102 protein-coding genes, 1 tRNA gene and 2 pseudogenes (1 of these 105 cut by a window edge) are annotated in these 114,307 nt (G+C 63.0%); 66 read left to right on the top strand and 39 right to left on the bottom strand.

Annotation, left to right across the window (positions count from 1 at the left end):
• A protein-coding gene (locus BLW56_RS16175; RefSeq protein WP_093511744.1) for an AMP-binding protein crosses the window boundary here: on the top strand, positions 1 to 1,449 show its 3' portion. 93 nt of this gene lie to the left of the window's left edge; only the last 1,449 of its 1,542 coding nucleotides appear in the window; its start codon lies beyond the left edge, outside the window; the stop codon is at positions 1,447 to 1,449.
• A gap of 170 nt (positions 1,450 to 1,619) precedes the next feature.
• Here BLW56_RS16175 and BLW56_RS16170 read toward each other — a convergent pair whose 3' ends face one another.
• The 4 genes from BLW56_RS16170 to BLW56_RS16155 form a co-directional block, all read right to left on the bottom strand.
• On the bottom strand, positions 1,620 to 2,423 hold the full coding sequence (locus BLW56_RS16170; protein ID WP_218140536.1) for an enoyl-CoA hydratase/isomerase family protein: 804 nt from the start codon (positions 2,421 to 2,423) through the stop codon (positions 1,620 to 1,622).
• A 69-nt stretch (positions 2,424 to 2,492) separates the two neighbouring features.
• Positions 2,493 to 3,173: a TetR/AcrR family transcriptional regulator gene (locus tag BLW56_RS16165; protein ID WP_093511743.1), complete on the bottom strand. Its 681-nt coding sequence runs from the start codon at positions 3,171 to 3,173 to the stop codon at positions 2,493 to 2,495.
• A gap of 123 nt (positions 3,174 to 3,296) precedes the next feature.
• Positions 3,297 to 4,076 (bottom strand): hypothetical protein, encoded by a 780-nt coding sequence (locus tag BLW56_RS16160; RefSeq protein WP_093511742.1) that lies wholly within the window; start codon positions 4,074 to 4,076, stop codon positions 3,297 to 3,299.
• Complete coding sequence (locus tag BLW56_RS16155; protein ID WP_093511741.1) at positions 4,069 to 5,175, bottom strand: LLM class flavin-dependent oxidoreductase; 1,107 nt, start codon at positions 5,173 to 5,175, stop codon at positions 4,069 to 4,071. Before BLW56_RS16155 ends, BLW56_RS16160 begins: the two co-directional genes overlap by 8 nt.
• 372 nt (positions 5,176 to 5,547) lie before the next feature.
• Between BLW56_RS16155 and BLW56_RS16150 the strand changes: the two genes are divergently transcribed.
• Positions 5,548 to 6,912, top strand: a complete 1,365-nt coding sequence (locus BLW56_RS16150; RefSeq protein WP_093511740.1) for an MFS transporter — start codon at positions 5,548 to 5,550, stop codon at positions 6,910 to 6,912.
• Between the two features lie 142 nt (positions 6,913 to 7,054).
• Here the strand turns inward: BLW56_RS16150 and BLW56_RS16145 are convergent, their stop codons facing one another.
• Both BLW56_RS16145 and BLW56_RS16140 read right to left on the bottom strand, forming a co-directional pair.
• Positions 7,055 to 8,224: an aminoglycoside phosphotransferase family protein gene (locus tag BLW56_RS16145; RefSeq protein ID WP_177175989.1), complete on the bottom strand. Its 1,170-nt coding sequence runs from the start codon at positions 8,222 to 8,224 to the stop codon at positions 7,055 to 7,057.
• The gene (locus BLW56_RS16140; protein WP_218140535.1) at positions 8,208 to 8,870 is read right to left on the bottom strand and encodes an SDR family NAD(P)-dependent oxidoreductase; all 663 of its coding nucleotides are present in this window, start codon (positions 8,868 to 8,870) and stop codon (positions 8,208 to 8,210) included. Before BLW56_RS16140 ends, BLW56_RS16145 begins: the two co-directional genes overlap by 17 nt.
• A 143-nt stretch (positions 8,871 to 9,013) precedes the next feature.
• Here BLW56_RS16140 and BLW56_RS16135 point away from each other — a divergent pair, with 143 nt between their 5' ends.
• The 7 genes from BLW56_RS16135 to BLW56_RS16105 all read left to right on the top strand — a co-directional run bounded on the left by BLW56_RS16135 (position 9,014) and on the right by BLW56_RS16105 (position 15,627).
• Entirely contained in the window at positions 9,014 to 11,281 is a 2,268-nt protein-coding gene (locus BLW56_RS16135) for a TonB-dependent receptor (RefSeq protein ID WP_093511737.1), read from the top strand.
• Positions 11,233 to 12,495 carry a 3,4-dihydroxy-2-butanone-4-phosphate synthase gene (gene ribB, locus BLW56_RS16130; RefSeq protein ID WP_371262251.1) on the top strand — a complete coding sequence of 421 codons (1,263 nt, stop codon included), beginning with the start codon at positions 11,233 to 11,235 and terminating at the stop codon, positions 12,493 to 12,495. Before BLW56_RS16135 ends, ribB begins: the two co-directional genes overlap by 49 nt.
• A 35-nt stretch (positions 12,496 to 12,530) precedes the next feature.
• Positions 12,531 to 12,827, top strand: coding sequence for a YciI family protein (locus BLW56_RS16125; RefSeq protein WP_177175987.1), 297 nt, complete (start codon positions 12,531 to 12,533; stop codon positions 12,825 to 12,827).
• Complete coding sequence (locus BLW56_RS16120; RefSeq protein ID WP_093511734.1) at positions 12,809 to 13,843, top strand: MDR family NADP-dependent oxidoreductase; 1,035 nt, start codon at positions 12,809 to 12,811, stop codon at positions 13,841 to 13,843. The genes BLW56_RS16125 and BLW56_RS16120 overlap by 19 nt, the downstream gene beginning before the upstream one ends.
• 201 nt (positions 13,844 to 14,044) lie before the next feature.
• The gene (locus BLW56_RS16115) at positions 14,045 to 14,236 is read left to right on the top strand and encodes a hypothetical protein (protein WP_093511733.1); all 192 of its coding nucleotides are present in this window, start codon (positions 14,045 to 14,047) and stop codon (positions 14,234 to 14,236) included.
• Between the two features lie 51 nt (positions 14,237 to 14,287).
• Entirely contained in the window at positions 14,288 to 15,067 is a 780-nt protein-coding gene (locus BLW56_RS16110; protein ID WP_093511732.1) for an SDR family oxidoreductase, read from the top strand.
• Positions 15,046 to 15,627: a nuclear transport factor 2 family protein gene (locus BLW56_RS16105; protein ID WP_093511731.1), complete on the top strand. Its 582-nt coding sequence runs from the start codon at positions 15,046 to 15,048 to the stop codon at positions 15,625 to 15,627. Before BLW56_RS16110 ends, BLW56_RS16105 begins: the two co-directional genes overlap by 22 nt.
• Before the next feature lie 149 nt (positions 15,628 to 15,776).
• On the opposite strand, the gene BLW56_RS16100 is transcribed toward BLW56_RS16105, so the two are convergent.
• Entirely contained in the window at positions 15,777 to 16,205 is a 429-nt protein-coding gene (locus BLW56_RS16100) for a nuclear transport factor 2 family protein (protein WP_218140534.1), read from the bottom strand.
• A gap of 701 nt (positions 16,206 to 16,906) precedes the next feature.
• Between BLW56_RS16100 and BLW56_RS16095 the strand changes: the two genes are divergently transcribed.
• Both BLW56_RS16095 and BLW56_RS16090 read left to right on the top strand, forming a co-directional pair.
• Positions 16,907 to 18,430, top strand: a complete 1,524-nt coding sequence (locus BLW56_RS16095) for a phosphotransferase family protein (protein WP_093511729.1) — start codon at positions 16,907 to 16,909, stop codon at positions 18,428 to 18,430.
• A gap of 80 nt (positions 18,431 to 18,510) precedes the next feature.
• On the top strand, positions 18,511 to 19,440 hold the full coding sequence (locus BLW56_RS16090) for a DUF7064 domain-containing protein (protein ID WP_093511728.1): 930 nt from the start codon (positions 18,511 to 18,513) through the stop codon (positions 19,438 to 19,440).
• A 132-nt stretch (positions 19,441 to 19,572) separates the two neighbouring features.
• Here the strand turns inward: BLW56_RS16090 and BLW56_RS16085 are convergent, their stop codons facing one another.
• Positions 19,573 to 20,583: a zinc-dependent alcohol dehydrogenase family protein gene (locus tag BLW56_RS16085; protein WP_093511727.1), complete on the bottom strand. Its 1,011-nt coding sequence runs from the start codon at positions 20,581 to 20,583 to the stop codon at positions 19,573 to 19,575.
• Between the two features lie 150 nt (positions 20,584 to 20,733).
• Positions 20,734 to 21,060, bottom strand: a complete 327-nt coding sequence (locus tag BLW56_RS16080) for a DUF4286 family protein (RefSeq protein ID WP_177175986.1) — start codon at positions 21,058 to 21,060, stop codon at positions 20,734 to 20,736.
• 281 nt (positions 21,061 to 21,341) lie between these two features.
• On the opposite strand from BLW56_RS16080, the gene BLW56_RS16075 reads away from it, so the two are divergent.
• From BLW56_RS16075 to BLW56_RS16065, 3 genes are all read left to right on the top strand, one after another.
• Positions 21,342 to 23,132: an FAD-binding protein gene (locus BLW56_RS16075; RefSeq protein WP_218140533.1), complete on the top strand. Its 1,791-nt coding sequence runs from the start codon at positions 21,342 to 21,344 to the stop codon at positions 23,130 to 23,132.
• A 70-nt stretch (positions 23,133 to 23,202) separates the two neighbouring features.
• Positions 23,203 to 24,438, top strand: coding sequence for a cytochrome P450 (locus tag BLW56_RS16070; protein ID WP_093511725.1), 1,236 nt, complete (start codon positions 23,203 to 23,205; stop codon positions 24,436 to 24,438).
• A 50-nt stretch (positions 24,439 to 24,488) separates the two neighbouring features.
• Positions 24,489 to 25,253, top strand: a complete 765-nt coding sequence (locus tag BLW56_RS16065) for an SDR family NAD(P)-dependent oxidoreductase (protein WP_093511724.1) — start codon at positions 24,489 to 24,491, stop codon at positions 25,251 to 25,253.
• Between the two features lie 329 nt (positions 25,254 to 25,582).
• Here the strand turns inward: BLW56_RS16065 and BLW56_RS16060 are convergent, their stop codons facing one another.
• Positions 25,583 to 26,329: a 2-oxo acid dehydrogenase subunit E2 gene (locus tag BLW56_RS16060; RefSeq protein ID WP_093511723.1), complete on the bottom strand. Its 747-nt coding sequence runs from the start codon at positions 26,327 to 26,329 to the stop codon at positions 25,583 to 25,585.
• Positions 26,330 to 26,436: 107 nt separating this feature from the next.
• On the bottom strand, positions 26,437 to 27,369 hold the full coding sequence (locus BLW56_RS16055) for a BKACE family enzyme (RefSeq protein WP_093511722.1): 933 nt from the start codon (positions 27,367 to 27,369) through the stop codon (positions 26,437 to 26,439).
• Between the two features lie 523 nt (positions 27,370 to 27,892).
• On the opposite strand from BLW56_RS16055, the gene BLW56_RS16050 reads away from it, so the two are divergent.
• The 13 genes from BLW56_RS16050 to BLW56_RS15990 all read left to right on the top strand — a co-directional run bounded on the left by BLW56_RS16050 (position 27,893) and on the right by BLW56_RS15990 (position 40,678).
• Positions 27,893 to 28,603: a hypothetical protein gene (locus tag BLW56_RS16050; RefSeq protein WP_218140532.1), complete on the top strand. Its 711-nt coding sequence runs from the start codon at positions 27,893 to 27,895 to the stop codon at positions 28,601 to 28,603.
• A gap of 477 nt (positions 28,604 to 29,080) precedes the next feature.
• Entirely contained in the window at positions 29,081 to 29,476 is a 396-nt protein-coding gene (locus BLW56_RS21070; protein WP_093511721.1) for a GMC oxidoreductase, read from the top strand.
• Positions 29,477 to 29,507: 31 nt separating this feature from the next.
• Positions 29,508 to 29,729 carry a zinc-binding dehydrogenase gene (locus BLW56_RS16040; RefSeq protein ID WP_093511720.1) on the top strand — a complete coding sequence of 74 codons (222 nt, stop codon included), beginning with the start codon at positions 29,508 to 29,510 and terminating at the stop codon, positions 29,727 to 29,729.
• 435 nt (positions 29,730 to 30,164) lie between these two features.
• Complete coding sequence (locus BLW56_RS16035; protein WP_177175985.1) at positions 30,165 to 31,487, top strand: NAD(P)/FAD-dependent oxidoreductase; 1,323 nt, start codon at positions 30,165 to 30,167, stop codon at positions 31,485 to 31,487.
• 70 nt (positions 31,488 to 31,557) lie between these two features.
• A complete protein-coding gene (locus tag BLW56_RS16030; RefSeq protein WP_093511718.1) occupies positions 31,558 to 32,019 on the top strand; it encodes a cupin domain-containing protein in 462 nt (153 codons plus the stop codon).
• A gap of 168 nt (positions 32,020 to 32,187) precedes the next feature.
• A complete protein-coding gene (locus tag BLW56_RS16025; protein WP_093511717.1) occupies positions 32,188 to 34,482 on the top strand; it encodes a TonB-dependent receptor in 2,295 nt (764 codons plus the stop codon).
• 110 nt (positions 34,483 to 34,592) lie between these two features.
• Positions 34,593 to 35,849, top strand: a complete 1,257-nt coding sequence (locus BLW56_RS16020) for an aromatic ring-hydroxylating dioxygenase subunit alpha (protein WP_093511716.1) — start codon at positions 34,593 to 34,595, stop codon at positions 35,847 to 35,849.
• Positions 35,846 to 36,322: an aromatic-ring-hydroxylating dioxygenase subunit beta gene (locus BLW56_RS16015; protein ID WP_093511715.1), complete on the top strand. Its 477-nt coding sequence runs from the start codon at positions 35,846 to 35,848 to the stop codon at positions 36,320 to 36,322. The genes BLW56_RS16020 and BLW56_RS16015 overlap by 4 nt, the downstream gene beginning before the upstream one ends.
• Positions 36,323 to 36,336: 14 nt before the next feature.
• Positions 36,337 to 36,654 (top strand): 2Fe-2S iron-sulfur cluster-binding protein, encoded by a 318-nt coding sequence (locus BLW56_RS16010; RefSeq protein ID WP_093511714.1) that lies wholly within the window; start codon positions 36,337 to 36,339, stop codon positions 36,652 to 36,654.
• A 46-nt stretch (positions 36,655 to 36,700) separates the two neighbouring features.
• Entirely contained in the window at positions 36,701 to 37,750 is a 1,050-nt protein-coding gene (gene gtdA / locus BLW56_RS16005) for a gentisate 1,2-dioxygenase (protein ID WP_256203555.1), read from the top strand.
• Positions 37,747 to 38,445 carry a fumarylacetoacetate hydrolase family protein gene (locus BLW56_RS16000; RefSeq protein ID WP_256203553.1) on the top strand — a complete coding sequence of 233 codons (699 nt, stop codon included), beginning with the start codon at positions 37,747 to 37,749 and terminating at the stop codon, positions 38,443 to 38,445. The genes gtdA and BLW56_RS16000 overlap by 4 nt, the downstream gene beginning before the upstream one ends.
• Positions 38,446 to 38,519: 74 nt before the next feature.
• Positions 38,520 to 39,146, top strand: a complete 627-nt coding sequence (gene maiA / locus BLW56_RS15995; protein WP_093511711.1) for a maleylacetoacetate isomerase — start codon at positions 38,520 to 38,522, stop codon at positions 39,144 to 39,146.
• 80 nt (positions 39,147 to 39,226) lie between these two features.
• On the top strand, positions 39,227 to 40,678 hold the full coding sequence (locus BLW56_RS15990; RefSeq protein ID WP_093511710.1) for an aldehyde dehydrogenase: 1,452 nt from the start codon (positions 39,227 to 39,229) through the stop codon (positions 40,676 to 40,678).
• A gap of 153 nt (positions 40,679 to 40,831) precedes the next feature.
• Here the strand turns inward: BLW56_RS15990 and BLW56_RS15985 are convergent, their stop codons facing one another.
• Positions 40,832 to 41,638 carry an IclR family transcriptional regulator gene (locus BLW56_RS15985; protein WP_093511709.1) on the bottom strand — a complete coding sequence of 269 codons (807 nt, stop codon included), beginning with the start codon at positions 41,636 to 41,638 and terminating at the stop codon, positions 40,832 to 40,834.
• 682 nt (positions 41,639 to 42,320) lie between these two features.
• Between BLW56_RS15985 and BLW56_RS15980 the strand changes: the two genes are divergently transcribed.
• Together BLW56_RS15980 and BLW56_RS15975 are read left to right on the top strand one after the other, a co-directional pair.
• Positions 42,321 to 42,905 (top strand): TetR/AcrR family transcriptional regulator, encoded by a 585-nt coding sequence (locus tag BLW56_RS15980; RefSeq protein WP_093511708.1) that lies wholly within the window; start codon positions 42,321 to 42,323, stop codon positions 42,903 to 42,905.
• Between the two features lie 350 nt (positions 42,906 to 43,255).
• Positions 43,256 to 44,029, top strand: coding sequence for a MipA/OmpV family protein (locus BLW56_RS15975; RefSeq protein WP_093511707.1), 774 nt, complete (start codon positions 43,256 to 43,258; stop codon positions 44,027 to 44,029).
• 88 nt (positions 44,030 to 44,117) lie between these two features.
• Here the strand turns inward: BLW56_RS15975 and BLW56_RS15970 are convergent, their stop codons facing one another.
• Positions 44,118 to 44,312 (bottom strand): hypothetical protein, encoded by a 195-nt coding sequence (locus BLW56_RS15970; protein WP_093511706.1) that lies wholly within the window; start codon positions 44,310 to 44,312, stop codon positions 44,118 to 44,120.
• Positions 44,313 to 44,435: 123 nt separating this feature from the next.
• Here BLW56_RS15970 and traG point away from each other — a divergent pair.
• The 12 genes and pseudogenes from traG to BLW56_RS15910 form a co-directional block, all read left to right on the top strand.
• A pseudogene (gene traG, locus BLW56_RS15965) lies at positions 44,436 to 45,785 on the top strand (IncP-type conjugal transfer protein TraG); the annotation flags it as partial.
• Between the two features lie 4 nt (positions 45,786 to 45,789).
• A complete protein-coding gene (locus BLW56_RS15960) occupies positions 45,790 to 46,194 on the top strand; it encodes a CopG family transcriptional regulator (protein ID WP_093511704.1) in 405 nt (134 codons plus the stop codon).
• Between the two features lie 32 nt (positions 46,195 to 46,226).
• Positions 46,227 to 47,168 (top strand): P-type conjugative transfer ATPase TrbB, encoded by a 942-nt coding sequence (trbB, locus tag BLW56_RS15955; protein WP_371262255.1) that lies wholly within the window; start codon positions 46,227 to 46,229, stop codon positions 47,166 to 47,168.
• Between the two features lie 3 nt (positions 47,169 to 47,171).
• Positions 47,172 to 47,540 (top strand): TrbC/VirB2 family protein, encoded by a 369-nt coding sequence (locus BLW56_RS15950; protein ID WP_256203544.1) that lies wholly within the window; start codon positions 47,172 to 47,174, stop codon positions 47,538 to 47,540.
• Positions 47,537 to 47,809: a VirB3 family type IV secretion system protein gene (locus BLW56_RS15945; RefSeq protein ID WP_093511702.1), complete on the top strand. Its 273-nt coding sequence runs from the start codon at positions 47,537 to 47,539 to the stop codon at positions 47,807 to 47,809. Before BLW56_RS15950 ends, BLW56_RS15945 begins: the two co-directional genes overlap by 4 nt.
• Positions 47,803 to 50,244 (top strand): conjugal transfer protein TrbE, encoded by a 2,442-nt coding sequence (trbE, locus tag BLW56_RS15940; RefSeq protein ID WP_093511701.1) that lies wholly within the window; start codon positions 47,803 to 47,805, stop codon positions 50,242 to 50,244. The genes BLW56_RS15945 and trbE overlap by 7 nt, the downstream gene beginning before the upstream one ends.
• A gap of 15 nt (positions 50,245 to 50,259) precedes the next feature.
• The gene (gene trbJ, locus BLW56_RS15935; protein WP_093512044.1) at positions 50,260 to 50,958 is read left to right on the top strand and encodes a P-type conjugative transfer protein TrbJ; all 699 of its coding nucleotides are present in this window, start codon (positions 50,260 to 50,262) and stop codon (positions 50,956 to 50,958) included.
• A 157-nt stretch (positions 50,959 to 51,115) separates the two neighbouring features.
• On the top strand, positions 51,116 to 52,420 hold the full coding sequence (gene trbL / locus BLW56_RS15930) for a P-type conjugative transfer protein TrbL (RefSeq protein WP_093511700.1): 1,305 nt from the start codon (positions 51,116 to 51,118) through the stop codon (positions 52,418 to 52,420).
• A gap of 3 nt (positions 52,421 to 52,423) precedes the next feature.
• Positions 52,424 to 53,257 (top strand): annotated as a pseudogene (gene trbF, locus BLW56_RS15925) (conjugal transfer protein TrbF).
• Positions 53,254 to 54,060: a P-type conjugative transfer protein TrbG gene (gene trbG / locus BLW56_RS15920; RefSeq protein ID WP_093511699.1), complete on the top strand. Its 807-nt coding sequence runs from the start codon at positions 53,254 to 53,256 to the stop codon at positions 54,058 to 54,060. Before trbF ends, trbG begins: the two are co-directional and overlap by 4 nt.
• The gene (locus BLW56_RS15915; RefSeq protein ID WP_093511698.1) at positions 54,057 to 55,322 is read left to right on the top strand and encodes a TrbI/VirB10 family protein; all 1,266 of its coding nucleotides are present in this window, start codon (positions 54,057 to 54,059) and stop codon (positions 55,320 to 55,322) included. Before trbG ends, BLW56_RS15915 begins: the two co-directional genes overlap by 4 nt.
• Entirely contained in the window at positions 55,322 to 55,543 is a 222-nt protein-coding gene (locus tag BLW56_RS15910) for a DUF2274 domain-containing protein (RefSeq protein ID WP_093511697.1), read from the top strand. Before BLW56_RS15915 ends, BLW56_RS15910 begins: the two co-directional genes overlap by 1 nt.
• Before the next feature lie 382 nt (positions 55,544 to 55,925).
• Here BLW56_RS15910 and BLW56_RS15900 read toward each other — a convergent pair whose 3' ends face one another.
• From BLW56_RS15900 to BLW56_RS15890, 3 genes are all read right to left on the bottom strand, one after another.
• Positions 55,926 to 56,897 (bottom strand): helix-turn-helix domain-containing protein, encoded by a 972-nt coding sequence (locus BLW56_RS15900; protein WP_093511695.1) that lies wholly within the window; start codon positions 56,895 to 56,897, stop codon positions 55,926 to 55,928.
• A complete protein-coding gene (locus BLW56_RS15895) occupies positions 56,894 to 58,045 on the bottom strand; it encodes a type II toxin-antitoxin system HipA family toxin (RefSeq protein ID WP_093511694.1) in 1,152 nt (383 codons plus the stop codon). Before BLW56_RS15895 ends, BLW56_RS15900 begins: the two co-directional genes overlap by 4 nt.
• A 581-nt stretch (positions 58,046 to 58,626) precedes the next feature.
• A tRNA-Leu gene (locus tag BLW56_RS15890) sits at positions 58,627 to 58,713 on the bottom strand.
• A 318-nt stretch (positions 58,714 to 59,031) separates the two neighbouring features.
• On the opposite strand from BLW56_RS15890, the gene BLW56_RS15885 reads away from it, so the two are divergent.
• The 15 genes from BLW56_RS15885 to BLW56_RS15815 all read left to right on the top strand — a co-directional run bounded on the left by BLW56_RS15885 (position 59,032) and on the right by BLW56_RS15815 (position 75,424).
• Positions 59,032 to 60,606, top strand: a complete 1,575-nt coding sequence (locus tag BLW56_RS15885; RefSeq protein ID WP_093511693.1) for a hypothetical protein — start codon at positions 59,032 to 59,034, stop codon at positions 60,604 to 60,606.
• An 80-nt stretch (positions 60,607 to 60,686) separates the two neighbouring features.
• Positions 60,687 to 63,389, top strand: coding sequence for a TonB-dependent receptor domain-containing protein (locus BLW56_RS15880; protein WP_093511692.1), 2,703 nt, complete (start codon positions 60,687 to 60,689; stop codon positions 63,387 to 63,389).
• Between the two features lie 169 nt (positions 63,390 to 63,558).
• Positions 63,559 to 64,440, top strand: a complete 882-nt coding sequence (locus tag BLW56_RS15875) for a type II secretion system protein N (RefSeq protein ID WP_093511691.1) — start codon at positions 63,559 to 63,561, stop codon at positions 64,438 to 64,440.
• A 5-nt stretch (positions 64,441 to 64,445) separates the two neighbouring features.
• Positions 64,446 to 66,662 (top strand): type II secretion system secretin GspD, encoded by a 2,217-nt coding sequence (gene gspD, locus BLW56_RS15870; protein ID WP_093511690.1) that lies wholly within the window; start codon positions 64,446 to 64,448, stop codon positions 66,660 to 66,662.
• Positions 66,659 to 68,152: a GspE/PulE family protein gene (locus BLW56_RS15865; protein ID WP_093511689.1), complete on the top strand. Its 1,494-nt coding sequence runs from the start codon at positions 66,659 to 66,661 to the stop codon at positions 68,150 to 68,152. The genes gspD and BLW56_RS15865 overlap by 4 nt, the downstream gene beginning before the upstream one ends.
• A complete protein-coding gene (gspF, locus tag BLW56_RS15860) occupies positions 68,145 to 69,359 on the top strand; it encodes a type II secretion system inner membrane protein GspF (RefSeq protein WP_093512042.1) in 1,215 nt (404 codons plus the stop codon). The genes BLW56_RS15865 and gspF overlap by 8 nt, the downstream gene beginning before the upstream one ends.
• A gap of 2 nt (positions 69,360 to 69,361) precedes the next feature.
• Positions 69,362 to 69,865 carry a type II secretion system major pseudopilin GspG gene (gspG, locus tag BLW56_RS15855; protein ID WP_093511688.1) on the top strand — a complete coding sequence of 168 codons (504 nt, stop codon included), beginning with the start codon at positions 69,362 to 69,364 and terminating at the stop codon, positions 69,863 to 69,865.
• Complete coding sequence (locus tag BLW56_RS15850) at positions 69,840 to 70,337, top strand: GspH/FimT family pseudopilin (protein WP_093511687.1); 498 nt, start codon at positions 69,840 to 69,842, stop codon at positions 70,335 to 70,337. The genes gspG and BLW56_RS15850 overlap by 26 nt, the downstream gene beginning before the upstream one ends.
• Positions 70,327 to 70,704, top strand: coding sequence for a type II secretion system minor pseudopilin GspI (gene gspI / locus BLW56_RS15845; RefSeq protein ID WP_256203527.1), 378 nt, complete (start codon positions 70,327 to 70,329; stop codon positions 70,702 to 70,704). Before BLW56_RS15850 ends, gspI begins: the two co-directional genes overlap by 11 nt.
• Positions 70,701 to 71,312 (top strand): type II secretion system minor pseudopilin GspJ, encoded by a 612-nt coding sequence (gspJ, locus tag BLW56_RS15840; RefSeq protein WP_093511685.1) that lies wholly within the window; start codon positions 70,701 to 70,703, stop codon positions 71,310 to 71,312. Before gspI ends, gspJ begins: the two co-directional genes overlap by 4 nt.
• Positions 71,309 to 72,316, top strand: coding sequence for a type II secretion system minor pseudopilin GspK (gspK, locus tag BLW56_RS15835; protein ID WP_093511684.1), 1,008 nt, complete (start codon positions 71,309 to 71,311; stop codon positions 72,314 to 72,316). Before gspJ ends, gspK begins: the two co-directional genes overlap by 4 nt.
• 1 nt (position 72,317) lies before the next feature.
• Positions 72,318 to 73,463 (top strand): type II secretion system protein GspL, encoded by a 1,146-nt coding sequence (gene gspL, locus BLW56_RS15830; protein ID WP_093511683.1) that lies wholly within the window; start codon positions 72,318 to 72,320, stop codon positions 73,461 to 73,463.
• Positions 73,460 to 73,942, top strand: a complete 483-nt coding sequence (gspM, locus tag BLW56_RS15825; protein ID WP_093511682.1) for a type II secretion system protein GspM — start codon at positions 73,460 to 73,462, stop codon at positions 73,940 to 73,942. The genes gspL and gspM overlap by 4 nt, the downstream gene beginning before the upstream one ends.
• Entirely contained in the window at positions 73,939 to 74,655 is a 717-nt protein-coding gene (locus tag BLW56_RS15820; RefSeq protein WP_093511681.1) for a type II secretion system protein N, read from the top strand. Before gspM ends, BLW56_RS15820 begins: the two co-directional genes overlap by 4 nt.
• A 31-nt stretch (positions 74,656 to 74,686) precedes the next feature.
• On the top strand, positions 74,687 to 75,424 hold the full coding sequence (locus tag BLW56_RS15815) for a prepilin peptidase (protein ID WP_371262254.1): 738 nt from the start codon (positions 74,687 to 74,689) through the stop codon (positions 75,422 to 75,424).
• Here BLW56_RS15815 and pal read toward each other — a convergent pair.
• The 15 genes from pal to BLW56_RS15740 all read right to left on the bottom strand — a co-directional run bounded on the left by pal (position 75,414) and on the right by BLW56_RS15740 (position 84,729).
• Positions 75,414 to 75,929 (bottom strand): peptidoglycan-associated lipoprotein Pal, encoded by a 516-nt coding sequence (gene pal, locus BLW56_RS15810; protein ID WP_093511679.1) that lies wholly within the window; start codon positions 75,927 to 75,929, stop codon positions 75,414 to 75,416. The two genes, BLW56_RS15815 and pal, sit on opposite strands and share 11 nt — an antisense overlap.
• Positions 75,930 to 76,030: 101 nt before the next feature.
• The gene (tolB, locus tag BLW56_RS15805; protein ID WP_093511678.1) at positions 76,031 to 77,395 is read right to left on the bottom strand and encodes a Tol-Pal system beta propeller repeat protein TolB; all 1,365 of its coding nucleotides are present in this window, start codon (positions 77,393 to 77,395) and stop codon (positions 76,031 to 76,033) included.
• A gap of 5 nt (positions 77,396 to 77,400) precedes the next feature.
• Positions 77,401 to 78,222 (bottom strand): hypothetical protein, encoded by an 822-nt coding sequence (locus tag BLW56_RS15800; protein ID WP_093511677.1) that lies wholly within the window; start codon positions 78,220 to 78,222, stop codon positions 77,401 to 77,403.
• A 9-nt stretch (positions 78,223 to 78,231) separates the two neighbouring features.
• Positions 78,232 to 78,741: a protein TolR gene (gene tolR / locus BLW56_RS15795; protein WP_093511676.1), complete on the bottom strand. Its 510-nt coding sequence runs from the start codon at positions 78,739 to 78,741 to the stop codon at positions 78,232 to 78,234.
• Complete coding sequence (gene tolQ / locus BLW56_RS15790) at positions 78,741 to 79,439, bottom strand: protein TolQ (protein ID WP_093511675.1); 699 nt, start codon at positions 79,437 to 79,439, stop codon at positions 78,741 to 78,743. Before tolQ ends, tolR begins: the two co-directional genes overlap by 1 nt.
• On the bottom strand, positions 79,433 to 79,912 hold the full coding sequence (locus tag BLW56_RS15785) for a YbgC/FadM family acyl-CoA thioesterase (RefSeq protein WP_093511674.1): 480 nt from the start codon (positions 79,910 to 79,912) through the stop codon (positions 79,433 to 79,435). The genes tolQ and BLW56_RS15785 overlap by 7 nt, the downstream gene beginning before the upstream one ends.
• 101 nt (positions 79,913 to 80,013) lie before the next feature.
• Positions 80,014 to 81,042, bottom strand: coding sequence for a Holliday junction branch migration DNA helicase RuvB (gene ruvB, locus BLW56_RS15780; RefSeq protein WP_093511673.1), 1,029 nt, complete (start codon positions 81,040 to 81,042; stop codon positions 80,014 to 80,016).
• The gene (locus tag BLW56_RS15775; protein WP_093511672.1) at positions 81,039 to 81,440 is read right to left on the bottom strand and encodes a GFA family protein; all 402 of its coding nucleotides are present in this window, start codon (positions 81,438 to 81,440) and stop codon (positions 81,039 to 81,041) included. Before BLW56_RS15775 ends, ruvB begins: the two co-directional genes overlap by 4 nt.
• On the bottom strand, positions 81,437 to 81,781 hold the full coding sequence (locus BLW56_RS15770) for a hypothetical protein (protein WP_143043481.1): 345 nt from the start codon (positions 81,779 to 81,781) through the stop codon (positions 81,437 to 81,439). Before BLW56_RS15770 ends, BLW56_RS15775 begins: the two co-directional genes overlap by 4 nt.
• A complete protein-coding gene (gene ruvA, locus BLW56_RS15765) occupies positions 81,778 to 82,377 on the bottom strand; it encodes a Holliday junction branch migration protein RuvA (RefSeq protein ID WP_093511670.1) in 600 nt (199 codons plus the stop codon). Before ruvA ends, BLW56_RS15770 begins: the two co-directional genes overlap by 4 nt.
• Before the next feature lie 112 nt (positions 82,378 to 82,489).
• On the bottom strand, positions 82,490 to 82,963 hold the full coding sequence (ruvC, locus tag BLW56_RS15760; RefSeq protein ID WP_093512040.1) for a crossover junction endodeoxyribonuclease RuvC: 474 nt from the start codon (positions 82,961 to 82,963) through the stop codon (positions 82,490 to 82,492).
• Positions 82,960 to 83,706, bottom strand: coding sequence for a YebC/PmpR family DNA-binding transcriptional regulator (locus BLW56_RS15755; protein WP_093511669.1), 747 nt, complete (start codon positions 83,704 to 83,706; stop codon positions 82,960 to 82,962). Before BLW56_RS15755 ends, ruvC begins: the two co-directional genes overlap by 4 nt.
• Positions 83,707 to 83,762: 56 nt before the next feature.
• Complete coding sequence (locus tag BLW56_RS15750) at positions 83,763 to 84,080, bottom strand: heavy metal-binding domain-containing protein (RefSeq protein ID WP_093511668.1); 318 nt, start codon at positions 84,078 to 84,080, stop codon at positions 83,763 to 83,765.
• Positions 84,081 to 84,101: 21 nt separating this feature from the next.
• Entirely contained in the window at positions 84,102 to 84,344 is a 243-nt protein-coding gene (locus BLW56_RS15745) for a DUF2312 domain-containing protein (RefSeq protein WP_037514655.1), read from the bottom strand.
• Between the two features lie 55 nt (positions 84,345 to 84,399).
• Positions 84,400 to 84,729, bottom strand: coding sequence for a DUF1244 domain-containing protein (locus tag BLW56_RS15740; protein WP_093511667.1), 330 nt, complete (start codon positions 84,727 to 84,729; stop codon positions 84,400 to 84,402).
• A 95-nt stretch (positions 84,730 to 84,824) separates the two neighbouring features.
• Between BLW56_RS15740 and pyk the strand changes: the two genes are divergently transcribed.
• The 7 genes from pyk to BLW56_RS15705 all read left to right on the top strand — a co-directional run bounded on the left by pyk (position 84,825) and on the right by BLW56_RS15705 (position 94,410).
• The gene (gene pyk, locus BLW56_RS15735) at positions 84,825 to 86,279 is read left to right on the top strand and encodes a pyruvate kinase (protein ID WP_093511666.1); all 1,455 of its coding nucleotides are present in this window, start codon (positions 84,825 to 84,827) and stop codon (positions 86,277 to 86,279) included.
• A gap of 186 nt (positions 86,280 to 86,465) precedes the next feature.
• Entirely contained in the window at positions 86,466 to 87,239 is a 774-nt protein-coding gene (locus tag BLW56_RS15730; protein ID WP_093511665.1) for an arginyltransferase, read from the top strand.
• A gap of 87 nt (positions 87,240 to 87,326) precedes the next feature.
• Positions 87,327 to 87,722 carry a DUF3060 domain-containing protein gene (locus BLW56_RS15725; RefSeq protein ID WP_093511664.1) on the top strand — a complete coding sequence of 132 codons (396 nt, stop codon included), beginning with the start codon at positions 87,327 to 87,329 and terminating at the stop codon, positions 87,720 to 87,722.
• Between the two features lie 266 nt (positions 87,723 to 87,988).
• Positions 87,989 to 90,424, top strand: coding sequence for an NAD(P)-binding domain-containing protein (locus BLW56_RS15720; protein WP_093511663.1), 2,436 nt, complete (start codon positions 87,989 to 87,991; stop codon positions 90,422 to 90,424).
• Positions 90,424 to 91,305: a hypothetical protein gene (locus BLW56_RS15715; protein ID WP_256203503.1), complete on the top strand. Its 882-nt coding sequence runs from the start codon at positions 90,424 to 90,426 to the stop codon at positions 91,303 to 91,305. Before BLW56_RS15720 ends, BLW56_RS15715 begins: the two co-directional genes overlap by 1 nt.
• A 10-nt stretch (positions 91,306 to 91,315) precedes the next feature.
• On the top strand, positions 91,316 to 93,250 hold the full coding sequence (locus tag BLW56_RS15710; protein ID WP_093511662.1) for a cytochrome c3 family protein: 1,935 nt from the start codon (positions 91,316 to 91,318) through the stop codon (positions 93,248 to 93,250).
• Positions 93,251 to 93,558: 308 nt separating this feature from the next.
• Positions 93,559 to 94,410: a metallophosphoesterase gene (locus tag BLW56_RS15705; protein ID WP_093511661.1), complete on the top strand. Its 852-nt coding sequence runs from the start codon at positions 93,559 to 93,561 to the stop codon at positions 94,408 to 94,410.
• Here BLW56_RS15705 and BLW56_RS15700 read toward each other — a convergent pair.
• The 8 genes from BLW56_RS15700 to BLW56_RS15665 form a co-directional block, all read right to left on the bottom strand.
• A complete protein-coding gene (locus BLW56_RS15700; protein WP_093511660.1) occupies positions 94,404 to 95,348 on the bottom strand; it encodes a D-2-hydroxyacid dehydrogenase in 945 nt (314 codons plus the stop codon). The genes BLW56_RS15705 and BLW56_RS15700 overlap by 7 nt on opposite strands.
• A 7-nt stretch (positions 95,349 to 95,355) precedes the next feature.
• Complete coding sequence (locus BLW56_RS15695; RefSeq protein ID WP_093511659.1) at positions 95,356 to 95,712, bottom strand: hypothetical protein; 357 nt, start codon at positions 95,710 to 95,712, stop codon at positions 95,356 to 95,358.
• Between the two features lie 38 nt (positions 95,713 to 95,750).
• Complete coding sequence (gene cysS / locus BLW56_RS15690; protein ID WP_093512036.1) at positions 95,751 to 97,211, bottom strand: cysteine--tRNA ligase; 1,461 nt, start codon at positions 97,209 to 97,211, stop codon at positions 95,751 to 95,753.
• A 46-nt stretch (positions 97,212 to 97,257) separates the two neighbouring features.
• Positions 97,258 to 105,024, bottom strand: coding sequence for a hypothetical protein (locus BLW56_RS15685; RefSeq protein WP_093511658.1), 7,767 nt, complete (start codon positions 105,022 to 105,024; stop codon positions 97,258 to 97,260).
• Between the two features lie 28 nt (positions 105,025 to 105,052).
• Positions 105,053 to 106,876, bottom strand: coding sequence for a ShlB/FhaC/HecB family hemolysin secretion/activation protein (locus BLW56_RS15680; protein WP_093512034.1), 1,824 nt, complete (start codon positions 106,874 to 106,876; stop codon positions 105,053 to 105,055).
• A gap of 183 nt (positions 106,877 to 107,059) precedes the next feature.
• The gene (locus BLW56_RS15675; RefSeq protein WP_093511657.1) at positions 107,060 to 107,818 is read right to left on the bottom strand and encodes a hypothetical protein; all 759 of its coding nucleotides are present in this window, start codon (positions 107,816 to 107,818) and stop codon (positions 107,060 to 107,062) included.
• On the bottom strand, positions 107,805 to 109,895 hold the full coding sequence (locus BLW56_RS15670; RefSeq protein ID WP_093511656.1) for an adenylate/guanylate cyclase domain-containing protein: 2,091 nt from the start codon (positions 109,893 to 109,895) through the stop codon (positions 107,805 to 107,807). The genes BLW56_RS15675 and BLW56_RS15670 overlap by 14 nt, the downstream gene beginning before the upstream one ends.
• 4 nt (positions 109,896 to 109,899) lie before the next feature.
• Positions 109,900 to 112,986, bottom strand: a complete 3,087-nt coding sequence (locus BLW56_RS15665; RefSeq protein ID WP_093511655.1) for a CHAT domain-containing protein — start codon at positions 112,984 to 112,986, stop codon at positions 109,900 to 109,902.
• Between the two features lie 210 nt (positions 112,987 to 113,196).
• Between BLW56_RS15665 and BLW56_RS15660 the strand changes: the two genes are divergently transcribed.
• Genes BLW56_RS15660 through grxD form a run of 3 tightly spaced genes read left to right on the top strand, consistent with a single transcriptional unit; the run spans position 113,197 to position 114,149 of the window.
• On the top strand, positions 113,197 to 113,523 hold the full coding sequence (locus BLW56_RS15660) for a DUF1476 domain-containing protein (protein ID WP_093511654.1): 327 nt from the start codon (positions 113,197 to 113,199) through the stop codon (positions 113,521 to 113,523).
• Positions 113,524 to 113,533: 10 nt separating this feature from the next.
• Positions 113,534 to 113,767: a BolA/IbaG family iron-sulfur metabolism protein gene (locus BLW56_RS15655; RefSeq protein WP_093511653.1), complete on the top strand. Its 234-nt coding sequence runs from the start codon at positions 113,534 to 113,536 to the stop codon at positions 113,765 to 113,767.
• A gap of 49 nt (positions 113,768 to 113,816) precedes the next feature.
• Entirely contained in the window at positions 113,817 to 114,149 is a 333-nt protein-coding gene (grxD, locus tag BLW56_RS15650) for a Grx4 family monothiol glutaredoxin (protein WP_093511652.1), read from the top strand.
• The last annotated feature ends 158 nt before the right edge of the window (positions 114,150 to 114,307 follow it).

Genomic DNA, 114,307 nt, shown 5'->3' with positions numbered 1-114,307 from the left:
CTCGACCGGCGTTCCACCGATGTTGCTCGCAGGTTGCGCGGCGCCGGACTCCGGGACGGGGACGTTATCGCGATGCTCATGCCCAACAACGCGCGCACAATCGAAATCTGGTGGGGAGCGCGCCGCGCAGGCGTATATTATGTTCCCCTCAGTACACGCCTCACGCCCGACGAATTGGCCTATCTGATCGATGACAGCGAGGCACGGCTGCTGGTTTCAAGCGCCGACCTGACGTCGTTGGCGACCGACGCTCTTGGCAAAACGGCAACCGGCAAATGCAGGCTCGTGACCGACGACCTTCTCGAACTGGACCTCGTCAACGCCGAAGCTGCGTCGACGCCGCTCGCGATCGGAAGAGAAATAATCTACTCGTCGGGGACCACGGGACGGCCCAAGGGGATCAAGCGGCCGCTCGCTACGATGGCACAATCACTCGAACTGCCTCCCTTCGAAACCATCTTGCGCGCGCATTTTAAGCTTCGCGAAGGTATTCGCTTTCTGCTGCCGTCGCCGCTTTATCACGCGATGGGTCGCTTCGCCAATCGAGCTATCGAAGTCGGCGGAACAGCCGTCATTCTTACCGGCTTCGATCCCGAAGCGAGCCTTGCTGCGATTGAGCGGCACCGGGTAACCCATAGTCTATGGGTTCCGACAATGTTCAACCGGCTGCTCGCGCTGGCGCCCGATGTGCGCGATGCTTACGATCTCTCGAGCCATCGCTTCGCACTTCATGCCGCTGCGCCCTGTCGCGTGCCGGTAAAGCGCGCGATGATCGACTGGTGGGGTCCGATCGTCCACGAATTTTACGGCGGTTCGGAGAATGCGGGTGTCACATTCATCCGTGCGGAAGACTGGCTCAATCGGCCGGGGTCGGTCGGAAGGGCGCTAATCGGCCGGCTGCATATCCTCGACGAGGACAGCGAAGACGAATTGCCGATCGGTGAGACGGGAATGATCTATTTCGAAGGTGGAGTCCCCTACCATTATATCGACGGAACGCCCGCCCGCATTTCGACCTCGGGCCATGGCAGTTACGGCGATCTCGGCTGGGTAGACGAAGACGGATTCCTTTTCATCAGCGACCGGCGCGATGATCTGATCATCGTTGGCGGCGTGAACGTCTCGCCGCTGGAGATAGAGGAGCTTTTCGCCACGCATCCCGCCGTTGCGGACATCGCGGTAGTCGGAGTGCCCCATGACGATTTTGGACAGCAGATCGTGGCTGTCGTCGTGGCGGCGACCAATGTCAGCGGCGATGCGGCGCTTGCCGCGGAGTTGCTCGACTTGCCCAAGGATCGCCTCGCGTCGAGCAAATGGCCACGCTCAGTGCTTTTCCTGCCCGAACTTCCCCGTAATGAGCATGGAAAATTGCTGAAGCGCGTTCTTCGAAGCGGAATACTCGCCGATCCGCTTTCCTGCTGGCCTCCCATAGCACTCCCGGCGGCCTGACCGCGATCAGGCTCTGCGCCCGAACTGAATTTTAGCATTGGCAGGCTGCGACGGTGCGCAAGGAGACCATGCAAAAAAAATGCGGCGTGCCGGCTGCAGCGGCTTGCAACGGATCGTCGATGGCCCAAGCAGCCATCACGCTTCGAGGTCAACGCGATCGAGCGCAGCGGTCACCCACGTTCGGGCTTGCTCGCCATGCGTTCCCGAGCGGCTTCGACCAAATTTCGATATTCTGGCCCGAATACAAGGCCGCTCGCGACCATCCGTTCGAGGTTGCGTCCGGCCTCGGGGCCCAGATCGGCGGCAAGTTCAATTGTCAGCTTGGCGGCAGCCGCGGCCTCGCGCGGCATCGAAAGTATATCGCGGCACAGCCTGCCCACTTCGGCCTCAAGCTGTTCATCAGGAAATACCGCATGAACGAGGCCGATCGCCTCGGCCTTGGTCGCCGTAATCGTCTGGCCTGCCATCAACAGCCACCGTGCCCAATGCGGCCCTACCAGCCGGGTCAAGCGTGCGCTGCCGCCCGCGCTCGGGAGTGCACCGATCCGTCCCTCAGGCAGAGAATATCGGGCACTTTCGGCGGCGATGCGGAAATCGCAGGCAAGCGAGATTTCAAGCGCTCCTCCGAAGCAGGGGCCCTGATGGACCACAAGGACGGGTTTGCCGACGCGTTCGAGGATTGCGGTCAGCGAACCGAGGCTCTTGTCGCTCCGTAAAAGCCAGTCGCGCATGCCGCGAGGGCCGAGCGCATCGATATCGGGGAAGAGGCCGCTGTTGAAATCGCCGCCAGCCGAAAAATAGCCCCCCTTCGCACGAATGACCAAGAGCGAAAGAGCGTCGTCGTCGGCATAGCGCGTCGCACCCGCTACCAGCGCGCTGAGAACCGCGTCGTTGATGGCGTTTCGCTTTTCGGGACGGTTGATCGTGAGGACAAGCATGGCCCCGTCAACTTCGATCATCACTTCCTTGGCCATCATCGTCTCCTTATTCTCATTTCATCTGGCACTCGCGTGCCTCGCAATCGGAAACGCTGACGATCAATCTTAAAGGGTGATGTCCAGGTCGCGGCGGAAGCTGGTCGCGAATTTGGCTCCCAGATATGGCTCGAGTAGGCCGAAATGGTGCTCCAGGCAGTCCTTCAAAGCGCTGGCGCTAGGCTCGTCAGCCGCACGATCTGCGCCAAGGTCCTGATTTTGAAGCCAGTACATCCAGATCGCGACGATATTGTCGGCCAATATGTCGCTGCTCTGATCGCGTGGTGGCCTTATACCCTTGGCCATGATCATTTCGCGCGTATGCTGGCGAATAAGGTCGCGCACCGACAGGCGCAATGCGATCACATGCGAGCCCAATTCTGGATCGACTACAGCGAGATATTGCGGCGTCGTGAAAAGGAATCGGAAGCGCCACATCAGGGCAAGCACTTCGCGCATCGAGTGAATGAAGCGGAGTGGTTCTACGGGACCGGCCAGAGTTGCTGCGACCTGCTTGAAGGCCATCTCGAAATTGCGCGCTAGTTCACCGGCGATTTCAGCCTTGGTCTTGAAATGATAGGCAAGGTTGCCCGCGCTGATGCCGACGTCAGCGGCAACACGATACGCCGCGCTTGCTTGAAGACCCTCGGCATTGAAACTGCGCCGGCTGGCATCAAGAATGCGATCACGCGTCGCCGTCGGCTTCGGTACCGGCGGACCTTTTTTCGCTCGCAGGGTGGTACTGGCCATGGTTTCAGTAAACGCTTTTCCGGACAGGACGCAAGGCTTGCACGTAGGCAGTACCGCTGCAGAAGAGACCGGCCGACGCCGCCTGCCCGGACCTTCCGGACAAGCGGAAATCGGACGACGGCATCAGGCCGCTGCTTTCTCTGAAGCCGTTAGCTTGATTGCGAGACCCACTTCTTCAGGGTCCAGCAGCAGTCGCGGTTGCTGCAGCGTGATATTGGCGCGCGCGAGGGTTCCTCCAATCAGGTCCGTCGGTGCAATCGCCGCCGAACTGAAGGCTTCGCCCTCGAAGCCGTTGAAGCGTAGCGGGCCGCGCCAAGCGTCTTCATATTCATAAGCCATGTCGAACTGGAGAAGCCCGGGCCGGCCCTCGACGGTGGCAGCACAAAGTGGCTGCGGGTAGCGGATCGCGCGCGTGGTGCCGAGCAGCACGTCCGCCATTTCTGTCGACATCTCGGCCAAGACCCGGCCGTCGCCATCGCGGATGGTGCTGACGACGGCGTCGTAGCCGAAGCGCGTGCCGATATTGGCACGTATCGCGGCAATCCCGTACAAGCGCAGGAGCTCAACGGCGCTGTCCGACGAAGCGAACGCCGATAAGGTCAGCATGCGCGGGCGAATGCCGCTTCGGCACGCCACGCCAAACATGGCGAAGTCGAACGCGCCGATCGGGCTGTCGGGCGCATTGACGACCATCAACGATCCATATGCAGGTGTCGCAGGGTGAAGTGCCGGCGTCAAAAGGCTCATCACCTGGCGGTAAGGGACTTCGAACAAGCCGTTGTGGATCCGGGCTTTCGGAAGTGAGACGGCAGAGATCGCCGCAAGATCAACGGCAACGGGCTCTCCCAGTGCAGCAAGATTTCCTTCGCCAACGGGATGATTGATGTAGACGAGATCAGACATTTTCCACCACCTTTGCTTCGATGCCGGCCTTCTGGAAATGAGGGAGGACTTTGCGCTTGAACAGATCGAGGCTGGCCATGACCTCGGCTTGCGGGATGGCCTCGCGCGAATTGAGCATGAAGATGATCTCGTCGACACCCACCGACTTCCATTCCTCGATGATCGCGATGATGTCGCTAGGGGTCCCACCGCATAGCCCGTCGGGAACAGCCTTGGCTGCCTCGTCGCTGGGATCGCCGCGAAGCTGTCCGAGGAGACCGATCGCGCCATAGGCATTGTTGGGATAGGCCTGCGAGAGTTCGACGGTCTGTCCCGCCATTGAGCTGAAGCTGCGTAGCATCAAGTCCATCGCTTTTGCCGCATAAGCGCCGTCTTCATGGCAGAAGAGCCAGTTCACTGCAGCGATCTTGTTGTTCACGAAGGCTCCAGCCGGGCGGCACGTCTTGATGCGTTCGCGGTAGGCTGCAAAGCGTGGCGCATTCTTCTGGATGTTGCCGGCTGACACCAGCAGGCAGCCAATTCCGCGATCGGCCGCGTCAAGCTCGGTACCGGGAGCTGTAACCGCAACCCACAAAGGTGGATGGGGGTCCTGGATCGGCTTGGGAAGAACTGAGCGCTCGGGAAAGTCTACGAACTGCCCCTTGAAGCTCAGGCGCTCCTCCATCCACATGCGCGGAAGAAGGTGAAGATACTCGTCCCACATCATCTTGGTTTGCGCAGGATCAGCCTTAAAGCCGCCCAACTCGTTCCAAGTCGACGAACGCCCCGTGCCGACTTCGGCGCGGCCGTTCGAGAGAACATCGAGAAAAGCGCCGCGCTCGGCCAGCCGGGCAGGGTGGTGCATCTCGGGAACGCAGGTCGCGATGCCAAATCCAAGGCGCAGATTCTTCGTCTGGGCGGCGCAGGCTGCAAGGAACATGTCGGGACACGAGGAATGACTGTATTCCTCGAGGAAATGATGCTCGACGCACCATACCGAATTGAACCCGGCCTCATCAACAAAGCGCGTCTGTTCCAGCGCATTATGAAATACGTCCCGTTCGGCAAACCGCGTGAAAGGCCGCGGCACCGACAGTTCATGGAAAATCCCGAACTTCATATCGACTCTCCTGTTCCCAAAACCGTTCTTAGTAATTAGGCACTATTTTCTAAACATGTCAAGGCGTGTTTGTGCGGCTGGCCCGTTTCTCGATGGGAGGCGCGAACCCATTTGCAATTATCGAATGCTAGCGTACCATATGCTGGATAATTTGGCCGCTGTGGCTCGGGTGTCGATTTTTGTCTGATTGCGCTGCCAAGGCTGGACGTAAAAGAAGATCGCCTATCGCGAGATTTGACCCATGAGACGGCGCGTCTTGATAGTGTCAGGTCGTTCACAACTGCCGCTGCATAACGGCCAATCGGTCGACGAAGCGATCATCATAAGTCGCGCTCATCAAGCGCCGGACAGATAATTGGGAGAAAGCACCACATGCAAGGACGTTTCATCGGCGCCGAGAATCCTGCACTCTCCGGGACGTTCGAACCGCCACCCTGGCCCTCCGCGAAGACCGCATGGGGCTGGGTCGCGGTCTGCGTACTTGCTTACATCTGCTCTTACATTGACCGCCAGATCCTGTCGCTCATGGTTGACGAGATCAAACAGGATCTCGGGATCAGCGACAGCCAGTTTGGGCTGTTGCACGGACTTTCCTTCGCTTTGCTGTATTGTACCGCAGGATTGCCCCTCGGGAGTCTTGTCGACCGCTACTCACGCCGGAAGATCATCTTCGCGGGCGTCGCCTTCTGGACGGCGATGACGATGGCGTGCGGGCTGGCAAAAAATTATCTCCTCTTGTTTCTGGCGCGCGTCGGCGTTGGAGTAGGCGAAGCGACCCTCTCGCCAGCGGCCTACTCGCTGCTCGCTGACTGTTTCGACAAGAAGCGTCTTGGGAGAGCAATCAGCGTCTACTACGCCGGCGGCGGCGTCGGCGCCGGCATAGCCTTTCTTGCCGGAGGTTCCCTGATCACTGCCATCTCGGCATGGCCCGTGTCGCTGCCGCTCGTAGGCGACCTACGCACCTGGCAAGCAGTCTTCTTCATTGTTGCGCTCCCTGGAATCCCCATTGCGCTCATGCTTTTGCTGCTCCGAGAGCCGCCGCGACGCGGCAATGGTTTGGATACGCAGCCGACGTGGGGCGATGTTCTGCGCTTCCTGGCGGCGCGGTGGCAGACCATGGTGCCATTCTTCATCGGGATCGCGTGCGTGGCGGCGGTGAGCCTCGGGGCCTTGAGCTGGGTGCCGGCGGTCATGATGCGCGTTTATGGTGTCACCGCAGGCGCGGCGGGCCTTGAACTTGGCATTGTCATGTTGCTGTCGATCCCGCTCGGGATGATCGGCGGGGCCATTCTCGCGGAGCGGATCGACGCGCGAGGCGGCCGTGACTCCGCCCTGTTGGTCTCGGCAACCGCGTCGCTTGTTATCGTCGCGGCCACTGCCTCCTTCGTGCTCGTCGAAACGCGCAGCGCCTATCTCGCGGCGGTATTTTGCACGATGACTTTTGTGAGCATGCCGTTTGGCATATGTGCGGCGGCTCTCCAGACGATGGTGCCAAACGAAATGCGTGGGCGCGCAAGCGCGCTTTTGCTCCTTTGTCAAAATGGCCTGGGCATGGTTCTGGGGCCCCTGCTGCCCGGCTTGCTCAATGATCAGCTGTTTGGCGGCGAGCCGCGGTCGATCGGGCTCGCTCTTTCAATGACTCTGAGCGTCTTCGCTATCTTCGCTGCGATTCTGCTGGCATTGGCCTATCGTGCCGCGGGGAAACACCATGGCAATCCATCTTCCTTGATGGAATAGATGAAACATAGTGTTGCTTGCGCGGAGTTGGCTCAAAAATGCTATCGCCGTTCCGCCTGACGCCACCTGAAACCGGGACATGGTGCCGTGCGGCGGCCAGCGAGATCGCGTGCCGAGCGGCTGGGATCGCGTGGGCCAGGCGTCAGTCGAAGCTCCCGAGCGAGTCGACGTCCTCAACTGCTTGGCTGATCCGCTCGATGAAGCATAAGGTGGCGTCTTCCGGCTGCATCTCCTGGACCATCGTCGCTGAGGGGGTGAGGGTGACGGTCCACCAGGCAAGCACCGAGAGCAGTTGCTGGCGATAATTGCGCCAGCTTTCCTCGAAGCCTTCTGCGCCGCCGCCATAGGCGACGAGGCGATCGAGATAAAAAGCCAAAAGCTCGCTTTCCCAGTTTCGGCGGTCGGCAACCGTCAGCGACGTGCTGATCGCATATGCGACGTCACGCGACCAGTGACCGAGGTTGGCATTCTGAAAGTCTGTCAATCCCATGCGGTCGTTTGACCGCAGGTACCAGTTGCCGAGATGATCGTCCCCATGGGTTAGCGTCTGGGGCAGATCGTCCATGCGCGATACCGATTGTAAGGTTCGGGGCCAGATTTCGTCGATGCGGGTCCGCAGCGATGCAGGCGCGGCTTCCCCGGCTGCAAGCAAGCCGCGGCGGCACGCCTCCGCCAGGCCGTGATACTGGTCAATTCGGGTAAAACGGTCCTGCCAGCTATCCAGTGATGCAAGGAGCGGATTGGCTTTGCTCTCACCATAGAACCGCGCATGCATGCGGGCCAAAACATCGAGTTGGCTTTCGATCCTCGGGCGGGTAATGTTGCTTCGAAACGAGCAGAACTCGACGTCGGCCCCCATGTCTTCAAGGACGATGATCGCCCGATACGAGGGTTCATCGACCGCCGCGAAATAACATTGAGGCGCGTCGATCTCGAGCTTCGGACGCAGCTCATTGTAAAAATGCACTTCGCCTTTCGCGGATCCTGCCGACATCGTAATCCTGTTGGCGAGATCCTGGGCCGCTTTGCAGAAAATCGATGCAGGAAATTCTCGCAGGTCGTCACCGCCTTTATATTCAAGGAAGATTCGCCTCCGGTTCGTTGTACCCGAGTCGCGTTCACCAAGCCTGAAGCTGCTCACTTCAGCGCTCGGATACCGCGTGCGGACAAGCGCGGTGAGCCACTCGGCGGTTATGCACTCATAAAAGGCCGGAACCTCGTCGAGCGTATAAACCGCCGGCATGTCGCGCGCGTCGCGTTCGAACTCCTGACGGATGATTTCGAGCTTTGCCTGTTCATCCACCATTGTCATCTCCACTAAACTTCTCTCCGACGAAAATCTCGCAAACATCGCATAGGGTAAAATTTGTGCTATAGTAAGCTTCAATACGGTATGATAGCATACAAATGAGTCGGATCAGCGGCGAATCTATCGCCGCATACGGAATGGCAGTCCCGGTCACGAAAGTCGATCGATCGGACGCAAGCCATAAGACGGCTTTGGCGACCTCGCCGGGTAGACCGAGACGGCCGAGCGAAATTCCTTCCAGCAACTTTCGGCTAAATGCACGTCCATCCAGATTGCCGCTGCCACACCGCATCACATCGAGCATCTGGGTTGTCGCGATGTGGCCAGGGCATATCGCTGCGGCCCGGATGCAGTCGGCAGCGACACGCTGCACCAGCGACTTGATCCACCCGATAACGCCGGACTTGCTCGCCGAATAAATCGAGCTGTCGATCGCTCCTACGAGTCCGACGCCGAGCTCGTGACGACGAGCGATCCGCCTCGACCGCTCATGCTGCGCAGCGCACAACGATCGCCATGATTCAAGCTTATGTCGATCGCGTCCCGACGCGACGACGTGCCCTGCTGCGAGAAAGAGGCGCACGCCTGCTTCGCCGATTCCTGAACCGGCACCAATTATCGGGACGCGCTTTCCTGCCAACCGTATCACGCTCCTCTCCAAGAGGCTGTCGACGTAACCCAGCCACCTCAAAAAATAGATTGCATACGAATGGTAATGATGCGATCTATATTCGCAAGAGGCTATCTTCCGATACGATAGCCCGGTAGCAGTGCCAGGGGACGAGGAACGATATGAGAAGAAATCTGCTGTTGGGCACGGCCCTTTTCGTCGGTGTCACGGCTGCACCTGCGGCGGCGCAAACTGCAAGCGCTGCGGAGGAGAGCGGCGCACCAGCTGCCGCGGAGGAAACTCCCGCCGACACCGCGTCGGACGCGAGCGGCGCAGACATCATTGTGACCGCTCAGCGCCGTGAACAGCGGCTCCAGGACGTGCCGGTGTCGGTTGCCGCATTCTCGGGCCAAGCGATCCGCGAAATGGCAGCGACAACCGTATCGGATATTATCACCCGTGTGCCGGGTGTCCGTTTTCAGGCCCCTGCAGGCAACTCAGGTTTCCCGGTTTTCAATATCCGCGGTGTGACCGTTCTTGACTTCACCTACACGAACGAGGCCTCGGTCGCGCTCTATGCCGACGATGTCTATCTCGGCAATCCGGCCTTTGCGACCTTGCAGTTGTTCGATCTCGAGCGCGTCGAGGTCCTGCGCGGGCCGCAGGGGACGCTCTACGGACGCAATGCGACCGGCGGTCTTGTCCAATATGTAAGTCGGCGCCCAACCGACGTGTTCGAAATGAACGTCATGGCGCAATATGCCAGCTTCAATGACATGACCGCCGAAGTGGCCGTTTCCGGCCCGCTTGCCGACGGTGTCCGTGCGCGAATTGCCGGCCGGATCAACTCGAGCGAGGGGTGGCAGACCAACCTGATTACACGGACGCATCTTGCCAGCGTCGATTACTCGGTCGCGGTTCGGGGAATGCTCGAGGTGGATCTCGCGCCCGAGGTCGAACTCACCGTGAGCGGACATTACAGCCACACCGAGGGAAGCGAGGATGGCAGGGCGCTCTTCGGCGCGCGCGTGCCCGGCAATCTGGGCGTGCGCTGTGCAGCTGCCGATATTCTTGCTTCGCGCTGCGCAAACCAGGCCGGCTTCATCGATCCCGACCCTGATCCGCGCCACGTCTACTCCGAGCTCCCCAAAATCCCATACGAACTCGAAGCGGCAGGCGGATGGGCAAAGCTCGAAGCCGACCTTGGTTTCGCCAGCCTCACTTCCGTGACCGCTTATGAGTGGGGGACAAAGTTCGATGCCATCGATACCGATGCCTCGCATAACGCGCTCATCAATTATGAAACCCGCTACTTCATCCGGCACGAGCAGCTGAGCCAGGAACTCCGTCTCGCCGGGGACACAGGCCCGATAAGCTGGCAACTGGGCGGCTATTATTACGGCGACAAGCGGTTCTTCACCGCTGCACTTCCGCGCTTGCGCACGGGTACCTGGTCAGATCAGAAAATCCGCAGCTACGCCGGCTTCGCCGACGTCACCTGGGCATTGACCGACAGCGTGAACATCAATGGCGGCATCCGTTATACAAGCGACCGCAAGAATCTCATTAACCTTGCCTCGGTCGCTGATCCGGTGATCGCGACGCGCGGCGGAACACCGCGTTTTACCTTCTCCGATATTCTGAAGACGAACAAGGTGACCTGGCGTCTAGGCGCCGACTGGCACGTCACCCCCGACCACATGCTCTACATATCGGCTGCAACCGGCTTCAAATCAGGCGGGTACAACACGGGTTTCGTATCAGCGTTGAGCGGTGTCGGTCCCGTTTCTCCCGAATCGATCACGACATATGAGGTTGGCTTCAAGACGAGCTGGCTCGACCGCGCATTGACGATAAACGGGTCGCTTTTCCACAGCGACTATAAGGGCATTCAGGCCGCGGCGTCGGTGCCGTGCACGGTGCTCCCCTGTACCGCGCCGTCGATCAGCGTTTACCTCAACATCGGTGACGCCAAGATCAGCGGCGGTGAGCTTGAGGTTCAGGCGCGCCCTGTCTCCGATCTTACCATCACGCTGGCAGGCGCGCTGAACTATAATAAGGTGTCTGCGCCGCCGACCGTCTTGATCGCGGGCGTGCCGCTAGACGGCAAGCGGCTTGCCAACACGCCCCGCTTCTCCGGTAGCGCGGGTCTCACATGGGAGCCTTCTTTGGGCGAGGGGAGCGGCAATGCGATCATTGCGGCCGATATCAACTATGCGACGTCGGTCTTCTTCCGCCCCGAGAATAACCCGCTGAACGTTCAAGAGGCCTATGCCTTGGTAAACGCACGCATTGGCTGGAAATCGGACGATGATTTCCGTGTTGAGCTGTTCGCCACCAATCTCACCGATGAGGAATATTTCGTATCCTCTACCGATCTGAGCGAAGAGATTGCAGCAACTTGGGGGCGTCCGCGGCAATTTGGTATCCGCGTTTCAAAAACATTCTAGGTCAAAAGGGGGCCGGGCTCGCCTCGTGCGGGTCCGGCAGTTTGCCGGCAGTCATGAACCGGCGCATCCTGGGGTTCGAGGAATTTGAAAGCGTAGTTATGAGCAATTCGGACGGATTTCACGCGATCGAAGACATCATCGAGGAAGCGCGAAACGGCAGGCCCTATGTGCTTGTCGATGCAGAAAACCGTGAGAATGAAGGTGACATCATCATTCCCGCACAATTCGCGACTCCCGAACGGATAAACTTCATGGCGCGCTACGCCCGCGGCCTCATTTGTTTGGCGATGACCGCGGAGCGGGCCGGCGAGCTCAACCTCGCCTCGATGGTGGAGCAAAATGGCGACAGCTTGCGCACCGCTTTTACCGTGTCGATCGAGGCAGCGGAAGGCGTCACCACCGGCATCTCGGCACATGACCGCTCGCATACCGTCGCGGTGGCGGTCGATCCGACCAAAGGGCCATCCGACATTGTTAGCCCGGGCCATGTCTTTCCGTTGGTCGCGCGCGATGGCGGCGTGCTCGTTCGCGCGGGCCATACCGAAGCAGCGGTCGATATTTCGATCCTTGCGGGGTTGCTCCCATCCGGGGTCATTTGCGAAATCATGAATGACGATGGCACGATGGCGCGTGTTCCGGACCTCGTCCCCTTTTGCCGCGAGCACGGTCTCAAAATGGGTACCATCGCTGATCTCATCGCCTATCGGCAAAAAACCGACAAGCTGATCGAACTCGTGATGGAGATGCCGTTCACGAGCATTTACGGCGATTTCCAACTGCGTCTCTACCGTAATATTCTCGAACGAACCGAGCACGCTGTGCTGGTGCGCGGCGTCATTGAGCCCGGCGTGTCGACGATGGTGCGTATGCATCAGGTTGATTTCGGCGTTGACCTGTTGGGACATATCGAGGCGCGCTCCAACTATATCGGCGATGCGCTGACCATGATCGGACAGCATGATGGCCCGGGCGTCGCCGTCTTCATTCGCGATGTCAGCCCCACGGCGCTTTCGGACCGCTATCGCTCGCGCGAGGTAGCGCAGAGTCACGCCCTTCGCGATTATGGCATTGGCGCCCAAATTCTGCGCCAGCTTGGAGTGACGGATATGATCCTGCTGACGTCGAGCGCAGCCAAGCTGGCCGCGCTCGACGGCTACGGACTGACTATCGTCGAACGCCGCCCGATCGGTCAGTCAAGGCCCACCGCGCAGTAGCCAATATTCCCTCCTACCATCCTAAGAGGTTCCCCTTGCCCCATTTCCTGATTCAAGCCCTCGATCGCGCCGGTGCCGCCGACCTGCGCCAGGCGCTCCGCGCCAAGCACATCGATTACTGGCTGGGACAGGGCGATGCGCTCAAAGCTGCCGGCGCCATTCTGAAGGCCGACGCCCCGGTGGGCAGCTTTTTTGTCCTCGAGGCGGCTAGCGAAGATGAGGCCCGGCACATGATCGAGGATGACCCTTTTACCGCAAGCGAAGTCTTTGCTGGCGATGTTCGTGTAAGGATGGTCCGGCCGGCGATCGGCGCATGGCTTCCGCCGGCATGATCCCTACCTACAGGCTGCCCGACGCTAACCGGACCGTAAAACTCGCGCGCCGACCCAACGGCGTGCCGATTCCGTCAGACTTCGAGATCATAAACGAGCCGCGCCCGCTTCTGGCGGACGCGAAAATCCTTGTACGGAACCTGTATCTGTCTGCCGATCCGGTCCAGCGTGGCTGGGCAGCCAATCCGGATATCATGCCCATCGGGAGCGTAATGAAATCCTTGGCAGTCGGCGTCATCGTCGAAAGCCGTCTGGAAGGTTTCCGCGAAGGCGAGCTTGTCTACGGTCATCTCGGCTGGAGCGATTATGTTGTCGTTAGCCCTGAGGCCCTGCTCAGCCATATTCCCAGTCCGAAAGTTGCCGCCGCCTGCTATGCGGGCGTCCTCGGAATGCCCGGCGCGACCGCATGGCTGGCGCTCAACCAGATTGCGCCCCCTCAACCCGGTCAGTCGATCCTCGTATCGACTGCTGCGGGAGCCGTTGGAAGCGTCGTGGGGCAGATCGCGCACGCGGCCGGAGCGCATGTCGTCGGCTTGACGGGCAGCGATGAAAAGGCGACGCGTTGTGTCGATCGTTTCGGCTACTCGGCAGCTTATAACTACAAGAGTGCCGATCTACCTCCTATTCTGGCTGCCGCGGCTCCGGACGGCTTCAACACCTATTTCGACAATACCGGCGGCGCGATCCTTGATCACGCGCTTCGTTCTATGGCGCGCCACGGGCGCATCATTCAATGCGGCACGGCGGCTACGGCGGTCTGGAACCCGCCTCCCACAGGCTGGCGCCCGGAACGCGAAATATTGACGCGGGTTCTGTCATGGACAGGCTTCAATATCTTCGATAACGCCGCCCGGTTCGGCGAGGCGATTGATGCGCTCTCGGTTTTGCTGGAGGCTGGCAAGCTGCAGTTCGATATGGATATCGAAACTGGCTTCGAGGCGATCTTGCCTTCGCTTGAGAAGCTTTTCGAAGGCCGCAACAACGGAAAATCGCTGGTTTTTATCGGCGAAGGTTAAGGTGTCGCACCTGTTTTCCCATATAGTACGTTAGCATAATATATGGTTGCGCCTTATAGCGGTCTTCGATAGGCTTCGGCCACTTAAACAGGCCATATTTACGCAGGCCAAGCGGTCACATCGGGCTGGACAGCCCAAGATCGAGGCTATGTCCGGGGCAAGGTTTTTCGACCTCGCGTGTCGCGGAGAGAGAGGATTTTCATGCCCGTGCATCTCGTAGCGGCGCTGGAGAAGACCGACGATAAACGCTATGCGGAATATTCCGTACGGCAAAAATATCGCTGGAGTCCTATTCCGAGGGAATGGCACCATTCGTCCGCGTATCAGGCCGCGATCCCGCACCGGTTGGGTGCATCGGACATGGCGTTCACGAAGCAACTCAAGGGACATTGACGGCGAAAGCCGAAGACCGCTCGTTTCGAGCTTTGAAGAAGGGTTTACCAGATGGATTTCGGGTTAAAGGGCAAGGTGGCCATCGTTGCGGGATCGAGTTCGGGGATCGGACTGGCGATCGCCAAGGAGCTTGCAGCGGAAGGAGCGAGTGTGGTGCTGACCGCGCGGCGCGAGGAACCGCTCCAAAAGGCTGTCTCCGAAATCGTCGAAGCGGGCGGGATTGCAGCCTATGTCTGCGCCGACATGACCGAGAAGGCGCAGGTGGACGCGGCCGTTGCGTTCGCGCGTGATACCTTTGGTGCGCCCGACATCGCAGTCGCAAATGTAATGCCTGAGGTGACCCTCCGCTTCTCGCTCACGAGCGACGAGCAATTTCGGCTTGTTTACGAGCAGCTGGTGATGGGTCTTGTTTTCCTGACCCGGGCGGTGACGCCGCATATGGTCGAGAAGGGGTGGGGGCGCATCGTCAACGTGGGGTCTGTATGCATGAAGGAACCGCACCGCTGGCACAATCTCGCGCTTTCTAATACCGCCCGTGCGGCTCAGCTCGGGCTCGGTCGCACGATCTCCAACGAGTTCTCGGAGTTCGGAATTACCTTCAATTCGATGGCAGTCGGATTGATCGATACCGGTGTGTTCGAAACAGCGCGAGACCAGAAACCGGCCGACGAATTGCCGATGAACGAGGACACGCCCCGGATCACCTCCGGCCGCCGCGGACGCCCCGACGAGGTTGCAGCGTTGTGCGCCTTCCTCGCGTCCGATCGAGCAAGCTACATCACGGGACAGGTCATTGCCGTCGATGGCGGATGGACGCGCGGGCTTTTCTGACGCTTGGGCGAGGCTTTCCGGGGATGGCGAAGGGTGCTTCGGCCGTCCAGCAGACTTTCGAAGAGGACAATATGATGGATATCGAAACCATGGTCGCGCGCGAGGCGATCAGGCTCGTCGTCAGCATCTACAATTCGGCCGTTGATCGCGGTGACTATGCTGATCTTGAACAGGTGTTTGCCCGCGATGGCGAGATGATCATCAGCGACGAAAAGCGCCTCGGGGGCCGTGACGACATTATTGCCAAACTTTCTGCCGGAGCTCGCTCGAGAGGCGCTTACGAGGCTGGCAACTACCAACGCCATATCCTTGGGAATTCCATAATCAACGTCACTGAAGCCGATCGCGCCAAATCGGTTCATTATATTGTGGTGATGACCGAGAAGGGCCTCGATCATAGCGGCGTCTACATCGATGACTTCATTGTCGAGGATGGAAACTGGCGCATCGCAACTAGGCGCGCCAACATGGAGTGGGCGCGTGAGGATTCGCGCTTTTTCACTTATCCGGGAACGACTTTCATCTCGCCAGTTTCTGCGCTCGACGTCTTCCAGATTTAGCGACGCAGTTCGGCCGCGCTGCAACCGTCGTCTTGAACTGCCGCTCAACACGACGGTTGCAGAACATACAAGAACGCCGTGAGCCAATAGTTCACGGCGTTCACGTCGCTAAGGAGAGTAAATTATCGGCCGCGTCGCCGGACATGTCGTCACCCGGTGGATCGATCGCCTGGACCCCAGTAGGTCGTATATTTGGCGATCTTCCCCGCTTCGTCGAAATGTGCGATGCTGATATTGTTTACGATGTCCGCGCCTATATATCCGCGGATCGCCATGGCGGCTGCATTGCCGCCGCTGCCCGTTACCAGCAGTAACTCCATCCGCGCTTTGGCAACGACGAATTCATAGAACTGCCGGATTTCATCGGACCCACAAATATTGTGGCGCCTGTTGCCATACGGGTCCTCTACGACACCATTCTCGGCGAATAAGGAAACGATGGCTTCGACGTCCTTCCGGTTCACGGCGTCGATATAGTTTCGCAATGCTTGCTTCTGCCTCGCGTTAACTTCCTCCAGATCCGCCCAGCCAGGGGTATCGATCGTCGCGCCCCCAACGCGGTCAGCGGTCTTGCCCATGCTCATCACTCCAAGGTTGATCGTCTCTATTTGCGCTGGAGCAGTGTTTCACCACGGCTCATATCCGGGGCCGAACCAACGTATTGATACGGCACCCGATGGACCCGGCGATCGCCTTCCGCCGCAAATTCCTAAACATTCGCGCCGCGCATATTCTCGAATGCCCATAAGCTGGACCCTGATCTCTCAAATATCGTAAAATAGCGTATCGATGTCAAGCGTACTAAATATGTCATTGGGAATTGCATTGTAGCGAGCTCGGCCCGGGAGCTGTGCAGGGGCCAGAGGTGATCGTGATCGTGCCCATCCGGATGATAAGAATTGGTGGATCACGGCGTGTCGTGCGCTTTATGCCAGCGTAAGCTGTCACTCCCGCGTTTTACGCATGGCCGAAGGGGCCCATTGGATCGAGGTCAGACCCGTCGCTGTCGGGGAATATCTCGCTGAGAAGCCGCACCGGACAAATTACAGGGCCATATGGTACGATAGCGTACGAATATTCTTGTATTTGGCGTTTGTGGGTGGAATGGGTGTGCAACGCGCGCTGGCACACAGCCGGCTGTATTTGGGAGCAGGAAGCAAGATCGCAGGTGTGGCAGCGAGACGGCGCCTACAGCTGTCGGTGCCGAAGGTGTCATCCGCCCGCCACTGGCGACCGTGCGTCTTGACGGTAAGGCTGTCCTTGCGACGAGGAGTATTGCATGTTGAGCTCACGAAAGGCGCAGAATGCGGCTGAAACGCCGCGGATTGGTCCAGCCTCGCTATTCGATCCGGCGGGGGACATCTCGCTCCTGAGCGGCATCGAACAAAGTCTGCGTGATATGATCGAGCCCGCGCTCAGCGGCGAGCCAAAGCACACCGCCAGCATGATGAGGCGTCTCGTCCTAGACATGGCGGCTCGGCACGCGACGGCGAGAGAATTGGCGCCGATGCTGCGTGGCGCACATCTGGCGGCGGTGGACGAGCTCATCGCTCTGGCCTCGACGATGGGCGGCGAGGGCCAGGATATTGCAACTCGGTTAGGCGATGCGCCGACCGACGTGGCAGCGAGCGAGGACCTCTCGCGGCTTCTGAGCGAGGCCTTCGATGATCTGGCAGCTCTGCACGACCCTGGGGCCAATTTTTCTGAAGCGCTCATCAAGATCCTTGCCGGCCTGCTTAAGGCCGATAGCCTCGCGGAAAAAACCCGCCGCGATTGGGCGGACCAGGTAGAGGCGCAGGTTTCGCCCGAGACATGCGATAGCGGCATCATAACCAAAGATCGGCTCGAGCTCTTCCTGCGAGAAGCGATGCCTGAACATCCTGATCTCGCGGTATCGCGCGTCAGCCGGCCTCCAATGGGGTGGGGAAAGGTCACGCTCATTGCGGAGCTTGAAGGATCCAATTTGCCGTTTCGCTCGCTCGTTGTTCGGCAGGATGCCCTGCTCAGCGGCACAGGAACACACGTCGCTGACGAATATGGGATCATTAAATTTGTGCATCAGCACGGACTCGAGGTGCCTGAGCCCATTTTCTTTCATCCGGGCGACGACCGCTTCGGGCGGCCCTTCATCATCATGACCAAGTTGTCCGGGGCCACCGCGGGAGGATTCGGTGGGCCAGCGCCCGAGTGCACCCGCGAGGCGCTTTTCGGACTTGCTCGCTTCGCCGCGCGGCTTCATGCGCTTGACCCATCTGAATCGGACTTGCCACAGTCTTGGAAGACTGCGCCGGACGAGGATGCGAACAAGCGCGCCGTCGTCAAGGTGCGGCAGCAACTTCGCGACAATCAGGTTGCGCCTCTGCCTGTTGCAAGCGGCACGCTCCTATGGCTCGAACATAATGCGCCCCCCGCGCCAGAGCGCCCCATCATCGTTCATTCAGACCTCGGCCTGTGGAACCTTCTGGTGGAAGGTCCAAGGTTGAGCGCGGTGCTGGACTGGGAACTGGCCCAGATTGGCGATCCTATGCAGGACCTCGCCTATATTCGCCCATTGCTAGGCGATCGGATGACCTGGGACGAGTTTGTCGAAGCATATTTAGCGGCGGGCGGTCAGGATTATCGTCCTGCAGCGATCGAGTTCTTTGGCATCCTCAGCGATGTCAGGAATGTCATGTTCACGGAGATTATGCACCATCGTGCGGTTAGTAACGTTGCCGATGTGCGCACGGCTCACGCGGTAACCACCTGTCTCCACATGCTCGAGCGTCAGGCCGCGGCAAAATTGCCGGGGATCGACAGCTAATACACGGGCAACACCTCAAGACGATCATTCGCGGAGTTGAATATATGCTCTTACACGAAGACTATCCACACACTGTCCCGATGCGCGCAAAGCTGCGCTGGAAGGAAAATTGGTTCTGGATTTTCATGGATCCCGACCGTGACATCTGCTGCCTCGCGCATGCGACCGTGGAACCCACAATGGACCGCGCCTTTGCCTCCTTTACACTACTGCACGGCGGTCGCACCTATTCGAGCGCAAAAGAGGTACCGATGCCGGTTCCCTTCGAGCATAGCCGCGAGGTCAAGCTCGGCGACCTCACATACCGTTTCGTCAAGCCGCAAGCCGAGTTTCAGGTCGAGTTCGAGAATGACGAGATGGCCGTGACGCTCGATTTCACGGCGCGGATGGCATTGTTCGACTTTCTCGCATGCAGCGACGTGAATCCCGATCAACTCTCGATTTCGGAATGCACGGGATTTGGTCTCGGTCAGTTCCGCCATCAGAGCCAGGCGCTTGAGGGAAGAGGAACGGTCAGGCTCAAAGAGGACGGCAGGGTAATCGAGGTGGCTGGCTCGGCCTATCGCGACCATAGCTGGGGGATGCGAAACGATGAAACCGCCCATGATCACAATTGGTCGGTTATCAATTTTCCTGACCACGCCTTTCACATTTTCCGTCTTCACGGCGCGTTACGGCCGAATGTGACCTTGATGGAAGGCTATGTCGCGACGCGGGAAGGAAATCGGGTACTGAAAACGATCGACATTGAATACCTCGGGCGCGACGACGAGGATTTGCCGGAAAAGGTGACATTCCGCGCGGTCGATTACGACAACCAGTCCTACACGATCGTCTGTGATCTGGCGGCGCGGTACGCCCGGATCATTCTGCATTCTCAAAAGCCAGGCGATCTGACTTATGTCAATTCGGAGAATATGTGTCCGTGCATCCTTCAGGAAACAGGGGATGAGGGCCAGGCGAATGTCGAAATTGGCTGGCTGACCGGCGCGGGCGCAAAAGAAGTATAGGCCGAATAACACGCCCGGCCTGCAACAGAACCGCTCCGATTGCTCCCGGAGCGGTTCTCGGCTTGCAGGGGCGCCTTTCGCGAGGCGCGGCAGGTCGTCGAGCAGATAATCACCAGCACATAATCAATCATCTCATTCCAAGCTGATGACCGCCTTTCCGAAGCGCCCGGCGTTGCCGAGGCTGTCGAAGGCCGCGCGGTAATCCAAAAAGTCGTAGATCCTGTCGACCACCGCATGGATCTCATGGCAGGCCATGGCATTGACCAGCGCTTCCAGGTCCAGTCGATTACCCATACCAATGCCGCGGAGCGTGACGGCCTTTCCGATGAGGGCGAGGGGGTCAATGGTCCCGCCAAAGCCTGCAACGAAACCGATCAGCCCGATCTGGCCACCAGGCCGGGTTGCGCCAAGCGAGTTTACGAGCGTATTGCCGCCGCCGACTTCGACTACGAAATCGACCCCTCGGCCGTTCGTCCGATCGAGGACAGCCTTATCCCAGTCGGGAGTGTCGCGATAATTTATGACATGATCTGCGCCCAAAGCCTTGAGGCTTTCGGCTTTGGCGTCTGTCGACGTTGTAGCAATAACCTGTGCACCGAACAGTTTGGCAAACTGCAGTGCGAACAGGGACACGCTTCCCGTGCCTATAGTTAGAACGCTTTGACCCGGTAAAGGTGCGCGCAATCCGCACAAAGAGTTCCACGCGGTCACCGCTGCACAGGGAAGACTCGCACCATCTTCGAAGCTGAGCGTATCGGGCAACGCCACAAGTCCCTCCTCGTCGACTGCGACATAATCCGCCAGCATACCATCATGTGTCACGCCGAACTGCTCAATCGCATAACGGGGTTCGAACGGTCCGGCGACCCACCGTGGCATGCATGAAATTACGACCCGATCGCCCGCCTTGAAACGCGTGACCTCGTCGCCCACTGCTATGACTTCTCCTGCGCCGTCAGAGAGGGGAACGACGTCGGCACGCGATATCGCGGGGTATTGGCCGGCGGCGATCAGGCCATCGCGGTAATTGAGCGAGGCCGCGCGCACCCTTACCAACACGCCGCGCCGGTCCGGGACGGGTTCAGGAATGTCGCATAACGCCATTCTCGACGCTTCGCCCGGCGCAAGTCTAATTCCTCTCATGTCCTACTCCTTTGATTGGATAAAAGCCGCGCTTCTCGGCCCTTTAATTGACGGCTTTCGGACCAAGAAGAGCGTATCGGTTGGCGGCCGCTTACGACCTGCCGGGCGGCGTTTTGCCGAAGATGACTGCGGATCGTCGCAAAACCTCGTTCAGGCCGTCACCCGTTCCGTAATGGGTTCATAGGCTGCGCCGATTGCGGATGGCACGTCGAGAGCAGACGAAATACCAATTTTACCGTTTGCGACTCGTTCCTCAAGCTTCGCCAAGGTTGCCGCGAAATCCTCCGTTTGAACTTCATAGATTGCGAGGTAGGGCGCCGGTGAATCCGGTCCGCCGGCAAGCTTGAACCGCTGAGCTGCCATGAAGCCTTCCGTCGCCAACACTTCGGGCACATGAACATCGTTATACCATTGATTATATTCATCCTCCCGACCTTCAGTCGGGCGCGTCAATATGATCATTGTGTAGGTTGGCATCATAAACTCCCTTAGCTCTTATTCTTCGCGATTCGTCCGATGGATATGTTTGAGGTGCCAAGCGCAACGCTGTGGTGTCACCACTGTCCGCAACGACAAAGCGGCATATCGTAATCTGGGCATCGGTATGCATGCGAACGATATTGACATGACTACCTCATCCGATGCAAGCTCTCAAATGTTCGAAGGTGGCGATGGTCGGATTGCGCAGGAGCGTTTCCCCAAGACCGCCAGGGCGCGCGCTCAAGCGCGGCTCGATGCATTTGGAGAGATGAACAGCCGTGGCCAAAACCAGCAAATCAGTCGACAGCGTTCCCGGCAATGACAGTTGGGACCGCATCGTCGATGTTGTCATCGTCGGAAGTGGCGGAGGTTCCATGGTCGCCGCCCTTAAGGCGAAGCGTCTTGGACTTGAGACGCTGATCATTGAGAAACAGGCGCTCATAGGCGGCTCTACCGGGTTCTCGGGCGGAGTCCTTTGGGTGCCCGCCAACCCCATCATGAAGCGCGAGGGTGTGACCGACAGTGTGGAGGCCGCCCGGCGCTATGTCGACGCTGCTGCTCCCTATTTCGGACCTGGCGGTACGCCCGAAAGACGGAATGCCTATCTCGAAACGGGTCCGGAAATGCTGTCCTTTCTCGAGGCGGAGGGGCTCGCACTCGAGCGGCCGTCGCGTTACCCCGACTACTACACGACCAAGCCCGGTGCATCGGAGGAAACGCGGTGCATTTCGGCGAAACTGTTCGACGTAAACGAACTGGGATCGTGGAAGGACCGATTGTCGACCTATCCGATGATCACGCTACCGATCTCGATCGGCGAAATGTCGCCGCTCCTGCTCGCGAAGCGCACGTGGAGCGCGAAGATGCTGGCGTTACGCGTCGGGCTGCGGGTTCTGAAGCAGAAACTCACCGGCACAGATTATCGGGGTTCAGGCGCGGCGCTGCAGGGCCGCATGCTGAAGCTCAGCATCGAAAATGGTGTTGAATTTTTGACGGAAACGCCCTTCGAATCGTTCACCGTGGAAGGTGGGCGTGTCACTGGCGTTGTCGCACGGCATATGGGAAGGCCTTATCGCATCAAGGCTCGTCTTGGTGTCATCGCGAATTCGGGCGGCTTCGCCCACAATGCTGATATGCGTTCTGCACCCGTCCCGCGCGGCGCGGCGAAGCGAACCATGGCGAACCCCGGTGAAACGGGGGAGGTCATCTCCGCCGCCATCGAACTAGGCGCCGCGGTGGACTGTATGGATGAAGCAATCTGGACACTCGTCTCGCTGGGCCCCGACGAAGCACTTCCCCCAGGAGCGGTACTTGAAAATGGTACGGTCGCTCACTTCTCGCACCACTGGGATATCGCGTTTCCGCACTGCATGATCGTCGATTCCAACGGCATGCGAATCGGAAATGAATCAGGCTCTTATATGGAATTCGGGCAGCGACTGCACGACCGGCATCGCGAAACTGGCGGGGCGGTGCCCGCATGGGCAATCATCGAAAGCCGCCACCGCAAGCGCTACCTCTGGGCGCGCCATATGGGCCAGACGCCCAAGGAGTGGCTTGAGACCGGCTACATGATCGAGGCGCATTCCATTGCCGACCTCGCGCAGAAGACAGGCATTGCGGCTGGAAACCTGGCGAGCACGATCAAACGCTTCAACGGCTTCGCAGCGAGTGGCATCGATGAAGATTTCCAGCGCGGCGAAGCTGGGTTCGATCGCTTCCACGGGGATCCGACAAACAAGCCCAATCCGAATCTCGGCGCGATCGAAAAGCCTCCCTTCTACGCGGTCCGTCTCTATTCCGGCGACGTCGGGACCGTCGGCGGCGTGGTCGCGGATGTCGATGGCCGTGCAATGCGGCCCGACGGCTCGGTGATCGATGGCTTGTTCGTTTCGGGCAACTGCGCTGCTCCGCCGTTTGGCAAGAGCTACATCGGCGCAGGTACGAGCATCGCCGGCACGATGATTTTTGCCTATCGGGCCGTCATCGCGATGGCTCGGGACAGGGAAAAGAGTGCAGAGCACGCGGCCCCTGATCGACCGGCGGCGCTTACCCGGCAGCACAGCTGAGCAGCTCGCCCCTTCGGCTACGGGATACCCGATTTTCCAAGACGGCCGCCCCTCAGGAAATACATGGCTCATGCAAGACAGATTCTTTGAACCCGAAACGACGGAATGCCCGTTTCCTTATTATCAGGCGCTCAGAGACGAGAAGCCGGTTTTCTATTCGGACCGCCTCGGCGCCTTTGTGGTGACACGCTATGACGACGTCCAAAAGGTAGCTCTCGACCAGAAGACATTTTCGAGCATGACGCCCGTTTCGAACGACCTTGGAGACTTGAATTATGCGCCGATGTTTGCGGAAGTCTATGACGAGCTCGGCGTTCCCCCACAGGTCCCGACCCTGGTTCGCACCGGTGGGCTGGAGCATCGTCGGTATCGAAGCATGGTCGACCGTTATTTCGGCGCGCAAGCGGTAAATCGTCTTCGCCCGCGGCTGACCGAAATCGTCGATCGACTGATCGACTCTTTTGTGGACGCTGAAAAAGTGGATCTTCAACGCGACTTTTGCATGAAGCTTCCGCTCGAGACGATGTGCGAATTGCTGGGCTTGCCGCCATCCGAGGCGGATCGACTGGCGGCGTCCGCAGAAGCCCAAACCCGGCTTGCCAATGGAACCGTGGAAACGCCAGAGGCGCGGCTTGCGCTCCACCGTGACCAGGCGCGGTTCCACCGCTTCCTCCTCGACTTGTTCGACGAACGGCGCCGGGAACCAGACGGTTCAATCCTGAGCACTCTGCTTAATGATCCCCCCGCCGAAGGTGACCCCCTCGATGACGGAGAGCTTTGTTCACTCATATCTCTCATGAATATCGGAGGCAATGAGACCACGACTGGCGGGCTCGGAAACATGTTTCATTTGTGCTTCAGTCAGCCCGGTTTCCAGGAGAAGCTTCGAGCTGAGCCTCAGCTGATACCCAAATTTGTCGAAGAAGCGCTGCGGATGGAAAGCCCGGTCATCATGATGCTTCGCACTCCTATCGAGGACACCGAACTCGATGGAGTAAAGCTGCCGAAGGGCTCGATCATCATGGTTCATTATGCGGCGGCCAATCGCGACGAGCGCAAATTTGCCTGCCCCGAAAAATTGGATCTTGAGCGCAAAGGGGCTCGCAGTCACCTCGCCTTTGGCGCTGGCGTCCATTATTGCTTGGGATCCACTCTGGCACGCACCGAGATGGAAATTTCGCTGAACCGGGTTTTGTCGAGGATGCACAACATTCGCATCGACAGTGCGGATCCGCTCAAGCACCAGCACAAAGTGGTTGTGCGCTCGTTGCACGAGCTACCGATCACCTTTGAGAGGACGAACTGAATGCAACCGCGACGAAAATCGTGCTGCGAAATTGGCCGGGAGAAGATTTGATGCGCGGCTTGAAAGGAAGGGCGGCGATCGTAACGGGCGCGGGATCGGCGAGGGGGATCGGGTTCGCCTCAGCCCGGCGCCTTGCCGAAGAGGGTGTCAGAGTTTTGCTGACGGACATTACACCCGGACGCGCGGCTGAGCTCGCGCGGGAACTCGAGGCGGAGGGCTACGCTGCAGTGGGCGTGGACCAAGACATTACCGACGAAGCCGGCTGGGACGCGGTGATCCAGGAAGTGCTGACCCGTTGGGGTGAACTCAACATTCTCGTGAACAACGCAGGCGTCGCGATCCTGTGTCGCGCTACAGACATGAGCGCGGATGCGTTCAGGAGTCAGCTCGAAGTCAATGTGACCGGAACATTTCTGGGATGCCGTGCCGCGATGCGGCAAATGCAGCGGCAGAATGCAGGAGGGGCGATCGTGAATATTTCATCGGTTGCCGCTTTCATCACAGGTCCTGGATCCAACGCCTACGCTGCAAGCAAGGCCGCGGTACATATGATGACGAAAACTTTCGCCCTTGAGGGGGCAGCCGATGGCGTACGGGTCAATTCTGTGCACCCGGGAGTTACCGACACGGAAATGATCGCAAAAGCTATCGAAGTTAATCCCGAATCGACAGCGGCCATTCTGGCCGGAATTCCGATCGGGAAGTTTGCTGCCGCCAGCGAGATCGCTGCAGCAGTCGCGTTTCTGGCATCCAGTGACGCCAGCTACTGCGCAGGCACATCTATTGTGGTCGACGGAGGCGTGCTCCTCCAGTGAGTGTATGCGATCCTTGAAGCCGCGTGACCGCTGCCACGGGAGCCAGACAGTGAATGCTAGCCGGTCATTGGTTGCAATGGCGTGGGGCCGCCCCGAGAATTTGATAGCATGATGCGGAGTTGCATAAACCGGCAGCCCTACCAAGCACGGCTCAGCCAGCCATTTCATCCGGCGTGATGCGACAAGCCTGCCGCCTGACAGTGATATTCCTTTTTATCGAGTGTACCGGGAAACATTCGATAATTTTCTTCGAGCGGCAATAGGTACGGATTGGAGGTTGATTGCCTCAACGTCTCTCTTTTTGTCGATCGGGCGGCAGGCCGTTTGTGCTACGCGAACTGAACTTCGGACAGTTGATGGCCTAGAGCCACAACGAAACGAGCTGCGTCGGCGCCATTGATGACGCGGTGGTCGTAGCTTAGCGAAACGGGGAGGTGCGGCCGCCATTCGATCGCGCCGTCATTTTTGGCGGGACACGCTCGCAGCTGCAACTTCGTCAGCCCCAAAATTGCAACCTCGGGGGCGTTTATGATGGGAGTGAAGGCCGTTCCCCCGATATGGCCGAGCGACGAGAGTGAAATACAACCGCCGGCCATCTCCTGCATGGTAAGGCCCTTCGTCCGTGCTTTTTCGGCGATGGCCGCAAGCTCGGTGCTAATTTGAGACAGGCTCTTTTTGTCGCAGTCGCGCAACACAGGCACGAGTAGCCCACCTGGAACATCCACCGCGACCCCGATATGCGCGTAGCGCTTCTCTATCAATTTTTCCCCGCTCGCATCAAGGGATGCTGCAAAATGTGGGAATTTTGTCAGGGTCAGGGCAAGCGCTTTGACCAACGGAATGACCGGACTCATCTTGGCACCGGGGTTATCCTGGTTCCACGCCCCACGTCGCAGTTCGAGGTCAGTGACGTCGATCTCATCATGATGGGTGACGTGCGGAACGCGTATCCAGTTGCGGCCGAGGAAGCGACCAACCAACTGTTGCATTTTCGTCCGCGGTTTGACCTCGACATTTCCAAACGCAGCAAAATCTGCTTCGGGCCAAGGAGGAAGCGAGGCGATGAAATCTGTCATTTGAAGGTCCCTTCGTTAGAAGTGCCGCATTTTCCAGCTGAGAAAGTTGAGGACTGCCGGACAAGTATCAACGAAAGCGCGGACGCTGATTACCAGCGCAGCTCTCATCAGAAGGCTACATTATCGCCGCCTTTGGTGCTCATTAGAAACCGCGCCTCCGAAGGCGTCGCAACCGTCAATCCGAGCTCTTCGAGAATGCGCCGTATCTTGGAAACCTGATCGGCATTCGATACCGCCAGCTCCCCCTTGCCGAGATAAATGCTGTCTTCGAGCCCGACCCTTACCGAGCCACCTAACAATGCGGAAAGCGTGGTAAGACGCATTTGGTGCCGTCCCGCTGCTAGAAGTGAAAAAAGATAATCCTCACCGAAAAGCCGGTCTGCAGTGCTTTTCATGTGCATGACATTTTCGGGATCGGCGCCGATGCCGCCAAGAATACCGAATACCCCCTGGACGAAGAACGGTGGCTCAACGATCTTGCGATCGACGAAGTGAGCGAGGTTGTAGAGATGAGCGATATCATAGCATTCGAACTCAAAACGCGTGCCCTGCGCAGAGCATTGGGTCATTGCGCTTTCGATTTGTGCGAAGGTGTTCGAGAGGATGAAATCCTTGGTCATATCGAGGTATGGCTTTTCCCAGTCAAATTTCCATTCGCTTATCCGCGCGCCTGCGCCCGATATGTTAAAATTGATCGATCCCATGTTCATCGAGCAGACCTCGGGCTGGAGCGCCTTGGTCGGTGCGAGGCGGTCTTCCAGACTCATGCCGAGGCCACCTCCGGTAGTGATGTTGAGAATGGCGTCAGTTGATTGTTTAATTCGCGGCATAAACTGACGAAAAAGCGCTGGATCTTGATTGGGCCGCCCGGTTTCGGGGTCACGCGCGTGCAGATGGATCATCGCGGCCCCCGCCTCTGCCGCTGCGATCGCTTCGGCGGCGATTTCATCAGGGGTAACAGGCAAAAACGGTGTCATCGTTGGCGTGTGAATTGATCCGGTTATAGCGCAAGTGATGATAACCCGGTCTGCCTTTTTCATGATCTGCTCTCACTTTCTCTACATGCCAGCAGGCGCGGGTCGCGCATCGTTCGATTGCCGCTGAACGATTGTCCTTCGTTGGTACGCTAGCATATTATATAGCAGATGGCTTAGCGCAAGGGGAAATCCGTTAGTGCACCCGCCTTCGGAGGCGCATCTGGCGAAACGGATGTTTAGCCTCCCGCTGCTCATCGGTCTTTAGATAGTCCGCTAAGCTGGCATCGGCTGGCACGGCGTGGGTGTGAATTCAACTGATCGTATTTCAAAGGATACTATTTTCATCAAGAGAACCACGCTAGCCTTCGACATTGTGGATTGAGGCTTCTTCGGGTCGCCATGCCGAAGCCGATGCTAAGGACGATCTGGTCCTGAATCCCGCTCCTCACTTTGCAGGTCTGTTCTGGAGATTCGATTATCAGAAACCGAAGAGGTCGGACGTGAGTAGCGTAGGCTGTCGTTGCTATCGGACCCAAGGCGTGCTTCCGCAAGCCAACTGTCGGCTTCTTGAAGCGAGGAGTTTTTGATGTACCAATACCTCTACACCCTCGCTGCATTTCAGGCAGTAGCCACATCACGTCGTGGTGTTGAGGAGTCCGGCATTCGCGCGGGATATCGTGGAACTTCTGGTCGAGTGATCATCAAGCGTCTGGTCGCAAGCTTCTTACTCGCGACGGTATCCGGAACTGCCACTGCATCGGCGCAGGTTCCGGTAGCCGAACCTGAACTTAGCGAATTCCGGCTGTCGGGAGTGACCCTACGGCGCAGCAGCTACGACGGGGTGGCATCGTTAGAAATGCGGATGCCCTCGTCGGCGTACCAGGATCCCTCAAGGGAGAAACTGAGCGACCGTAACTTCATGGCATGGTTGCCGTTAGACTTTCAGAATGGCACCGTCGAAGTCGAAGTTGCGAGCGATCTCGCACCGGACGCTCCCGATTATGCACGCGGCTTTATCGGCCTTGCTTTTCGAATTGATCGCGCTGGCCGGTTCGAAAGCATCTACCTGCGGCCAACCAATAGCATGTCACTGGATCAGGTGCGGCGGAACCATAGCGTGCAATATGCGGCCTATCCCGATTATCGCTTCGATCGTCTGCGCCGGGAAGCGCCGGAGAAGTACGAGACCTACGCCGAGATTAGCACTGGACGCTGGATCACGATGCGGATCGTCATCCAGGGTATGACCGCTACGCTCTATCTCGATGGCAGCCCACGCCCGGCCTTCGTGGTGTAGGATCTTAAGCTGGGAGCCGAACAACGTGGCGGGGTCGGCGTATGGCTTGAAACCGGTACAATCGCCCACTTTCGCAATCTTCGGGTTATGCCTGCTCCCTAACGTCCGGTGTCGGCTGGCACGTTCAACGGGCCGCAGATCTTCATGCTGTCCGGAGTCGGCCCGCGCGAAGATCTCGAATCGCGGGGTATCGACGTGATCGTCGATGCGCCGCCGTCGGTGCCAATCTTCAAGACCACATCTATGCGCACGTCTACACGCAATCCGCCGATGGCGTCTCCAATTCGGTGCCGCTCGGATTGGGCGAAGCCGAGACGCGCAATGGCAGCGCGACCACGCCGGACCGTCCAGCTATTTTCCCGTAAATGGCGTGGGTTGGGCAACTCTGTCCGGCGGCCCGCTTCCCGACCTCGAACTTCCGATGTCCTACGACAGCTCTCCCGACAGCTTCGGTGATGGTTCCGACCGTGCAGGCCGATCGGGACCGAGGATCGGGCGTTCTGCTACAGCCGTCGAGCCGCGGCACGGTGCGGCTCGCCCTCGGCCGATCGAGCTCACAAGCCGCTGATCGACCCGCGCCACCCGAGCGAAAGGGCCGACGTCGCGACATCGGTTACCGGGCTCCGTGTGGCACATCGCATCGCCACCGCGCCCGTCCTCGCACCTTGGGCAGATGCTGTAATTCCACCAGCAGCGGCAAGTGACGCCGAACTTGCGGGCATGTCGAAGCACATCGGGACGGTGTACCAGCCGGTGGAAACATTGCGGATGGGCGCCGAAGACGATCCTTCGGCGGCGGAGGAACAATCACGCTATCGGACTCTCTTGCGGCCGTGCGCGAGCCGGGCATCGTTTGCATGTCGGGTATTGTAGGTGACCGCTGGTCGCTCGACAGGTCGCCCCGATGAATGTCATCCCGACGGGGGTGTCGCTGAACACCTATTCGGGCGACGTTGACGATTTCCTCGCGATGCCATTCCAGCAGCTCGTCGATGAGGTCGCGGCGGGGACGCTCCCCATCAGGCTGGGCAAGGCCTTTGGGCTGGGCGGCATCGTCGATACGCACCGGACGAGGGAACAAAACGCTGCGGGCGGGAAGATCGTCGTCGTCAATAAAGTCGGCTGATGGGGCTGGCGCTACGTAGGCGGGCAGGATCCGGAAGGCGGTACTCGTGGATTGGCGACTTTGCATGCGCGGGGAACCGCTCCGAACGTTCGTCCCCTGAGAGGAGCTAGAGGCTGTCGGACTCCGAGGCACCGCGGAGCTGGTAATCGGCGCCACGACGCTCCCTCAAGCGCCCCGCTCCTGTATCGGCCGCGCCAGGCGCCAAAAATGATCGACAGTCGCCGCAGCAATCGCGGGAGAGAATTACGCTATGCATAATTGATTTGACTGTGCGAAATATCTGGCGCTAAGAAGGGGGAACGAAAGTGTCCGAAAGCGGCGCAAAGGGGACGATTAATGGGAAGTTCAAGCGAATCGGGCACGCGGTTTAGTCGGCGGAAACTTCTCATTAGCGGAGCCGCAGCAGCGGGTGCCGCTGCGATCGGTGTCGCCCTGATGGGACGACCTAAAACGGCGAGCAAGGCGGAGATCGAGAGGGCGCTTGCGCCGGGTTTTCGCGCCGTTCCCTATTGGTGGGATGAACTCGGCGTTACGCCGCCGTCGCAGGGCGACCTTATTGACGATGTCGACTTCCTGATTGTCGGAGCCGGATTTTCGGGTCTTTCTGCAGGCCGCACGCTGGCTGCGAACGGTGCCAAGGTTCTGATCGTCGACGCCGAGCGCCCCTTTTACGGTGCGAGCTCACGCAACATGGGGTTTTTCGGCCAGGCCTTCGAAGGCGGCGGGCAACTCTCCACGCCCGAAGGTCGCGCACGTTTCGATGAGTATCTCGAGAGCACCGCTTATCTTCGCCAAATCATGGCCGAGGATTCGATTGATGCGGCAGTGCGTTCGGGCCGGTACAACTCGGCCTTTCATCCCTCGCATTTCGACGAGATGAAGGCGGGGGTCAAAGCGACCCATGATGCCTATCCCAAATTCCGCTATGAAATTGTCGAGCCGGGCGAAGGCAAGCGCTTCTTCAATTCGCCGACGGCATCGCATGGCGGGATTTATCTCCCTGACGCGCTTTATCTCCAGCCAGCCCGGCTCGCGCATGGCAATTATCTCGGCGCCGTCGCCAAGGGCGCGCATGTTGTTGGCCAGACGCGCGTCGAGGACATCGAGCGCGAAGCGAGCAACCGCTACATCGTAACGACAAATCGTGGCAAGGTTACCGCAAAGAAAGTGCTGATTGCGGTCGGTGGCTACGGCGCTCCCGGGTTCGGCGCGCTGAGCAACGTGCTGCCGGTCAGCTCATGGGTCATCTCGACCCCTCCGCTTACGCCCGACCAGATGGCATCGGTATGGGAGCGCCCGATGTCGATGAAGAACAGCAAGACCAACTTCAATATCATCGTTCCAACGCCTGACGGAAAGCGCCTTCTCATCAACGGAAGGACGGGTGTGCGATACGCATCGCTCGAGGCCATGGCAGTCGATCTGTGCCGGGTTGGCGAAGAAATTCTGCCACAACTGGGTCCCATTCGTGCGACGCACGCATGGCAGGGTATCTTCGGGATGACCTGGGATTTCCAGAAGCATATCTTCGAAGACGACGAAGGCGTCACCTATCTGACCGGAGACAACGGATCGGGAATCGGGAAGCTGCATTGGCTTGGGCACAAGACGGCCCTCCGGATGATGGGGCAGGCAGAGGGCAAAACCGTGTTTGCGGCTTCAGGCCCGCCGCCCACATTCTACGGCTATGTCGGCCGATCCGACTGGTTCGTGCCGCCTGCGGTGGCCTATTATGATTTCAAGGACGGGTCAGGCTGACCAGCGCGCCAATGCTGGACTCGCAATGCGTTCCAACGACCCGTCAATCTATTCGAGCAGGAGAATAAACGTGAAGAAGATCGCTGCAGCAATCGCGCTCATGGCGTCGGCCACCATGGTCCATGCCGAAGAGGCAAAGGCCCCTAAACCGGTTTACGAACCCGCTGTCTCCGCGTCGGACAACGAAGGCTTCATCCCGCGCATGAAGTCGCAGGACGGCAAGGGCCAGTCCGAGGGACGTCCGTTGGCGGGCGTTCCCGGAATGGAAGGCAGCTACATGGGAATCTGGAAAGCCGGTCCCGGTGCCTATCGGAGCGAAGGTCCGCGCGCCGAAGTCTTTGTCGTGACTCACGGCAAGGGCACAGTCTGGATCCAGGGTCATGGCACGCACGTCCTCGAGCCGGGCGTGATCATTTCGACCGCGGCGAACACGCCGGCGATCATCACGATTACCGAGGGCGAGCTGCGGAAAGTGTCCTTCGTGGACGCATCGCGGTGCCCGATCGGTCAACCGTCGCCGACGAACTGCTGATGGTACGGCGCGGCGCCTGAGGCGCCGCCGCTTCAAACAAAGGGAAGAACTCGGCGAGCTTGCTCCTGGGATGGAGGAAGCTCGCCTCCGAAAGACCCGCTCGCGACGGCGAGTTTCAGCGGCCCCGCAGCGCGAGGCCTTATCGAAAAATAGAGACAGGGGGTTACCATGAAATCGTCTTTTGAATCCGTGCTTCTGGGGCATGTGTCGCGGGCAACGCTCTTGCTCGCCATCGCGGCCTTGCCCGTTCAAGTCCTTGCGCAGACGGCTGACATCACCGAAGGTGACGGCGCGGGTTATCGCGACGAAATCATTGTGACCGCGACCAAGCGTTCGGCCAGCATTCAGGATGTTCCGCTGAGCGTGGCGGCTATCGAAGGTGCCGCCATTGAAAACCAGGGCATCGACAATGTCGCCGACATCGCGCGCCTCACGCCCGGTGTCGCGGTCTCGACCACCGGACCCGGTCGCACCCAGATCATCGTCCGCGGGATCTCGTCGACGACGGGATCGCAGGCAACGACCGGTTTTTATCTCGACGAAGTGCCTGTTTCGGCGGTCGCGACCAACATCGAAGGGTCGACCTTTGACCTTAATCGGGTCGAAGTCCTCCGGGGTCCGCAGGGAACGCTCTACGGGTCGGCATCGATGGGCGGTGCGATCAAATATGTCTCGAACCAGCCCGACACCGACGAACTCGAAGCGCGCGGCGACCTCACCTTGTCGTCGACCAAGAGCGGCGGGACAAATTATGCGGCGAATGCCGTCGTCAACTTGCCGCTCATCAAGGACGTTGCGGCTTTGCGTGTGGTAGGCTTCTACAAGTTCGAGGATGGTTACATCGACCGCTATGCGGTCGACCCGAACAATTATCTTGCGATCGATCCGACCGTCGCGCCGAAGAAGAACGTCAACAGCTACGACATCTGGGGTTTTCGCGCGGCGCTGGCGATCACGCCGACCGACACGCTGCGCATCACCCCTTCGGTTTATTATCAGAACCAGAAGGTCGACGGCGCCTTCGCATTTGATGACCCGCCGGGCAGCTACGACAATATGGTCCAGGCGCGCATGATCCCCGACCGTTCGCAGGACGAAGTTCAGATTTACAACCTTACTGCGGCGCAGGAAATCGGTGATCTCGAACTGACCTCGTCCTCCTCCTATTTCATCCGCGATTTCAAGGATACCGAGGACACAACGCGCGTCATCCACTATCTTCTTGGCCTCATCGCGCCAGGCGTTCAGACCACGGCATTCCCGCACGGCGAAACGCAGTTCATCCGCACGACGATTTTCACGCAGGAGGTCCGCCTCTCGGGTGAAATCGGGCCGATCGAATTTGTCGTCGGCGGCTACTACCAGGAAAATAAGCGGAAGCGGCGCAATGAGCTGCCGCTGACCGCCGCGTTCAACGACGCTTTCGGCACGCCCTTTACCGGCTTCGACACGCTGTTCAGAGGACGGCGCAACACGGCGGCGGAAGAAGTCGCGGCGTTCGGACAGGCGACCTGGAACATCAGCGATCGCCTGCGTGTGACCGGCGGCCTGCGCTGGTTCGAAGTGAAGGAAGACTTCAACTCCGCGTCGGACGGCGTGTTCAATGGCGGGCCCACCCAGTCGGCCGGTACCTCGAAGTCCAGCGGCGTGACGCCGAAGTTCGGCGTCGATTTCGACGTCACCGACAATGTCCTGCTGTATGCGAGCGCGTCGAAGGGCTTCCGTGCCGGCGGTGCGCTCGCGCCAGTGCCGATTGCCGTGTGCGCGCCCTATCTGACAGAGCTCGGGCTTTCGGGCGCACCGACAAAATATGACCCGGACTCGCTCTGGAGCTACGAAATCGGCGCGAAGACGCAATTTGCTGATCGACGCGTGACGATGAACGCGTCCGCCTATCACATCGACTGGTCGCGGATTCAGCAGCAAGTCAGTCTGCAGTGCGGGTTCAACTTTACCGGCAACTTCGGAAAGGCCGTCAGCCGGGGGCTTGAGCTGGAGACAAATTGGCGCGCGTCCGACAGTCTGACGCTCGGGCTGAATCTTGGATATAATGACGCAAAGCTCAAAGATACCGTTGCGGGAACGACAGGCCAGGCGGGCGACCGGTTGCTCGACGTCCCCAAATTCACCGCATCGGCTTCGTTCAACTACGACCAGCCGATCGGCAACGGCCTGAACGCCTTCCTCCTCGGCAACGCCAGCCACACGTCAAGCGTCCTCGCAGAATATAACGACGCCAGTCCCTGGCGCACGCGCAAGAGCTACCAGATCGTCGATCTACGCTTGGGCGTGCATGATGAAGACGAGCGCTGGCGCGTGTCGCTCTTCGTCGACAATTTGCTCAACACGCATGCCACGGTCGGCAATGCCTTCTCTTCAACCGCGATCACCACGCCGACGACCCGCTCGCTCGCGGTCAATCGGCCGCGCACCGTCGGTGTCAACTTGAAGACGGCCTTTTGATCGGCACGTGATGGCATGATCGCCATCGCCAATCTGTCCCTGGGTCGCGGCGGTCTTGCTTGAGAATGCGAGGCCGCCGCGAGTCCAACGATAATCAATGGAGAGTGCTCATGGATCAAGACGTCGCATCACCGGCAGCCGATCCGCAGCCTGGAATCTGGCAAGATGGCAACAACAGCCGCATTCCCTCCTTCGTGTACACCGATCCGTCGATCTACGCGCGCGAGCTCGAGCGCATCTTCTATGGCCGGCACTGGAGCTATGTCGGCCTCGAAGTCGAGGTCCCCAATCCCGGCGACTTCAAGCGTACCGCGATCGGCGAGCGATCGGTTATCATGATCCGCAACCGCAAGGGCGAGATCAATGTGCTTGAGAATCGTTGCGCGCACCGCGCAATGCGGTTCTGCCAGGAGCGGACCGGTCATGTGAAGACGCTCGTCTGTCCCTATCATCAGTGGAATTATAATTACGACGGGAAGCTGCTTGGCGTCCCGTTCCAGCGCGGCGTCAAGGGGCAGGGCGGTATGCCCGCCGACTTTACCCTCGAGGATCGCGCCCTCACCCGTCTCAAGGTCGCGGTACGCAACGGCGTGGTGTTCGCAAGCTTCTCCGACGAGACCGAATCGTTCGAGGAATATCTTGGCCCCGATGTGCTGCGATACTTCGACCGGACCTTCGACGGGCGGAAACTGGTCGTCCATGGCTATTCGCGCCAGCGGATTCCGGGAAACTGGAAGCTGATGATGGAGAATATCAAGGATCCCTATCATCCAGGTCTCTTGCATACCTGGTTCGTCACTTTTGGCCTCTGGCGCGCCGACAACAAATCCGATCTCGTCATGGACGAGAAGAACCGGCATGCCTGCATGGTGTCGCGGCGCAGTGAAACCGTCGACAAGGATGTCACCCAAGGCGTTTCGAGCTTCCGCGAGAATATGAAGCTTAACGACATGCGCCTGCTCGATATCGTCCATGAACCATGGTGGGGCGAGCCGACCGTGTGCATGACGACGATTTTTCCGAGTGTCATCCTTCAGCAGCAGGTCAATTCGCTGTCGACCCGGCAGATCTTGCCGGTAGGCCACGACAAGTTCGATTTCGTCTGGACGCACTTCGGGTTCGAGGAGGACGACGACGCCATGGTCCAACGCCGGTTGCGGCAGGCCAATCTCTTCGGTCCCGCTGGCTTTGTGTCTGCTGATGATGGCGAAGTCATCGAGTTCAGCCAGGACGGGTTCCAGCAGGATGCTGACTTCAGTTCGCTTTGCGAACTTGGCGGAACCGCGATCGAAAACACCGACCATATGGTGACGGAAACGCTGATCCGCGGAATGTATCGCTATTGGAGAGAGGTTATGGATCTGTGATTGCAGCCGATCAGCTTTCGACTGCGCTTGGCGGCTTGTACGCGGCCTATGTCGCCTGCATCGACGAGGGCCGCTTTGGCGACTGGCCGGACTTTTTTACCGAGGATTGCCGCTATCGCATCGTGCCGCGCGAAAACTATGATCGCGGTCTGCCCCTTGGGACGCTCGATCTGCATGGCCTCGGCATGCTGCGCGACCGCGTCTATGGCATCGAGAGCACTTTGTTCCACGCGCCTTATTATCAGCGGCACATCGTGGGCCTGCCCCATGTACTGGCACGGCACGGCGACATACTCGAGGTCGAGGCAAACTACCTTGTAATCCGCACGAAGCGCGACTGTCCAAGCGAGATATTTAACGCAGGACGCTACGTCGATCGGGTTGCCACATCGGGCGACCGATTGCTGTTTCAGTCGAAATTCTGCGTTTTTGACAGCGAACTGATCCCCAATTCGCTCATCTATCCCATCTGACTTCGGAGCCGGTTATGACTATCCTCCATCTCACCGATCGGAACGGCTTCGAGAGCCGCATCGATGCCGAGAGCGGCGTCACTTTGATGGAAGCCATCCGCGACGCCGGCTTCAACGAGGCCTTTGCGATTTGCGGAGGATGTCTCTCTTGCGCGACCTGTCACGTCCATATCGACGACGCGCATGGCCATGACTTGCCTGCGATGAGCGACGATGAGGACGACCTCCTCTCGGAGTCTGAGCATCGAGATCTTTCATCGCGGCTTTCGTGCCAGATATTTTTGACCGGCGACATCGAGCAGCTCTCGGTGCGCGTGGCGCTTGAGGAATAGCAGGACGCGTCGGTAATGCGCGCTCGCCAACAATGGACCCGACATGATGACTGACCGACCCAATGACCAGAGAAGCCAGCTCGAGGCGCTTTACGCCGAAATGGAGCCCGAGAGCCTGACGCCGCTTTGGGAGGTTCTGCACGCGCTCGTCCCGCGCGAACCCGACAGCTCCGCGGTCACCCATCGATGGCGGTACCACAACGCGCGTGCCTATCTGCTGCGGGCCGGTGACCTGATTTCTGCCGAGCAAGCCGAGCGGCGCGTACTGATCCTTGAAAACCCGGGTCTTAAGGGCAGTTCTTCTGCCACCTCAAGCCTTTACGCCGGACTGCAGATGATCCTGCCAGGCGAAGTCGCACCATGTCACCGGCACAGCCAATGCGCGCTCCGGTTCGTGATGGAAGGCGAGGGCGCCTTTACCGCCGTCGACGGAGAAAAGGCGATCATGCGGCCGTTCGATCTCGTGCTGACGCCCGGCGGCCAGTGGCATGACCATGGCAACCCGACGTCCAGTCCGATGATTTGGCTCGACGGACTCGATATCCCGACGGTGCGGCATTTCGATGCCGGCTTCGCGGAGAAATGGCAGGAACCGGCTTTTCCCGAGACCGCCCCGCCCGGAGACACGCTGGCACGATATGGGCACAATATGCGGCCGATGCGGGGAGGGGTCGCTGATCGCCGGCCTGCGCACCAGCCGCTGTTTCATTACCCTTACGCCGAATGGCGCGCCGCGCTCGGCAACATGGCAGCGACTGCCGAGATCGACCCGCACCTCGGTCACGCGCTCGAATTCATCAATCCGGCCGATGGCGGCTCTATCATGCCGACCGTATCTGCGCATGTCCGCCTGATCCCGCAAGGCTTCGAGACCCGGGCCCGTCGTTCGACCGACGGCTCGATCTACGTCGTCGTCGAGGGCGGAGGAACGGCGCTGATCGACGGCAAGCCGCTCGATCTCGCGGAACGCGATATCTTCATCGTTCCCTCCTGGAAGACCGTCCAATTTGCCGCGAGCCGACCTCTCGTCCTGTTCGGTTTCTCCGACAAGACATGCCAGCAGAAACTCCATCTCTTCAAAGAGGAATTGTTGTGACTCTCTCCTTCTCTGTCCCTGGCGCACCAGCGGCTGCTGTTGCCAATGGCGAAAGCTTTCCTGTCCGCCGCATATTCTGCGTTGGCGCAAATTATTACGCCCACGCGGTCGAAATGGGCCGCGACCCTGATCGCGAGCCGCCCTTCTTTTTCACGAAATGGGCCGAGACGGTCGTGCCGAGCGGCACGGAGATTGCCTATCCGCCGGGGACCGCCAATTTCCATTATGAGGCCGAGCTCGTCGTCGCGATCGGCAAGGCTGGACGCAATATCGCGCCGACGGTCGCACTCGATCATGTCTATGGCTACGCGACCGGTCTCGACATGACGCGCCGTGATCTGCAGCTCGTCGCGCGGGAAAAGGGACGTCCCTGGGATACGGGAAAAAATGTCGAACAATCGTCGCCGCTCGGCATAATTCTTCCCGTCGCGGATGCGGGGCATATCGCAAGCGGGGCGATCGAACTGACGGTCAATGGCGAAACCAAGCAGCGCGGCGACCTTGGCGACATGATCTGGCCGGTTGCCGACATCATTGCTTTCCTCAGCAATCTCTATCGTCTCGAACCGGGCGACCTCATCTACACGGGAACCCCGGCGGGCGTCGGGCCGGTCGTTCCGGGGGACGAGATCATAGTATCCATTGCCGGTTTGCAACCAACGGCGGTGCGTATCGGCGCGGCGATGACGGACTGAGGACATTGCGGCGCGTTTGCCGTCATCCGGCCTTGCGTCGACAGCGGCCTTTTGCTTATCGGGATGTTGATCTGGTGAAACTGCACGAATATTTCCGCTCGACGGCATCCTACCGGGTCAGGATCGCGCTGAACCTGAAGGGCCTCGCCTATGAAAGCGTCGCCCATCATTTGCGAAAGGGTGAGCAAAACGCCCCGGACTATCGCCGGCTCAATCCGCAAGGCCTGTTGCCGACGCTCGAAACCGGTGGGGACGTTCTCACCCAATCGCTCGCCATCTGTGAATATCTCGACGAACTGAAGCCTGCGCCGCCGCTTCTTCCGGCTGAATTGACACTGCGCGCTCGCGTCCGGGCTTTTTCCCAGGTTATCGCGTGCGATATCCACCCGGTTCAGAATCTGAAGATCCTCGCACGACTTCGGGCGCTCGGTCTCGCCGAGGAACAAGTTAATCATTGGGCGAGGATCACGATCGACGAGGGGCTGTCGGCCTGTTCCACCCTGCTCGGTCGGCGCGAGAACCGCTTCTGCTTTGGGGATAGGCCGGGGCTCGCCGAGCTTTGCCTTGTTCCGCAACTCGTTAATGCACGCAGGTTCGGCGTCGACTTGCGCTGGCCGGATTTACTCGACATCGAGGCGAGATGCCTCGAACTCGATGCGTTCAGGCGAGCACGGCCCGAAGAACAGCCCGACGCGGAATAAGCCGTGATCGGACCGACTGATGTACTGGATGGCGCTGTGGAGCGCGACGCATGCAACGCTATTATTAGAGGAGCTTGGCTGTGAAGGTTCAACTGACGATCGACAATGAAGCGCTGGACGCAGCCGACGGAGCCACCTTCGAGCGGCGTGACCCTGTCAGTGACGCGCTCGCCACCACGGCGGCAGCGGCCTCCGTTGCGGATGCGCAGCGCGCAGCCGAATCCGCGCAGCACGCTTTCCGGACCTGGTCGGTAACCGGCCCGACCGAGCGGAGGAAAATTCTTCTCGCCGCGGCGGACAGGCTGGAGGCGAAGGTCGAGACGATCGGCGCCGCAATGGCGGCCGAAATCGGCGCTTCGGGCCTCTGGAGCGGGTTCAACGTGTTCGCCGCCGCGGGACTTATTCGCGAGGCGGCGGCGCTGACCACTCAGATTCAGGGCGAGACCATACCCACCGACAAGCCCGGCGCGCTCTCTATGACGGTCCGGCAACCCGCAGGCGTGGTTCTCAGCATCGTGCCGTGGAACGGGCCGATCATTTTGGCAGCCCGCGCGATCGCCTATCCGATCGCGTGCGGAAATTCTGTTATCTTCCGCGCGTCGGAGCTGAGTCCCAAGACCCATGCGCTCGTGGCTGAAGCCTTTCACGAAGCAGGCTTGCCAGCGGGGGTGCTGAACTTTCTGACCAATGCGCCCGAAGATAGCCCGGCGATCATCGACACGCTGGTCAGTCATCCCGCGGTGCGGCGGATCAACTTCACGGGTTCGACCCGCGTCGGGCGCATCATCGCTGAAAAGGCGGCGCATCATCTGAAACGCTGTTTGCTCGAGCTGGGCGGAAAAGCGCCGTTCGTCGTGCTCGATGATGCAAATCTCGATGATGCCGTGCGCGCCGCCATCTTCGGCTCCTACCTTTATCAGGGGCAGATTTGCATGTCGACCGAACGCTTTGTCGTGGACGAACGCATCGCCGACGCGTTCGTTGAGCGATTTGCTGCGGAAGCGGTAAAGCTGACGAGCGGTGATCCCAAGATTGATCCATCGTGCGTCGTCGGGCCGATGATCGCCGCGGAATCCGGCAGACGCATCAACGCTATGATTGACGATGCAGAGGGCAAAGGCGCCAAGATCGTCGCCGGGGGACGGGCAAACGGCGCTGTCATGCCCGCGACAATTGTTGACCATGTCAAACCCGGTATGACCATTTATGATGAGGAGACCTTCGGCCCCGTAACCACGGTCGTCCGCGTAAGCGGCGTCGAGGAAGCCGTCCGCGTCGCCAACGATACCGAATATGGCCTCGCAGCTGCTGTGTTCGGACAGGACGTGATACGCGCTCTCGACGTTGCCCGGCGGATCGACGCAGGTCACGTTCACGTCAATGGCGCGACTGTGCAAAATGAGCCTCAAGCTCCATATGGTGGGATGAAGGCAAGTGGCTATGGCCGGTTCGACGGACGGGCCGTGATCGACGAGTTTACTGAGCTAAAATGGATTACGATCGAACCGGCGGGACAGCTCTACCCGATCTGATCGGGGTGGGCCCAGACCGCCCGACGATCGCCCTCGATCGAAACAGTCACGTCTCTGCAATGCTGCCGACCGCGCTGCGGTCGCGTATGGACTGTCGCCAGTGACACGGCGGCAGGTCCCGCGTCAGGCGCTGGGCCACCTTGCATGGGGCCGCTAGGTCGATTGCCGTATGGCAGGCTCCTCCGACCAGCCGAGGCTCGTGCTCATTGCGCGGCAGGCGATCGCCAGTTCTTCGCTCGCCTGTTCCTGCCCCGGGCTATCGAATGCATCGGGCCATACCATTGTTGCAGACAAAATGGGCCGGCCTTGAAGGTCGAAGACAGGAAAAGCGGTGGCATTGAGCCCCGGAATCAGCATGCCGCTCACATGGGCCCGGCCCCTTTCGCGCACATCGCGGCGCACGGCATCAAGTTCCTCGGGCGTCATCGGCGCCCGCTGCATCTCCTGAGCAACGAGATTTTCTATTTCCGGCTCGGGTGAAAAGCCAAGAAATATCCGTCCTGTGGCCGAGTAGATCATCGACATCACCGAGCCGACCGTAAGCGAGGTAGCAACACCGGGCTTGCCCGAATACCATCGTACGACGGTTGGCCCCAGCGGCCCCAAGGCGGCGATGAGCACCGTCTGCCCCGATGTTCGAGAGAACTCGTATATGATACTGTCGACGAGCCTGAACGCATCGGTACGGGCAAGGGCGGCGAGACCAAGTTTCAGCGCTCCGGGACCGAGGTCATACCGTCCACTTGACGGATCCTGCGTCGCCATGCCTGTTGCGATGAGGCTTTGGAGATACCGGTGCACCTGCGGCGCGGCCATGTTGCTCGCGTGGGAGATCGCGCTCAAGGCCGAGGGGCCTCCCAGCGACGCCATCGCCTGGAGAACGTTGAGGCCAACTTCGACCGACTGGATACCCTTCCGACGCGAAGTTTTGTCATCTGGCTGCTTGTCGGTGTCTGCCATCTTCGCCCTCGAAACTGTCTTGCGATGCCCTATCAGGTCCTACCGGAAGATCAACGCAACTCCCCGCGCCACATCGCGCCGAAGCGGCGGCAATTTTACCACCGGTTCGCGATAGCAAATGGCATCAATGTCCGGATTTTCACTTTGGCTGTAACTCGTTGGTGAACCCACCAGTGGAGGGGTCAAGGCAGACGGATCGCGCTGTCCTTTCGGTCCGTCATATCCCACGTTGCCCTTGAACTGAGCGTCACTCGACTTGAGAATTTTCGCATCACCCGGCGCGCGATATAGTCCGCGATCAGCGGCAGAGAACGACTAAACGTTCGCCTTGCCGATTTTGTCCCGGAAGCGGTCCGTCGGCCTTGGGTCATTTTCCCTGATATTCTGTCACGGGTTAGCGATCCAACCTCTGGGAAAGTAGCTCCGCTAGGGGCCGGGCTTGGGTTGCGATTTGAGTCCAGCGGCCAAGATCTTTGCGGCCGGGCAGTGCGGTTAACGCATGACATCAGTATGGCCGATCGATACATGCCCAGACGATGCAAGGAATCCGCTTCGCAACGAATGTCAGGTCGCGACAGTTCGCGGACGCCCCGATCCGCGCGCCTCATGCCTCGCAGTCCGAAGTTTCTGCTCGAACCAGGTGCACGGCACGCTTGTATCGGATCGGCGAAGCCGACCTCGCATGAGCGCCGACGCCATCATGCGGAGGAGGCGAGGCTCCGCCCTCGAGGATGCGATCCTCGAGGCGGCCTGGGCGGAACTCTCGATTGCAGGCTATGCTCATTTCACTTTTGAAGCGGTGGCCAAGCGAGCGCACACAAGTCGTCCCGTCCTGTATCGGCGTTGGCCGACGCGCACGGACCTCGCCTCGGCGGCGATCGCGCAACATGTCCGCCAGAACCCGATCGACGTCCCCGATCTGGGCGATCTGCGCGCAGAACTTTGCATGATCCTGCGCAAGTTTGCCGATCGCTCGCCTCCGAAGTTGCTGCGGCTCCTCTTCGAGATGAACGAGGATATGGCGGGCGAGAATGCAAGCTTCACCGACGAGCGATTTCGCGAACATCCGCTTCAGCCGGTTATCGAAAGGGCGGTCCAGCGCGGAGAAATCGACGAGCAGCGTCTGACGCCGCGTATCGCGCGCATGCCGCTCGGACTGGTCCTGCATGAAATCATGGTCACGGTGAAACCGGTCTCCGATGCGGCGATAGCCGAGATCGTCGACGAGATATTCCTGCCGCTCGTTGCGGCAGCATCACCGAAATAGGTCGTTCGTGGCACGTCTTGGCCGTCTCGCGGCCCGGTCAGCCTTGCTCGCTCCGAAAAGACGGGGCGTCGGCGCCGCGCGAACCCGGTCATAAGATACGCGACGTTTCCTATTGACAGTCGATCCGGCATTTTAGATACGACGGTGCATCTTATATCCGAGGTCCAAATGCTCTTTATCCTGCTCTCCTGCGAGTCCGCGGTCGATGACACCCGTGCTGCCGAGTCCCAATGCTCCCGCCCAGCGGCAAAATCTCGTCCTTGAGACCCCTGCGGCTCTCCACCTCGCAGACATAATTTTCCCCCCACCGCCCTCGGTAATGAAGGGCAACCAGACAGCGAGACGCTAAAATGAAAAGCTACCCATTCTCTTCGCCACGCCGAAGCCTGCTGCTAGCGCTGCCGCTCGCCGCCATGGTGACGCCAAGCGTGCATGCGCAGGACAAGAATCCGGATCATGTCGTGCTGGGCGCCGGCATTGCGCTGACGCCCGAATATCAGGGATCGGATGATTACCGGCTGATACCGATCCCGGTGATCGACATCAAAGAGGGACGGCTGTTCGCAAATCTGCGCAACGGTATCGGGGTTGAGGCGATCGGCAGTGAGCATGTCACAGTGGGTGCCAGCCTCGTCTTTATTCCGGGCTATCGCCGACGCGATGTCCCTGCCGGCGTCGATAGACTTTCAAGCGGCGTTGGCGGCAGAATCTTCGCCAATCTTCGCGCAGGCGGTGCGGTCGCGACGGTCGGTGTCGTAAAGGGAATCTCGGGCGGGACCGAAGGCATCGTCGCGGACGCGAGCCTTTCCTACCCTTTGGCGCTGTCGACGCGCTTAACCGTGACTCCAACACTTGGCGCGACGTGGGCCGATCGCAAGCACAATGATGGCTATTTCGGGATCACCGCTGCCGAGGCGCTTGCGTCGGGTCTGCCCGCCTTCACTGCAGGATCGGGCTTCAAGGATGTGTCCGCTGCACTCACCACATCCTATCGCCTCTCCGATCGGTTGACCCTCAGCGCGACGGGCAGCGTCACTTCATTGCTCGGTGCAGTGAAGGACAGCCCGCTCGTTATGAAGCAGACACAGCCGTTCGGCATTCTTACGCTGTCTTATCGGATGTGATGCCCTCCGTTTTGCCCATGGCTAGCGGTAAAGATCGGCGGCTGAGGTGGGATTTGTCACATCGGCCATGGCCGGCGGGACAAATCCCTCAGTCGAGACCGACCGGCGAGCTAAGTTTGAGGTCGGTCCCCTCTTCCTTCGAGGCCTCGGCTGCTTCATCGGTCTGCTCGGGCGGCAACTCGATCTCGCCGGTCTCGATGCTACTCTTCTGAGCTTCGATATTCTCGCTGCATCCCCCGATCGCTATCAGCATCGGCAACAGCAACAGATATCCAGTTTTCATCGCCACCTCCGCATCTGCAATGCGATCGCCGGCCTGCGCCGCGTCTCCTCCATTGCCGGGGAATCCTCGGCGGGCTTTTTGGTTCCCACGTGAGCCATGCGCGCGGCGATCGCTCGCCTTTCGGAAGGGGCGCTGGAGCGGCGGAACCACTGGGAAAAAACCTCGCACTCGCTGCTCGTCGGCGCGATCCTTCACGTCCTCTATGCCGAGGAGGAAAAGACGCTCGCACGCGTCGCGGCATTCCTCTCGGATCCGCAGCGGCCTTTCACCGCGACGCTGCGGCGAATGATGACCACCAATCATATCGGCACCAAGGATGCGCCGGTCGTACATCCTGTCGTTGCGTCAGCCGCTCGCGAGCTTCTCAACAAGTCGGAGAATGAGCGCTCGGGCGTGCTCTCGACGGCGATGTCGTTTCTCGGGCTCTACCGCGACCCGACCGTCGCCGCGGTGACGTCGCAGTGCGACTGGCGGATCGCCGACCTCGTCGATGCGAAGAACCCGGTGTCGCTCTATCTTGTCATCCCGCCGTCGGACATCTCGCGGACCAAGCCGCTCGTCCGCCTGATTCTCAATCAGATCGGCCGGCGCCTGACCGAGAAGCTCGACGAGCGCGGCTCGACCGTGCGCCGTCATGAGCTTCTCCTGATGCTCGACGAATTTCCGGCGCTGGGACGCCTCGATTTTTTCGAGACCGCGCTCGCCTTCATGGCGGGCTACGGAATCCGCGCCTTTCTGATCGCCCAATCGCTCAACCAGATCGAGCGCGCTTATGGCGACCATAATTCGATCCTCGATAACTGCCACGTTCGCGTCGCCTTTGCGTCGAACGACGAGCGGACAGCGAAACGTATCTCGGACGCGCTCGGCACGGCAACCGAGCAGCGCGCGATGCGCAACTATGCCGGGCACCGTCTCGCGCCGTGGCTCGCGCATGTCATGGTCAGCCGCCAGGAAACCGCGCGCCCGCTGCTGACGCCGGGCGAGGTGATGCAGCTGCCTGCCGACGATGAGCTTGTGCTCGTATCGGGTCTCGCGCCGATCCGCGCGAAGAAGCTGCGGTACTATGACGATCCCAATTTCGAGAGCCGGCTGTTGCCGCCGCCGGGATCGAAGGGTTCGCCCGAAGGTCAGTCGCCCGACCGGCCTTCACCGCGCCCGAACGACTGGGGCAGCTTCGCGCGCAAGCCCGACGCGCGTCTGGCCGGAGCCGAAAGTGATGAAGAGGGCGAGGCAAGCGGCGGTGGGCTCGAGCAGCAGCGTCATCCCGGCATCGCCGAGGAGCCGCCTGCGAAAACGGACGAGCCGAAACAACTCGAGCTGATCGCTGCCGAGCAGGACGACGCCGATGCCGCTGCCGAGCGGAAGGCGATGGACCGCGCGCAGGGGGCGGGGCCGCAGGGCCTCAGCGATGTGGCGCGCGGACATGGCATTAACGAGACCAGCGGGCGCGACCTGCTGCCGGGGATGTGAGATCATGAAGGTCCGGCAGAATCTGTATATCGACCTCGCGGTCAGCGAGGCACTCGATGCGCTCGCGGCGAAGCCCGGCGCGACCAAGAGCGCTATCGTCAACGATGCCGTTTCCGCCTGGCTCGCGCGGCGGGGATCGAAGGAGATCGACGATCTTCTGAAGGGACGGCTCGACCGGATCAGCCGCGAGATCGCCAAGGCACGCCGCGACATCGACGTGCTGCTCGAGAGCCTCTCGCTGTTCGTCCAGTATCAGTTGATGGTCACCGCCCCGCTGCCCGAGGCCGACAGCGCGGCGCGGGCGGTCGGGCGCGAGCGCTTCGATGCCTTCGTGACGCAGGTCGGACGGCAGATTGCCGGCGGCCGCCGTTCGATCGGTGCCGAGGATGTTGCGGAGACGGCATCGTGAGCGGCTCCACTTCGTTCGAGCGCCGCCGCGCCATGCTTTGCACTGCTATGGGGCCGACGATCGCTGCCGCGCTGGGTGATCCGCTCACGCAGGAGATCATGGTCAACCCCGACGGTGTGTTGCGCGTCGACCGGCTCGGCGAAGGGCGTGTCGAGACGGGCGCCCGCTACGAGCCGGCGCAGGTCGAACGCATCATCCGGCTCGTCGCGAGCCATGCGCGCACCGAAGTGCACGCGGCATCGCCGATCGTTTCGGCCGAACTGCCGCCGCACGGCGAGGGGGCGGGCGAGCGCTTCGAGGGCATATTGCCTCCGGTCAGCACCGCGCCCTGTTTCTCGATCCGCAAGCCCGCGGCGCGCATTTACACCCTGCTCGACTATGTAAGCGACGGCATCATGACGGCGGACACGGCGCGGCTGCTGTCGGCGGCCGTCGCGGAGCGCCAGAATATCCTTGTCGTAGGCGGCACGAGCTCGGGCAAGACGACGCTCGCCAATGCGCTTCTAGCCGAAATGGCCGAGATCGACGAGCGGGTGATCATCATAGAGGACACGCGCGAGCTTCAGTGCGCTGCGCGCGACCTCGTCGCGCTCAGAACCCGGCCGGGCATCGTATCGATGGCCGACCTCGTCCGCTCGACGCTGCGTCTCAGGCCCGATCGCATCGTCGTCGGCGAGGTTCGCGGCGCCGAGGCACTCGACATGCTGAAAGCCTGGAACACCGGGCATCCCGGCGGGATCGCGACGGTGCACGCGAACTCCGCGCTTTCCGCACTCTACCGGATCGAGAGCCTGGTCCAGGAGAGCGTCGTGACCGTGCCGCGGCGGCTGATCGCCGAGGCCATCGACCTCATCGTCTTCATTGCCGGGCGGGGCCTTGCCCGCCGCATCTCCGGAGCTGCGCGCGTCGCGGGGCTCGATGCCGCCGGCGGCTACGTCATCGCCGATCGTCTTCCTCAAGCTCCAGGAGAATAGCCAATGTTCGTTCATGCGTTCGCACCCTTGTTGGTCAAAGCACGCGCTCGCGCCCCCGAACTTGGTCGCTTCGCGGCGGTCAGCGTCCAGATTGGCCTCATCTTCGGTCTATCGGGCGCCGCGCATGCCGCGGGTTCGGGCATGCCGTGGGAGGAGCCGCTCCAGCAGGTGCTGGAATCGGTGCAGGGTCCCGTCGCCAAGATCGTCGCGGTGATCATCATCATCACGACAGGCCTGACGCTCGCCTTCGGCGAGACGGCGGGCGGGTTCCGCCGCCTGATCCAGATCGTCTTCGGCCTGTCGATCGCCTTTGCCGCATCGAGCTTCTTCCTTTCCTTCTTCAGCTTCGGCGGCGGAGCGCTCGTCGCATGATCGGCGCGGGCAGCCATATCGAAGGCTATGAAGCGCCGCTTCACCGCTCGCTCGCCGAGCCGATCCTGCTCGGCGGCGCACCGCGCGCGATCGCCATCCTGAATGGGACGCTCGCAGCGGCGCTCGGGCTTGGACTCCAGCAGTGGGTCGCCGGGATCGGCGTCTGGGCGATCGGCCACACCGCCGCCGTGATGGCGGCGAAGCATGACCCGGACTTTGCGGCAATGCTCGTCCGGCACCTCCGTCAGCGGGGGCACCTCGCATGCTGAACCTCGCCGAATATCGCCGCCGGAGCGACCGGCTCGCCGACCATCTGCCTTGGGCCGCGCTGGTGGCGCCCGGCGTTATCCTCAACAAGGACGGCAGCTTCAGCCGCATCCTCGCGTTCCGCGGCCCCGACCTTGAAAGCGCGACCGAGGCCGAGCTCGTCTCGGTCTCCGCTCGCGCGAACAATGTGTTGAAGCGGTTTGGGTCAGGCTGGGCGCTCCATATCGAGGCCGAGCGCCGCGAGGCGCTCGGTTACCCCGCGAGCGACTTTCCCGACCCGGCGTCTTGGCTGGTGGAGGAGGAGAGACGCGCAAGCTTCGAAAGTGCGGGGGCTCATTATGAGAGCTTCCACTGGCTCACGATCACCTTCCTGCCGCCCGCCGATCAAGCGGCGAGCGCGGGGCGCGCGCTCGTCGAACGCAGCGACGATACGAAGGGCCGCGACTGGCGGCAGGCGCTGGCGTCCTTCGTCGCCGAAACCGACCGCATACTCGACCTGTTCGCGGGCTTCATGCCCGAAGTCCGCGCGCTCGATGACGCCGACACGCTGACCTATCTGCACGGCACGATCTCGGCGAAGCGCCACCTGGTCGCGGTCCCCGAGACGCCAATGTATCTCGACGGGCTGCTCGCCGACACGCCGCTGACCGGCGGGCTCGAACCGATGCTCGGCGACCTCCATCTTCGCACCGTCACGATCACCGGCTTTCCGGGATTGAGCCGGCCCGCGATTCTCGACGCGCTCAATCACGAGGGCTTTGCCTATCGCTGGGTGACGCGCTTCATCGCACTCGACAAGACGGACGCGACCAAAGCGCTGACAAAGCTCCGCCGCCAGTGGTTCAACAAGCGCAAGTCGATCACCGCGCTGCTCCGAGAGGTGATGTACAACCAGCCGGCGCAACTGCTCGACAGCGACGCCGACAACAAGATGGTCGACACCGATCTCGCGTTGCAGGCGCTCGGCGGCGACCATGTCGCCTTCGGTCACCTCACGGCGACGATCACCGTATCCGATACCGTGTCCGAGCGCGCCGACGAGAAATTGCGGAGCGTGGAGCGCATCGTCAATGGTCTCGGCTTCGTGTGCATACGCGAGAGCGTGAACGCGGTCGAAGCCTGGCTCGGCTCCCTGCCGGCGCAGGTTTACGCGAATGTCCGGCAGCCGCTCGTCCACACGCTCAACCTCGCGCACCTGATGCCTTTATCGTCGGTGTGGGCAGGTCCGGCGCGCAACGATCATCTCGCGGGCCCACCACTGCTCGTCGCCGAGACGAGCGGGTCGACGCCGTTCCGCCTCTCGACCCATGTCGGCGACGTCGGCCACATGATGATCGTCGGACCCACAGGCGCTGGCAAGTCGGTCCTGCTCGCGCTGCTCGCGCTGCAGTTCCGCCGATATTCGAACGCCCAGGTCTATATCTTCGACAAGGGCTTCTCGGCGCGCGCCGCCGTCCTCGCGATGGGCGGCGCGCATCATGCGCTCGGGCTCGGCGCCGAGGATGGCGAGGGCATGGGCATCGCGTTCCAGCCGCTCGCCTCGATCGACCGGGCCGACGAGCGGGCGTGGGCCGCCGAATGGATTGCGGCGCTCCTCGCGCACGAGAAACTTCTCGTCACGCCCGACGTAAAGGACGCGATCTGGTCGGCGCTCACCAGCCTGGCGAGCGCGCCGCGGGCTGAGCGCACGCTGACCGGCCTGTCGCTTCTGCTACAATCGATTGAGCTCAGGACCGCGCTCGCGCCTTACACGCTCGAAGGTCCGTTCGGACGGCTGCTCGATGCGGCCGAAGACGATCTCCGCGTCGCTGATGTCCAGTGCTTCGAGACCGAGGCACTGATGGGGCAGGCGGGCGTCGTCGCGCCGGTGCTCACTTATCTGTTCCATCGGCTCGAAGAGCAGTTCGACGGTCGGCCGACCTTGCTCATCCTCGACGAAGCCTGGGTCTTCCTCGATCATCCGCTGTTCGCCGCGCGTATCCGCGAATGGCTCAAGGTCTTGCGAAAACGCAATGTCAGCGTCGTGTTCGCAACGCAGAGCCTCGCGGATGTCGCGGCAAGTTCGGTGGCGCCTGCGATTATCGAAAGCTGCCCCCAGCGCATATTGCTTCCGAACGACCGGGCGATCGAGCCGCAGGGCGAGGCCGCATATGCGCGCTTCGGTCTCAACGCGCGGCAGATCGAACTGATCGCGCGGGCGACGCCGAAGCGCCAATATTATCTGCAATCGGCGCGCGGCAATCGCCTGTTCGAGCTTGGGCTTGGACCCGTCGCGCTCGCGCTATGCGGCGCCTCCGACCCCGATTGCCAGAAGCGCATCGACCGCATTCTCGCCGAGCATGGCCAGGCGAAGTTCGCCGCGCGCTATCTCGGCGAAGCCGGGCTCGACTGGGCCGCGGGCCTCCTCGCCGGATTTCGCCCTCTTCCCGACCTCTAAAGAAGGAGATGAATGATGAAGAAGTTTATGATGACCTTGATGCTCGCCGGCGCCGCGATGTCGCTCCCGACATCATCGGCGCTCGCGGTCCCCGTCTTCGACAGCGCCAATTATTCGCAGAATTTGCTGACCGCGGCGCGTACGCTTCAGCAGATCAACCAGCAGATCCAGTCGCTCCAGAACGAAGCGCAGATGCTTGCGAACCAGCAGAAGAATCTCGCGAAGGTCGATTTCCCGCAGATGGCGGCGCTGGAGCAGCGTCTCCAGGAAATCGACCGGCTGATGGGCCAGGCGCAGGGCATCGACTTCCGCGTCGACCGTCTCGACGAACAGTTCCGCGGCAGCTTTCCGTCGAGCTTCGATCATCTCGCCCGGCGCGACGCGCGTGTTGCTTCCGCGAAGCAGCGCATCGAGCAGGAGATGGCGGCATTCCGCCAGGCGATGTCGGTCCAGAGCGGGATCGTCGAGAATGTCCGCAGCGATGCCGAGGCGCTGAAGGCGATCGTCGAGAAAAGCCAGGGCGCCGAGGGCGGCCTCGCCGCGCAGCAGGCGACCAACCAGCTGCTGGCGCTCGCGGCCAAGCAGCAGTTCCAGATCCAGCAGCTCATGGCGGCGCAATTCCGCGGGCAGGCGCTCGAGCAGGCGCGCCGCGCGCAGGGCGAGCGCGAGGCACGCGAGGCGACACGCCGCTTCCTCGGCGACGGCAAGGCCTGAACGCCGCCGCGCTGACGTCGCCACCGATTGGGGCAGCGCGGCTGGCCGCTTCCTCCAACCGCAGCTGCCCCGTCGCGGGGGCACCGGCACGACGCGGCGGACTTGGGCAGTCCGCAAGCGCCGGCGCCCCCGCGACACTTTTCGAGAGAGCTGACACATGGACGACCTCAACGTCATCGACCAATTCATGGCTGCGTTCATCGCCTATATCGACAGCGGCTTCGGGTTACTGGGCGGCGATGTCGGTTTTCTTACCTCTATCCTGATCGGCATCGACATCACGCTTGCCGGCCTCTTCTGGGCGCTCGGGGGCGAGGACGACGTCATCGCCAAATTCCTCAAGAAAATCCTCTATGTCGGCGCGTTCGCGCTGATCCTGAACAGCTTCCAGACACTCTCCGACATTATCTTCCGCTCCTTTGCCGGGCTCGGGCTCGTCGCGGGCGGCAGCGCCATATCGGCCGAGGATCTTCTCATGCCTGGTCGCCTCGCCGGAACGGGGTTTGAGGCCGCGTCCCCTCTTCTCGTGCAGGCGAGCGATCTTGTCGGGCCGATCGCCTTCTTCGACAATTTCGTCCAGATCGCGGTGCTGCTGATCGCGTGGGTGATCGTGATCGGCGCTTTCTTCATCCTCGCGATCCAGCTCTTCATCACGATTCTCGAATTCAAGCTTACCAGCCTCGCAGGGTTCGTCCTCGTTCCCTTCGCGCTCTGGAACCGGACGAGCTTTCTCGCCGAGCGCGTACTCGGCAATGTCGTCAGCTCCGGCATAAAGGTGATGGTCCTCGCGGTGATCGTCGGCATCGGCTCGAATTATTTTGCCGAGTTCACCAGCGCGCTTGGCGGCGAGGAGGTGACGACCGAGCAGGCCGTGTCGCTGATGCTCGCGAGCCTCGCGCTCTTTGGCCTCGCCATCTTCGGTCCGGGCATCGCTTCGGGTCTTGTCGCAGGCGCGCCGCAGCTCGGCGCGGGATCGGTCGTCGCGACAACCGCGCTCGCGGCGGGCGGCATCGCCATGGGCGGGGCCGGCGCGGTCGCTGCCGCGCGCGGAGTGGGCAGCGCGGGAATGAGTGCGATCCGCGCCGGCACGTCGATGGGGAGCGCGGCGTCCACCGCGTACAAGCTCGGCCAGGAAACTTCGGGCTCTACGTCGGTCGGCGCAGGCCTTGGCGGCGTTGCTACCGCCGCCAGAGGCGCGGCGTCGACCCGGCTCTCGTCGGCCTCGGGCCTTGCGGCAGCCGCCGAACGCGGGCGCGACGCAGCGTGGAATGCCGGCAACAGTTCGACAGCGTCCGCGGGGGACGCGGCGCCGAGCGCTGCCGCCAGCGCCGCGCCGGCTTGGGCGCAGCGTCTTCAAAACCAGCAAACCGCCCGCCATCGCCGCCAGACGGCGCTGCACACGATCAAGGAAGGCGATCGCGGCGGTGCTTCCGCCACCCCCGATATCAAGGAAAGGGAATAACCCATGCGCTTCAAACGTGCCGTCCAGCGATATGGACAAACGCCTGAACCCGACACACCCTATAGCCGGGCCGGACAGCTCTGGGACTTGCGGATCGGCGATGCCCGAGCGCAGGCGAAGAACTGACGGCTGATGGCGTTCGGCGGACTGATTCTGGCGATCGGGCTCTCGTCGGCGCTCATCTGGCAGTCATTGCAGAGCCGCGTCGTCCCCTATGTCGTCGAGGTCGACCAACTGGGCCGGGCGCAGGCGGTGGCGCGGGCAGACACCGACTATCGACCGACCGACCCGCAGATCGCCTGGCATCTCGGCCGCTTCATCACGCAGATCCGGGCCCGTTCGCTCGACGCGGTTCTGATGCGCGACAACTGGCTGTCGGCCTATGATTTTGCGAGCGCGCGGGGCGCGATCTTTCTCGGGGAGTATGCGCGGGCATCCGATCCCTTTGCCGAGGTCGGACAGCGGACCGTGTCGGTGCAGATCACCAGCCTCGTGCGCGCGTCCGACGACTCCTTCCGGATCAACTGGACCGAGCAGGCCTTCGAACGGGGCAGCCTCGAGGGGACATCGCGCTGGACAGCGGTGGCGACGATCAAGATCAAGCCGCCGCGTTCGGCGGATGTGCTCCGGAAAAATCCGCTCGGGCTATATGTCGACGCGCTCGACTGGAGCCGCGAGCTCGAAACATTGCCGCGCATCGGGTCGGTAGCGCCCCCTGAGCACGCGCTCGGGCTGCCGGAAGACGCTCGGGGCGCGCATGACATGCCGCTCGGCTCGCCGCTCGACGCTGACCTCACTCGCACGGACAGGTCCAACCCGGAAGGACAATCGCGATGATCCGCATTCTCATGCTCAGTGCCGCCATGATCGCGCTCGCGCCCGGCGCATCCGCACAACCCTCGGCCAGCGTCGCCGCTGCGAACAAGGCGGCACTCCGCGAACCGGCAGCGAGCGGCTTCGTCCACGCGGTGCAAGTCTATCCGTTCGCCGATGGCGCTCTCTACCGGCTCTACACGATTCCCGGGCGGATCAGCGATATCGCACTCCAGCCCGGTGAGACGCTGATTTCGGTCGCCGCGGGTGAAACCGTCCGCTGGACGGTTGGCGACACGACGAGTGGTCGCGGCGAGTCCAAGCGGACGCATATCTTGGTAAAGCCCTTCAGCGCCGGGCTTTCGACGAACCTGATCATTTCGACCGACAGGCGCGTCTACCGAATCCAGCTCGCAAGCCGCGCGACCACGGCGATGCCGGCGATCAGCTGGACCTATCCGGCCGACGAACTACTCGCGTGGCAGCGCCAGCGCGACGCGTCCGATGCTGCGAGGCCGATTTCCAAAGGCATCGCGATCGAGCAGTTGAATTTCGACTACCGCATTTCCGGCGATAGGCCGCCGTGGCTGCCTTTACGGGCGTTCGACGACGGACGCCAGACATGGATCGAGTTCCCGCCCTCGATCGCCGTCCGAGAGGCGCCGCCGCTGTTCGTCCTCGGCGACAAGGGCGAGGCGCAGCTCGTGAACTACCGCGTATCGGGGCGCTATTACATCGTCGACCGGCTGTTCGGCGCCGCGGAGCTGCGGCTCGGCGGAAAGAAGCAGAAGATCGTCCGGATCACGCGGCAGGGGCGGGGGATATGACGGAGTTCACCGCCCCGTCCGACGCTTCCGACACGAGCGCTTCGATCCCGGCGAAGCCCGGACCGGCGCCGATGCCCAAGGCAGATCCCGAGACACTGGTGCTGCGCGGCAGGCCAGCGCGGATAACCCGTTTCCGCAAAGGCGTGATCGTGTCGATCAGCGCCGCTGCCGCGGCTCTCATCGCGGGCGTTTCCTGGCTGGCGCTGGGATCGTCAGGCTCGAGGCAAGGGGTGGCGGGTGAGGAGCGCGCGTCGGCTGCGACACCGAAACTTCCCGAGGCTCTCGCGGGGGCGCCGTCTGGATATGGTGACACGCCAAGGCTCGGACCGAAACTGCCCGGTGACCTTGGCCGGCCTATCCTGAAGCATCAGCGCGAGACCGACATGGCGTTATCAGCGGATACGGGGGGCGATGCCGCGACACGGGCTGCAGCAGCGGCGGATGCCGAGCGGCAGCGCCTTGCTGCCGAAGAGCGCGCCGCACGCGAGTCCGAGATCATGCTTCGGGGCGGACGTTCGGTAGCCTCTTCGTCGGCATCGGGTTCGTTCTTGAGCGAACCGGCGGGCGCAAGCGCGACAGCGGCTGATATCGAACTCGATCCGAACCGACAGCGCATGAAGAATGATCTCGTCGGGCGGCCGAATGAGTCTGACGACACCAGCCCTCACCGTTTGCAAGACGCGGCGTCTCCCTACGCGCTGCAGGCCGGCAGCGTCATCGCCGCTAGCCTGATCACCGGGTTGAATTCTGATCTGCCCGGGCTCGTCACGGCGCAAGTCACCGAAAATGTCTACGACAGTATCTCGGGCAGGACGCTCCTCATCCCGCAGGGATCGAGGTTGGTCGGCAGCTATGACAGCGTCGTCGCGTACGGCCAAAGCCGTGCGCTTGTCGTCTGGCAAAGAATAATCCTTCCCGACGGCTCCTCGATCCGTATCGACAATGTGCCGGCCAGCGATACCCAAGGTTACGCCGGACTTTCTGACCGCATCGACCGACACACCTGGCAGCTCCTCAAGGGCGTCGGCCTATCTACGCTCCTGGGTGTCGCCACCGAGCTTGGATCGGGTAGCAGCGAGAGTGATCTCGTACGGGCCGTGCGCGAGTCAGCCCAGCAGGGCGGCGCGCGCGCAGGTGACCAGGTCGTCGCGCGGAGTCTCGATATCCAGCCGACGCTCAAGGTTCGCCCGGGCTGGCCACTTCGGATCGTTGTGCACAAGGATGTGGTCCTTCGCCCTTGGCGAGCCCTGGGAGCGCAATGATGGCTGGACTAAGACTTCCCAAGCTGCCCGATCGCACGCCCGTCAAGATTAGCATCCTCGTCATGCCTGAGCTTAACGACCGGCTGACGTCTTACGCAGCCCTATACGCGCGAACTTACGGCGCGGACGTGACGATAGCCGAACTTATACCGGCAATGGTGGGCGCTTTCCTCGACGGCGACCGTGAGTTCGCCAAACTGGAAAGGACCGCCAAGCCATGACGTTGAAAATCCCGTGACGAATGCACGACCGCTCACCGGGAGGTAATGCAACAAGTGATGCCCGACGAAACGCTCTGGACGGCCCGGGAGCTCGCACATTTCCTTGGCTACTCGGAATCGACCGTGTGCCGGCTTGTCTCGCAATGTCCCTCCAAGCTTCCGCCGCGGGTCAACACGTTGCCACGCGCCCGCTGGGTGCCGGATGTCGCACGGGATTGGGCAATCACAAACAGCTATCCTCGCAAGCAGCGGCAGGGGCGTCCGCGAGAAATCTGAACTCTCCCTCGTACGGGGAAGGCGACGGCGCTGCGGGTCCGGGTTCGTTGATTGGAACAAAGCGGCCGGCGGCTGAACGTGCCGCTGTTCGCCAGCGCGCTCGGCCCTATCGGTTCGGCAGCTCGCGGATTTGCGCCGCGACAAGATCGGTGGGAAGCCGGTAGCCGTCGAAGCGTTCGTACAGCGGCACCAAGAATGTCTCGGTCAGACTGACCAGATCGCTTTCGACGGCGCCGACGTCGGTCACGATATCGAGATCGACGCGCGACGTTCGCGCGCGATGATGCTGTTCGAGCGCGATGCGCAGCAGCGGCTGCGTCCACGACAAGAGCGTGCGACCCTCGAGCCCGGTGTAACGCGCCGTGAGGTGAATGCCCGCCTTGCTGTCGCCGCCGAAGAGCCGCGCCGTGCCGGCGGCGAACAGCAGGAACTCGGCGGTGCGGCGGATCGGCGATGTCAGGTCGAAGATCGTGCCCGGCTCGAGATTGCCGCGACCATCTTCCTGATATCCCCGCTGCAGATAGACCTGCCCCTCGCCGTCGAGCTGCCAGAAATCGCTGTTTGCCGCATCGAGGATATGCTGGTTCGCATTCCCCTCGGCCGCCCAATATTCCATGATATCGGTCTCGGGCTCGATATGGGCCTCGCGGCGCGGCGGAATCCAGAAGGGCGCAAGCCCGCTGTGACTGGAAAGGTCGGCAAGCGCCTTGCGCAGGACGCGGAGGCCGGGCGTCCTGATGCCCTGGATGGCATAGGCGTATTCGCTATGACCGAAGGGCTGGCGCGCCGGGTGGTTCTCGGGAAGCGAGGAGGCGAGTTCTTCCCAGCGCCGGCGTGCCTTGTGCACGAAGGCGCCGAGGCTGTCGGGGGCGCTCGGGCGCAGGAAAAGGCCGAGCGCCTCGAGGATCAAGATCACGCGCTCGAACTGCAGTCCGGTCTCGCCCTGCTCGAAGCTGTTCACCGTCGGCACGCTGACACCGGCGATGAGGGCGAGCTGGCGCTGGGTAAACCCCTCTTCCTTGCGGCGGCGGATCGCCTCGTCGACGACGGCGCGCCAGTCGATCGGAAAGTCGGTCATGCGAAAATCCTTGCTGCCTGGTCGGCGACCACATTCTTATAGGCGACGCGGAAATCCTGCGCGTCGACGCGATCGGGGAGGGTGAGCGCCTTGGCGGCCTTTAACCGCTTCGCGAGCGTATCGAGCGCATCGTCGACAGCCTTGTCGGGGAGGCCGATGTCGGTGCCGAGGGTCTTGAGGAGATTGCGGTCGAGCGCGTCGAAGGGCCGTTTTGCGCCGCCGATCTCGAGTGCGGTCAGATTGTCATATTGCGGATAGACGATCGTGTTGAGCAGGTCGTAGGCCGGGCTGAGCCGCAATCCGTCGCCGCGTTCGAGCAGCGAGAAATTCTTGAGATGCGCGTCGGCGTTGCCGATCACGAGATTGAACACGACGAGCCGGAAATAGCGGTCGAGATCGATCCGCGCACGCACTGAGTGACGGGTGACCACGCCGGCGGCTTCCTCATAGCTCGAATGATATTTGCCGTCGAACTCGCGGCCGCGCGGCCGTTCGAGAATCTGGCAGAAATCCTCGAGGCGGAGGCGTTCGCCATCCTTGCGGTCGAAGCGCTCGACGAGCAGTGCGATCTGGTCGGCGCCGCGCACCAGCCCGCGATTGGCGACAGTGACCTCGTCGACGCCGAGGATCTCGCGCGCAAGCCGCAGCGACAGATCCTCGTTCTGGACCAGCGTCGGCAGCTCGTCGCGGTTGAACTTCGCGATATGCGTCGCGGGATCGGCTGGACGTATCGATGGCACGAAGCCCTCTTCGTCCTCGTAGACGAGCCATTTCTTCTGGACGCCGGAGAGCGTGCGCCCCGGTGCGGTCGCGGCTTCCTCGATCGCATCGGCTTCGGGAAGCCGGTGCGTGTGCGTGCCATCGGGCGGCAATATGCCCACGGCGCCGATGCAATCGGCGCCATAGTTGAGAAGCAGGCCGAAATCATCCTGGTCGGGCGTGCCGCCCGCGCGGGCCTGCCGCCCACGCAGCCACCCTTCCGGGCCGAGATGCTCGAAAAAGGGAATGAGCCCGCCGCGCCAGAAATGCTCGCGCGTCACAGCGGGCAGGGCGCATGCAATGGTCGTGCTCCACCCTTCATCATAGGTGAAGCGCGTATCGGCGCCGGCTTCGCTGAGCACGCCTGCACGCTGGCCTTTGTAGGTCACGATGGCTTGACGGTCGGGGATCGCAAATTTCCTTCAAATTTTCCTTGGAAGCCTATCTATGGAGGAATTTTGATAAATCAATATTGAATTTTTGGTTTTATAGAAGGAAAAATTGAAAATTTATTTCGCCTCGGACTAATGCCGTAAATTCGAAAAATTCCTTTTACATTTGGGGCAATGGAGAAGTTTGATAAAGAAATTTTGAATTTTTCGGATTGATTGGCGTTTCGTAAAACAAATTTGAAATTGGCGGCGCCTGCAACGGCTAAGTTTTTCGCCGAGGGACGCGATTGGGCTTCGGGGCGTCGGCAAACGACGCCCGGCGTTGGGACGTCACAAGCAGCCATCCGCGGAAGCAGCGATCTTGCGCCCAAAATACATATTAAGTGTCGTCATGAGCGCCGCGGCGGCAACGCCGACCCCAAATGTTGCTAAATTTTTGGTGGCAAATTTGGTGCACTGACCTCGAAAACCGGGCGCATTTCGACGTGGATTTTGCACGGCCGAAAACATTCTCCGGGGCCGTGAGTGCACCAAAGTGCACCAAATTTTTCATTTTATCCAATGAAAACAAAGGATGATGGTGCGGTCGAGAAGACTCGAACTTCCACGGCCTTTCGGCCACAACGACCTCAACGTTGCGCGTCTACCAGTTCCGCCACGACCGCACATCATGATGGTCCGGATCGGGTCCGGCACCAGGTAGGAGCGGGCGCCTAGCAAAGCTTTTCGGGCGATGCAAGCGAGCCGCCCCGATTTATTTTCGCCGCCCTGAGCAATTGGCCGCGCAGGCGAGGCTGATGTCACCAAATCGACTCAAAAGAGTCACTCAACTGTCACGGCTCTGGCGTCAGACCGTCACCGAATCACCCTAGTGGCGGCGTCACCGGGGGCGAGTCAGCATATCTCTTCTCGTTCGCCGGTGATTTTTCATCAGGGGCGCCACTCGAACGATTGGGGGGCGCGCACCGGGAACGGAGATTTTCATGGCGGCTTTCGCACGCATTCGTTTGGTCATGCTCAGCGGCGTGGCCTGTTCTATCCTTGCGGCGTGCGGTGCCGACGGCGTCGCGTCGCCGGGCGAAGGCGTGATCGTCGTTCCGACGCCGACCCCCACGCCGACCCCGACCCCGACCCCGACGCCCACTCCGCCGGCGACCGTCACGCCCGCCGCGAACTGCCCGACCATCAACGGCCCCGACCAGCTTTCGAACCTCGGCACGATTTCGGACGCCGGCGGTAACGAATGGCGCAATTGCGGCTTCCCGACGCGCTTCACCGCGACGACGGCAATCCCGAAGGTCGCAGGCGTTATCTATTCGCTCCCAGGCCGCGTCGACGTCGGCACCGACCAGGGCGCCGCGAGCACCAACAATGTCGTCACGCTGACGATCGATCCGGGCGTGACCGTCTTCGGTGCGACCGGTGTGTCCTTCCTCACCGTCAATCGCGGCAACCGCATCGATGCCGTCGGCACCCCGACGCAGCCGATCATCTTCACCGGCCGCGGCAACGTCGTCGGTTCGGCGGGCGATCAGACCTCGCAGCTGTGGGGCGGCGTCATCCTGCTCGGCCGCGCGCCGGTCACCGATTGCGAAGCGCCGGCGGCCACGCCGGGCACTGCCGCCTGCGAACGCGATACCGAAGGCACTTCGGGTGCGAAATATGGCGGCGCGCAGCCGGCCGACAATTCGGGCCGCATGTCCTATGTCCAGATCCGCTATTCGGGCTTCATCCTCAGCGCCGACAAGGAACTGCAGGGCCTGACCCCGTCGGGTACCGGTTCGGGTACGCAGCTCGACCATATCCAGATCCACAACAGCTCGGACGACGGCATCGAAGTGTTCGGCGGCCGCGTGAACATGAAGCATCTGGTGATCACCGGTGCCGAAGATGACAGCCTCGACACCGACGTCGGCTATCAGGGTAACATCCAGTACGTCATCGGCGTTCAGCGCGAAGGCGGTGCGGTCGGCGACTCGATGATGGAAATCGACTCGAACGGCAATGAAGACACGTCGCCGCGCCAGCGCGTTGCGATTTCGAACTTCACCTATATCCACCGCAACAATGCGGCGGGTAACGGGGTGTCGATCCTCGTCCGCGGCGGCGCCGACTATACGTTCGCCAACGGCCTGATCGTCGCTCCGGGCTTCCGTTGCCTCGGTCTCAACAGCGCGACGACGACGCAGGCGGCCAATCCGGCTCTCGACGAAGCCGGCCCGCCGGTGTTCCAGTCGGTGTCGATGCAGTGCAACGCCTCGCCGTTCCGCGGCACCAGCGGCGTCACTGACGCGCAGGTCCAGGCGATCTTCGAAGCCGGCACCAACAACCGCACGACCTACACGCCGTCGCTGACCAGCCTGTTCATCAACGGTGCGACCGAAACCGGCTTCACGCCCTTCAACGCGAAGACGCTGAACGCCTTCTTCGACACCACGGCTTACGTCGGCGCCGTCCGCGACGCCAACGACACCTGGTACCAGGGTTGGACCTGTAACTCTTCGACCGCCAACTTCGGCACGTCGAGCAAGAGCTGCAGCGCCATTCCGACGACCTGATCGCTCGCGATCCATTGGGGAGCGGGCTCGCCTGACGGCTGGCCCGCTCCCTTCCTGCATAATTTGGGGACTTTTCCATCATGACCAAGCGGCCGATCTTCGCCAGCCTGCTTCTCCTCAGCTCCGCCCTCGTCGCGCCTGCCGCGCTCGCGCAGGATGCCGGCAGCGAACCCGCCGCCGATACGCCGCCCGTCGCTGCAGAAGCGCCGGCCGACGACGCGGCGCAGGCCGATGAAGAGGCCGATGTCTCGATCCCCGGCGGCGCCAATCAGGAAATCGTTGTTACCGGCCGCTTTACTCCGAACGTCGTCCGCGCCACGCCCGAAGTCGTTTCCGTCCTGTCGTCGGCCGATATCGCACGCACCGGCGAAGGCGATATTTCGGGTTCGCTCCAGCGCGTTACGGGCCTCTCGGTCGTCGGCGGCGGCTTCGTCTATGTTCGCGGCCTCGGCGATCGTTACTCGCTCGCGCTGCTCAACGGTTCGCCGTTGCCGAGCCCCGAGCCCCTGAAGCGCGTCGTTCCGCTCGACATCTTCCCCTCGAACGTCATCGACTCGACGCTCGTCCAGAAAAGCTATTCGGCAAACTTCCCCGGCGAATTCGGCGGCGGCGTGATCAACCTCACGACCAAGGCGATCCCGCGCGAACCTTTCCTGACGCTGAGCGGCGGCATCGGTTGGGACAGCGAGACGACGAACGAGCTTGGCTATACCTATTATGGCAGCGACACCGACTGGACGGGCTTCGACGACGGCACGCGCGATGTTCCGCCGCTGTTGAAGGCGGCGTTCGCGAGCGGCAAGCCGATCCTCGAGGGCGCAGACTTTTCCAAGGAAGACCTCAAGGCGATCCAGATGGAACTGGTGAACGCCGAAACGACGCTCCTGCAACAGAATAACCATATCCCGGTCAACTGGTCGGCGGGCATCACCGGCGGCACGACGATCCCCTTTGCAAACGGCGAGCTTGGCATCATCGCGACCGCGGGCATCAGCAACAAGTGGCGCACCCGCGACACGCTGCAGCAGACATCGGTCGAACAGGATTTGTCGGGCGATCCGCAGACGAGCTATAATCGCGTCGTCACCGACAACCGCGTCGTCGTGAACGGCCTGCTCGGCTTCGGGCTCGAAATCGGCGACCACAAGATGCGCTGGACCAACCTCTATATTCGCGACACGTTGAAGCAGGCGCGCCTCGCCGTTGGCACCGACGCGAACCAGGTCGGCCGCGATATCATGAAGCAGGACACCGCCTGGTACGAACGCCAGCTGATCAACACGCAGTTCGTCGGCGAATTCCACTTCGACCAGCTGAAAGTCGACCTGCGCGGCGCCTATGCCAACTCGCAGCGCGAGGCGCCCTATGAGCGCGGCTTTACCTATGTCCGTACCAATCTTCCGACGACGCAGGATCCGACGGGCGACAAGTTCGTCAACGATCTTGGCGGCAACCGCGGCGACGCGACCATCGCTTTCTCGGACCTCAACGAGGATCTGTGGTCGGGCGGCGTCGACCTGTCGTATGAACTCGCCTCGCGCATCACCGCGACGGTGGGTTATGCCTATAGCGACACGAAGCGTACTTCTGTCCGCCGCGCGTTCCAGTTTCGCGCGTCGGGGCTCCCCATTGCGGTGACGCAGCTCCGCCCGGACTATCTGCTCTCCGACGCGACGATCCAATATTATGATATCGGCCTGATCGAGACCTCGGCGCAGGACGGCACGGCGGCGTTCGACGCGGGACTCAAGACCCATGCAGGCTATGCGCAGGTGCAGGCCGAACTGGTGTCGGGGATCAACATCAACGCCGGCGTGCGGTATGAGGAAGGCAAGCAGACTGTCGTTCCGGTCGATCTTTTCGGAACCGGCGGCAGCTCGATCGTCTCGACCAACCTCAACAATAACTACTGGCTGCCCGCGATCACGCTGACGTGGGAAGTCGCACCCGATATGCAGGTCCGTCTCAACGGATCGAAGACGATCGCACGCCCGCAATTCCGCGAGCTTGTCGCGCAGGTCTATCAGGATCCCGAATCGAACCGCCTGTTCCGCGGCAACCCTTCGCTCAGCGACAGCGAGCTCTGGAACGCCGAACTGCGCTATGAATGGTATTTCGCCAAGGATCAGCGCTTCACGGCCGCCGGCTTCTACAAGTCGATCGACAAGCCGATCGAGGCCTATACCGCGATCTCGGACTCGTCGATCAACACCAGCTATGCCAACGCGCCGAAGGCGACGCTTTATGGCGTCGAACTGGAAGCGCAGAAATATTTCGCGCTCGATACGCTGTCGGATTCGGCCTTCTGGGCCAGCCGCCGCCTTGTGCTGATCGGCAACTACACCTTCACCAAATCGGACATCAAAGTCGGTGCCAACGACACGACCGTCATCAACGGTGTGGTGCAGGATGCGCGAAACTATTTCTTCGACGGTTCGCCGCTCACCGGGCAGTCTGACCATCTGGTCAACGTCCAGATCGGTCTTGAAGATCAGGACAAGCTGTCGCAGCAGACCCTGCTCATCACCTATGCCAGCCCGCGCGTGACCAGCCGTGGTCCGTCGGGGCAGCCTGACCTGCTCGAAAAGCCGGGCATCCAGCTCGATTTCGTGGCGCGTCAGGGGCTGACCCTGCTGAACAAGGAAATCGAGCTGAAGTTCGAGGCGCGCAACCTGACCGGTCGTAATTATCAGGAAGTCCAGACTTCGGGCGACAACAAGATCTATTTCAACCGTTACAAGCTGGGCCGGACCTTCTCGCTCAGCGCGTCGCTCAAGTTCTGATACGCGAACCCTCCCCGCCGCGCTCCGGCGGGGAGGGTTCGCCTCGAGCCGTCTCAGCGGACTCGCTCGGCGGTCAAAAAACTGTAATCTTCTTGTCAACTGATTGTCACCGTTCGCCCCTAGGCGATTCGCAGGCGCAGCCTTTCAGTTGGGGGACAGGGAAGAATTCATGGCAACGCTGATGTCCGGATCGGCCGTTCGGCTGCCGCGCGCGCTGCCCGCCTGGCTGCGCACCGGAAAGCGCTCGCCGCGCGAAATCTGGCCGGCCTTGCTTGTCGGCCTGCTCGGCGCGCTGCTGATCTGGCAATGCGTTCGACTACTCTGGGCGCTTCTTACGCCGCTGTCGCCGCTCGGCGCATGGCAGCCGCAGGCCGCCGTCATCGTGTCGCCCGCCGAACGGCGCGCGCTCTTCACCAGCCTCGATCCCTTTTTCCGCGGCAATGCGCAGGGGCCGGCATCGGCGACCGTCACGTCGGCGGGGCTCACGCTCTTCGGCATCAACCTCAATGAAGCGACCGGCGGCGGTTCGGCGATCATCGCGGGCGAGGACGGTATCCAGACAAGCTACGCCGTCGGTGACGAGATCGCGCCCGGACTGAAGCTTGTCGGTGTCGCTTTCGATCATGTGCTGCTCGACCGCGGCGGCGCGCGCGAAAGCCTGTTCCTCGATCAGAGTGGTGAGGCTCCCGTCGCCAACGCCGCGACGCCGCTGCCCGCACCCACACCTGAAATTGGCGCCACGGCGGCCGGTGCGAGTGCGAGCGGCGAAATGACACCCGCGGCGATCAAGGCCGGTGTCGGTTTCGCGCCGCGCACCGAAGAGGGCCGCGTCACCGGCATTGTCGTCCAGCCGCAAGGCGACGGCGCCGCCTTCCGCGCTGCGGGCCTCCGTCCCGGCGATGTTGTCCGGTCGGTAAACGGGCGCCAGATCGGATCGGCGAGCGATGCCGCCGCGCTCGCCAACCAGTTGACGCCGGGCGCGCGGATCGCGCTCGAGGTCGAGCGCGGCGCCAGCGTCGTTCCCGTCGCCATCTTCTTGTCAAAGCAATAGGTTTTATGCGTCTCAAACTGTCCCTGATGCTTGCCGCCGCGCTCGTTTCCGCCACGCCCGGGCCCGCGTTCGCGCAATATACGCTCAACGTGCGCGACGCCGACATCCGCGCCTTCATTCAGGATGCCGCGCGGATCACCGGGCGCACCTTCGTCATCGACGGACGCGTCAACGGCAAGGTGTCGGTGGTCACCGACCGGCCGCTGTCGCGCAGCGAATATTTCGAGATATTTCTCGCGACGCTGCGCTCGAACGGTCTCGTCGCGGTCCCCGGACCGAACGGCAGTTACCGGGTCCAGCCGATCGATGGCGCTGCGGCACAGCCCGGCCGGATCGGCAGCAGCGGCGCCGCGCAGAACCAGTTCGTCACCGAAATCATCCGCCTGCGTTACATCGATGCGGTGTCGGCGGTCGAAACGCTGCGCCCGCTCGTCAGCGCGCAGGGCTCGCTCACCGCCAACCGCAACGCCAACAGTCTCGTCGTCGCCGATTTCGCCGACAATATTCGCCGTATCCGTGCGCTCGCGTCGAGCATCGACCGCGACAGCTCGACCAGCCAGATCGTCACGCTGAAAAACGCTGGCGCGCGCGAAATCGCCGCCGCGTTGCAGGCGCTCGTCCCGGCGGCGGGTGAGGGGGCGCAGAAGCCCGTCGCGATCGTCCCGATCGACAGCAGCAATGCGATTGCCCTGCGCGGCGACCAGGCGCTCGTCGCGCGCTTCGTATCGATGGCGAACGACCTTGACGCGAAGGCGGCTGGCGGCACCGAACTGCGCGTCTACTGGCTCGAACATGCCAATGCCGAAACGCTGCTCCCGACGTTGCAGCAACTGATCGGCGGCGGCAGCGACCCGGCGCAGAAGGCGGGCCTGCCGCCCGCCTCCTCTTCGTCCTCGACCTCTTCGTCCAGTGGCAGCAGCGCCCCGGTGGCTGCCGCCGCGCCGGCGTCCACGACCTCGACCGGGGCGGGCGGCACGGGCAGCATCTCGACCCGCGGCCCCGCGATCGTCACGCGCTATGAGGGCGCCAATGCGATCATCGTCGCGGCCAACAGCGAAGTGCAGCGCATGCTCGGCGAACTGATCCGCCAGCTCGACAGCCGCCGTCAGCAGGTGCTGGTCGAGGCGATCGTCGTCGAAATCGGCGACGACGCCGCGAAACGCCTCGGCGTCCAGTTCCTTCTGGGCGGCAAGAATATTCCCTTCGTCGCGACCAGCTACAGCAACGCGCAGCCCAATATCCTGACGCTCGGCGGTGCCTATGCGGCGAACCAGTTGTCGCAGCAGACGACGACGGTCAACGGCAACACCACGGTGACGCAAACCAACAGCTCGCTCGGCAACAGCCTGCAGGAAGCGGCAGCGGCCTCGCTCCTCGGCGCAACCGGCGGCTTCGCGGGTTTCGCGGGCGATATCGGCAAGAACACGATCTTCGGCGCGATCATCAACGCGGTGAAGTCGGACACGACGTCGAACCTGCTCGCAACCCCGCACATCGTCACGCTCGACAATCAGGCGGCGAAATTCCTTGTCGGCCAGGAAGTGCCGATCACGACGGGCGAGGCGCTCAGCGACAATTTCGACAACGCCTTCCGCACCGTCCAGCGCGAAGAGGTCGGCATCAAGCTCGACGTCACGCCGCAGGTCAATGGTGCGGGCGAGGTGAAGCTTTTCCTTCGACAGGAAGTGTCGAGCGTTGCGGGCCCCGTCTCGTCGCGCAACAGCGATCTCATCCTCAACAAGCGCTCGTTCGAAACCGTACTCACCGTCGACGACGGCGAGATTCTCGCGATCGGCGGCCTGCTCAACGACGACGAACGCAAGACGATCGAACGCATCCCGCTCCTCAGCGACATCCCGCTGATCGGCGAGTTGTTCAAATCGCGCAGCCGGACGCGCGCAAAGACCAACCTCATGGTCTTCATCCGCCCGACGATCCTGCGCAACCGCGAAGACAATGCCGCGCTCACGGCGCGCCGTTATGGTTATATCCGCGACTTCCAGCTCCAGCGGAATCCCGATCAGGAGCCGGCGATCGACACGCTGGTGCGCGACTATCTGGGCGCCGTGCCGCCGGTCCCCACCGCGTCGACCCCCGCCGACATCACCGTCGGTCCGGTCAATCTGCCCGAACTGCGCGGCCCCGATGGCAGCATCAAGCCGGCCGACGTCCCGCCCTCGGTTTCGCAGGCGCCTGCGCCCCCCGCCGGAGACTATCCGTGACCGACATCGAACCGGCGGCGCCTCCCCCGGCGCCGGTTGATATTCCATATGGCTTTGCCCGCACGCACGGCGTCGTGATCGCGCCCGGCGAAAACGGCGTATGGCTCGCGACGCTGCGCGAGGATGCCGATCCCGCGGTGCTGATCGAGGTGAAGCGCTATCTTGCGCAGCCGCTGCGCGTCGCGACCGCGAGCGTCGCCGATTTCGACCGGCTGCTCTCCGATCATTATGCCGTCGACAGTTCGGCGGCCGCGATGGCGGGTTCGCTCGACGGCAGCGACCTCGACCTCGGTATCCCCAGCGCGGAGGATCTGCTCGACAGCGCCGACGATGCGCCCGCGATCCGGCTGATCAATGCGATCATCGCCGAAGCGGTGCGGCAGGGCGTCAGCGACATCCATATCGAGCCCTATGAAAGCGGGCTGGTCGTGCGGATGCGCGCCGATGGCGTGCTGCGCGAGCATCTGCGCATGCCGCCGCACGTCGCCCCCGTCGTCGTCAGCCGCATCAAGGTGATGGCGCGCCTCGATATCGCCGAACGCCGCGTGCCGCAGGATGGCCGCATCGGGCTGACCCTCGCGGGGAAGGCGGTCGACGTCCGCGTTTCGACACTCCCTAGCCGCGCCGGCGAGCGCGTCGTGATGCGTATCCTCGACAAGGATGCGGCGGGAATCGACTTCGACGTGCTCGGCCTGTCGGGCGCCGCCGACCAGATTTTGCGCGAGGCGCTCGCCGAACCCAATGGCATCATCCTTGTCACCGGGCCCACGGGCTCGGGCAAGACGACGACGCTGTACGCGGCGCTCAAGCAGCTCAACGACGGCCAGCGCAATATCCTGACCGTCGAGGATCCGGTCGAATATGCCGTCGATGGTGTTGGTCAGACGCAGGTGAACGCCAAGGTCGGTCTCGATTTCGCTGCGGGTCTCCGTGCGATCCTGCGCCAGGATCCCGACGTCGTGATGGTCGGCGAAATCCGCGACCGCGAAACCGCCGACATCGCGGTGCAGGCGTCGCTGACGGGCCACCTCGTGCTTTCCACCGTCCACACCAACGACGCGGTCGGCGCGATCACGCGGCTCAAGGATCTGAAGGTCGAGCCCTTCCTGCTCGCCTCGACGCTCCGCGCCGTTCTGGCGCAGCGCCTCGTCCGCAAGCTCTGCGATCATTGCCGCGAGCCGGTGCAGGCGGACAACAGCATCGCCGCGATGCTCGGGCTCGACATCGGCACCGTCATCTGGCGCCCGAAGGGCTGCGATCAGTGCGGCGGCACCGGGTTCAAGGGCCGCATCGGGGTGTTCGAGGCGATAAAGGTCGACGAAACCGTCCGCCGCTATATTTACGCTGGCGGCGACGAGGCGATGATCGCGAAGCACGCTTTCCTGAAATCACCGACGCTTGCCTCGGCGGCACGGACGATGGTGGCAAAGGGGCTGACGACCGCCGAGGAAGCGATCCGCATCGCGCGGCGCGAGGATGTCGATGCCTGATTATCGCTATGTGGCGATCGATCCCCTGGGCCGCGAACGCAAGGGACGGCTGACCGCCGCGAACGACGATGCGGCGCGTGCGAACCTGATCGCCCGTAAATTCCATATCGTCGCGGTCGAAACGGCGGGCGCGAAGCCCGTGAGCCGTTCGCTGCTCGCTTTCCGCAAGACCAAATTGTCGGCAAAGGAACTGGCACTCTTCACGCGTCAGCTCGCGACGCTTGCCGAGGTCGCGCCGCTCGAAGAGGCGCTGCGCACGCTAACGCGCCAGAGCGAGGCCGAAAGCGCGCGCGCCGTGATCGGCGAGGTTCACGCCGGCCTGCTCGAAGGACGCCGTCTCGCCGATGCGATGGGCCGCCAGCCGGGCAGCTTTCCGCCGCTCTATCGCGCGATGGTCGCGGCGGGCGAAACGACGGGCAGCCTGACGACGATCCTCGCGCGCCTTGCCGATCTGCTCGAACGGCAGGCCGAGGTGCGCGGCAAGCTGATCGCGGCGCTCGCTTATCCGATCGTTCTCGCGATCGTGGCGATCGGCGTCGTCGCGGCACTGATGATCTTCGTCGTCCCGCGCGTCGTCGAACAATTCACCGACACCGGGCAGCAACTGCCGTTCCTGACCCGCGCGGTGATCGCGATATCGGGGTTCGCTGCAAACTGGTGGTGGCTGATCGCGCTGCTACTTGCCGCGGCAAGCTTCGGCTGGGTGACGGCGATGCGCCGTCCGGCGTTCAAGGCGCGCGTCGATGCGCGCCTGCTTCGCCTGCCGCTCTTCGGCCGCCTGCTCCGCGATCTCTATGCTGCGCGCTTTGCCCGGACGCTGTCGACGATGGTGTCGAGCCGCCTGCCGCTCGTCGAGGGGTTGAAGCTGACGGTACCCACGATCCGCAACGCCGCGCTGGCGGGCGCGACCGCCAATATCGTCGATCAGGTGCGCGCGGGGGGCGGCCTTTCCACCGCGCTTCGCGATGCGGGGGTCTTTCCGCCCTTGCTCGTCTACATGACCGCCAGCGGCGAAAGCGCGGGGCGTCTCGAACAGATGCTCGAACGCGCCGCCGACTATCTCGAGCGCGAATTCGACCGTTTTACGGCGGCATCGATGGCGCTTCTCGAACCTGTCATAATTGTCGTTATGGGGTCGTGCGTGGCCCTGATCATCCTCGCCATTCTGCTGCCGATCCTCCAGTTGCAGAATCTAGCCGGACTATGAAAATGTCGTTGATGAAGCTAATCGTTCGCCTGATGCTCGATACCTCTTATTCAGATCGGGATCGGCCGCTGGCCGCGCGTCGCAAACGGGACGAGCGCGGCTTCACGCTCACCGAATTGATGGTCGTGATCTTCATCATCGGCCTGCTCGCGACCGTGGTGATGATCAACGTCCTGCCCAGCCAGGATCGCGCGATGATCACCAAGGCAAAGGCCGATATTTCGACGCTCGAAACCGCGCTTGAACAATATCGGCTCGACAATCTGACCTACCCGGCTTCGACCGACGGCCTGAACGCGCTCGTCACCGCGCCGCCGGCGCTGGCGCAGCCCGAGCGCTATCGCCGCGGCGGCTATATCAAGACGCTCCCCGCCGATCCGTGGGGCCGCCCCTATAATTATCAGGCACCCGGGCCGAACGGAAAGGCGTTCGACGTCTGGTCGCTCGGCGCCGACGGCGCCCCCGGCGGGACCGACGACAATGCGGATATTCGCGCCGACAGCTGAGACGCGTGCGCGTCCCCACGCCAACGGCTTCATCCCCAACGGCTTCACCTTGGTCGAACTGATGGTCGTCCTCGCGATCATGGCGCTCGCCGCAACCGCGGTCGTGCTGACCATCCCCGGCGAGGAACGTACCGTGCGGAGCGAAGCCGACCGGCTCGCCGCACGCCTCGCTGCCGCGCGCGATGTCGCGGTGATCGAGGGGCGCAGCGTCGCGGTCAACTTCGCGCCCTCGGGCTATGGTTTCGAGCGACGGATTGCCGGCGAGTGGCAGCCGCTCCCCGGCCGTGCCTTCGAACAGCGGAACTGGCCCGGTGATGTGCGTTTTGCGGCGGGTAACGGACAGGGGGCGGCGCGCGTCCTGTTTGACCGTGTCGGCATCAGCCCGACGCCGCAAGCCATCGTGCTGACCGGAGGCGATGCGCGCGAAATCGTGCGCGTCTCGGCGACCGGGGAGGTCAGCCGTGGTCAATGAGCGCGCCACAGGGGCGGAGGGCGGTTTCACCCTGCTCGAAATGTTGGTGGCCTTGAGCGTCATCAGCATCGCCGCGCTCGCGCTGATCCGTCTCGACGCCTATGCGGTGCGCACCGCGGGCGACCTCGACGAAAGCACGATGGCGGGGATCGTCGCACAAAACCGCGCGGTCGAGCTGTGGACCGATCCCGCGCCGCCGACGATCGGCAACAGCGCGATCGGCGTCGCGAACGCCGGCCGCAACTGGCGCGTCGAACAACGTGTCGCGAAGACGGCCGACGACAGCTTGCTACGCATCGACCTGCTCGTTCGCCCCGAAAGCGGGCGCGGGCAGGCGGTGCTGACGATCATCCGGGCCTCGCGATGAGCGACCAGCGCGGTTTCACCCTTGTCGAGATGCTCGTCGCCCTCTCGATTTTTGCGGCGATCGCGGCGATGGGCGTCGGCCTGCTCCGCAGCAGCGTCGATACCCAGGATGCGGTGCAGGAACGGCTGAAGGCGATGGGCGGGGTCAACCGCCTGCGTGCGGTGATGGCGAATGATCTGGCGCAGGCGGTCCAGCGATCGACGCGCGGCCCGGCGGGGGAGGCGGTGCCCGCCTTCGTCGGCTCCCCGAACGGCTTTGCCTTTGTCCATGGTGGCGCGGGTTCGGCCGACGGCGGCCCGCGTCCGGCTGTCGAGCGCGTGGGGTACGCGCTTGTCGGCGCTGAATGGCGCCGCGCGATCCAGCCGATGCTTGACGGCACGGCGCTTGGCGAAGGCGACCGGCTTGTCGCTGATGTGGCGGGCGTCGCGGTGCGCTATCGCGACGATAAGGGCAATTGGGGCGAGAGCTGGAATTCTGAACCCGGCGATCGCCTGCCGCGCGCGGTCGAGGTGCGGTTGGCGCGTAACGGGCGCGAGGCGCTGACGATGCTGTTCCTGACCGCGCCGACGCTGCCGCCACCGCCGATTGCAGGCGTACCGGCACCATGAGGCCCGATGCGAAAGGCGAGCAGGGCGCGGCGCTGCTCACCGTCCTGCTGCTCGTCGCGGTGATGGCGGTGATCGCCGCGACCGCGCTCGACCGGCTGACGCTCGCGACGCGCATCGCGGGCAGCGCGGCGACGGTCGATCAGGGCCGCGCCTACGCTTTCGCCGCCGAACAGATTGCGCTCCGCCGTGTCGCCGATCTCGTCGGACGCGATCCCGCCAAGCTGACGCTTGCAGGAAACTGGCTCGGGCGCGACTTCACGCTGCCGCTTCCGGGCGGCGAGGGACGGGCAAAGCTCACCGACGCGAACAATTGCTTCAACCTCAACAGCCTTGTCGCCGAAACCGTCCCGGGTCGGTTCAGTCAACGCTCGGGTTCGATGCGCCAGTTCGGTGAATTGATGACCTTGCTCGGGATCGATCCGGGCCAGGCGCAGGCGATCGCGGGTGCGACCGCCGACTGGATCGACAGCGACAGCAACGAAGGCCCGCTCGGCGCCGAAGACAATGCCTATCGTTCGATGCAGGGCGCCTATCTGCCGGCGAACCGCAAGATGGCCGACGTCAGTGAACTGCGCGCGGTGCGCGGTGTGACGCCCAAAATCTATGCGCGGCTCAAACCCTGGATTTGCGTGCTGCCGGTGACCGACCCGGTCAAGCTCAACGTCAATACGCTGGCGCCCGAGCAGGCGCCGCTCGTCGCGATGTTGCTGCCCGGCGAAATCACTGTCGCCAAAGCGCGGGCGGCGCTGGCGGCGCGTCCCGCAGGCGGCTATGGCAGCAGCGTACGATTCTGGGAGGCTGGCCCGTTCGAAGGGCGCAAGCCGCCCAACGAGGTTGCCGAACAGGCCGGCGTGACCAGCCGGTGGCTGGCGCTGACGACGAATGTGACGATGGGGGACGGTTTCTTGACCGCAATTTCGCTGATCGATGCCAATGGCGGCGCGCCCTCTGCGGGGATCGCAGCACCGGTGATCGTGCGCCGCGATTGGGGCGAGACGGACTGATATGTCCAGCACATTGGTTCTCTGGCTGCCTTCGCTGGCGGCGCTTGGGCAGGACGATGCGATCCAACCTGCATGGCTTCGTGTCGACGACGGCGTGATCGTCGACAGTGGTCAGGACGACGGTTGGGTCGGGGCGTGGGAAGGGCCTCGCGACGATGGCGCGGACGACCGCCTCGTCGCGCTGGCGCCTGCGGCCGATGTGCCGCTGCGCTGGCTCCATTATCCCGACGCCGCGCCCGCACAGGCCGCGGCTGCGGCGCGCATCGATGCGCTCAGGAACAGCCTCGGCGATGCAGCGGCGCTGCATGTCGTGGCAGGACAGCCGGCGGGCGATGGGCAGGCGGTCGTGGTCGCGGTAACGACGCACGCCGCGATGACCGCATGGACCGGCTGGCTGATGGCGCGGGGCCTTTCGCCCGCCGCGATCATTCCCTCTGCCGCTGCGGTGCCGCCGCCCGAACCCGACACGCTGTGGACGGCCGAGGTCGGCGGCGAGCGGATTGTCCGCAGCGCCGACCGCGCGTGGGTGTCCGATCCCGAACTCGATCCGCTGGTCGCGGGCGGACATGCCATTGCGCCACTCGATACGGGCCGGATGCGCGAGGCGTTGCTGCTGACGCTTTCCGCTCCGCCGATCGATCTGCTCAGCGGCGGATGGAAGCCGAAGCGTAGCTGGTCGATCGATTCCGCGATGCTGCGGCTTGCAAAGCGCCTTGCCATCGCGCTTGCTGTGGTCAGCCTGCTCATCCCGACCATCTATGCGCTGCGCCTGTCGTCCGACACCGGCCGAGCCGACGATGCGGTTGTCGCGATGGCAAAGAAGGCCGGGGTGACCGCGCCCGATGCGACCGCGGCCGAAGCCGAACTCGACCGGCGGTTGGCTGCTGCCGGTGGTGGGCCGCTCGCCTTTTCGGTTCCGGCTTCGGCGCTGTACGACGCGATGGGTGACGCGCCCGGCGTGTCGCTCAAGACGCTATCGCATCGCACCGACGGAACGCTGACGACGACGCTGGCCGCGCCGCGTGTCGAGGATATCAATCAGGTGCTGCTCGCCTTGCAGGCACGCGGCTACCGCATCACCGCCCAGCCGATGGCGGGTAGCGACGGCCAGCAGATGGCGAATATCACGATCCGGGCGGTGCCATGACCGAGCGATTGCAAAACTGGTGGATTGCCCTCTCGACGCGCGAGCGCTGGCTCGTCGGTATCGCGGGCGTGCTGGCACTGGGCGTCGTCCTCTGGGGGCTTGGCCGTCCGGTGATCGCAGCTTTCATCGATCTCGAGAGTCAGCACCGCGCCGCGATAGAACGCGAAGGGCGCGTGTCTTCGAAAGTGCAATTGCTCGCACAGCGGCCGGCCAAATCGGTCGCGGCGGCGGTCGATGCGGTCGCGATCGATCAATATCTCGCGCAATCGGCGGGCGAGATCGGGCTGACCCTTGACCGCAACGAGGCGCGCGGCGCCCATCAGGCGACAATCGCCATAGCAAAGGCCAAGGCGCCAATACTAACCGACTGGCTCGCCTCGCTCGAGGGTCAGGGTTTTGTGGTCGATCAACTGACGATCACCCCCGCCGCCGACGGCACCGTCGGTCTGACCGCCGAGCTTCGGAAGGGCGGTCAATGAGCATGCGACGACGCTGGAGTATTGTCGCGGTTTTGCTCGCGCTGATTCTGCTCATCGCGACCTTTCCGATGCGGCTTGCGCTCAGTTGGTCCGGCGCCACCGATGCCGGCGTCACGGCGCGCGAGGTTCGCGGGTCGGTCTGGTCGGGTGAGCTTGTCGACGCGCGGCTTGGCGTTTTGCCGCTGGGCACGGTGCGTGCCAGCCTGTCGCCACTTGCGCTGCTCGGTGGGAATACCGAACTCGCTTTCTCGCGCACCGACGAGCGGCTTGGCGCGCTCTCTGGCCGACTGCATGGAAATAACCCGCGAGGCGCCTCCGATATTAGCGGCACGACATCGATATCGGGCGGGCTCGGCATGATCCCGGTCGATGCTATCCGGTTCGAAGGCGCGACGATACGCTTCGACGACGCGGGCAAATGCGCGGCGACAAGTGGCCGCATCCAGCTGATGGTTTCCGCGCCGATCGCGGGTCTCGATCTCTCGCGCGGCCTGTCGGGCCCGCTGGCGTGTGTGAACGGGCGCGCGCAGGCGGCGCTTGCCAGCCAGTCGGGCATGGAGCGGCTGACTTTGTCGTTCGACGGCAGCGGCGCGTATCGCGCGCAATTCGCGATCAATGTCGATCGCGATCCGGCGATGGCCGGCGCGCTTGCGATGCTGGGATTCAAGGCCGGGCCCACCGGTTTCGTGCTGGCGACCTCGGGCCGCTTTTGACGTGACGATCCTCGATGCCTTGCCCTTCGGCATGGGCGTCGCCTTCGCTGCGCTGATCGGGCTGGTTGTTGGTAGCTTTATCGCCACGCTGGTGCTGCGCTGGCCCGCAGGACGTTCGGTACTCGGGCGTTCGCAATGCGACGGCTGCGGTCGGTCGCTGGGCGCGTTCGATCTCGTCCCGCTGATTTCGACGCTCGCGTCGCGCGGGCGCTGCCGAACCTGCAATGCGGCGATCGATCCGTTTCACTGGCGCGTCGAACTGGGCTCCGCGCTGATCGGTGTGGTGGCGCTTACGCTTTCACCGGGAACGCCGGGTTGGCTCTGGGCCTTGTTCGGCTGGTTGTTGCTGCCGCTCGCTCTACTCGATGCACGCCATTTCTGGCTGCCCGACCGCCTCAACCTGCTGCTCGGGATCGTCGGTTTGCTGATAGCGGGGCCGATGCTGGAAACGTCGCTGATCGACCGCTGGGTCGGCGCGGTCGTCTGTGGCCTGACGCTCGCCGCCATCGCCGAATTCTACCGGCGTATAAGGCTGAAGGACGCGATGGGCGGCGGCGATCCCAAGCTGGTCGCGGCCATCGGTGCCTGGCTCGGATGGCAGGCGCTGCCGCTGATGCTTGTGCTCGCCAGCCTCGGCGGGATCGTCTGGGCGTTGATTAGCCAACGAAAAAGGGACCAGCCGCTCGGCGAGCGACGGGTCCCCTTCGGTGTATTTGCCTGCACCGCCGCTTTTGCCGCGGTGCCTCTTTGGCCGCTGCTTAGCGGTTGATGACGACGGTCACCGCGCGGCGGTTCTTGGCATAGGCTTCTTCGGTCGAGCCGATTTCGGCCGGACGTTCCTTGCCATAGCTGATGACCTGAATGCGCGACGGGTCGACGCCGAGCGACGCGAGATAGTTTTTCGCGGCGTTGGCCCGGCGCTCGCCAAGGGCGATGTTGTAATCGCGGGTGCCGCGTTCGTCGGCATGGCCTTCGAGCGTGACGCGAACCGCGGGGTTGCGCTGCAGCCACTGCGACTGCGTCTGCAACGTCGCCTGATCCTGCGCATCGACATTATACTGGTCATAGTCGAAGAAAACGCGGTCACCCATGGCGCCGACGCTGGCGAGGAAATCTTCCTGCGATCCGGGGATCACGCCGGTGCCGGTACCAGCGCCGGTGTCGCCGGTGCCTTCGGGGGCGGGGGGAAGTGTGTCAGGGGCCTTCTTCGCGCAGGCGCCAACAGCAAGCATGGTGATCGCCGCAATCATTGCGGTGCTTTTCCGTATCGTCATGTCTCTGTCCTCTTGTTGTTGAAAATCATTCATGTGGCCGCATTGGCCCGTTCAGGACGCGATATTTGAACCCCATCGCGCCTCTTTGGTTCCGGTTTTCTTCAGGGAAGTACCGGGCCCCAGCTGGGATCGGATCCATCTTGCGGAGTCGGCAGACGGCGCATGTTCACCCCGGTCAGGTCGACTTGCCACAGGCTCGACTTGCCTTCGCGACCGGGCGTGGTGCGGAAGAACTGGATGACGCGGCCGTTCGGCGACCAGGTCGGCGCCTCGTCCTGCCAACTGTTCGTCAGCAGCCGCACGCCGCCGCCCGACGGGGTCATCACCCCGACGCGGAACTCGCCGCCGCCCATGCGGGTGAAGGCGATCAGGTCGCCGCGCGGCGACCATTCGGGGGTTGCGGCGCGCCCGCCGCCAAAGCTGATCCGCTGCTGGTTCGATCCGTCGATGTTCATCGTATAGATTTGCTGCCCGCCCGAACGGTCGCTTTCGAACACGATCTTCTTGCCATCGGGCGAAAAGCTGCCGCCGACATCGATGCCGGGGGTGTTCGTCAGCCGAACGGGCGTGCCGCCATTGGCGGATATGCGATAGATGTCGGTGTTGCCGTTCACGGCCATCGAATAGAGGATCTGCGTGCCGTCGGGCGACCAGCGCGGCGCGAAGGTCGCGTTGCTGCTTTCGGTCACCAGCTTCTGCGACCCCGCCGCGACGTCATAGATGAAGACGCGGACGCGGTTGTTCAGATAGGAGACGTAGACGATCTTCTTGTAATCGGGCGAGAAACGCGGGCTGATTGCGAGCGCCTGACCATTGGTGATGAAGCGGTGATTGCCGCCGTCGCTGTCCATGATCGCGAGGCGTTTGATGCGGTTCCCCTTGGGGCCGCTCTCGGCGATATAGGCGACGCGGCTGTCGAAGAAGGGCGCTTCGCCCGACAGGCGCGAATAGATGGCGTCGGCGCATTTATGCGCGGCGCGGCGCCAGTCGCCGGGCTGAATCTCGAAACCCTTGCGGACCAGCTCGCTGCCGAGCGCGGTGTCATAGAGATAGCAACCGACGACGAGGCCGCCGGTGCCGCTGGCATCGACGAAGCCGTGGACGACATTCTCGGCGTTTCGACCCTGCCATTCGGCAAAGCGCGGCGCCTGCACCTCGGCGCGGGTGATCGTGGGAATGCCGCTGGGGCCCATCGGATCGTAAAGGCCGCTGCGCTCAAGGTCGGCGGCGATGACTTCGGCGATCTGGCGACCAAGGCTGTCGGTGCGCAGGCCCGCCACCGTCTGCACCGATGCGGTTGCGAGCGCGGGGACCGCGATAACGGTGCGGTCCTGTGACAGCGTGCCCTCGATGGTCTCGCGGGGTTCGGTTGGCGTGACCGCAGGCGGCGCAGGCGGGGTCTGCGCAAGGGCCGGAGCCGCGGTGAGCAGCAGGGCGAGTGAAAGGCTGATCGGACGGAGGAGCATTTCTCTTACCTCTTGATGAAATCGAGCGTGTAATTCTGCCAGAAGCTGTAATTTTCTTCTGGCAGGTCGAAGGGTGCGGCGAGTTCCACCGCGCGTTTGGCGCATTCCTGATGGCGTTGGATCTGGAATTTGTTGCTGTCGTTCTCGCCAGTCGTCGTGACAGAGGTGAAGCCTGCGAGCGCCCCCGATTGGGTCAGGCGGAATTTGACGACGGTTTTGAGCTGGTCGACGTCGACCCCGGAAATGCGGCAACCGTTCCAGCGCGGCGCGACCGCCGATTTGATGCTGACGTCGATCGAGCGGCGGACCTCGGCGGCGGTCGCTGCTGCAGGCGCCCCCTTGCTTGCGAGCGATTTGGGCTGCGATTTCGAGAGCCCGTCAGCAATGCCGTCAAGACGGCCGGTCGGGCGGGCGGGCCTGTCCTTGGCGGGCGGGGCCTTGGGAGCGGCCTTGGGCTGCGCCTTTTGAACTGCAGGAGGCTGCTTGGGCGGCGCGGCCTTTGGTCTCGCAACCTGCTTGGGCGTCGGGGCAGGCGTCGGGCGCACGACCGGTTCCGGCAAGGGAGGCGCGGGCATGGGGGCGGGCGCCGCTATGTCGACATTGTCTTCCTCGCCAAGTCGCGCGGCGGGCGGTGTCTCGCTGATCACCGGCGCGGTCGATTGCACAGCCGTTTCGGCGATCAGATCGACTTCCATCGGGGGATTGTCGAACCGGCGGTCGCCCGCGGTCCATTGGACCGAAAGCAGGCCGATGATCAGGACATGCGCCGTCACCGCGATGGCGATGCCGCGTCCTTCATTCCCCCCAACTGCCCGTGTTTCGGCCATCATCTTAACCTAGGGCTGGGTTTCTGAACCGTCGGTGACCGTCGCCACCTTGTTTTCGGCGGCACCCTCCGAACCCGTCGTTACCAGCGAAATGCGCGTCAGACCGGCACGGTTGAGTTCACCCATCACGCGCATGACGCGGCCATAATCGAGCCCCTTGTCGGCGCGCAGCATGATCTGGCGGGGCTTGTCCTGTCCTTCGTTCGCGCGTGCGATTGCATCGAGGCGCGCCGGAAGTTCGGCCTCTGGCACCACCTCTTCGCCGATGTAGAGCGTGTCGTCGCCATTGATCGACAACTGCACCGGCTCCTGATCCTCGGTCTCGACGGGCTTCGCCCGACTCTCGGGCAGATCGATCGGGACGGCGGAGGCGAGAAGGGGCGCGGTGATCATGAAGATGATCAGTAGCACGAGCATCACGTCGACGAGCGGGGTGACGTTGATTTCGGCCATCGGCGCGCGGCGGTTGCCGCGGCCGCGCCGACCGCCGATGCCGCCCGATGGGCCGGACATCGCCATCAGGCTTCAACCTCGAGTTCACGGCTGAACGTCGCGTGGAGCCCGTCGGCGAAGCGGCCGAGGCGCGATTCGAGCCGGTTCAGTCGCTGCGAAAAGGCGTTGTACGCGATCACAGCGGGGATGGCAGCGAACAGGCCGATTGCGGTCGCGAACAGCGCTTCAGCGATGCCGGGTGCTACGACATCGAGGCTGCTCTTATTTTGTGCTGCAATCTCGGTGAACGCGCGCATGATGCCCCACACGGTACCGAACAGACCGACGAAGGGCGCGACCGAACCGATGGTGGCCAGCGTGCTGATCTTTTCAGCCAGCCGGTCGACTTCGCCTGCAACCGCGCTGTTCATAGCGATACCCAGTCGCTCACGCGTCCCGTCGCGATCGACAATCTTTCCCTTGGTCGAACGGCGCCACTCGCTGATTCCTGCAGCGAGCACCTTTGCGCTCGGCAGTTCCTCGCCACCGTTCTTGTCAAAGAATTTGTCGATATTGTCAGCGCGCCAGAAATCGCGCTCGAACCGTTCCGACGCGCTCATCAATTTGCTGACGCTGCGGCCATGCGTAAAGACAACCGCCCAGACATACACGGAGGCCAGCAGCAGGCCGATCATCACGCCTCTCACGATCCAGTCGGCCTGCATAAACAGTGCGATGGGGGACAGGGTCGCCGCGTCGGCGGCCAGCGAGATATTGTCTAGCAAGGGAAAGTCTCTCCATTCATGATGGCGGTAAATCGGTCGGCCCACCCCGCCGGCTGGCGGCGCGGTCGGCCCTCGGGGGACAGGAAGGCTGCGGTCACTTGCCCGTCGGTCAATGTCTCGCCGCTTAACGTGTCAGTCCCGCGAAGGATGCGCTGCGAAATAATCACGCTCGCGCCGCGCACGGCCTCGACCGTGCTGACGACAAGCAGATCGTCGTCGAGCCGCGCGGGCCGGCGGTATTTGATCGCGAGGTCGGTGACCGCCCAGCTTCCTTCGCCCGCTTCCATCGCCGCGCGCTGGTCGATGTCTGCAAGGCGCAGCATGTCGGAGCGCGCGCGCTCCATGTAGCGCAGGTAGTTGGCGTGATACACGATGCCCGACAGGTCGGTGTCCTCGAAGTACACGCGTGCCCGGAAATGATGCTCAGCCCCGACAAAAGCGCCGGGAATGAAGGGAGGCGGGACATTTACCATTATCCCAACCGATAGCCTCGCAACGACTCGTCGCAAACCCCTCTTGAACGGTTCGTCGCAGATCGGGGCCGGGTGATGGAATAAAAGCCGCGGAAATCCGCCTATTTCGCCTGGTCAAAAAGTCCGTCCTGCGACCCCGCGGGCGGATTGAGTCCCAGATGTTTCCACGCGCTCGCATTGAGCATGCGCCCGCGTGCTGTCCGGGCGATCAGCCCGACCTGCAGCAGATAGGGCTCGATCACATCTTCGATCGTGTCGCGCGGTTCGCTGAGTCCGGCCGCCATCGTCTCGACCCCCACCGGCCCGCCGCGATAGATATCGGCGATCATCGTCAAGTAACGGCGGTCCATCGCGTCGAGCCCGAGCGCATCGACCTCCAGCCGGTTGAGTGCGGCATCGGCCGCCTTTGCGTCGACGATCTCATGCCCCGCAACGGTCGCGAAATCGCGCACGCGGCGCAGCAGGCGCCCGGCGATACGCGGGGTGCCGCGCGACCGCCTGGCGATCTCCAGTGCGCCGTCGGACGCGATCGGCAGCGCGAGCAGGCGTGCGGCACGGGTGATGACCTGTTCCAACTCGCCATGCGTGTAGAAATTGAGCCGCACCGGGATGCCGAAGCGGTCGCGGAGTGGCGTCGTCAGCAGGCCCTGCCGCGTCGTCGCGCCGACGAGCGTGAATTTCGGCAGGTCTATGCGGACACTGCGCGCCGAGGGCCCTTCGCCGATCATGATGTCGAGCGCGCGGTCCTCCATCGCGGGATAGAGGATTTCCTCGACCGCGGGTGACAGGCGGTGGATCTCGTCGATGAAGAGAACGTCGCCGTCCTCAAGGTTGGTGAGCAGCGCGGCAAGATCGCCCGCCTTCGCGATGACGGGGCCGCTGGTCGAGCGGAAGCCGACGCCCAGTTCCTTCGCGACGATCTGCGCTAGGGTCGTCTTGCCGAGTCCGGGCGGGCCATAGAAGAGCACATGGTCGAGCGCATCGGCGCGCGCTTTTGCCGCCTCGATGAAAATGCGCAAATTCTCACGCGCCGCGGCTTGGCCGACGAACTCGGCAAGCGACTTTGGCCGCAGCGCGGCGTCGGCGTCCTCGGGGGTGCGGATGGGGGTGGTAAGGGTCGGCTCAGTCATAACCGTTCTATTGCCTCGCCGACGATGCAAACCCAAGGTTCCTGACGATCCTCATAGACCGAAAATTGCAGTTCGAAATCATGGCCCGGTTCGAAATTGCCGATCGGCACGGCATAACTGTCCAACTCCGGACGGTTCAGAAACCAGAGCGTCGAGCCACAATTGCCGCAAAAATAGAAATCCGCGAGAGTGCCGCTGCCGCCGGCATGTTGGTATAATTTCGCTTCGCCTTCGGTGTGCACATTTGCGGCAGGAAAACGCGCTTGCGCGGCAAAGGCGCTGCCGCTTCGCGCCTTGCAATTGCGGCAATGGCAGGCCGACACGCGGATCGGCTCGCCAGTGCATGCAATGCGGAGCTGGCCGCAGCGGCAAGAGGCGTGGCGGATGCGGGCTATCATTTGGTCGCTGTCGCTTCTGGCGCCGCGACACATGCGGCCTCCCACATCATGTCGATCTTGTCCTTGCCCAAGTCTTCCTCGAGGAAAGGCTCGTCGATACCGGAAGCGAAAAAGCGTTGAAATTCGGTAGACTGGTAACGGGCGACCTCGCCGCAGGTAAAATTCGAAGGCGATTGAAAAACATTGCGGAAGCGAGGTTTCCCGTCACCGAGCGCGCCCGCGACCTGTTCCTTCGCACGTTCAACAGCGAGATTCTGGGCAGCCTGATCCATCATCGCATCGCAGCCTGCAAGCCAATAAGCTGTTACGGTGGTCGCCGCCATCATAAGCATGCGGTTCATTTTGCGGCCTTCTTCAGCGCCAGCCGCACCAGCGCGTCGAGGCCGGTACTCGCCCCCAGTTCCTCGCTCGCCGCCGCGACCGCGGCGCTCGCTTCGCCGGGCTTGAAGCCGAGGCCGGTGAGCGCGGCGACGGCGTCGCCGAGCGGGCCGGATGTGGCGGACAGGGCTGGACCCGAACTGGCAATTCCGCCCAACGCCCCAGCCTTGTCCTTCAATTCATGCGTTATCCGCTGTGCCAGCTTCGGCCCCACGCCATTGGCGCGCGCGATCATCGCGCTGTCGCCGCTCGCGAGCGCGCGCTGCAGGTCGCCGATTTCGAGCGCCGAGAGGATTGCGAGTGCGACCTTCGCGCCGACGCCCTGGACGCTCGTGAGCAGGCGGAACCAGTCGCGCTCCTCGGCCTTGGCGAAGCCGAGCAGGCGCAGGAAATCCTCACCGACGAGCATTTCGGTGTGGATGGTGACGTCGCCGCCGACCGGGCCGAGCGTATCGAGCGTGCGTGCCGAGGCTTCGACCAGATAGCCGACTCCGCCGACATCGATCACCGCATGACCTGCGCCGCTGCTGTCCAGCCGTCCGGTGAGTTTGGCGATCATCTGGTTTCCAACATCCGTTCGGGCTGAGCTTGTCGAAGCCCTGTCCTTCCCCTTTTGTTCTCCTTAAGAGAAGAACGGCCCTTCGACAAGCTCAGGGCGAACGGCGTGAAGATTAAACCTTGGGGCGATGGTTCGCATGGCAGATTGCAACTGCCAGCGCATCGGCTGCATCGGCGCCCGCGACCTTCGCGCCGGGGAGCAGGACGCGCAGCATCGCCTGCACCTGTTCTTTCGCCGCACCGCCGGTGCCGACGACCGCTTTCTTGACCAGCCGCGGCGCATATTCGCCGACGATCAAACCGGCGCGTGCGCAGCCGAGCAGTACGACACCGCGGGCGTGCGCCAGCTTGAGCGTCGATTGCGGATTGTCGTTGACGAACACTTCCTCGACCGCGGCGCAGGTGGGCGCATGATCTGCGATCACCGCCGCAAGCACGGTGTCGAGATGCGCCAGCCGGTCGGGCAGGGGGGCCTTGGCGTCGGTCTTCACCTGCCCGTTAGCGATGTGGCTGATCCGGCTGCCCTCGACGCGGATGACGCCCCATCCGGTACAACTGAGCGAGGGATCGAGGCCTAGGATGATCAGCCGAGCTTCTCCATCACCGCGTCGGGGATTTCGTAATTGCCCCACACGGTCTGGACGTCGTCGTCGTCGTCGAGCGTATCGATCAGCTTGAACAGCGTTTGCGCGATCGCTTCGTCGGCGATTTCGCTTTTCAGCGTGGGCCGCCATGCGAGCTTGACGCCTTCGGCTTCGCCGAGCTTGGCTTCGAGCGCCTTCGCGACTTCGTGCAAGCTGTCGACGCTGGTCCAGATGTCGTGGCCGTCCTCGGACGATTCGACATCGTCAGCACCTGCATCGAGCGCAGCTTCGAACACGGTGTCGGAATCGCCGGCGCCCGCGCCATAGCTGATCATGCCGAGGCGATCGAAACCGTGAGAGACGCTGCCCGACGTGCCGAGATTGCCACCGTTCTTGGAGAAGGCGGTGCGGACATTGGTCGCGGTGCGGTTGCGATTGTCGGTCAGTGCCTCGACGATCAGCGACACGCCGCCGGGGCCATAGCCCTCGTAGCGGATTTCTTCGTAATTATCGCCGTCATTGCCCGCAGCCTTGTCGATCGCGCGCTGGATATTGTCCTTCGGCATCGACTGCGCCTTGGCGGCGTTGACCGCGGCGCGAAGGCGCGCGTTGGCGTCGGGATCGGGCAGGCCCATCTTCGCTGCGACGGTGATTTCGCGGCTCAGCTTCGAAAAGAGGCTGCTGCGCTTTTTGTCCTGTGCACCCTTGCGGTGCATGATGTTCTTGAATTTACTATGGCCGGCCACGGCCTACCTCCATCGAAACGGGAAAATCTGGCGCCGCCCTAGCGCGGCAAGCCATTTCAGACAACCACGGCGGTTCCGCTCGCCGAAACCATGAGCATCGATCCGTTCTGTCCGAGCACTTCATAGTCGAGGTCGACGCCGATCACCGCATTGCCGCCGAGGCGCGTGGCCTCCGCCTCCATCTCGGCGATCGCTTCCTTGCGCGCGCGGGCAAGGACGTCCTCATATTTGCCCGAGCGGCCGCCGACGATGTCGGTGATGCTGGCGAACAGGTCGCGGAACAGGTTGGCGCCGACGATCACCTCGCCGGTGACGATGCCCAGATATTCGCGGACCGGACGGCCTTCGACAGCGTTGGTTGTGGTGCTGAACATCGTCACTCTCCTCAGTGGCTTTTAGTCGATTCCGAGCGCCGATTTATAGACGTCGAGAATCGCTTCCATTTCCTTGCGATCGTGGACCGGCAGTTTGCGCAGGCGCACGATCTGGCGCATGATTTTCGGGTCGTAACCCTGCGACTTCGATTCATTATAGGTGTCGCGGATGTCGTCGGCGATGCCCTTTTTCTCTTCTTCCAGACGCTCGATGCGCTCGATGAAAAGGCGCAGTTGTTCGTCGGATACGGTGGCTTCGCTCATTTTAGGCTCCGGTAAATGGGAATGGTCCAGCGCAAGAATCGCGCTTGGCGCGTCCCTAATGGCCCCGGGGATTTTTGGCCATGCTTTCTTCCATCCGCGCGAGCTGTTCGGGCGTCGCGGCGGTATGGTGAAGCGCTTTCCATTCCGCGGTCGGCATGCCGTGAACGATCGCGCGGCCCGCCTCCTTGTCCATGTCGCCCGCCTCTGCAATCCAGTCGCCGAGGCAGTTGCGGCAGAAGCCCGCAAGCCCCATCAGGTCGATGTTCGCGGCATCGCTGCGATGCTGAAGCAGGCGGGCGAGGCGGCGGAACGCCGCGGCGGCCACCGCATCGTCGATGTTGTCGAGAGCGTCGTTGCCCACCGTCTGATCGTCGCTGCAGGACATGGTTCCTCCGTTGGATGATTGAATAGCTATACGGCGGTTGCCTTCCTATCATCAAGGCGGCATTCCTCTCGCGTCCCCCAGTCACCGGAGCATTTGTGGTTCAGAGCTTTACCCCCCGCCAGCGCAAGGTCCGTATCCTCGCGACCCTTGGCCCCGCCAGCGCCAATGCGGAGATGATCGCCGAACTGCACCGCGCCGGTGCCGACGCCTTTCGCGTCAATATGAGCCATGGCGATCACGCCGGCCACGCAAAGGTGATCGCGGCAATCCGCGCGCTCGAAAAGGATACCGGTCGTCCGACGACGATCCTCGTCGACCTGCAGGGGCCGAAGCTGCGCGTCGGGACGTTCAAGGATGGTCCGGTCGAGTTGGTGAAGGGCCAGCCGTTCATTCTCGACGCCTACAAGACGCCGGGGGACGCGACCCGCGTCCACCTGCCGCATCCCGAGCTGTTCGCGGCGGCCGAGCCCGATACGCGCCTGCTCGTCGATGACGGCAAGCTGGTGCTCCGCGTCAAGAGCGTGTCGCCGGACCGGCTCGAGACGGTGGTCGAGGTCGGCGGCAAGATTTCGGATCGCAAGGGCGTCAACGTCCCCGACGTCGTCGTCCCGCTCGCGGCGCTGACCGAAAAGGACCGCAAGGATCTGGCTTTCGCGCTGGAGCAGCATGTCGACTGGATCGCGCTGTCGTTCGTGCAGCGGCCCGAGGACGTCGCCGAGGCACGGCGGCTGATCGGCGGCAAAGCGGCCTTGCTCGTGAAATTCGAAAAGCCTTCGGGCGTGCAGCGGATCGAGGAAATCCTGGAGCTTGCCGATGCGGCGATGGTCGCGCGCGGTGACCTCGGCGTCGAATTGCCGCCGGAGGCGGTGCCGCCGCTGCAGAAGAAGATCGTCGCGACGGCGCGGCGGATGGGCAAGCCGGTGGTGGTCGCGACGCAGATGCTCGAATCGATGATCGTGTCGCCGTCGCCGACGCGCGCGGAAGTTAGCGATGTTGCCACGGCGGTGTACGACGGGGCGGATGCGATCATGCTGTCGGCGGAGACTGCGGCGGGTGCGTGGCCGGTGGAAGCTGTCACCATGATGGATTCGATCGCGCGTTCGGTCGAAAGCGACCCCGATTATTTCCGCCGGCTGCATTTTACGGAGACCGCGCCTGACGCGACGACCGCCGACGCACTTGCCGAGGCGGCGGGCACGATCATCCAGACGATCGCCGCCGATGCGATCATCTGTTTCACCGCATCGGGTTCGACCGCGCGCCGCGTCGCGCGCGAACGGCCGGGCGCGCCGCTGTTGGTGCTGACCCCGAAACGCGAGGCGGCGCGGCGGATGGGCCTGCTCTGGGGCGCACACGCGGTGCCCACCAAGGACATCGGCAGTTTCGAAGAGATGATCGCCAAGGGCAAGCGCATGGCGCTCCGCCACGGCATCTGCAAGGCGGGCGCCAAGCTGGTGATGATGGCGGGCGTGCCGTTCGGTACGCCGGGGTCGACGAACGTGCTGCATGTGGCGACGCTGACCGGCGACGAACTGCGCGGATACAGCTGACCCGATTCAAATCGGCACAAAAGTTACCGGCTGATTCACAAAATTTTCGGCGTGATTCAGAACGGGACGTTTAAAAATGGTAAATGGACTTTGCACCATTGACGGCGCGCGGCATAGTTGGTGCAAATAGCGCGTCGGACCCGCGTCGGGGGGCTCCGCATTCGCCAGTCCGGAGGTCTTTTCCGCGTGTCCGCACCGTTCCGTTTTCCGCGCTTTTTCGTCACGAGCCCGGCGCCTTGCCCCTATCTGGCGGGCAAGACCGAGCGTAAGGTTTTCACCGAGCTCAGCGGCAACAGCGCGAACGAGCTGAACGACGCGCTGGGCCGCATCGGGTTCCGGCGCAGCCAGTCGGTCGCCTATCGTCCGAGTTGCGCCGATTGTTCGGCCTGCGTTTCGGTGCGCGTCTGCGCGGCGGAATTCGCGCCGAGCAGCTCGCAGAAGCGCAACCTGCGTCGTAATGGCGATCTGGTCGCAACCGCGTGCAAGCCCTGGGCGACCGAGGAGCAATATGCGCTGCTCCGCTCCTATCTCGGCTCGCGGCATCCCGATGGCGGCATGGCCGACATGGACGAGCAGGATTTCGCCGACATGGTCGAGCAGACCCCGGTCGACAGCTATATGATCGAATATCGCGAACCGACGCTCGACGGCGGCAAGGGGCGCCTCGTCGGCTGCTGCCTCACCGACCGGCAGGGTGACGGCCTTTCGATGATCTACAGCTTCTTCGACGCCGCGCATCCGATGCGCGAAGGGCTTGGCACCTATATCATCGCCGATCACATCCAGCGCGCGGCGCGCGCGGACCTGCCCTATGTCTATCTTGGCTACTGGATCGAAGGATCGGCCCGCATGGCGTATAAGGCGCGCTTCCGCCCGCTCGAAAAGCTCGGCCCCGACGGATGGTCGCGCTTCGAGCCGAGCCAGTCGGAACGCATCGCGGCGATGTTCGAACTCGCCTGATCCATCGCGTCCGCGCCGGCCTGTTGACGCGGCTGTTCCGACAGGCCATTGAATGCCAAGGGAATTTCGAGGCGGGGAACAGAGGAGATGACTTTGTTCCGATATCATGCCGCCGCAAAATTCCTGTTCCCGGCTCTTGCCACCAGCTTTATTCTTGCCGCCGTGCCGTCCGCCGCGCAGCCGCGACAGGGCACCGGAACGCGTGCGGGTGCGTCGATCAACGGCGTCGATCAGGCGAACGAGGTCGACTGTCAGGGGCGTCCTGCCGAAGTGTCGGGTTCGGGCAATCGCATCAACTTCACCGGCGATTGTCCCAGCCTGACGGTCAATGGCGTCGATAACGAGATCAGCATCTTGCTGCCGCCCGGCGCGGACCTGCGCGTTTCGGGCGTCGATAATATCGTGACCTGGCAGGTCCGCGGTAAAGGCAAGCCGCGTGTCTCGGTGCAGGGTGTCGACAATCAGGTGCGTCCCTTACGCTGACATAAAGATGCGCTGACAAAAGAGGTCCGGGCTCGCACAAATCCGCCTAGTTGCGAACGTCTCGCAACGGCGGATTTCTCGCCTGCACCGGTTGACCTTGGCTCGCTTTCAAGGGCATAGCTTTGCGTCCAGGACATAAGTCCGGGTCGCATCCGTTATGAAATCGCCGGGGGGCTGGCGATAGGGGGAAGGGTGCCCGTGCGCGAGTTCGTCAGCATCATGGCCAGCGACTGCAAGTGCGGCTTTCGCCGCGCGGTGGCGTGCGCATGAGCGATCCGGTCAAGGTCGCGATTATCGGTTCGGGGCCGGCCGGGCTCAGCGCCGCGTCACGCGCCGGGCAGCTCGGGCTCAGCCATGTCCTGCTCGAAAAGACTGACCATCTGTCGGACACGATCTTCAAATATCAGAAGGGCAAGCGCGTCCTTGCGACGCCCGAGCGGCTCGACCTGCGTTCCGATTGCCGTTTCGCCGAGGGTGCGCGCGAATATATCCTCGGCAATTGGGACGAGGATGCCGCGAACAACAAGGTGAATGTCGTCAAACACGCCGACGTCACCGAGGTCACCGGCCAGAAGGGCGCCTTCGCGATCAAGACCGCCAAGGGCGATGTCTTTCATGCCGAGAATATCGTGCTGGCGATCGGGACGCAGGGCAATCCGAACCGGATGCGCTGCGAAGGCGCCGACCTGCCGCACATCATCTATCAGGTCGACGATCCCGAGGATTTCAAGGACAAGCATATCACCGTCGTCGGGTCGGGCGACGCGGGGATCGAAAATGCGCTCGGCGTTGCCGAGGAAGCGCTCGAGAATACCGTCACCATCCTCAACCGTTCGAAGGATTTCGCGCGCGCCAAGGCCAAAAATGTCTCCGACATGATGGAGGCGGGCGAGAACGGCCTGATGAGTATCCGCACCGAGACGCAGCCGAAGACGGTCGAGCCCGGCTGGCTGACGCTCGAAACCCCCGACGGCGATGTGAAGATCGCGTGCGATGTGATCGTCGCGCGTCTGGGATCGGTTGCGCCGCGCGGGTTCGTCGAATCGATGGGGATCGAGTTCACGGGGCCGGATCGCGAGGCCTTTCCGAAGCTGTCGCCGACCTTTGAATCGACGGTGCCCGGCATCTTCGTGATCGGCGCGCTCGCCGGCTATCCGCTGATCAAGCATTGCATGAACCAGGGCTATGATGTCGTCGAGTTCATCAACGGCAATAGCGACCTGACGCCCGCCGACGAAAAGGACCTCGCGGCGATCTTTGCCGATCTGCCGGAGAAAAAGTCGGTCAGCGAGTGGCTCGAATATCTGCGCACGCGGGTCAGCATCTTCGCCGACGTATCGCCGCTGCAGATGCGGGAATTCATGCTCGATTCGAAGGTCGCCTTTTATCGCAAGGGCGACGTGGTGTTCGAGAAGGGCGACCCCGGATCGTCGCTGTTCGCAATCGCCGACGGCTTTGCCGAGGTCGAGGTCGGCCCCGACTTCACCGTACCGATCGAGCAGGGATCGATCTTTGGCGAGGTCGGCCTGATTTCGGGCCGCAAGCGCGGCGCGACGATCCGCGCGGGTGCCGACGGGATTTTCGTCGAGGTGTCGCGCACGGCGGCACTCAAGCTGATGGCCTCGGTGCCCGGCGCGAAACGCGCGATCAACCGTATCTCGCTCGAACGCCAGCTGCTCCAGATCTTCAAGGGCGGCTTGACGGTCGACGATCTCGGCCCCGTCGTCGACACCGCCGAGGTCGAACGCATTTCGGCAGGCAAGGTCGTGTTGACCGAGGGCGAGCAGGGCGACGATGTCTATGTCATCCGGTCGGGGTCGATGGTGGTCGAGAAGGATATCGGCGGCAAGCCGATCTTCCTCCGCTACCTGCCCGCGGGCAGCTTCTTCGGCGAAATGGGCGTCCTCAGCGGGCAACCCAGAAATGCCACGGTGAAGGCGGCGGTCGGCAGCGAGGTGATCAAGCTGACCGGCGAGAGTTTCCGCAAGATGCTGGCGGCGCGGCCGCAGGTGCGCGAGGCGACCGAGGCCGCTGTCGCCGAACGCGCGCAGATGAACAGCTTCATCGAATCGCGGAAAGCGACCTATTCGAGCGCGGTCGACCTCTATTCGGACACCGCGAGCTTCATCATGAAGGAAGGGCTGGGCGAGGCGACCGACGCGCTGCTCATCGACGAAAATCTGTGCGTCGGCTGCGACAATTGCGAGAAGGCGTGCGCCGACAGTCATGAGGGCCTGTCGCGGCTCGACCGCGAGGCGGGCAAGACCTTCGCGCATCTCCACGTTCCGACAAGCTGCCGCCACTGCGAACATCCGCACTGCATGGCCGACTGCCCGCCGAACGTGATCCATCGCGGTCCCGACGGCGAGGTGTTCATGGAGCCGGGCTGCATCGGCTGCGGCAATTGCATGCGCAACTGCCCCTATGGGGTGATCCGCATGGAGGCGGCACCGCCCGAGAAGCCGAGCCTGCTGCGCTGGCTGCTCACCGGCTTCGGGCCGGGGCCGGGCGAGCCGTCGCCCAAATGGACCAAGAAACAATTGGGCGAGGAGAAGCCCAAGAAGATCGCGGTCAAATGCGACATGTGCAAAGGCATTTCCGGCGGTCCCGCCTGCGTTCGCGCTTGCCCAACCGGCGCCGCGATCCGCGTCTCGCCGGAGGAGTTCCTGTCGATCGCGCGGCTCGACGAGGATACCGACTGATGGCGAGCCTGTTCAAGCGCGGTCGCGTCAAGGCGACCCAGACCGAGCGCGTCCGCGAGCGTCGGCACGAGGGCTTCCTGCGCTATGCCGGTTTCCGCTGGGCGAAGATTTCCGGCGGGCTCTGCCTGCTGATCATCGTGAGTTATGCGCTGATCGACGTGACGCCGCGGCATAATGGCGGCAGCTGGTACGGTTATACACTCGGCACGATCGGTGCTGTGCTGATCCTGTGGCTGACCGCACTCGGCTATCGCAAGCGCAAGATGACGAGCGATCACTGGTCGTTGAAGGCATGGACCTCGGCGCATGTCTATCTGGGGCTCAGCCTGATCGTCGTCGGCACCTGGCATACGGGATTCCAGCTTGGCTGGAACGTGCATACGCTCGCCTGGGCGCTGATGATGCTCGTGATCCTGTCGGGGCTCTATGGCGTGATCGTCTATGCGACCTTGCCACAGGCGCTGTCGAACAATCGCGAGCAGATGACGCAGATGCAGATGCTCGAGGCGATCCGCGCCTTCGACCGCCAGCTTCATACCGCTGCGCAGCCGCTGACGCCCGATGATACCGCGCCGGTGCTCGCGGCGCTCGACGAGGATCCATTCGCGGGCGGGATCGTGGCGCGCGTGTCGGGCCGCTATCCGAATTGTGCGACCAGCGCCGCGCTTCGCACGCTCACCTTGTCGCGCAGCAGCGATACCGAGGCGCGCGAAAAGGTGGTGGGGCTGCTCAAGCAGAAGGAGGCGGCGCTTGCGAGGCTGCGCCAGCATCTCAAGATTCGCGCGCTGCTCGAAATCTGGCTCTATGTGCATGTGCCGCTGACCTTTGCGCTGATCGCGGCGCTGTCAGCGCATATCATCAGCGTCTTCTTCTACTGGTGAGGCGGGGACGATGAGCTTCATCCTGCGTCGGATCTCGACGACCAAAACCGGCAAGCAGATCATCCGCGATGCCGCGCTGCCGGGCGATATCATCACGCTTGGCCGCGATGCCGGTAATACGATCCATGTCGCCGATCTGGCGGTGAATCCGCATCATGCGACGATCAGCAGCAGCGACGGGCGCACGGTGCGCGTCGCTGCGCAGGAAGGGCTGGGGTTCGACCTCAATGGCCGCACCGAGACCGCGGCCGACATCGACAGCGCGGCGGGCGGCGAGCTGCGCTTTGGCGGCCACCGGCTGACGATTGCGCGCGAGGATGATAAGATCATCCTGCTCGTCGAGCGGATCGACGAACTGTCGCAATCGTCGAAGGATGTCGACGAGGCGAAGGCCTTTTCGCTGCAGGGCGTGATGCTCGGCAAGCGCATGGGCGCTTGGGTGTTCGGCGTACTGATGCTGCTCGCCTTCCTGATCGGGCCGATCTGGGCGTGGTACAGCTACAAGAATGTCAACGAGCGCCCCGACGGATATCATGCCGACAGCGCGTGGCTTTCGGGGCCCTTGTCGAGCGCGCATGCCAGCCTGAAGAACGACTGCCAGTCGTGCCATGTCGAACCGTTCGTCGCGGTGACCGACAAGGCGTGCGTCGGCTGTCACACCGGCGAGCACAAGGCGATGAGCATGGCGCACGCCAATGCTCCGACCGCGATGCTGCTCGCCGCACGGCACCCGCCGGGCGTCGGCGAGCGCATTCTCGACGGCTTTGCGAAGACCTTCAACAAGCCGCAGGGCCGCTGTGTCGAATGCCATACCGAGCATGAAGGTTCGGGCCCGATGCCGGCGACGCCGCAGAAATTCTGCGCCGATTGTCACGACGGCATGTCGGCGCGGCTGAAGACTGCCGGGCATCCTACGGCGCTTGCCGATGCCGCGGATTTCGGCACGAGGCATCCTGAGTTCCGCCCACTCGTGCGTCCGGCACCGGGCGGCAAGCTGGTGCGCACGACGCTGGCGAAGGGGGTGGTCGATTACAACGGCCTCAAATTCCCGCACGACATGCATCTGCAGGCGACCGGCGGGGTTGCGCGCATGGCGGCGAGTTTCCGCGGACGCTATGATTTCGGCAAGAAGCTTGAATGCGAAAATTGTCACCGGGTCGAGGCCGACGGGGTGCGCGTCAAGCCGGTCGAGATGGAGCGCGACTGCGCGATGTGCCACAGCCTTGCGTTCGAGACGGTGGGCGGGGTGACGCGGACCTTGCGTCATGGCGAGCCCGATCAGGTGGTTGCGGACCTCACGGCCTATTATCGCTCGGCGCCGCCCGCGCGGCCGCTCCAACTGGGCGGAATGCAGCGGCGGCGGCCCGGTGCCTATGCCGAAGGGCAGGTCTATAATATCTATTTCAACGAAGTCGCGACGCGGCCGTCGCGGGCGCAGGATGCGGTGCGCGCGGTCTTTTCAAAGGGCGGCGCCTGTTACGACTGCCACACGATCTTTGCGCTGCAGGCCGGAAATAGCTGGCGCGTCGCGGCGGTGAGCCAGACGCCGCGCTACCTGCAAAAGGGCTGGTTCGACCATGATGCGCACAAGGAAACCGCCTGCGCCGATTGCCATACCGCCGCGCCGGCGTCGAAAGCCTCGACCGACTTGCTCGTGCCGGGGCTGCGCCAATGCCGCGACTGCCATGTCGGCGAGGGCGGTGCGCGCGTGGTGAAGGTTGAAACCGCGACCGAATCACCCTGCGCAATGTGTCACGAATATCATTCGGATGACGGCAAACCGTGGATGCCGCCGCGCCAGCGCAAGAAAAATACCGCGGCAATCACAAATAAACCCTTGGGTGATACCTATAGTGTGAGCATGATCACAGGAACCGGGGGGCGGGGCCTTTACGAAGTGACGTGGCGCACACCTTCCTTGCCCGCGGCAAGGCGGGGCGGATAGGATTTGGGTCGCCGGGGCGAACCAGTAGGGCCTGAACCTGTCCATTACGCGCTCGAGGTTTGAAGCGATTTTGTTCAGGGCTAGGAAGCGGGGCAAAGGCATATGAACATATTCCAAGACACGCTGACGCCGCCATGGACAAAATCGGTCAAATCCCGAAGGGACGTCGAAATGGCTTCGATCTTGGGCTTGTCCATCCTTGCGGGTAGCGATGCTACCCGCGACGGCTACCCAAACCCAACATCTTCGCCATTTCAACGCCTCGAACGCGTAATGGACAGGTTCAGGCCCTGCAGCAGGGGACGGATATGCTGATCGCGCAGATCACAGATATCCATATCGGGTTCGATCCGGACAATCCGGCCGAATATAACCGCAAGCGTCTCGACGAGGTGCTCGACGTGCTGATCGAGGGGCCGAACCGCCCCGACCTGTTGCTCGCCACCGGCGACATCACCGACCGCGGCGATGACGACAGCTATCGCCGACTTGCCACTGCCTTTTCGCGCTGTCCGTTTCCGGTTTGGCCGAGCGTCGGCAACCATGACCTGCGCGACAATTTTCATGCCCGTTTTCCGGGCTTCGACGACGGCAACGGGTTCGTCCAGTACACGATTGAGCTGCCCGAGCTGCGGCTGGTGACGGTCGACACGCTGGAGGAGGGACGCCATGGCGGTGCCTTTTGCGCGCAGCGTGCGGCGTGGCTCGAGGCCGAACTGGCGAAGGACCGGACCAAGCCGACCTATATCGTCATGCATCATCCCCCCGTCGAAAGCGGGATCGAATGGATGAACACCGACCCTGACGAGCCGTGGGTTGCTGTCTTCACCGATGTCGTGCGCCGGCATCCGCAAGTGCGCGGGCTGATCTGCGGGCACCTCCATCGCTCGGTGACGGTTGCGTGGGAGGGGCGCACGATCGCGATCTGCTCGTCGACGGCGCCGCAGGTCTCGCTCGACCTCCGGCCGATCGACGAGAACAAGCCCGACGACCGTCCGATGATCGTCGCCGAGGATCCCGCCTATGCGCTGCACCGTTGGAACGGGCGCGAGCTGGTCAGCTTCTACGACCATGCCGGGGCGCATACGATGCTCGCTAAATATGACGAGCGGCTGCAGCCCCTGGTGCGCGAGTTGAAGGCCGAGCGGCCGCGTCAGTAACCCAGCGACAGGTCGACACGCGGCTCGACGGCTTCACCTTTTTTCCAGCGGTCCAGATTTTCGAGGAAGCGCTGCGCCGAACGAACGAACATCTTGTCCTGCGCGCGGCCCGACAGGTGCATCGTGATGTGCGCGTTGTCGAGGCTCCATAGCGGATCGTCCGACGGCAGCGGTTCGGGGGTTGTGACGTCGAGAAAGGCCGATGCGATCTGCTTTTCGTTCAAGGCCGTGACCAGCGCATCCTGATCGACGACGCTGCCACGCGCGATATTGATCAGCGTCGCGGTCGGCTTCATCACGGCCAGTTCGGCCGCGCCGATCATGCCGTCGGTTTCGGGGGTCGCCGGGACGGCGAGGATAACCCAGTCGAACTCGCTTAAGCTGGCGCGCCACTGGTCGGGGGTTAGGGTGTTCTCACCCGGCGAGCGGCGGACGACGGTGACGTCGACCGCAAAGGCCTTCAGCCGCTCCTCGATCAGCTTGCCGATCGCGCCATAGCCCAGCAGCAACGCCTTTGACCCGAACAATTCGACCTTGCCCGGCGAGTCCATCAGCCATTCGCGCTTTTCCTGCGCGCGCACGACGTCGCGGTATCCCTTGGCGACGGTGAGCATGCCCATCACGACATATTCGGCGATGGTGATCGCGTTGATGCCCGCGCCGTTGGTGACGATCGTGCCGCGCTGGTGGAGCAGGTCGAGCGGCATGCCGTCGACCCCGGCATAGATCGAGTTCAGCCATTTGAGGTTGGTCGCGGTGGTGATGATCGCGGCCATATCCTTCTTGTCGTACATGTCGAACCAGCCGATCTCGGCGTGCGGCGCGAGTTCGAGCGCCTCTTCCTTCGATGCGAAGAAGCGCGGTTCGATCCAGTCGGGCAGGCCGTTTTCGAGGAGCGGACGGATGAGGCCCGAGAGGACGGTGACAGTTTTGGTCATGTTTTTCCTACTGCTGAAATGCGTGCCAGCCGGCCCAGGCGAGGGGAAGGAGCCCGATCAGATCGACGAGCGCGATGGTCGCGAGCGGCACGGGACGGCCGTATGTTTGATAGAGAAAAAGGAAGCTGAGCATCGAGATCGCGGCGAGCAAGGCTGCGAGTTTGCGCCCGCCGGGATCGAACGCCGCCCAGACGCAGGCGACGAGCACAGCGAAAAACAGCGCGGCGCGATGATGCATCAACAGGAAGAGCGGGCTGTCGGGCTGAATGCCATAGAGCCGCGTGATCAGCGCCGGCCGGAACAGGGCCAGCGCCGGGATCAGATGGACAAGCCCGACAAGGAGCCAGCAGATCAGTTGCGACATGCAACGAAGCTAGCAGCGCGCAAGGCCGGGGCAAGCCTCTAATTGGAGAGGCGCCAGTCCCAGCCGAGCGGGTCGCCGTCCATCACCTCCACACCCGCGGCGATGAGTTCGTCGCGCAGCGCGTCGGAGGCGGCGAAGTCCTTCGCGGCGCGGGCTTCCTTGCGGCGGACGAGCGTGGCTTCGATCTCGTCTTCGGTGATGACGACCGATTTCGGGCGCACGCGCAGGTCGGTGCGATCGATCGAGAGCAGGCTGAGGCCGAGCACCGCGTCCATCGCGGCCAGCGCCGCCCGCTTCTGTCCGGCATCGACTTTTTTCATGGCGGCGGCCTCTTCGAGCAGAGTCAGCGCAACCGCAGTGCCCAGATCGTCCGACATGGCGGCGTCGAATTTTTCGAGCAGGTCGACGAGGCGGCGGTCGGTCACTTCTGCGTTCGCGACCTCGCGAACCGGGACAGCCGCCATGACCAGTCGCTTGAGCCGCGTCAGTGACGCGCCAAGGCCCTCCCACGAAAATTCCAGCTCGCTTCGATAATGCGCCTGAAGGCACATCAGTCGATAGGCGAGGGGGGAATAGCCGCGATCGACCAGCAACTGAAGCCGCAGGAACTCGCCGCTCGATTTCGACATCTTGCCACCGCGGTCGATAAGGAAATTATTGTGCATCCACAGCCGTGCCCCCGAATGTTCGGTGCAGTCGAGGCTGCCGCAGTCGCGATACGCCTGATTCTGGGCGATTTCGTTCGGATGGTGGATTTCGCGGTGATCGATGCCTCCCGTATGAATGTCGAACGGCATTCCGAGTTCAGCCTCGCCCATGACCGAGCATTCGAGATGCCAGCCCGGCGCGCCGCGACCCCATGGCGAATCCCATTCCATCTGACGCGTCTCGCCCGCCGGGGTCTTGCGCCAGATCGCGAAATCGGCGGCGTGGCGCTTGCCATCCACTTCTTCGATCCGGCCTTCGCCCTCGTCGGTGACGGCACGCGCGAGGCGGCCGTAATCGGCGACAGTCGAGACGTCGAAATACAGGCCGCTTTCGAGTTCGTAGCAATGCGCATCCGCGATACGCTTCGCAAATTCGATCATGCGGGGGACATAGTCGGTCGCGACGGTCCATTTCGCGGGACTACGGACATTGAGCCAATCAAGATCGCGCTTGAACTCGGCCGTGTAGAAGGCGGCGATGTCCCACGCCGTCTTGCCTTGCTGCACCGCCGCCTTCTCCATCTTGTCGTCGCCGGCATCGGCGTCGGAGGTCAGATGGCCGACGTCGGTGATGTTAATGATGTGGCGCAGCGAATAGCCCTTAAAGGACAGGGTGCGGCCGAGCGTGTCGGCGAAGACATAGGCACGCATATTGCCGATATGCTGATAATTATAGACCGTCGGCCCGCACGAATAGACGCGGGCCTCCCCGGGGTGGACGGGCTCGAAGGTTTCGAGGCTGCGCGTCAGGCTGTTGAACAGCTTGAGCGGAGAGGCAGGAGCGTCGGTCATCACCGCGCCCATGCCTTGCTCCGCCCGCCGACGTCAACCGAAAGCCTTATTGCTGCGGCGGCGTCCACAAATCGTCATTGCCCGCGCCGGTCACCGGATCGTCGAGCAGCGGCTCGCCGGTCATCGGGTCGATGTCGCGCATCGTGATCAGCGCCTGCGGGAAATTATTGCCTTTGCCGACGGCATCGTCGTCGTCGACCTCTTCGTCGATAATATCCTGAACCGGGAAATTATTCTCGAAATCGATCGCGACCGTGGTGCACGCCGTCGGGCTGGCGATAAAGCAGCCGTTGAAGGTCGACCGGCGATCATAGGTGCCGACCACCGGCGCCGCGCCGTTGATCGTCAGAAGCTGAAGCGCTTCGAGGCCGGTCACCTGCCCGTTGGCGCCAAGCTGGACGCCATTGACGACGATGCGCGGCTGTCCCTGCGCGACCACATCGAGGCCGCCGGCGCCGAATGTCAGCCCGCGGCGCAAGGCGAGGTCGGTTCCCGCGCCGCTGTTCTGGACATAGAAGCCGCCGGACACATTGGCGCGGATACCACGCGCGAAGAGCGCTCCTTCGTCGAGCACGACGCCGTCATTTTCGCCCAGCCGGGCGTTGATCGCGTCGATCGACGTTGCGGCACCGACCGCGGCGATCGCGGCCGGCGTCGCGACGATGATGTCGTCCGATTCCATGGTGAGCTGACCGCCCGGGGCATTGCTCGCGCCGGTGAGGCGGACGGTCCCTTGACCGAGGATGACCTCGATCGCCTCGTCTGCGATCAGGTTCAATCCATTGGTATCGGTGAGCCCGGTGAGCTGGACATTGCCGATCACGCGCATCTTGCCCGGGGTGCTGATCGTCAGCGCGCCATTGGCGCCGAGGTTGGAGTTCGACGCGCCGCCGGTCATGGTGAATGTATCGACCACGACGTCGGGCGGTGCGGACGATCCGACCGAGAGCCCGCCCGCGGCCTGAACCTTGGGTGCGAAGACTTCGATCTGTGTGCCGAAAACGCGTGTCAGCTCGTCGGCGTCGATATGATAGCCGTTGGGGCCGGTAGAGCTCGCCGTGCCGCCGATGAACGTCTGGCTGCCGTCATCATTGTTCGCGATCGACAGCTGCTGGGTGACGCCCGCCGTGCCGACGCGGCCCGCCGATCCGATCGCGATGTCGGCCGATTCGAGCGAGATCGACTGGCCGGTCACGACGCCGGTGACGGCCAGGTTCGACCGTGCCGAAGCGGCCAGATCGCCCGTCACGCTGACCGAATTCAGCGTAAGGAAGCCGCCGCTGTTCGCGATATTCGCGTTGGCGGCGGTCAGCGCGATGATGTTCATCGCCTCGCCGCTGGTGGCGAAGTCGGCGGTTCCGGCGACGCTGCCATTGTCGACCGAGAAATCGCCATTGCCGCGGACATAGGCGCCGCCGGTCGCTGCGTTCAGCGACGTGAAGTGCATGTTGCCGCCGCCTTCGATGCGGATCGCATTGGCCCTGGCGTCGATCGTGCCGCTGGAATTGAGGCTGCCGATCCGGATTTCGCCAGCCGTGCTGTCGAGGCTGGTCGTTCCCGACGACGATACGGTGTCGGCGTCGATACCGCTTGCCCCGCTCAGCACGACGTTCGTCCCGCCGCCGGCATGGGTGACGTCGATGGCGGTTCCCGCGGTCATCGTCAGGTCGCCAAAGGCCTGCGTCCCGCCGCCGACGATGCCCGCGGCCGAATTGACCGCGATATTGCCGTCGGCGGTCAGCGTATCGACCGCACCGCCCGGGCCGGTGAGCGTCGCGAGACTGACCGATGCAGCGGTGATCGCGACATCGCGTCCCGCCGCAACCGGGCCGGTGAGATTGGCGGCGCCCGTCGCATCGACGATAACGTCGCTGAAGCTGTCGATACCGGACAGCGTCGTCGCACCGCCTTGCGTGCGAATGCTGCTGTCGCCGGCAGTTGTGCCGAGGCCGAGCGTCGTCGCGCCGTTGACCGCGATATTGTTGGCGGCATTCAGCAAGATATCGTCGCCCGCCGACAGCGCCGCCGCGTCGATCGCGCCGGCCGACGAGGCCATCACGATATCGGCGCCGTTGGTGCCTGCCGTGCCTTCGCCGACGCCGATCGTGAACACACCGCTGGACGATCCGACCGAATAGGCTAGAATATGGGTGTCGTTTCCGAGGCCCGTCGTGCTGGCATTGTTGGCGAAGATGTTGCCGACCGCCGTAACCGTCAGGTCGTCGCCCGCCGTGACGTCGGTCAGGCTGGCGGTCGTTCCCGCCCGCACCAGCAGGTCTTCGCCGGCGGCGCCATTGGTGATCGTCGCCGCGCCCCCGCTGTTGACGCCGAACATCCGTCCGGCCGAGCTGTCGGTCAGCGCGGCGTTGCCGATCGCATCGACGAACAGATTGCCCTGCGTCGCAACGCCATTGGCATCGACATAGCCGCCATTGGCCCTTGCCGACACATTGATATTCGCATCCGAATTCAGGAAGATATCGCCGCCGGCGATATAGGTTCCGGTCATGTCTCCTTCCGAGAAGATCGAGATCGTCCCGTCGACGTCGGCATTGTTCACCGAAACAGTGCCGCCCGTGCCAAAGGCGAAGAAGGATGCGTCGCCCGTGACCGTGCCGGTGAGCGCCACGCTGTTCGCAAAGAGATTTATGTCGTCGCCCGCGCTGAGAGATCCGCCGCGGATCCCTTCTGCACCGGTTGCCGTTCCTTCGGCCGACAGGCTTATGCGTTCGCCGGCATCGATATTGTTGAAGACGATCGACTGGCCGCTGACCTGAACGAAACCGCCCGCGGTCGAATTGCCGAGATCGACGGCGCCGGGCGAGGCGATCGAGATATTGCCGCCGGTGATGATCGAATTCAGCCCGGTGCGGAAGCTGCCCGTCGTCGCGGTGAAGTCGCCCACCGCTTCGGCATGTTCGACGCTCGCTGCGCCCGCGCTGCTGATGACGATGTTGCCGCCGGCCAGACGGTCGACGCCGATCGTGGCCGTCGGGCCGGTCGCGCTGAGCGAAAGCAGGTCGCCCGCGCCGATCAGGCTGCCCGGCGCGGCGCTGATGCTGGTCGCTGCCGACAGGATCAGGCTGCCATTTGCACCCAGAGTGGCGGCTGTGCCTTCGCGGACGTCGTGACGAATGTCGATCTGGTCGCCCGCAGTGATCGTCAGCGCGCCATCGACATCGAGGATGCCGTCCGACTGCGCATAGATGCCGACCGAACCGTCGGTGGTCAGCGTGACGTCACCCTGGCTGGAGATCGTGCCGCCCGTCGGCGCGATGAAGATTCCCGCGAGCGCCTGATCGGTGTTGTTGTTGGTCGGTGCGGCGGTGCCGAGCGCCTGTGCGTCAAGCCCGGCGAAGGAAATGTCGCCGCCCGATCGAATTTCGATGCGGCCGGCGGTGTCGCCGTTCGCGGCGATGCTGGTAAGGCCGAGATCGATCTGACCGGGCCCGGAGGCGCCCGCCGTCGTCTCGATCACGACGCGGCCGCCGGTGGTTCCGCTGAAGGCGCCGTTCGCACCATTGCCGCCGGTGCCGGTGCCCGAGCCGCCGATACCCGTCTCGCCCAATATGCCGTTGACGGTGATGTCGACGGCCTCGCCGTTCGAAGTGATCGTGCCGCCGTTGGCCTGCAAAGATACGGTGCCGCCGGTGCCCGCGCCGCCATTGCCGCCGTCGCCGCCGGTCGAATTGCCGAAGAAGCCGCCATTGGCCCCGCCGCCGCCGATGCCGCCGCGGCCGACGCTGTCGAGAATGATGCTGCCGCCGCTGAGGAAGCCGAGCGTGACGGTGCCGCCCTCGTTGGCGACGATTTCGACCGCGCCGCCCTGGCCGTTGCCGCCATTGCCGCCGGAGGGAGCAACCGCCGGGGCCGCGGCAAAGGCGAGGCCGCCCGCGCCGCCATTGCCGCCCGTGCCGCCGGAAACGAAATTGCTTTCCAGCGCGGTCAGGCTCGCGCCCGCGCCATCGGCCGTCATGCGCGAACTGCCACCCGTGCCATTGCCGCCATTGCCGCCGTTGCCGTCGCGCCCGTTCGCGCCATTGCCGCCGGTTCCGGTCGAATCGAGCGTCACGGCGAGTTCGCCGGCGTCGAAGCCGGTGACGATCGCTTGCGCGATACCGCCGACGCCGTCGCCGCCATTGCCGCCGACATTATGGGTGCCGCCCGTACCGCCGGTACCAAGCGCGATGCTGTTCGCGATCCCGACCCCGGGGATCGGCGTTTCGAGAGCGATCGTGGCGGTCCCGCCGCGGCCCGCGCCGCCGTCCCCGCCGACGCCGATGCCGGTCGCGGCGCCGCTGCTGCTCGAGAAGAAGCTGTTGCCGCCGGTGCCGCCCAATCCCGACGCATTGGCGACCATGCCGCTGGCCGTCGTCGTGCCGCCGCGGACGTTCACCGTCGCGTCGCCGCCGATCCCGTCGCCGCCGGCGCCGGGCGTGCCCGGGGTGCCGCCGAAGCTCGAGAAGTTGAAGAATTCGCCGCCATTGCCGCCGGTGCCCGCTGCGCGTGCTTCGATGACGCTTGCGCCGACGACCGCGGCGCCTTCGATATTGATCGTCGCGGTGCCGCCGCGGCCGATGCCGCCGATGCCGCCGGGGACGATATTCATCGGATCGTCGTCGGAGCCGAACGAACCCTCGCCGCCTTCGCCGTCGGCGGTCGCGACGATGTCGGCCGCGGTGATCGTGCCGCCGAGCAGGTCGATGGTTGCGGTGCCGCCGATGCCGGCGCCCGACTGGCCCTGTACCACGCCGCCGAAGCCGTCGGCGCTGACGACCAGATCGCCGACGTTGATCGTGCCGCCGGTCTGTTGGAAGGTGGCGACGCCCCCGGTTCCGAGGCTGCGGTCGGCGGCGCCGTTGCCGCCATAGCCATTGGCCGAGATGTTGATCGTTGCGGCGTTCAGCGTGCCGCCCTGAATATCGAAATCGATCGAGCCGCCATCGCCGCGGCCCGATGTCTCGCGCGGAAGCCCCGGAGCGCTCTCCTCATCGACCCTGGTTCGTCCTTCGGCGGATGCTTCGAAATCGCCAAGGCTGATCGCGCTGCTGTTCAGGGCGTCGGCGACGGTGCGGACCAATATCGTCCCGCCGCTCCCCACCGAAATGTCCGATCCCGCCGCAGTCGCGCCGCCCGAAACGCCGCCGGCCGCGAGTATCGTCCCGACGGGCATGTTGATGCTGCCGGCGTTGGCAATCAGCTGGATCGTCCCGCCGGTCGCGTTCGTTCCGGCCGCGCTGATACCCGTCCTTGCGCTGGCGTCGAAGACGTTCGTGGCATCGAGCGTCGCCGTGATCTGTCCGCCGTTGTTCGCATAAAGGTCGACCGTGCCGCCCTGCGCCGAGCCGCCGGTGCCGCTGACATTGATCGTATTGCTGCTGACGTTGACCTCATAGACCTCGGCACGAATGGTGCCGCCATCGGCGAGGAATTCGACGCCGCCGCCGACGCCGTTGCCGGCGCTCTGGCCGATGGCGTTGGAATAATTTCCGCCCGACGCATCGACGTTGAAACGGTTGCTGCTGGTCACGCTGCCGCCGGCCGTCGCGGAAATATTGACGTTGCCGCCGGTCCCCGACCCGTAATTCTCGCCCGCGACGACCGCGCCCGTGGCCGAAAGCCCGACGGTACCGCTGCTGTTGATCGTCGATCCATTGGTTGCGCTCAGCGTTACCTGATTTCCGCGCGCGCTACCCGCCCGCGCGGTCGTGCCGCCCGGGCTCAGCGCTCCGCCCGCCTCTGCCGAAGCGGCGAGGGCGATCGAGGTGAATTGTGCGGTGGCGCCGCCGTCTGCCGTCAGGCTCGCCGTGCCGCCCAGGGCATCGCCGCCGACTGAATTTTCACCGCTCGCTTCGCCGCCCCGTCCGCTGGCATCGAGTGAAAGTGCGCCGAGCGACAGGGCTGCACCGGTGCCGCTGTTGATGACGACCGCAGCGCTCCCCCCGGTTCCGTCACCGCCGTTCAAAGTGGTATCTGGACCGGAAAAACTTCCTCCATTGCCCCGAACGGCGATCGAGGTGTCCAACGTGTCGAATAGGGTGTTCGCGCCCAGGATTTCGATGCGGCCGGTGCCGCCCGTTCCGTTCCCCGCCTGAACCGGGCCGAATCCGCCGCTGCCATTCGCATCGAGCGACACATTGCTCGTCGCACGAAAGCTTGCGCCGTCGGCGACCGTCAGGGTCGCATTGCCGCCCTGCGCATTGCCGCCGGTCGGGACGGCAATATTGGTGGGACCAAATGCCGAGGCGCTGATAGTGACGGCAGTGGCACTCAGCAAAGATCCGGCATTTCGCACCGAAATGCTGGCATCGCCGCCACGGGCGGTGCCCGCGGTGCCATTGGTTCCGATTTCGGCCGCAGCGATGGCCGATACGGCTATTGTCTGCGATATCACGCTGCCACCCGTCACCGTCAGGCTGGCGGTTCCGCCCTGGCTGTCGCCAGTTGCCGTGGCGGGCTGGGCCAGCGAGGTGATCTGCAGCAGATTGCCGGTCGTCAGCGTACCGCCGCTCACGACCACCGCCGCGCTGCCCGCCGCGCCGATGGCGCCGTCGGACCGGACGGTCAGATTGCCTGTGGCACCGCCTTGCTGTCCCGTGCCGACGGTCAGGGTCGCGCCGGCGTCGCCGCTGAAAACCGCATTGCCTTCGACGAAAATCCGTCCTGCCGACGACAGGGGCGGCGGTGATCCCGGAAGCTGCTGAAGCGCTTCACCTCTAAAAGTGCCGCTCGCATGCGCGGCGGTATTGCTGCGGAATAGCGTGTCGTTGACGACGATATTGGCCGCGGTGGCGTTTGCCGGCGCCAGATTATGTTCGCCGTTCGTGATATTATAGCCCGCCGACAGGCGCACCGCGCCATCCGGGTCGACCTGCGCCGACAGCGCATCGTCATAGCCGATCGCGCCGCTGACCAGCATCGTGACCGCGTCATTCTTTGGAATGGCGACCATATAGATACGGCTTTGGTCGGTATCGCCCTGCTGATGCGCGGGGCCGGTGGTGGTGCCGGTGTGGGTGATGACGTTCCCGCCCTCGGCACCGCGGGTAACATTGATGTCGAACAGGCCGCTGTTGATCCGGATGTCGACCGCTTCGGCGGCGACATAGGCAACCGACCCGTCGGTCCGGACGGTGCCGGCCTGGACGATGCGAGGCGCGACGAGCGCGACATAGCTGTTGCCCGCGTTGATCCCGTTGTTCGTATTGATCGAACCGTTGACGGTGATCGCAGAGGTGCTGCCCGCGGCGCCGTCGAAACGGATTTCACCGGTCGGGCCAAACAGGCCCCCGGTGGTGATGATATTGTTGCTGGTGAGAACAAGGCTGCCGACGTTGATCACGCCGGTCGCGCCGATCAATATGCCGCCCGCGTTATAGAACCAGATATTCCCGCCGCGCGCGCCCGATGCCGCGGTGTTGACGCTGTTGACCGTGCCGTTCAGCGCGATCTGGCGGCTGAGCGAGCCGCCCGAGCCGCTCGTGAAGCGGTTGAGTACGGTGTAATCGCCCGAGCCGCTGAAATTCCAGATCGATCCGTCGGGCAGGATGTCGATCGCGCCGCCCGTCGGCGCGGTGTCGGTCGGAACCCAGTTTATGATGCTTTGCGCCTGCGTGACGTTCACATTCGTCTGGTTGCCGACGTTATTCACCCCCGTGCCTGCGCCCACATCGACGAATATGGGGTTGGCAGCAACCTGCGCCAGCGCCGGACCGCCATAGGCCAGCGCAGCCATGCCCGCGGCGATCGCGCAGCTTGTCATCAGGCGCTGCTTGCCGTTGCGAAGGGGCGACGGATTGGCGTTGGCACGCATGGCGGTTGTCCTCGATGGAAAGGTCATGTCAGCGCGCCCTCACGCCGAACAGGGTAGTCAGCGACACAAGCAGCCGCGGATCGGGCCGCTCGGCAAGAAAGCCGCCGCGATTGAGTGGCACGGCCAACGCCATGTCGAGCCGCGCCAGATCGCCGTAAGCGACGCGGACGCCGCCACCGGCCGAGAAGAGCTTTTGCGGGTTGAGGCCGTCGAACGCGGTGTCCTTGTTCCACACCCACGCCGCGTCGAAGAAGACGAACGGCTGGAAAGCGAAGCTTTCGGTGTTGGCCGGAGCGAAGGAACCGTAGCGCGCTTCCAGAGCGACCGCGACGCCGCTGTCGCCGATAACCGTGCCGGGATCGAAGCCGCGTCCGACAGTAAAGTTGCCGCCCGAAAATTCTTCGTACGCGAGCAGCGGATCGTTGGCCCATTGCGCGCGCGGCGCGGCGGAGAGCGTGAACAGCTTGGCCGGCCGCCATTCGGCGAGTGCGTTGGCGCGGACGAGGAAGGCGTCGGGCTGGCCCTCGACGCGCGTCAGCGGGACCGCACCGGGCAGGAAACAGGCCGTGCCACCCGGGCCGCAATCATCGCTGGCGCCGAGGAGGGAGGCGCCCTTGCGGGCTTCGAGCGAGGTCGAGAGCGACCAGCGCGGTTCGCTGGGGCTATAGCCGCCGCGTCCCGCGATCGAGCCGGGGTCGATCCAGCTCGCGTCGGCGCGCAGGTTGAATACGCGCAGCCGGTCGCGGTTGATCGGGACGCTGGTCAGGCTGATGTCCTGATCGATGAAATCGAGCCCACCGCCCAAAGTCACGCGCCGCGCCTGCGTCAGCACGAGGGGATAGGAACCGAAAAGGCTGACGATCTGGGTGTTCGATTTGACGGCAAAGCCCGTGATGTCGGGGCGAGTCCAGGCGTAGGTGTAGCTGGCGCCGAAGCGCAGGCCTTCGCCGCCGACGCGGAACTCGTGCGACGCCTGCACGACCTTTTGCTCGTCGAAATCGGGGGTCGCATAGAAGCTGACCGTGGTGAGGTCGCCCATGCCGGTGAGTCCGGCGAGCCGCGCGCGCGCGATGCCGCCCCAGCGGCCGACGTCGCGCGAGCCGAAATTCTGCGCGTTGAAATCGAACGTATATGGCGTGCGCGCGACGGTGACTTCGCCGACGACTTCACCGGGAACCACGCCGGGGCGCAGCGTCAGGCGCGCGTCCATCCCCGGAATGTCACGCGCGAGCAGAAGATAGCGTTCGGCGTCGACGATGTTGAACACCGGCTGGTCGTCGAGCCGCGACAGATAGCGCTGGAGCAGCCCCTCATTCGCTCCGGCATCGCCGCGGACCTCGATCCGCGACATGCGCGCCGAAAGAATGTCGAGCCGGACGACGCCGTCGCCGATCGTCTGCGCCGGGACGCGGACTGCGGCAAGATAGCCCTGCGAACGCAGGATCGTCGCCGCGCGGTCGCGAATGTCGCAAACGGCGGCAATCGGCAGTTCCTGCCCCACACGATCCGACCAGCTCGGTCCGAGGATGGCATTGTCGATGCCATCAACGCTCGTGAACTCGACGGCGCGCAGCGTGAAGCGGATGTTGGCGAATTCGGGGCTGGCGAGCGGGCAGGGTGCGTGCTCGATCCCGTCGTCGACCGCGACGATTTGTTCGTTGGGCTGGACGGCGGGCGGCGTCGGCGGCCGCTGGATTTCTTCCCGGGTCGGGATTTGCGGTGTCGCTTGCGCCAGGGCGGCGACGGGCAAGGCGGCGGCGACCAGCCCCGCCGAACAGGCCGATATCCGAAGGATCGCCGCCAGTTTCGGCCGCGCGATCATATTAAGTCCGAAGTCCCCCGACACGGTCATCATCACCCCTTGCGTACAGGCGCCCCGCGATCATCGCGATGCGCCAACTCCACTGGCACGGCCGCGCAAACGGCAGCGCAAATTTCGACCCAAGGAAATGTTCCGTCACGCGACTGGCGGAATTTTCGTGGGTAAATATCAGACGGATGGGGCGGCGACAATCACCGCCCGCATCCATTCATCTCATCCGGCTTCGGCTTCCGACATCGTATCGACAAGGCGGTTGAGCTGCGGCGAGCAGCCCTTGCCCATCAGCATGTCGATCGACCCTTCGGCCGTGTCGGGTGCGTTTTCGACGGCGGCGAAACGCACCGTCACCGGCTTGGCGAGACCGCCGCCCGACAAACGATAGTCGGTGCCATATTGCACCGGCAGCACATCGGTCGGCCATTTGCGGAAATTCGCGCCATCGACGATCGCAACGGTGGCTTTCTTGCCCGCGCTTTCGATTTCGAGCGCGGTGTCGCCTTCCATGTTCGGGCGCCACAGCATCAGGACCGACGGATCGAGGACGCAGAAGGTGCCGCCCTCGCGATAGTCGAGCAGCCACAGGTTCGGCGCCCGGACATTGGCGGGCGCTTCCTCTCCCGGTCCGCGCGAAAATCCGCCGCGCGACCGCATCGTCGGCCCCTTGGCGAGCATGCGCGTGACGTTGCCGCCAAGCGACTGGCTCGCCTGCACCGTGCCGGTGGCGCCAAAGGTGCCGGGGCCGGACAGCGTGCGCGTTTTGCCTGCCTGCATCAAGATGATCCGGTCGCCGGCAACCAGCGTCAGCTTGTCGGAGGATTTAAGCTTGGCACCGGCAGGATATTTGCTCGCCGACGGGCCGGTCGAGCGGACGACCATCGATTGCGCGGCGGCGGTGCCCACCATGGCGACGGCGGCGATGGCGGCAGCGGCGGTGAGGCCGAGGCGGCGCATCCGGAAATCAGGAAAGGACATAGCTTTCTCCCTCTTTGGTCTCGTTCAGGCGTTCTATCAGAAACATGATGGCTGGATCCTGACCGAAATCGCCCTGTATTGCTGTGGCACAGGTCACATAGGTTTTTTTGTCGCCCGCCGCGTGGGCGGTGACCAGCGCGGCGATGCGGTCCCGCTGGTCGGGCGCGAGGTCCGGGCGCGGCGTGAAGACATCGACCGGCTGCGCCCGGCCGCGCAGCGTGACGCGGCCCATCGGCACCAGATCGTCGCGGCGCGACCGCGCGGCCGCTTCGGCGGACACCAGCACCCCGGTCTTGAGGCCCTTGTTTGCCGCCTCGAGCCGTGAGGCGGTGTTCATGCTGTCGCCGAGCGCGGTATATTGGATGCGGCCTTCGCCGCCGAAATTGCCGACGATCGCGTCGCCGACATGAAGCCCGACGCGCGTCATGCCGATCGGCGGCACATCCTCGGCAGCCAGGTCGACGCGATATTTCTCGCCCGCCTGATACATGGCAAGTGCTGCGGCGGCCGCCTGTTCGCCGTCGTCGGGCCGGCTGATCGGGGCGCCCCAGAAGGCGACGATCGCGTCGCCGACGAATTTGTCGATCGTCCCGCCATGGGCGAGCACGATGTCCGACAGGCGATCGAGATATTCGTTGAGCAGCCGCGCCACGGTTTCCGGCGTCACCGCGTGGCTGAGCTTCGTAAAGCCTTCGAGGTCGGTAAAGACGCAAAAGATGTTGCGCCGCTCGCCATGCAGCGAAAGCTGGTCGGGATCGCGCATGATCTGCGCCGCGATGTCGGCGGGCAGATATTTGCCGAGCGCCGACTGCGCGAAGGCGCGCTGTCGCGAGCCGACGGTGCGCGCGGCGGTGCCCACGGCGGCGTAACCGAACAGCCAGCCGACCGCCCAGCCGAAGGTAGGGAGCGTTGTCGTGTCGACGCCGCGACCCTGCAGCCAGAAGGGGAAAGCGATGAAGAAGGCCATCTGCCCGAGGAAGGCGAGCGCCACCCAGCGCGCGCGTAGGTCGATCAGGCTGGTGAGTCCGCCCGCGAGGACGATCAGCACCGCGAGCCCCCACAGCGCGGGGCCGGGGATCGGCCGGGTCCATGCCTTGTCGAGTTGCTGCGCCAGCATATGCGCATGAACCTCGAGCCCGATCATCGTTTCATGCTGACCGGTAATCGCGTCGGGAAAGCGGCTCAGCGGCGTGTTGAACTGGTCGTTGTCGATGATGTCGCCGCCGATCAGGATATAGCGCCCCTTCACTAATTCGGCGAAGCCCGCGCGCATTTCGGCATCCATGGGCATCGCGAAGGTGTCGATCGGGATGTTGGCGAAGACCGGTTCCTCCTGGCCCGCGGCGGCGCGGGCGGGGACGAGGAAGCGGATATTACCCTGAAAATTCGCGTGCGCGGTATCGATCGGCGCGAGCGCGTTCGACATCAGCGGGGGCAGATTCTTGGGCCGGTCGGGCCAGTTGCGGATCACGCTGTCGTCATCGGTGCGGAACAAGACGCTCGTCGGCCTGGTCTTGTCGGTCGTCACCTCGCCGATGAAGCCTTCGAGGAATTTCTGCTGCTCGAAAAAGATCGTGTTCGGATTGCTCGCCTGTTCGGCATAGGCGAGCCACGTCGGGGTCTTCATCGCGCGGAGCTGCGCCTTCAGCAGATCGTCGTCAGGACGCGGCGAATCGAACGCGATATCGATCCCGATCGCCTTCGCGCCCATCTGGTCGAGGTTGCCGAGCGCATTGGCGAGCAGGGTGCGGTCGAGCGGCGAGCGGATGCCGGTATTGAACAGGGTTTCGTCGTTATAGGTGACGAGGGTGATGCGCTTGTCCTGTTCGACATGCGGGGCCATCAGCATCGCGCGCGCGTCATAGAGCGCGCGTTCGGCGGCATCGATCAGCGGCATCTGCCAGCTGAAGCGCGCAACGAGGATCGCGATCAGGAGAAAGGCGAGCGTCGCCGCCATCCGCGACGGACCGAGCTGCATGACCAACCGCCGGACGCGCTTGCCCAATGGAACTCCGGCGCGCTGGCCGTCCGGCGCGGTTGCGTCCGCCGCGGGAATGATGGCTTCGGGTGCGTTCATCGGATCAGCGGGCAGCGCGGCCGGCAGTCTCTCCATTTCGTGCGGTCGCACCGCTGTGGAGCAGCGCCTGACCGCCGTCGCCGATGATCGCGAAGCCCGCCCAATAATAGGGATGCGACGTCTGCTGGTCGTCCATCAGGTGGACCTGCGTTCCCCACAAAGCATCGGCGACGCTTTCTCCCTCGGTCGCCGCGAAAAGCCCGCCGATCAGTCGCTTGGTCGCGTCAAAGTCGTCGGGGGCGGGCCAATGGCTTGCGATCACCGACCGTCCACCCGCGCCGATGAAGCTGCGCACCAGCCCGTCGAGCGCGTTGCCGCCGCCCGAAAGCCCCGCCTCGCGAGTGGCCGCAACGCTCGCCGCACCGGCGGTGTCGCACGCCGACAGGATGACGAGGTCGGCGTCGATCTTGAGGTCGAAGATTTCCTGGAAGGTCAGCAGTCCGTCCGAATCCGCACCGCCGAACGAGGTGACGAGTGCCGGGCGTGCGGGACAGGCGGGGCGCGGCGCGGTGACAAGGCCATGGGTCGCGAAATGGATGATGCGGTAATCGCCGAGGTCGGCGCGGTTCTTGACGGCGGTATCGGTGAAGGCGCCGCCGGTGAGCAGCGTGCCGGCGTCGCGGCCCATCGCAGCGCGTGCGGTCACCAGTTCCTCGGCCGAGATGGGACGCGCCCATTGCGCCGCATCCCACAGGCAATCGCCGTCGACGCTGCCACCCGCTGCGCCGCGCGTGCCAAGCGAGGGGAGACGCCCACTGATGGGCAGATTCTCACCAAGGCCGAAATATTGATGGCTGGCCTTCGACGGTGCCGCCTGCCGCGCGTTGCGGAAGCCAAGGGTGGAGACCGCGGTGCTAGGGCGCGACGTCCGGCCGAGCCAGGCGATCTGGCGCATGTCGAACGGATCGGCATCGGGATCGAGTAGGCGCTGTTCGTAGGCGGCAAGACCGGTGTCCGAAGTGATCAGGAGGTTGATCGGCAGGCGCAGCATCGCGCCATCGGGTTCGAAGATCAGGTGCGGCACCGTCGGCAGTCGCGCCGCGACGGGGCCGAACAATTGGCCATAAAGCTTGTACGAGGCGGCTGCATCGAACGGATAGGTGACGCGGCGGCCGTTCTCGACGACCGAGATCGTCGAACGGATCGTATCGACGGCGGTTTCGAGCCCCGCGGCGCCGATGTCCGATTTCCAGAGCTGGGCTTTGCCCTGTTCGATCATCATCGCATAGACGCCGTCACCGACGACGAGCATTTTCAGATAGGCTTCGTCGGGGCGCAGAACCTGCTGCAATTCGGCAAGGTCGAGCTTACCCGACGCGACGACGCGATATTGCGGGAAGGCCGATAGCGCGACCACCGTTTCGGCCTGCTGGAACGACAGATTGTCGAGCTGTCCCTTGATGTCGGCGCGCAGCGCGTTGACTTCGGGCGATTCAGGCAACTGGGCAAGACGGGCATCCTCGATCCGCGCGCGTTCGAGGTCGCGATTGAGCGTCGTCGCCTGACGGAACAGGCGGGCGCCGTCGCTGCTGCCGCCCGACAGTTCGCGCGCGAGCACGGCTTGCGTGTCGGCAACGCCCGGGCGGATCTGTAGCTGGCTCGCGACGAAGAAGTCCTCGATCGCTTTGGGGTCGGTTGCCGACCGCGCGGCAAGCAGCCGGTAATAGGGCGCCATCATATTTGCCATGCCCGCGGTCGAACGCTGCGTGCTGGCGAGCGCGGTCACGACTTCGCGATAAATGCCCATCGCCTTGTCGTCCTGCCCCTCGCGGGTGAGGAAGGACGCATAGCGTGCCCGCGCCGAGGCGAGCGCGTTGGTTTCGGGATATTCGACCGCGAGCAGGTTCACCGATTCAAGGAAACGCGCGTCGGCCGCGGCCTTGTCGCCGTTCGCTTCCTCGGCCAGCGCAAGCTCGCCGAGCATCTGCGAGCGCAAACGGATGATCGAGGTCACCCGGCCTTCGCGCACCGCAATCGCATCGTTAAGGCCTTTGAGCTGGGCGGTCTTTGCCGCCTCGGCATTACCACGCAGCCGTTCGACGGTGCCGAGCAAATGGGTTGCCTGCGCATCGATGATCTGCGCGCGTTCGAGCGGCGACAGGCGCTCGCGGTCGTTGCTCTGGCGGATGACGCGGGCGTTGTCGCCGCTGTTCACCCCCGCGACGATCTGCGGCGTCAGCGTGACCGCGTCGCCCGACACCGTCACCCCGCTCGTGAGCGGCGGGATCGGCGTCTGAAGCCGCGTGGCTGCGCCATCATAGTCGCGCTGGTTGAGCGCATGGATCGCACGGAAATTGCGGCGGAGGCGCAGCTGGACGGGGTCGGCGGTCGGAATCGCCTCGACGTCTGCGAACAAGCGTTCGGCTTCGGCAAATTCGCCGAGGTTCGAGCGTTGCAGCGCCCGGTTCAGCGTGACTTCGGTCGGGTCGATGTCGGCGGCCGACTGTTCTTCGGTCGCGCGGCGCGACAGCGCCTCGAAAAATTCGGCGGCTTCGGCATAGTCGCCGCTGTGGTTGCGGCGATATCCCTCGGCCAGCGCCTTATCGACGTCGATCGTCCCGGCGATCGTGCGGGCGAAACCGTCATTGCCGCCGACCGATGTCGTCGCGACCTTGATCACGCCCGGCATCACGCGGTGCTGGCGTATCGATTCGAGCGCGAGGTTCAGCGCGTCCGAATAAGCGTCGAAGCCCTCGACGCTGTAGGTCATATTGCCTTTGGTCTCGATCCGCGTCTGCCACGCGATATTGCTGCCCTTGATCGTACAGGCGTCGGCGGCGGTGCAGATGATCGTACCGGAGCGCGCCTGCTCGATTCGTGCGCGCGCGTCGGCGGAGGTTGCGCGCAATTCGCGCACCGTGCCGACTGGCTGGCTCGCATCGCGGCAGACGATCGTCCATGCGCGGTCGAACATGCCCTTGATCACATTGTCGCGAACGGTCGCCTGTACTTCGCAGAGCGAGCCGCCCTGTTCACCGATCGAAAAACTGTCGCGGAGCGTCGGATCGCTGCCTTGCGCCAATGCGGTTCCGGGCGCGGCAAAAGCCAGCAGCGCCAGAATCGGCACAAGTCGCGGACGTCGAACGGTCATCACAAATCCCCCAAACACAGGCGTAGAGACGCCATGCCGATGTGACGCCGGCAAGGCGGAAACTTTATTGCTGTGGTGCGACCCATTCCCTTGGGACCAAACCCTAAACTCTTCGTAAGCGAAAGGGAAGTGATCTGCGGCACAGGCGGCTTGCGCCAGCGGGGCGCGCAACCTATCTGCAGGGGGACATTCCATTCGGACGAGGAAAAAATGAGCGGATTCGACGATCGTGAACGCGCCTTCGAGGCCAAATTTGCACGCGACCAGGAAGTGCAGTTCCGCATCACGGCGCGCCGCAACCGGCTTGTCGGCGAATGGGCGGCCGAGCGTATGGGGCTGACCCCCGAAGAAACCGACGCCTATGCCAAGGCCGTCGTGCAGGCTGATTTCGAGGAAGCGGGCGACGAGGATGTCATCCGCAAGCTGGCGGGCGACCTGACCGCGGCGAGCGTCGAGATCAGCGATGCCGAAATCCGTTCGGTGCTGAACGACAAGACGGCCGAAGCTCGCCGCCAGTTCATCGACAGCCAGAACTGAAGGCCGTTCGATGGGCATGCGCGAAGATGATTTGCGGGCGATGATCGTTGCGGCGTTCCCCGACGCAGAGGTCCAGATCACCGACCTTGCGGGCGACAACGACCATTATTCCGCGCATGTCGTGAGCGAATCCTTTCGCGGCCTGACGCGCGTCGCGCAGCACAAGGCGGTATATGCGGCGCTCGGCGGGCGGATGGGCGGCGAACTTCATGCCTTGCAATTGACGACCGCCATCCCCTCATAAGGGGCTGAGACGAAATTTGCGGCGCGATGCGCGCCATCGGAGACATGAAATGAGCGATCCCACCACCCACGACCGCATTGCCAAGCTGGTCGCCGACAATGCCGTGCTGCTGTTCATGAAAGGCACGCCCTTGTTCCCGCAGTGCGGCTTTTCCTCGCGGGCGATCGCGATGCTCGACCGCCTCGGCATGGAATATGAAACGGTCGATGTGCTGCAGGACATGGAAGTCCGTCAGGGCATCAAGGAATTTTCGGACTGGCCGACGATCCCCCAGCTTTATGTAAAGGGTGAATTTATCGGCGGCAGCGACATCATGATGGAAATGTGGGAAGCGGGCGAGCTTCACACGCTGATGACCGGGATTCCGGCGCGCGCCGAATAACCCGCGTATCTGCCAGATAACAAAAAGCCCGCCGGCGCATTCGCTCCGGCGGGCTTTTTGTTTGTCGGCTTTGGGGTGGGAAGCAGACGTTAGCCTAGTGACGACTTTTCCTGCCACCCTCCATTCGGCAGGCGCACCCACGCCGTATTTTGTCCCTC

It is taken from the genome of Sphingopyxis sp. YR583, from assembly GCF_900108295.1.
GTDB lineage: Bacteria > Pseudomonadota > Alphaproteobacteria > Sphingomonadales > Sphingomonadaceae > Sphingopyxis.
This window is presented reverse-complemented; position numbering and strand designations above follow the sequence as displayed.

What these genes read in the sequence shown, in the direction of transcription:
- BLW56_RS16120 (WP_093511734.1), top strand. Translation starts at nt 12,809, where the DNA reads ATGGCTTCCGCCGGCATGATCCCTACCTACAGGCTGCCCGACGCTAAC.
- BLW56_RS15785 (WP_093511674.1), bottom strand. Translation starts at nt 79,912, where the DNA reads ATGGTAAATGTCCCGCCTCCCTTCATTCCCGGCGCTTTTGTCGGGGCT.
- BLW56_RS16040 (WP_093511720.1), top strand. Translation starts at nt 29,508, where the DNA reads ATGAATGTCATCCCGACGGGGGTGTCGCTGAACACCTATTCGGGCGAC.
- BLW56_RS16035 (WP_177175985.1), top strand. Translation starts at nt 30,165, where the DNA reads ATGGGACGACCTAAAACGGCGAGCAAGGCGGAGATCGAGAGGGCGCTT.
- BLW56_RS16110 (WP_093511732.1), top strand. Translation starts at nt 14,288, where the DNA reads ATGGATTTCGGGTTAAAGGGCAAGGTGGCCATCGTTGCGGGATCGAGT.
- BLW56_RS16165 (WP_093511743.1), bottom strand. Translation starts at nt 3,173, where the DNA reads ATGGCCAGTACCACCCTGCGAGCGAAAAAAGGTCCGCCGGTACCGAAG.
- BLW56_RS15660 (WP_093511654.1), top strand. Translation starts at nt 113,197, where the DNA reads ATGAGCGGATTCGACGATCGTGAACGCGCCTTCGAGGCCAAATTTGCA.
- BLW56_RS16070 (WP_093511725.1), top strand. Translation starts at nt 23,203, where the DNA reads ATGCAAGACAGATTCTTTGAACCCGAAACGACGGAATGCCCGTTTCCT.
- BLW56_RS15945 (WP_093511702.1), top strand. Translation starts at nt 47,537, where the DNA reads ATGATCGGCGCGGGCAGCCATATCGAAGGCTATGAAGCGCCGCTTCAC.
- BLW56_RS15710 (WP_093511662.1), top strand. Translation starts at nt 91,316, where the DNA reads ATGAGCTTCATCCTGCGTCGGATCTCGACGACCAAAACCGGCAAGCAG.
- trbE (WP_093511701.1), top strand. Translation starts at nt 47,803, where the DNA reads ATGCTGAACCTCGCCGAATATCGCCGCCGGAGCGACCGGCTCGCCGAC.
- BLW56_RS15665 (WP_093511655.1), bottom strand. Translation starts at nt 112,986, where the DNA reads ATGACCGTTCGACGTCCGCGACTTGTGCCGATTCTGGCGCTGCTGGCT.
- BLW56_RS15715 (WP_256203503.1), top strand. Translation starts at nt 90,424, where the DNA reads ATGGCGAGCCTGTTCAAGCGCGGTCGCGTCAAGGCGACCCAGACCGAG.
- BLW56_RS15720 (WP_093511663.1), top strand. Translation starts at nt 87,989, where the DNA reads ATGAGCGATCCGGTCAAGGTCGCGATTATCGGTTCGGGGCCGGCCGGG.
- BLW56_RS15910 (WP_093511697.1), top strand. Translation starts at nt 55,322, where the DNA reads ATGGCTGGACTAAGACTTCCCAAGCTGCCCGATCGCACGCCCGTCAAG.
- BLW56_RS15960 (WP_093511704.1), top strand. Translation starts at nt 45,790, where the DNA reads ATGAAGGTCCGGCAGAATCTGTATATCGACCTCGCGGTCAGCGAGGCA.
- BLW56_RS15725 (WP_093511664.1), top strand. Translation starts at nt 87,327, where the DNA reads ATGACTTTGTTCCGATATCATGCCGCCGCAAAATTCCTGTTCCCGGCT.
- ruvA (WP_093511670.1), bottom strand. Translation starts at nt 82,377, where the DNA reads ATGATCGCCAAACTCACCGGACGGCTGGACAGCAGCGGCGCAGGTCAT.
- BLW56_RS15705 (WP_093511661.1), top strand. Translation starts at nt 93,559, where the DNA reads ATGCTGATCGCGCAGATCACAGATATCCATATCGGGTTCGATCCGGAC.
- BLW56_RS16095 (WP_093511729.1), top strand. Translation starts at nt 16,907, where the DNA reads ATGTTGAGCTCACGAAAGGCGCAGAATGCGGCTGAAACGCCGCGGATT.
- BLW56_RS16170 (WP_218140536.1), bottom strand. Translation starts at nt 2,423, where the DNA reads ATGGCCAAGGAAGTGATGATCGAAGTTGACGGGGCCATGCTTGTCCTC.
- BLW56_RS16065 (WP_093511724.1), top strand. Translation starts at nt 24,489, where the DNA reads ATGCGCGGCTTGAAAGGAAGGGCGGCGATCGTAACGGGCGCGGGATCG.
- BLW56_RS16025 (WP_093511717.1), top strand. Translation starts at nt 32,188, where the DNA reads ATGAAATCGTCTTTTGAATCCGTGCTTCTGGGGCATGTGTCGCGGGCA.
- tolB (WP_093511678.1), bottom strand. Translation starts at nt 77,395, where the DNA reads ATGCTCCTCCGTCCGATCAGCCTTTCACTCGCCCTGCTGCTCACCGCG.
- BLW56_RS15770 (WP_143043481.1), bottom strand. Translation starts at nt 81,781, where the DNA reads ATGAACCGCATGCTTATGATGGCGGCGACCACCGTAACAGCTTATTGG.
- BLW56_RS16020 (WP_093511716.1), top strand. Translation starts at nt 34,593, where the DNA reads ATGGATCAAGACGTCGCATCACCGGCAGCCGATCCGCAGCCTGGAATC.
- BLW56_RS16010 (WP_093511714.1), top strand. Translation starts at nt 36,337, where the DNA reads ATGACTATCCTCCATCTCACCGATCGGAACGGCTTCGAGAGCCGCATC.
- tolR (WP_093511676.1), bottom strand. Translation starts at nt 78,741, where the DNA reads ATGGCGATGTCCGGCCCATCGGGCGGCATCGGCGGTCGGCGCGGCCGC.
- BLW56_RS15915 (WP_093511698.1), top strand. Translation starts at nt 54,057, where the DNA reads ATGACGGAGTTCACCGCCCCGTCCGACGCTTCCGACACGAGCGCTTCG.
- gspF (WP_093512042.1), top strand. Translation starts at nt 68,145, where the DNA reads ATGCCTGATTATCGCTATGTGGCGATCGATCCCCTGGGCCGCGAACGC.
- ruvB (WP_093511673.1), bottom strand. Translation starts at nt 81,042, where the DNA reads ATGACTGAGCCGACCCTTACCACCCCCATCCGCACCCCCGAGGACGCC.
- BLW56_RS16090 (WP_093511728.1), top strand. Translation starts at nt 18,511, where the DNA reads ATGCGCGCAAAGCTGCGCTGGAAGGAAAATTGGTTCTGGATTTTCATG.
- BLW56_RS15670 (WP_093511656.1), bottom strand. Translation starts at nt 109,895, where the DNA reads ATGAACGCACCCGAAGCCATCATTCCCGCGGCGGACGCAACCGCGCCG.
- BLW56_RS15900 (WP_093511695.1), bottom strand. Translation starts at nt 56,897, where the DNA reads ATGACCGACTTTCCGATCGACTGGCGCGCCGTCGTCGACGAGGCGATC.
- BLW56_RS16085 (WP_093511727.1), bottom strand. Translation starts at nt 20,583, where the DNA reads ATGAGAGGAATTAGACTTGCGCCGGGCGAAGCGTCGAGAATGGCGTTA.
- gspJ (WP_093511685.1), top strand. Translation starts at nt 70,701, where the DNA reads ATGAGCGACCAGCGCGGTTTCACCCTTGTCGAGATGCTCGTCGCCCTC.
- BLW56_RS15775 (WP_093511672.1), bottom strand. Translation starts at nt 81,440, where the DNA reads ATGATAGCCCGCATCCGCCACGCCTCTTGCCGCTGCGGCCAGCTCCGC.
- BLW56_RS15800 (WP_093511677.1), bottom strand. Translation starts at nt 78,222, where the DNA reads ATGGCCGAAACACGGGCAGTTGGGGGGAATGAAGGACGCGGCATCGCC.
- BLW56_RS15875 (WP_093511691.1), top strand. Translation starts at nt 63,559, where the DNA reads ATGGCAACGCTGATGTCCGGATCGGCCGTTCGGCTGCCGCGCGCGCTG.
- BLW56_RS16055 (WP_093511722.1), bottom strand. Translation starts at nt 27,369, where the DNA reads ATGAAAAAGGCAGACCGGGTTATCATCACTTGCGCTATAACCGGATCA.
- BLW56_RS15885 (WP_093511693.1), top strand. Translation starts at nt 59,032, where the DNA reads ATGGCGGCTTTCGCACGCATTCGTTTGGTCATGCTCAGCGGCGTGGCC.
- trbB (WP_371262255.1), top strand. Translation starts at nt 46,227, where the DNA reads ATGCTTTGCACTGCTATGGGGCCGACGATCGCTGCCGCGCTGGGTGAT.
- gspD (WP_093511690.1), top strand. Translation starts at nt 64,446, where the DNA reads ATGCGTCTCAAACTGTCCCTGATGCTTGCCGCCGCGCTCGTTTCCGCC.
- BLW56_RS15655 (WP_093511653.1), top strand. Translation starts at nt 113,534, where the DNA reads ATGGGCATGCGCGAAGATGATTTGCGGGCGATGATCGTTGCGGCGTTC.
- BLW56_RS15740 (WP_093511667.1), bottom strand. Translation starts at nt 84,729, where the DNA reads ATGTCCTGCAGCGACGATCAGACGGTGGGCAACGACGCTCTCGACAAC.
- BLW56_RS15980 (WP_093511708.1), top strand. Translation starts at nt 42,321, where the DNA reads ATGAGCGCCGACGCCATCATGCGGAGGAGGCGAGGCTCCGCCCTCGAG.
- BLW56_RS15975 (WP_093511707.1), top strand. Translation starts at nt 43,256, where the DNA reads ATGAAAAGCTACCCATTCTCTTCGCCACGCCGAAGCCTGCTGCTAGCG.
- BLW56_RS15750 (WP_093511668.1), bottom strand. Translation starts at nt 84,080, where the DNA reads ATGTTCAGCACCACAACCAACGCTGTCGAAGGCCGTCCGGTCCGCGAA.
- gspG (WP_093511688.1), top strand. Translation starts at nt 69,362, where the DNA reads ATGTCGTTGATGAAGCTAATCGTTCGCCTGATGCTCGATACCTCTTAT.
- BLW56_RS16150 (WP_093511740.1), top strand. Translation starts at nt 5,548, where the DNA reads ATGCAAGGACGTTTCATCGGCGCCGAGAATCCTGCACTCTCCGGGACG.
- BLW56_RS15700 (WP_093511660.1), bottom strand. Translation starts at nt 95,348, where the DNA reads ATGACCAAAACTGTCACCGTCCTCTCGGGCCTCATCCGTCCGCTCCTC.
- gspK (WP_093511684.1), top strand. Translation starts at nt 71,309, where the DNA reads ATGAGGCCCGATGCGAAAGGCGAGCAGGGCGCGGCGCTGCTCACCGTC.
- BLW56_RS16135 (WP_093511737.1), top strand. Translation starts at nt 9,014, where the DNA reads ATGAGAAGAAATCTGCTGTTGGGCACGGCCCTTTTCGTCGGTGTCACG.
- BLW56_RS15950 (WP_256203544.1), top strand. Translation starts at nt 47,172, where the DNA reads ATGTTCGTTCATGCGTTCGCACCCTTGTTGGTCAAAGCACGCGCTCGC.
- BLW56_RS16105 (WP_093511731.1), top strand. Translation starts at nt 15,046, where the DNA reads ATGGACGCGCGGGCTTTTCTGACGCTTGGGCGAGGCTTTCCGGGGATG.
- BLW56_RS16060 (WP_093511723.1), bottom strand. Translation starts at nt 26,329, where the DNA reads ATGACAGATTTCATCGCCTCGCTTCCTCCTTGGCCCGAAGCAGATTTT.
- BLW56_RS15820 (WP_093511681.1), top strand. Translation starts at nt 73,939, where the DNA reads ATGAGCATGCGACGACGCTGGAGTATTGTCGCGGTTTTGCTCGCGCTG.
- BLW56_RS16050 (WP_218140532.1), top strand. Translation starts at nt 27,893, where the DNA reads ATGTACCAATACCTCTACACCCTCGCTGCATTTCAGGCAGTAGCCACA.
- BLW56_RS16100 (WP_218140534.1), bottom strand. Translation starts at nt 16,205, where the DNA reads ATGGGCAAGACCGCTGACCGCGTTGGGGGCGCGACGATCGATACCCCT.
- BLW56_RS16080 (WP_177175986.1), bottom strand. Translation starts at nt 21,060, where the DNA reads ATGCCAACCTACACAATGATCATATTGACGCGCCCGACTGAAGGTCGG.
- BLW56_RS15680 (WP_093512034.1), bottom strand. Translation starts at nt 106,876, where the DNA reads ATGACCGTGTCGGGGGACTTCGGACTTAATATGATCGCGCGGCCGAAA.
- gspL (WP_093511683.1), top strand. Translation starts at nt 72,318, where the DNA reads ATGTCCAGCACATTGGTTCTCTGGCTGCCTTCGCTGGCGGCGCTTGGG.
- BLW56_RS16155 (WP_093511741.1), bottom strand. Translation starts at nt 5,175, where the DNA reads ATGAAGTTCGGGATTTTCCATGAACTGTCGGTGCCGCGGCCTTTCACG.
- BLW56_RS15985 (WP_093511709.1), bottom strand. Translation starts at nt 41,638, where the DNA reads ATGGCAGACACCGACAAGCAGCCAGATGACAAAACTTCGCGTCGGAAG.
- BLW56_RS16160 (WP_093511742.1), bottom strand. Translation starts at nt 4,076, where the DNA reads ATGTCTGATCTCGTCTACATCAATCATCCCGTTGGCGAAGGAAATCTT.
- cysS (WP_093512036.1), bottom strand. Translation starts at nt 97,211, where the DNA reads ATGACCGACGCTCCTGCCTCTCCGCTCAAGCTGTTCAACAGCCTGACG.
- BLW56_RS15850 (WP_093511687.1), top strand. Translation starts at nt 69,840, where the DNA reads ATGCGGATATTCGCGCCGACAGCTGAGACGCGTGCGCGTCCCCACGCC.
- BLW56_RS15745 (WP_037514655.1), bottom strand. Translation starts at nt 84,344, where the DNA reads ATGAGCGAAGCCACCGTATCCGACGAACAACTGCGCCTTTTCATCGAG.
- BLW56_RS15675 (WP_093511657.1), bottom strand. Translation starts at nt 107,818, where the DNA reads ATGTCCTTTCCTGATTTCCGGATGCGCCGCCTCGGCCTCACCGCCGCT.
- BLW56_RS15685 (WP_093511658.1), bottom strand. Translation starts at nt 105,024, where the DNA reads ATGCGTGCCAACGCCAATCCGTCGCCCCTTCGCAACGGCAAGCAGCGC.
- gtdA (WP_256203555.1), top strand. Translation starts at nt 36,701, where the DNA reads ATGACTGACCGACCCAATGACCAGAGAAGCCAGCTCGAGGCGCTTTAC.
- grxD (WP_093511652.1), top strand. Translation starts at nt 113,817, where the DNA reads ATGAGCGATCCCACCACCCACGACCGCATTGCCAAGCTGGTCGCCGAC.
- BLW56_RS15695 (WP_093511659.1), bottom strand. Translation starts at nt 95,712, where the DNA reads ATGTCGCAACTGATCTGCTGGCTCCTTGTCGGGCTTGTCCATCTGATC.
- gspM (WP_093511682.1), top strand. Translation starts at nt 73,460, where the DNA reads ATGACCGAGCGATTGCAAAACTGGTGGATTGCCCTCTCGACGCGCGAG.
- BLW56_RS15970 (WP_093511706.1), bottom strand. Translation starts at nt 44,312, where the DNA reads ATGAAAACTGGATATCTGTTGCTGTTGCCGATGCTGATAGCGATCGGG.
- pal (WP_093511679.1), bottom strand. Translation starts at nt 75,929, where the DNA reads ATGACGATACGGAAAAGCACCGCAATGATTGCGGCGATCACCATGCTT.
- BLW56_RS15815 (WP_371262254.1), top strand. Translation starts at nt 74,687, where the DNA reads ATGGGCGTCGCCTTCGCTGCGCTGATCGGGCTGGTTGTTGGTAGCTTT.
- trbJ (WP_093512044.1), top strand. Translation starts at nt 50,260, where the DNA reads ATGAAGAAGTTTATGATGACCTTGATGCTCGCCGGCGCCGCGATGTCG.
- trbG (WP_093511699.1), top strand. Translation starts at nt 53,254, where the DNA reads ATGATCCGCATTCTCATGCTCAGTGCCGCCATGATCGCGCTCGCGCCC.
- BLW56_RS16145 (WP_177175989.1), bottom strand. Translation starts at nt 8,224, where the DNA reads ATGACAATGGTGGATGAACAGGCAAAGCTCGAAATCATCCGTCAGGAG.
- trbL (WP_093511700.1), top strand. Translation starts at nt 51,116, where the DNA reads ATGGACGACCTCAACGTCATCGACCAATTCATGGCTGCGTTCATCGCC.
- BLW56_RS16115 (WP_093511733.1), top strand. Translation starts at nt 14,045, where the DNA reads ATGCCCGTGCATCTCGTAGCGGCGCTGGAGAAGACCGACGATAAACGC.
- BLW56_RS15880 (WP_093511692.1), top strand. Translation starts at nt 60,687, where the DNA reads ATGACCAAGCGGCCGATCTTCGCCAGCCTGCTTCTCCTCAGCTCCGCC.